Annotated in this window: 109 protein-coding genes, 1 tRNA gene, 1 other RNA gene and 1 pseudogene (1 of these 112 running past the window's edge); 69 read left to right on the forward strand and 43 right to left on the reverse strand. The window is 56.1% G+C overall.

The genetic code is table 11. From position 1 onward, the window contains the following. The 8 genes from DEO48_RS05465 to citG form a co-directional block, all read left to right on the forward strand. Positions 1-344, forward strand: a 344-nt coding sequence (locus DEO48_RS05465) for a 2-hydroxycarboxylate transporter family protein (RefSeq protein ID WP_181366972.1), incomplete at its 5' end; no start/stop codon positions are given. Between the two features lie 17 nt (positions 345-361). Next, positions 362-1,225 carry a fumarylacetoacetate hydrolase family protein gene (locus DEO48_RS05470; protein WP_109844582.1) on the forward strand — a complete coding sequence of 288 codons (864 nt, stop codon included), beginning with the start codon at positions 362-364 and terminating at the stop codon, positions 1,223-1,225. Positions 1,226-1,235: 10 nt separating this feature from the next. Beyond that, complete coding sequence (citC, locus tag DEO48_RS05475) at positions 1,236-2,258, forward strand: [citrate (pro-3S)-lyase] ligase (RefSeq protein ID WP_109844583.1); 1,023 nt, start codon at positions 1,236-1,238, stop codon at positions 2,256-2,258. A gap of 16 nt (positions 2,259-2,274) precedes the next feature. Further along, positions 2,275-2,568: a citrate lyase acyl carrier protein gene (gene citD, locus DEO48_RS05480; RefSeq protein WP_109844584.1), complete on the forward strand. Its 294-nt coding sequence runs from the start codon at positions 2,275-2,277 to the stop codon at positions 2,566-2,568. Continuing rightward, the gene (gene citE / locus DEO48_RS05485; RefSeq protein ID WP_023344877.1) at positions 2,565-3,440 is read left to right on the forward strand and encodes a citrate (pro-3S)-lyase subunit beta; all 876 of its coding nucleotides are present in this window, start codon (positions 2,565-2,567) and stop codon (positions 3,438-3,440) included. Before citD ends, citE begins: the two co-directional genes overlap by 4 nt. Positions 3,441-3,450: 10 nt before the next feature. After that, the gene (citF, locus tag DEO48_RS05490; RefSeq protein WP_109844585.1) at positions 3,451-4,974 is read left to right on the forward strand and encodes a citrate lyase subunit alpha; all 1,524 of its coding nucleotides are present in this window, start codon (positions 3,451-3,453) and stop codon (positions 4,972-4,974) included. Further along, positions 4,971-5,510: a citrate lyase holo-[acyl-carrier protein] synthase gene (citX, locus tag DEO48_RS05495; protein WP_109844586.1), complete on the forward strand. Its 540-nt coding sequence runs from the start codon at positions 4,971-4,973 to the stop codon at positions 5,508-5,510. Before citF ends, citX begins: the two co-directional genes overlap by 4 nt. Beyond that, the gene (gene citG / locus DEO48_RS05500) at positions 5,488-6,291 is read left to right on the forward strand and encodes a triphosphoribosyl-dephospho-CoA synthase CitG (RefSeq protein WP_109844587.1); all 804 of its coding nucleotides are present in this window, start codon (positions 5,488-5,490) and stop codon (positions 6,289-6,291) included. Before citX ends, citG begins: the two co-directional genes overlap by 23 nt. A 79-nt stretch (positions 6,292-6,370) precedes the next feature. Here citG and DEO48_RS05505 read toward each other — a convergent pair whose 3' ends face one another. The 4 genes from DEO48_RS05505 to mutY all read right to left on the reverse strand — a co-directional run bounded on the left by DEO48_RS05505 (position 6,371) and on the right by mutY (position 10,384). Then, positions 6,371-7,627, reverse strand: a complete 1,257-nt coding sequence (locus DEO48_RS05505; protein WP_008499767.1) for a nucleoside permease — start codon at positions 7,625-7,627, stop codon at positions 6,371-6,373. A gap of 272 nt (positions 7,628-7,899) precedes the next feature. After that, a complete protein-coding gene (mltC, locus tag DEO48_RS05510) occupies positions 7,900-8,976 on the reverse strand; it encodes a membrane-bound lytic murein transglycosylase MltC (RefSeq protein ID WP_109844588.1) in 1,077 nt (358 codons plus the stop codon). 56 nt (positions 8,977-9,032) lie between these two features. Continuing rightward, a complete protein-coding gene (locus DEO48_RS05515; RefSeq protein ID WP_023309138.1) occupies positions 9,033-9,305 on the reverse strand; it encodes an oxidative damage protection protein in 273 nt (90 codons plus the stop codon). 26 nt (positions 9,306-9,331) lie between these two features. Next, positions 9,332-10,384, reverse strand: a complete 1,053-nt coding sequence (mutY, locus tag DEO48_RS05520) for an A/G-specific adenine glycosylase (RefSeq protein WP_168964397.1) — start codon at positions 10,382-10,384, stop codon at positions 9,332-9,334. Between the two features lie 144 nt (positions 10,385-10,528). On the opposite strand from mutY, the gene trmB reads away from it, so the two are divergent. From trmB to DEO48_RS05535, 3 genes are read left to right on the forward strand one after another with little or no spacing between them, the layout of a single operon-like run. Then, on the forward strand, positions 10,529-11,248 hold the full coding sequence (gene trmB, locus DEO48_RS05525; RefSeq protein ID WP_109844589.1) for a tRNA (guanosine(46)-N7)-methyltransferase TrmB: 720 nt from the start codon (positions 10,529-10,531) through the stop codon (positions 11,246-11,248). Continuing rightward, positions 11,248-11,574 (forward strand): YggL family protein, encoded by a 327-nt coding sequence (locus tag DEO48_RS05530; RefSeq protein WP_003862421.1) that lies wholly within the window; start codon positions 11,248-11,250, stop codon positions 11,572-11,574. Before trmB ends, DEO48_RS05530 begins: the two co-directional genes overlap by 1 nt. A gap of 56 nt (positions 11,575-11,630) precedes the next feature. After that, positions 11,631-12,347 carry a DUF2884 domain-containing protein gene (locus DEO48_RS05535; RefSeq protein WP_023309135.1) on the forward strand — a complete coding sequence of 239 codons (717 nt, stop codon included), beginning with the start codon at positions 11,631-11,633 and terminating at the stop codon, positions 12,345-12,347. A gap of 82 nt (positions 12,348-12,429) precedes the next feature. On the opposite strand, the gene DEO48_RS05540 is transcribed toward DEO48_RS05535, so the two are convergent. The 6 genes from DEO48_RS05540 to DEO48_RS05565 form a co-directional block, all read right to left on the reverse strand. Beyond that, a complete protein-coding gene (locus tag DEO48_RS05540) occupies positions 12,430-12,768 on the reverse strand; it encodes an endonuclease domain-containing protein (RefSeq protein ID WP_109844590.1) in 339 nt (112 codons plus the stop codon). 63 nt (positions 12,769-12,831) lie between these two features. Continuing rightward, positions 12,832-13,974 (reverse strand): radical SAM family heme chaperone HemW, encoded by a 1,143-nt coding sequence (hemW, locus tag DEO48_RS05545; protein WP_109844591.1) that lies wholly within the window; start codon positions 13,972-13,974, stop codon positions 12,832-12,834. Further along, positions 13,967-14,560 (reverse strand): XTP/dITP diphosphatase, encoded by a 594-nt coding sequence (locus tag DEO48_RS05550; protein ID WP_109844592.1) that lies wholly within the window; start codon positions 14,558-14,560, stop codon positions 13,967-13,969. Before DEO48_RS05550 ends, hemW begins: the two co-directional genes overlap by 8 nt. Positions 14,561-14,563: 3 nt before the next feature. Beyond that, the gene (gene yggU / locus DEO48_RS05555) at positions 14,564-14,860 is read right to left on the reverse strand and encodes a DUF167 family protein YggU (protein WP_109844593.1); all 297 of its coding nucleotides are present in this window, start codon (positions 14,858-14,860) and stop codon (positions 14,564-14,566) included. Beyond that, entirely contained in the window at positions 14,857-15,423 is a 567-nt protein-coding gene (locus tag DEO48_RS05560; RefSeq protein WP_023309130.1) for a YggT family protein, read from the reverse strand. Before DEO48_RS05560 ends, yggU begins: the two co-directional genes overlap by 4 nt. A 21-nt stretch (positions 15,424-15,444) precedes the next feature. Next, positions 15,445-16,146 carry a YggS family pyridoxal phosphate-dependent enzyme gene (locus tag DEO48_RS05565; RefSeq protein ID WP_045403918.1) on the reverse strand — a complete coding sequence of 234 codons (702 nt, stop codon included), beginning with the start codon at positions 16,144-16,146 and terminating at the stop codon, positions 15,445-15,447. Positions 16,147-16,163: 17 nt separating this feature from the next. Here DEO48_RS05565 and DEO48_RS05570 point away from each other — a divergent pair, with 17 nt between their 5' ends. Then, entirely contained in the window at positions 16,164-17,144 is a 981-nt protein-coding gene (locus DEO48_RS05570; protein ID WP_109844594.1) for a type IV pilus twitching motility protein PilT, read from the forward strand. Positions 17,145-17,154: 10 nt separating this feature from the next. Here DEO48_RS05570 and ruvX read toward each other — a convergent pair whose 3' ends face one another. The 8 genes from ruvX to metK all read right to left on the reverse strand — a co-directional run bounded on the left by ruvX (position 17,155) and on the right by metK (position 24,239). Beyond that, positions 17,155-17,571, reverse strand: coding sequence for a Holliday junction resolvase RuvX (gene ruvX / locus DEO48_RS05575; RefSeq protein ID WP_021242076.1), 417 nt, complete (start codon positions 17,569-17,571; stop codon positions 17,155-17,157). After that, positions 17,571-18,131: a YqgE/AlgH family protein gene (locus DEO48_RS05580; protein WP_008499752.1), complete on the reverse strand. Its 561-nt coding sequence runs from the start codon at positions 18,129-18,131 to the stop codon at positions 17,571-17,573. The genes ruvX and DEO48_RS05580 overlap by 1 nt, the downstream gene beginning before the upstream one ends. Before the next feature lie 87 nt (positions 18,132-18,218). Beyond that, the gene (gshB, locus tag DEO48_RS05585) at positions 18,219-19,166 is read right to left on the reverse strand and encodes a glutathione synthase (RefSeq protein WP_029739222.1); all 948 of its coding nucleotides are present in this window, start codon (positions 19,164-19,166) and stop codon (positions 18,219-18,221) included. 19 nt (positions 19,167-19,185) lie between these two features. Beyond that, complete coding sequence (gene rsmE / locus DEO48_RS05590; RefSeq protein ID WP_109844595.1) at positions 19,186-19,917, reverse strand: 16S rRNA (uracil(1498)-N(3))-methyltransferase; 732 nt, start codon at positions 19,915-19,917, stop codon at positions 19,186-19,188. Positions 19,918-19,968: 51 nt separating this feature from the next. After that, positions 19,969-20,676 (reverse strand): deoxyribonuclease I, encoded by a 708-nt coding sequence (gene endA / locus DEO48_RS05595; protein WP_109844596.1) that lies wholly within the window; start codon positions 20,674-20,676, stop codon positions 19,969-19,971. Positions 20,677-20,770: 94 nt separating this feature from the next. Then, positions 20,771-21,268 (reverse strand): SprT family zinc-dependent metalloprotease, encoded by a 498-nt coding sequence (locus tag DEO48_RS05600; protein ID WP_109844597.1) that lies wholly within the window; start codon positions 21,266-21,268, stop codon positions 20,771-20,773. Between the two features lie 58 nt (positions 21,269-21,326). Beyond that, positions 21,327-22,724: a galactose/proton symporter gene (gene galP, locus DEO48_RS05605; RefSeq protein WP_023309123.1), complete on the reverse strand. Its 1,398-nt coding sequence runs from the start codon at positions 22,722-22,724 to the stop codon at positions 21,327-21,329. A 360-nt stretch (positions 22,725-23,084) separates the two neighbouring features. After that, complete coding sequence (metK, locus tag DEO48_RS05610) at positions 23,085-24,239, reverse strand: methionine adenosyltransferase (RefSeq protein WP_010435443.1); 1,155 nt, start codon at positions 24,237-24,239, stop codon at positions 23,085-23,087. 663 nt (positions 24,240-24,902) lie between these two features. On the opposite strand from metK, the gene yqgB reads away from it, so the two are divergent. The 3 genes from yqgB (at position 24,903) to speB (ending at position 28,226) form a co-directional block, all read left to right on the forward strand. After that, positions 24,903-25,034, forward strand: a complete 132-nt coding sequence (gene yqgB, locus DEO48_RS05620; protein ID WP_127312443.1) for an acid stress response protein YqgB — start codon at positions 24,903-24,905, stop codon at positions 25,032-25,034. An 8-nt stretch (positions 25,035-25,042) separates the two neighbouring features. Beyond that, on the forward strand, positions 25,043-27,019 hold the full coding sequence (gene speA / locus DEO48_RS05625) for a biosynthetic arginine decarboxylase (protein WP_023309121.1): 1,977 nt from the start codon (positions 25,043-25,045) through the stop codon (positions 27,017-27,019). A 286-nt stretch (positions 27,020-27,305) separates the two neighbouring features. Beyond that, entirely contained in the window at positions 27,306-28,226 is a 921-nt protein-coding gene (gene speB / locus DEO48_RS05630; protein ID WP_014071686.1) for an agmatinase, read from the forward strand. A gap of 52 nt (positions 28,227-28,278) precedes the next feature. Here speB and DEO48_RS05635 read toward each other — a convergent pair. Then, a pseudogene (locus tag DEO48_RS05635) lies at positions 28,279-29,534 on the reverse strand (OprD family outer membrane porin). Positions 29,535-29,744: 210 nt separating this feature from the next. After that, the gene (locus DEO48_RS05640; RefSeq protein WP_021242066.1) at positions 29,745-30,503 is read right to left on the reverse strand and encodes a M48 family metallopeptidase; all 759 of its coding nucleotides are present in this window, start codon (positions 30,501-30,503) and stop codon (positions 29,745-29,747) included. Between the two features lie 272 nt (positions 30,504-30,775). On the opposite strand from DEO48_RS05640, the gene tkt reads away from it, so the two are divergent. From tkt to DEO48_RS05675, 7 genes are all read left to right on the forward strand, one after another. Beyond that, entirely contained in the window at positions 30,776-32,767 is a 1,992-nt protein-coding gene (gene tkt / locus DEO48_RS05645) for a transketolase (protein ID WP_023309118.1), read from the forward strand. A 340-nt stretch (positions 32,768-33,107) separates the two neighbouring features. Beyond that, entirely contained in the window at positions 33,108-34,127 is a 1,020-nt protein-coding gene (gene epd, locus DEO48_RS05650; RefSeq protein WP_032660071.1) for an erythrose-4-phosphate dehydrogenase, read from the forward strand. A 49-nt stretch (positions 34,128-34,176) separates the two neighbouring features. Further along, positions 34,177-35,340 carry a phosphoglycerate kinase gene (gene pgk / locus DEO48_RS05655; RefSeq protein ID WP_023333323.1) on the forward strand — a complete coding sequence of 388 codons (1,164 nt, stop codon included), beginning with the start codon at positions 34,177-34,179 and terminating at the stop codon, positions 35,338-35,340. A 92-nt stretch (positions 35,341-35,432) separates the two neighbouring features. After that, positions 35,433-36,512, forward strand: a complete 1,080-nt coding sequence (gene fbaA, locus DEO48_RS05660) for a class II fructose-bisphosphate aldolase (protein ID WP_032660076.1) — start codon at positions 35,433-35,435, stop codon at positions 36,510-36,512. A gap of 186 nt (positions 36,513-36,698) precedes the next feature. Beyond that, a complete protein-coding gene (locus DEO48_RS05665; protein WP_109844598.1) occupies positions 36,699-37,553 on the forward strand; it encodes a small-conductance mechanosensitive channel MscS in 855 nt (284 codons plus the stop codon). A gap of 145 nt (positions 37,554-37,698) precedes the next feature. Next, a complete protein-coding gene (gene argO / locus DEO48_RS05670) occupies positions 37,699-38,334 on the forward strand; it encodes an arginine exporter ArgO (protein WP_021242063.1) in 636 nt (211 codons plus the stop codon). Positions 38,335-38,425: 91 nt separating this feature from the next. Continuing rightward, positions 38,426-39,166 (forward strand): oxidative stress defense protein, encoded by a 741-nt coding sequence (locus DEO48_RS05675; RefSeq protein ID WP_023309114.1) that lies wholly within the window; start codon positions 38,426-38,428, stop codon positions 39,164-39,166. Positions 39,167-39,214: 48 nt separating this feature from the next. Here DEO48_RS05675 and argP read toward each other — a convergent pair whose 3' ends face one another. Continuing rightward, entirely contained in the window at positions 39,215-40,108 is an 894-nt protein-coding gene (gene argP, locus DEO48_RS05680) for a DNA-binding transcriptional regulator ArgP (protein ID WP_008499727.1), read from the reverse strand. A 127-nt stretch (positions 40,109-40,235) separates the two neighbouring features. Here argP and rpiA point away from each other — a divergent pair, with 127 nt between their 5' ends. Continuing rightward, entirely contained in the window at positions 40,236-40,895 is a 660-nt protein-coding gene (rpiA, locus tag DEO48_RS05685) for a ribose-5-phosphate isomerase RpiA (protein WP_003860091.1), read from the forward strand. Between the two features lie 266 nt (positions 40,896-41,161). Beyond that, complete coding sequence (serA, locus tag DEO48_RS05690; RefSeq protein WP_109844599.1) at positions 41,162-42,394, forward strand: phosphoglycerate dehydrogenase; 1,233 nt, start codon at positions 41,162-41,164, stop codon at positions 42,392-42,394. Between the two features lie 108 nt (positions 42,395-42,502). Here the strand turns inward: serA and DEO48_RS05695 are convergent, their stop codons facing one another. The 3 genes from DEO48_RS05695 to zapA form a co-directional block, all read right to left on the reverse strand. Beyond that, the gene (locus tag DEO48_RS05695) at positions 42,503-43,099 is read right to left on the reverse strand and encodes a 5-formyltetrahydrofolate cyclo-ligase (protein WP_032660084.1); all 597 of its coding nucleotides are present in this window, start codon (positions 43,097-43,099) and stop codon (positions 42,503-42,505) included. A 24-nt stretch (positions 43,100-43,123) separates the two neighbouring features. Further along, positions 43,124-43,307: non-coding RNA, 6S RNA (gene ssrS, locus DEO48_RS05700), on the reverse strand. A 41-nt stretch (positions 43,308-43,348) separates the two neighbouring features. Next, positions 43,349-43,678 carry a cell division protein ZapA gene (zapA, locus tag DEO48_RS05705; protein WP_006811891.1) on the reverse strand — a complete coding sequence of 110 codons (330 nt, stop codon included), beginning with the start codon at positions 43,676-43,678 and terminating at the stop codon, positions 43,349-43,351. A 168-nt stretch (positions 43,679-43,846) separates the two neighbouring features. Between zapA and DEO48_RS05715 the strand changes: the two genes are divergently transcribed. The 8 genes from DEO48_RS05715 (at position 43,847) to DEO48_RS05755 (ending at position 53,876) form a co-directional block, all read left to right on the forward strand. Further along, positions 43,847-44,425, forward strand: a complete 579-nt coding sequence (locus tag DEO48_RS05715) for a YecA family protein (protein ID WP_023333316.1) — start codon at positions 43,847-43,849, stop codon at positions 44,423-44,425. Positions 44,426-44,456: 31 nt separating this feature from the next. Next, positions 44,457-45,770 carry a Xaa-Pro aminopeptidase gene (pepP, locus tag DEO48_RS05720; RefSeq protein WP_109844635.1) on the forward strand — a complete coding sequence of 438 codons (1,314 nt, stop codon included), beginning with the start codon at positions 44,457-44,459 and terminating at the stop codon, positions 45,768-45,770. Beyond that, positions 45,767-46,945, forward strand: coding sequence for a 2-octaprenyl-6-methoxyphenyl hydroxylase (gene ubiH, locus DEO48_RS05725; protein ID WP_109844600.1), 1,179 nt, complete (start codon positions 45,767-45,769; stop codon positions 46,943-46,945). The genes pepP and ubiH overlap by 4 nt, the downstream gene beginning before the upstream one ends. A 12-nt stretch (positions 46,946-46,957) precedes the next feature. Next, entirely contained in the window at positions 46,958-48,160 is a 1,203-nt protein-coding gene (gene ubiI, locus DEO48_RS05730) for an FAD-dependent 2-octaprenylphenol hydroxylase (RefSeq protein WP_109844601.1), read from the forward strand. Between the two features lie 396 nt (positions 48,161-48,556). Then, the gene (gene gcvT, locus DEO48_RS05740) at positions 48,557-49,651 is read left to right on the forward strand and encodes a glycine cleavage system aminomethyltransferase GcvT (protein WP_109844602.1); all 1,095 of its coding nucleotides are present in this window, start codon (positions 48,557-48,559) and stop codon (positions 49,649-49,651) included. A gap of 23 nt (positions 49,652-49,674) precedes the next feature. Further along, positions 49,675-50,064 carry a glycine cleavage system protein GcvH gene (gene gcvH, locus DEO48_RS05745; protein ID WP_008499718.1) on the forward strand — a complete coding sequence of 130 codons (390 nt, stop codon included), beginning with the start codon at positions 49,675-49,677 and terminating at the stop codon, positions 50,062-50,064. Between the two features lie 124 nt (positions 50,065-50,188). Further along, entirely contained in the window at positions 50,189-53,062 is a 2,874-nt protein-coding gene (gene gcvP / locus DEO48_RS05750) for an aminomethyl-transferring glycine dehydrogenase (RefSeq protein WP_109844603.1), read from the forward strand. 70 nt (positions 53,063-53,132) lie between these two features. Next, positions 53,133-53,876 carry an SDR family oxidoreductase gene (locus DEO48_RS05755; protein ID WP_109844604.1) on the forward strand — a complete coding sequence of 248 codons (744 nt, stop codon included), beginning with the start codon at positions 53,133-53,135 and terminating at the stop codon, positions 53,874-53,876. 59 nt (positions 53,877-53,935) lie between these two features. Here the strand turns inward: DEO48_RS05755 and bglA are convergent, their stop codons facing one another. Together bglA and DEO48_RS05765 are read right to left on the reverse strand one after the other, a co-directional pair. Then, the gene (gene bglA, locus DEO48_RS05760; protein WP_109844605.1) at positions 53,936-55,369 is read right to left on the reverse strand and encodes a 6-phospho-beta-glucosidase BglA; all 1,434 of its coding nucleotides are present in this window, start codon (positions 55,367-55,369) and stop codon (positions 53,936-53,938) included. A gap of 116 nt (positions 55,370-55,485) precedes the next feature. Next, positions 55,486-56,217 carry a MurR/RpiR family transcriptional regulator gene (locus DEO48_RS05765; RefSeq protein ID WP_032660101.1) on the reverse strand — a complete coding sequence of 244 codons (732 nt, stop codon included), beginning with the start codon at positions 56,215-56,217 and terminating at the stop codon, positions 55,486-55,488. A gap of 51 nt (positions 56,218-56,268) precedes the next feature. Here DEO48_RS05765 and yqfB point away from each other — a divergent pair, with 51 nt between their 5' ends. Both yqfB and DEO48_RS05775 read left to right on the forward strand, forming a co-directional pair. Further along, complete coding sequence (yqfB, locus tag DEO48_RS05770) at positions 56,269-56,580, forward strand: N(4)-acetylcytidine aminohydrolase (RefSeq protein ID WP_023309102.1); 312 nt, start codon at positions 56,269-56,271, stop codon at positions 56,578-56,580. A gap of 165 nt (positions 56,581-56,745) precedes the next feature. Then, on the forward strand, positions 56,746-57,405 hold the full coding sequence (locus DEO48_RS05775; RefSeq protein WP_023309101.1) for a hemolysin III family protein: 660 nt from the start codon (positions 56,746-56,748) through the stop codon (positions 57,403-57,405). Positions 57,406-57,479: 74 nt separating this feature from the next. Here DEO48_RS05775 and ygfZ read toward each other — a convergent pair whose 3' ends face one another. After that, a complete protein-coding gene (gene ygfZ / locus DEO48_RS05780; protein WP_029739202.1) occupies positions 57,480-58,460 on the reverse strand; it encodes a tRNA-modifying protein YgfZ in 981 nt (326 codons plus the stop codon). A 294-nt stretch (positions 58,461-58,754) separates the two neighbouring features. Between ygfZ and sdhE the strand changes: the two genes are divergently transcribed. Together sdhE and DEO48_RS05790 are read left to right on the forward strand one after the other, a co-directional pair. Next, positions 58,755-59,021, forward strand: a complete 267-nt coding sequence (sdhE, locus tag DEO48_RS05785; protein ID WP_010435322.1) for an FAD assembly factor SdhE — start codon at positions 58,755-58,757, stop codon at positions 59,019-59,021. Continuing rightward, a complete protein-coding gene (locus DEO48_RS05790; protein WP_021242050.1) occupies positions 59,002-59,412 on the forward strand; it encodes a protein YgfX in 411 nt (136 codons plus the stop codon). Before sdhE ends, DEO48_RS05790 begins: the two co-directional genes overlap by 20 nt. Before the next feature lie 6 nt (positions 59,413-59,418). On the opposite strand, the gene fldB is transcribed toward DEO48_RS05790, so the two are convergent. Further along, positions 59,419-59,940, reverse strand: a complete 522-nt coding sequence (fldB, locus tag DEO48_RS05795) for a flavodoxin FldB (RefSeq protein ID WP_023309099.1) — start codon at positions 59,938-59,940, stop codon at positions 59,419-59,421. 101 nt (positions 59,941-60,041) lie between these two features. Here fldB and xerD point away from each other — a divergent pair, with 101 nt between their 5' ends. The 5 genes from xerD (at position 60,042) to lysS (ending at position 66,135) form a co-directional block, all read left to right on the forward strand. Then, entirely contained in the window at positions 60,042-60,938 is an 897-nt protein-coding gene (gene xerD, locus DEO48_RS05800) for a site-specific tyrosine recombinase XerD (RefSeq protein WP_023309098.1), read from the forward strand. 28 nt (positions 60,939-60,966) lie between these two features. Next, a complete protein-coding gene (gene dsbC / locus DEO48_RS05805; protein WP_029740340.1) occupies positions 60,967-61,680 on the forward strand; it encodes a bifunctional protein-disulfide isomerase/oxidoreductase DsbC in 714 nt (237 codons plus the stop codon). A 5-nt stretch (positions 61,681-61,685) separates the two neighbouring features. After that, positions 61,686-63,419: a single-stranded-DNA-specific exonuclease RecJ gene (recJ, locus tag DEO48_RS05810; protein WP_109844606.1), complete on the forward strand. Its 1,734-nt coding sequence runs from the start codon at positions 61,686-61,688 to the stop codon at positions 63,417-63,419. Between the two features lie 90 nt (positions 63,420-63,509). Further along, positions 63,510-64,608 (forward strand): peptide chain release factor 2 gene (prfB, locus tag DEO48_RS05815; protein ID WP_096059326.1). Its coding sequence is split into 2 segments (ribosomal slippage): positions 63,510-63,584 and positions 63,586-64,608, totalling 1,098 coding nucleotides; the frame shifts between segments, so codons are not numbered across the junction. Between the two features lie 9 nt (positions 64,609-64,617). Beyond that, positions 64,618-66,135 (forward strand): lysine--tRNA ligase, encoded by a 1,518-nt coding sequence (gene lysS / locus DEO48_RS05820; protein WP_109844607.1) that lies wholly within the window; start codon positions 64,618-64,620, stop codon positions 66,133-66,135. 38 nt (positions 66,136-66,173) lie between these two features. On the opposite strand, the gene idi is transcribed toward lysS, so the two are convergent. Continuing rightward, positions 66,174-66,716, reverse strand: a complete 543-nt coding sequence (idi, locus tag DEO48_RS05825) for an isopentenyl-diphosphate Delta-isomerase (RefSeq protein ID WP_023309093.1) — start codon at positions 66,714-66,716, stop codon at positions 66,174-66,176. A 178-nt stretch (positions 66,717-66,894) separates the two neighbouring features. Between idi and actS the strand changes: the two genes are divergently transcribed. The 3 genes from actS (at position 66,895) to DEO48_RS05840 (ending at position 69,045) form a co-directional block, all read left to right on the forward strand. Continuing rightward, positions 66,895-67,629 carry an amidase activator ActS gene (gene actS, locus DEO48_RS05830; RefSeq protein WP_109844636.1) on the forward strand — a complete coding sequence of 245 codons (735 nt, stop codon included), beginning with the start codon at positions 66,895-66,897 and terminating at the stop codon, positions 67,627-67,629. A gap of 80 nt (positions 67,630-67,709) precedes the next feature. Further along, positions 67,710-67,783, forward strand: a tRNA-Gly gene (locus DEO48_RS05835). Positions 67,784-68,328: 545 nt separating this feature from the next. Further along, the gene (locus DEO48_RS05840) at positions 68,329-69,045 is read left to right on the forward strand and encodes a hypothetical protein (protein WP_109844608.1); all 717 of its coding nucleotides are present in this window, start codon (positions 68,329-68,331) and stop codon (positions 69,043-69,045) included. A 944-nt stretch (positions 69,046-69,989) separates the two neighbouring features. Here the strand turns inward: DEO48_RS05840 and DEO48_RS05850 are convergent. From DEO48_RS05850 to DEO48_RS05870, 5 genes are all read right to left on the reverse strand, one after another. Then, positions 69,990-71,060 carry an ABC transporter ATP-binding protein gene (locus tag DEO48_RS05850; protein ID WP_109844610.1) on the reverse strand — a complete coding sequence of 357 codons (1,071 nt, stop codon included), beginning with the start codon at positions 71,058-71,060 and terminating at the stop codon, positions 69,990-69,992. Continuing rightward, a complete protein-coding gene (locus DEO48_RS05855; RefSeq protein WP_023309073.1) occupies positions 71,053-72,822 on the reverse strand; it encodes an iron ABC transporter permease in 1,770 nt (589 codons plus the stop codon). The genes DEO48_RS05850 and DEO48_RS05855 overlap by 8 nt, the downstream gene beginning before the upstream one ends. An 80-nt stretch (positions 72,823-72,902) precedes the next feature. Further along, positions 72,903-73,991 carry an ABC transporter substrate-binding protein gene (locus DEO48_RS05860; RefSeq protein WP_047173547.1) on the reverse strand — a complete coding sequence of 363 codons (1,089 nt, stop codon included), beginning with the start codon at positions 73,989-73,991 and terminating at the stop codon, positions 72,903-72,905. A gap of 168 nt (positions 73,992-74,159) precedes the next feature. Further along, positions 74,160-74,861 carry a response regulator gene (locus DEO48_RS05865; protein WP_063439902.1) on the reverse strand — a complete coding sequence of 234 codons (702 nt, stop codon included), beginning with the start codon at positions 74,859-74,861 and terminating at the stop codon, positions 74,160-74,162. A 3-nt stretch (positions 74,862-74,864) separates the two neighbouring features. Continuing rightward, a complete protein-coding gene (locus DEO48_RS05870) occupies positions 74,865-76,502 on the reverse strand; it encodes a sensor histidine kinase (protein ID WP_109844611.1) in 1,638 nt (545 codons plus the stop codon). A 301-nt stretch (positions 76,503-76,803) separates the two neighbouring features. Between DEO48_RS05870 and yjdI the strand changes: the two genes are divergently transcribed. Further along, positions 76,804-77,034 (forward strand): 4Fe-4S mono-cluster protein YjdI, encoded by a 231-nt coding sequence (gene yjdI / locus DEO48_RS05875; RefSeq protein WP_008499689.1) that lies wholly within the window; start codon positions 76,804-76,806, stop codon positions 77,032-77,034. 10 nt (positions 77,035-77,044) lie between these two features. Further along, positions 77,045-77,317, forward strand: a complete 273-nt coding sequence (locus DEO48_RS05880) for a GNAT family N-acetyltransferase (protein WP_008499687.1) — start codon at positions 77,045-77,047, stop codon at positions 77,315-77,317. A gap of 27 nt (positions 77,318-77,344) precedes the next feature. Here the strand turns inward: DEO48_RS05880 and DEO48_RS05885 are convergent, their stop codons facing one another. Then, a complete protein-coding gene (locus DEO48_RS05885; RefSeq protein ID WP_109844612.1) occupies positions 77,345-77,956 on the reverse strand; it encodes a LysE family translocator in 612 nt (203 codons plus the stop codon). Between the two features lie 115 nt (positions 77,957-78,071). Here DEO48_RS05885 and DEO48_RS05890 point away from each other — a divergent pair, with 115 nt between their 5' ends. After that, the gene (locus tag DEO48_RS05890) at positions 78,072-78,542 is read left to right on the forward strand and encodes an Lrp/AsnC family transcriptional regulator (RefSeq protein WP_109844613.1); all 471 of its coding nucleotides are present in this window, start codon (positions 78,072-78,074) and stop codon (positions 78,540-78,542) included. Between the two features lie 38 nt (positions 78,543-78,580). On the opposite strand, the gene DEO48_RS05895 is transcribed toward DEO48_RS05890, so the two are convergent. Both DEO48_RS05895 and DEO48_RS05900 read right to left on the reverse strand, forming a co-directional pair. Further along, complete coding sequence (locus tag DEO48_RS05895; protein ID WP_109844614.1) at positions 78,581-79,810, reverse strand: amino acid permease; 1,230 nt, start codon at positions 79,808-79,810, stop codon at positions 78,581-78,583. A 119-nt stretch (positions 79,811-79,929) separates the two neighbouring features. After that, complete coding sequence (locus DEO48_RS05900) at positions 79,930-80,391, reverse strand: multidrug/biocide efflux PACE transporter (RefSeq protein WP_109844615.1); 462 nt, start codon at positions 80,389-80,391, stop codon at positions 79,930-79,932. Positions 80,392-80,496: 105 nt separating this feature from the next. On the opposite strand from DEO48_RS05900, the gene DEO48_RS05905 reads away from it, so the two are divergent. From DEO48_RS05905 to DEO48_RS05935, 7 genes are all read left to right on the forward strand, one after another. Next, positions 80,497-81,363, forward strand: a complete 867-nt coding sequence (locus DEO48_RS05905) for a LysR family transcriptional regulator (RefSeq protein ID WP_109844616.1) — start codon at positions 80,497-80,499, stop codon at positions 81,361-81,363. Between the two features lie 93 nt (positions 81,364-81,456). Next, positions 81,457-82,635, forward strand: coding sequence for an acetyl-CoA C-acetyltransferase (locus DEO48_RS05910; protein WP_109844617.1), 1,179 nt, complete (start codon positions 81,457-81,459; stop codon positions 82,633-82,635). Positions 82,636-82,871: 236 nt separating this feature from the next. Further along, positions 82,872-83,708 (forward strand): 5-dehydro-4-deoxy-D-glucuronate isomerase, encoded by an 837-nt coding sequence (gene kduI, locus DEO48_RS05915; RefSeq protein ID WP_109844618.1) that lies wholly within the window; start codon positions 82,872-82,874, stop codon positions 83,706-83,708. 63 nt (positions 83,709-83,771) lie between these two features. Then, positions 83,772-84,533, forward strand: a complete 762-nt coding sequence (gene kduD / locus DEO48_RS05920; RefSeq protein WP_109844619.1) for a 2-dehydro-3-deoxy-D-gluconate 5-dehydrogenase KduD — start codon at positions 83,772-83,774, stop codon at positions 84,531-84,533. Between the two features lie 314 nt (positions 84,534-84,847). Next, the gene (locus tag DEO48_RS05925) at positions 84,848-86,269 is read left to right on the forward strand and encodes a sugar porter family MFS transporter (RefSeq protein ID WP_109844620.1); all 1,422 of its coding nucleotides are present in this window, start codon (positions 84,848-84,850) and stop codon (positions 86,267-86,269) included. 203 nt (positions 86,270-86,472) lie between these two features. Beyond that, positions 86,473-87,597 carry an LPS O-antigen length regulator Wzz(fepE) gene (gene wzz(fepE) / locus DEO48_RS05930; protein ID WP_109844621.1) on the forward strand — a complete coding sequence of 375 codons (1,125 nt, stop codon included), beginning with the start codon at positions 86,473-86,475 and terminating at the stop codon, positions 87,595-87,597. Positions 87,598-87,685: 88 nt separating this feature from the next. Further along, the gene (locus DEO48_RS05935) at positions 87,686-88,378 is read left to right on the forward strand and encodes an aspartate/glutamate racemase (protein WP_109844622.1); all 693 of its coding nucleotides are present in this window, start codon (positions 87,686-87,688) and stop codon (positions 88,376-88,378) included. Here the strand turns inward: DEO48_RS05935 and DEO48_RS05940 are convergent. After that, positions 88,373-89,299, reverse strand: a complete 927-nt coding sequence (locus DEO48_RS05940) for a LysR family transcriptional regulator (RefSeq protein WP_047646287.1) — start codon at positions 89,297-89,299, stop codon at positions 88,373-88,375. The genes DEO48_RS05935 and DEO48_RS05940 overlap by 6 nt on opposite strands. A gap of 121 nt (positions 89,300-89,420) precedes the next feature. Between DEO48_RS05940 and lysA the strand changes: the two genes are divergently transcribed. Next, positions 89,421-90,683 (forward strand): diaminopimelate decarboxylase, encoded by a 1,263-nt coding sequence (gene lysA, locus DEO48_RS05945; RefSeq protein ID WP_109844623.1) that lies wholly within the window; start codon positions 89,421-89,423, stop codon positions 90,681-90,683. Here lysA and DEO48_RS05950 read toward each other — a convergent pair. Continuing rightward, positions 90,653-91,690 carry a LacI family DNA-binding transcriptional regulator gene (locus DEO48_RS05950; RefSeq protein ID WP_109844624.1) on the reverse strand — a complete coding sequence of 346 codons (1,038 nt, stop codon included), beginning with the start codon at positions 91,688-91,690 and terminating at the stop codon, positions 90,653-90,655. The genes lysA and DEO48_RS05950 overlap by 31 nt on opposite strands. A gap of 229 nt (positions 91,691-91,919) precedes the next feature. On the opposite strand from DEO48_RS05950, the gene DEO48_RS05955 reads away from it, so the two are divergent. Next, positions 91,920-92,396 (forward strand): GNAT family N-acetyltransferase, encoded by a 477-nt coding sequence (locus DEO48_RS05955; RefSeq protein ID WP_047060054.1) that lies wholly within the window; start codon positions 91,920-91,922, stop codon positions 92,394-92,396. On the opposite strand, the gene galR is transcribed toward DEO48_RS05955, so the two are convergent. Continuing rightward, positions 92,357-93,373, reverse strand: coding sequence for an HTH-type transcriptional regulator GalR (gene galR / locus DEO48_RS05960; RefSeq protein WP_023309052.1), 1,017 nt, complete (start codon positions 93,371-93,373; stop codon positions 92,357-92,359). The genes DEO48_RS05955 and galR overlap by 40 nt on opposite strands. 623 nt (positions 93,374-93,996) lie before the next feature. Here galR and aas point away from each other — a divergent pair. Further along, positions 93,997-96,156: a bifunctional acyl-ACP--phospholipid O-acyltransferase/long-chain-fatty-acid--ACP ligase gene (gene aas / locus DEO48_RS05970; RefSeq protein ID WP_109844625.1), complete on the forward strand. Its 2,160-nt coding sequence runs from the start codon at positions 93,997-93,999 to the stop codon at positions 96,154-96,156. Beyond that, positions 96,149-97,342, forward strand: coding sequence for a lysophospholipid transporter LplT (gene lplT / locus DEO48_RS05975; protein WP_109844626.1), 1,194 nt, complete (start codon positions 96,149-96,151; stop codon positions 97,340-97,342). Before aas ends, lplT begins: the two co-directional genes overlap by 8 nt. A gap of 93 nt (positions 97,343-97,435) precedes the next feature. Here the strand turns inward: lplT and DEO48_RS05980 are convergent, their stop codons facing one another. The 3 genes from DEO48_RS05980 to mutH all read right to left on the reverse strand — a co-directional run bounded on the left by DEO48_RS05980 (position 97,436) and on the right by mutH (position 99,647). Further along, the gene (locus DEO48_RS05980) at positions 97,436-98,476 is read right to left on the reverse strand and encodes an NADP(H)-dependent aldo-keto reductase (protein WP_023309049.1); all 1,041 of its coding nucleotides are present in this window, start codon (positions 98,474-98,476) and stop codon (positions 97,436-97,438) included. A gap of 131 nt (positions 98,477-98,607) precedes the next feature. Next, positions 98,608-98,826: a YgdI/YgdR family lipoprotein gene (locus DEO48_RS05985; RefSeq protein WP_008499668.1), complete on the reverse strand. Its 219-nt coding sequence runs from the start codon at positions 98,824-98,826 to the stop codon at positions 98,608-98,610. 128 nt (positions 98,827-98,954) lie between these two features. Then, entirely contained in the window at positions 98,955-99,647 is a 693-nt protein-coding gene (gene mutH, locus DEO48_RS05990) for a DNA mismatch repair endonuclease MutH (RefSeq protein WP_109844627.1), read from the reverse strand. 683 nt (positions 99,648-100,330) lie between these two features. Between mutH and rppH the strand changes: the two genes are divergently transcribed. From rppH to recB, 11 genes are all read left to right on the forward strand, one after another. Then, entirely contained in the window at positions 100,331-100,861 is a 531-nt protein-coding gene (rppH, locus tag DEO48_RS05995) for an RNA pyrophosphohydrolase (RefSeq protein ID WP_013098553.1), read from the forward strand. 12 nt (positions 100,862-100,873) lie between these two features. Beyond that, a complete protein-coding gene (gene ptsP / locus DEO48_RS06000; protein WP_023309047.1) occupies positions 100,874-103,120 on the forward strand; it encodes a phosphoenolpyruvate--protein phosphotransferase in 2,247 nt (748 codons plus the stop codon). Positions 103,121-103,313: 193 nt separating this feature from the next. After that, on the forward strand, positions 103,314-104,189 hold the full coding sequence (lgt, locus tag DEO48_RS06005) for a prolipoprotein diacylglyceryl transferase (protein WP_023309046.1): 876 nt from the start codon (positions 103,314-103,316) through the stop codon (positions 104,187-104,189). A 6-nt stretch (positions 104,190-104,195) separates the two neighbouring features. Next, positions 104,196-104,990 (forward strand): thymidylate synthase, encoded by a 795-nt coding sequence (thyA, locus tag DEO48_RS06010; protein ID WP_014885081.1) that lies wholly within the window; start codon positions 104,196-104,198, stop codon positions 104,988-104,990. A gap of 184 nt (positions 104,991-105,174) precedes the next feature. Continuing rightward, positions 105,175-105,639, forward strand: coding sequence for a prepilin peptidase-dependent protein (locus DEO48_RS06015; protein WP_109844637.1), 465 nt, complete (start codon positions 105,175-105,177; stop codon positions 105,637-105,639). After that, a complete protein-coding gene (locus tag DEO48_RS06020; protein ID WP_109844628.1) occupies positions 105,630-106,190 on the forward strand; it encodes a prepilin peptidase-dependent protein in 561 nt (186 codons plus the stop codon). The genes DEO48_RS06015 and DEO48_RS06020 overlap by 10 nt, the downstream gene beginning before the upstream one ends. Then, positions 106,187-106,588 carry a DUF2509 family protein gene (locus tag DEO48_RS06025; protein WP_109844629.1) on the forward strand — a complete coding sequence of 134 codons (402 nt, stop codon included), beginning with the start codon at positions 106,187-106,189 and terminating at the stop codon, positions 106,586-106,588. The genes DEO48_RS06020 and DEO48_RS06025 overlap by 4 nt, the downstream gene beginning before the upstream one ends. Then, entirely contained in the window at positions 106,573-106,896 is a 324-nt protein-coding gene (locus DEO48_RS06030) for a prepilin-type N-terminal cleavage/methylation domain-containing protein (RefSeq protein WP_109844630.1), read from the forward strand. The genes DEO48_RS06025 and DEO48_RS06030 overlap by 16 nt, the downstream gene beginning before the upstream one ends. A gap of 12 nt (positions 106,897-106,908) precedes the next feature. Then, the gene (recC, locus tag DEO48_RS06035) at positions 106,909-110,283 is read left to right on the forward strand and encodes an exodeoxyribonuclease V subunit gamma (protein WP_109844631.1); all 3,375 of its coding nucleotides are present in this window, start codon (positions 106,909-106,911) and stop codon (positions 110,281-110,283) included. A gap of 140 nt (positions 110,284-110,423) precedes the next feature. Further along, positions 110,424-113,291 carry a pitrilysin gene (gene ptrA / locus DEO48_RS06040; protein WP_109844632.1) on the forward strand — a complete coding sequence of 956 codons (2,868 nt, stop codon included), beginning with the start codon at positions 110,424-110,426 and terminating at the stop codon, positions 113,289-113,291. Beyond that, on the forward strand, positions 113,288-115,343 hold the 5' portion of the coding sequence (gene recB, locus DEO48_RS06045) for an exodeoxyribonuclease V subunit beta (RefSeq protein ID WP_109844633.1). Its footprint extends 1,487 nt past the window's final position; 2,056 of the gene's 3,543 nt are visible here — the first part of the coding sequence; its start codon is at positions 113,288-113,290; its stop codon lies beyond the right edge, outside the window. Before ptrA ends, recB begins: the two co-directional genes overlap by 4 nt.

Raw genomic sequence — 115,343 nt, forward strand, 5'->3', positions numbered from 1 at the left:
AGACCTCCGTGACCTACCCAATCCTCTTCGCCGTCGGCGTGGCTATCACCCCGTGGCATGAACTGGTGGCGGCGTTCACCGTCAGCAACCTGCTGGTGATTGTCAGCACCGTTTCCGCACTGGTGGCGACCGGCTTCTTCGTCGGCAAAAAGATTGGTATGCACCCGATTGATGTCGCCATCGTCTCCTGCTGCCAGAGCGGCCAGGGCGGTACCGGCGACGTGGCGATCCTGACCGCAGGCAACCGCATGAGCCTGATGCCGTTCGCCCAGATTGCTACCCGTATCGGCGGAGCGATTAACGTCTCTGTCTCACTGCTGATTCTGGGCAACTTCCTCGTTTAAGTCTTCAGGAAAGAACAATGAAACTCGCAAGCTTTTTATACCAGGGAAAACGCAGCTACGGCATCGTCCAGGCCGACGGCGTGATTGATTTAGGCCGCCGTCTCGGCGACCGCTACAGCGACCTTAAGGCGCTGCTGCAGGGCAACGGGCTGGTGCAGGCCACCCGCTACCTGAACGACGCCGTGGACGTGCCGATGAGCGCCATCACCTTCTTACCGGTGATTGAGCAGCCGGAAAAGATCCTCTGCGTGGGCATGAACTATGCCGACAAGCGCAAGGAGTTTGACCAGCATAACCCGGCCCCGACGCTGTTTGTCCGCTTCCCGGATTCACAGACCGGCCACAACGAGCCGGTGCTGAAGCCGCGCCACTCCAGCGAATTCGACTATGAAGGCGAGCTGGCGGTGATCATCGGCAAAGGCGGGGAGAACATCAGCCGCGACGACGCCCTGCGCCACGTGGCGGGCTACAGCTGCTACATGGACGGCTCCGCCCGCGACTGGCAGCACACCTGGTTCACCGCCGGTAAAAACTGGCGCAAAACCGGCGCGTTTGGGCCGTGGATGGCGACGGCGGATGAGATCCCGGATCCGCACCAGCTTGCGATCCGCACCTGGCTGAACGGCCGCATGGTGCAGGAAGACAACACCAGCAGCATGATCCACAAGGTTGCGGAGCTGATCGAGTACATCAGCACCTTCACCCGCTTAAGTCCTGGCGATGTGATCATCACCGGATCCCCGGGCGGGGTGGGTAAAAAGCGTAACCCGCCGCTGTTTATGAAAGAGGGCGATCGCATTGAGGTGGAGATCGAGCATATCGGTCATCTGAGCAACGTGATCGTGGAAGCGCCAGCCGTCGGGCTTGCGGCAGCACACTAAGTAAGGCGGCATGAACAGTCAACCCATCGATTTTCGCCACACGCTGGTGGCGAAACATCCGGAACGCTTAAGTCAGATCCGTTATCTGCTGGCAGACAGCGGCCTTGGCCTGGACAACGACATCACGCTGTTCGTCGAAGCCTGGTCCGGCTCGCAGCTGGTGGGTTGCGCAGGGCTTGCCGCCAACGTCATCAAGTGCGTGGCGGTTAACGAGCAGCTTCGCGGCGAGAACCTCAGCGCGCGGCTGCTGGCAGAGGTGGAACATGCGGCGCTGGAGCGCGGCCATTTTCACCTCTTCCTCTGCACCCGTCCGTGCAACCGGGAGCGTTTTGCCCGCAGCGGCTTCTGGCCGATTGCCCAGAGCGGGAACAACGCCGTGCTGATGGAGAACACCCCGCAGGGGATCGCGCGCTACTGCCGTTCTCTGCGCGCGAACCGCAAGTGCGGGGAGAAGATTGGCGCCATCGTGATGAACGCCAATCCGTTCACCCTCGGCCACCGCCATCTGGTGGAGCAGGCGGCGGCGCAGTGCGACGCCCTGCACCTGTTCGTGGTGCGTGAAGACGCCTCGTTCTTCCCGTTCAGCGCGCGGCTCGAGATGGTGCGCGCGGGCGTGGCGCATCTGCCGAACGTGGTGGTGCATGAAGGCTCGCAGTACATCATCTCTCGCGCCACGTTTCCGGCCTACTTCCTGAAGGAGACCGGCAAAGTGCAGCAGGCGTGGAGCGAGATTGACGTGCTGATCTTCCGGGACTTTATCGCCCCGGCGCTCGGCATTACGCACCGCTTCATCGGTTCGGAGCCGTTCTGCGATATCACCCGCCAGTACAACCAGACACTGCACGACCTGCTGGCCTCGCATATCGAGGTGGTGGAAATGCCGCGCATCAAGGCCACCGGCAACGCCATATCGGCGTCCGAAGTGCGCCGATTACTGAAGACACAGCAGTTTTCCCGGATCCGGGAGATTGTCCCGGACTCCACCTTCGCGCATCTCGAAACGCATTACCGTGCGAGTGCGGAAGTCGCTTAACTACCAGGAATTTATCATGAAAATTGTAAGGGAGGCGCTGGCCGGAACGCAGGAGTCCAGCGACCTGATGGTGAAAATCGCGCCCGCTCACGGCGAGCTGGAGATCGTCATCCACAGCGAAGTGATTAAGCAGTTTGGCGAGCATATTCGCCAGGTGGTCAACGACACATTGCGCGCCATGAACGTGCACCAGGGATTAATCATTATTGAAGACAAAGGGGCGCTGGACTGTGTGATCCGCGCCCGCCTGCAAAGCGCGCTGATGCGTGCCGCCGATGAAAAGGCCATCAACTGGGAGGCGCTGAAATGAGCAAACTCCGCCGCAGCATGCTGTTCCTGCCGGGCGCCAACGCCGCCATGCTCTCCACCGCCTTTATCTACCGTCCCGACTCCATCATGTTTGACCTGGAGGATGCCGTTGCCCTGCGCGAGAAGGATACCGCGCGCATGCTGGTGTTCCACGCGCTGCAGCATCCGATGTATCAGGATATCGAAACCGTGGTGCGCATTAACCCGCTGAGCACGCCGTTTGGCCTGCTGGATCTGGAAGCCGCCGTGCGGGCAGGCGTGGATGTGATTCGTCTGCCGAAAACCGATACCCCGGACGACATCTACGAGCTGGAGGGCCACCTCGAGCGCATCGAGCAGGCGTGCGGCCGCGAGATCGGTTCCACCCGCGTGATGGCGGCGATTGAGTCGGCCATTGGCGTCATCAACGCCGTGGCGATTGCCCGCAGCTCTCCGCGCCTCATCGGCATTGCGCTGGCCGCCTTTGACTACGTGATGGACATGCAGACCGAGCGCGGCGACGGCACCGAGCTGTTCTACGCCCGCTGCGCCGTGCTGCACGCCGCCCGCGCGGCGGGTATCGACGCCTTCGACGTGGTGTGGTCAGACGTTAACGATGAGGCCGGGTTCCTGCGCGAGGTCGATCTGATCCGCAAGATGGGCTTCAACGGCAAATCGCTGATTAACCCGCGCCAGATTGACCTGCTGCACAACGCCTACGCCCCGACGCAGGAAGAGGTGGATCACGCCAGAAGGGTGATTGAGGCAGCAGAAGAGGGCGAGCGTAACGGCCTGGGCGTGGTGTCGCTTAACGGCAAAATGGTGGATGCACCGATTATTAACCACGCGCAGGTGGTGCTGGAGCGCGCGGCGGCTTCCGGCGTGCGTCGGTAAGGATAAGACAATGAATCAGACTGAACTTCTCCATGTGAATTTTCCCCATCTGCGGGACTTAAAACCCTTTGATACCGCCCACAGCACCACGCCGTGGCTGGCGGACAGCGATGCGAAGCACAGCCGCAAGCTCTGCGCCTCTGTTGAAGAGGCGGTTAAGCGCTGCGGCCTGCAGGACGGCATGACCATCTCCTTCCACCACGCGTTTCGCGAAGGCGACCGGGTGATCAACACCGTCGTGGCGCTGCTGGCGCGGATGGGCTTCAAAAACCTGACGCTGGCCTCCAGCTCGCTGATGACCTGCAACGACGCGCTGATCGAGCATATCGAAAGCGGCGTCATCACCCGGATTTACACCTCGGGCATGCGCGGCAGGCTGGCGGACGCCATCTCCCACGGGCTGATGGACGAGCCGGTGCAAATTCACTCCCACGGCGGGCGCGTGAAGCTGCTCCAGGACGGCGAGCTGAATATCGACGTGGCATTTCTCGGCGTGCCGTGCAGCGATGAGTTTGGCAACGCCAACGGCACGCACGGCAAATCGTGCTGCGGTTCCCTGGGCTACGCCATGGTGGACGCGCACTTTGCCCACAAGGTGGTGCTGCTGACTGAAGAACTGGTGCCGTTTCCCAATATGCCCGCCAGCCTGGTGCAGGACCAGGTGGACTACATCGTGCAGGTAGAAAGCGTGGGCGACCCGGCGAAAATTAGCGTCGGCGCGGCGCGCGTCACCAGCAACCCGCGCGAGCTGATGATCGCCCGCTATGCGGCGGATGTGATCGAGCATTCCGGCTACTTCAAACCGGGCTTCTCGATGCAGACCGGCTCCGGCGCGGCGGCCACGGCCTGCACCCGCTTTATGGAAGAGAAGATGGAGCGCGGCGGCGTGAAGGCGCGCTTTGCGCTCGGCGGCATCACCGGCAGCCTGGTGGATCTGCACGAGAAGGGGCTCATCGAAAAGCTGCTCGATACCCAGTGCTTTGACGGTCAGGCGGCGGCCTCGCTGGCGCGTAACCCGAACCACGTGGAGATCTCCACCAACGTCTACGCCAACCCCGGCAGCAAGGCGGCAAGCTGCGACCAGCTCGACGTGGTGATCCTCAGCGCCCTGGAGATCGACGTCGAGTTCAACGTCAACGTCATCACCGGCTCAGACGGCGTGATGCGCGGCGCGTCCGGCGGGCACTGCGACGTGGCCGCCGCGGCGAACCTGACCATTGTGGTCGCGCCGCTGCTGCGCAGCCGCATTCCGACGGTGGTGAAGCGCGTTACCACGCGCCTTACGCCGGGGGAGAGCATCGACGTGCTGGTCACCGATCACGGTATTGCGGTCAACCCGGCGCGCCCGGAAATCCGCGAGCGGCTGCTGGAGGCCGGGCTGAAGGTTGTGGATATCAACGCGCTGTATGAACGGGCGATCTCCCTGACCAGCGTCCCGAAACCGATTGAGTTCACCGACAAAATCGTCGGGGTGATCCGCTACCGCGACGGCAGCGTGATCGACACCGTGCGACAGGTGAAGGAGGATGTATGACTTTAGCGACACCCGTGCGGGCGGGTGTCAGCCTTGACGAACTGCTGGCGGCGAAAGAGCGCCGCGCAGCGCGCCAGGCTGACATGCTTGAGCACTATCAACAACCGGTGATCTCCCTCACGCTGGTCACGCCGGGGGAAATCAAGGACAGCCTGCGCTACCGCAATACCATGGGCGTGGCGCTGCAGATGTGCGACCAGCTGCTGTGGGAAAACCGCTGGCAGGTGCTGGACCGCCAGGTGCTGTGGCTCCCGACCGGGCCGGAAGCCCTGTGGTGCGTGGCCCATCCTGCGGTGGAAATCAAAGCGCACTGCGCGGAGCTGGAGCAGACGCACCCGCTCGGCAGGCTGTGGGATCTGGATGTGATCTGCCCGCAGCACGGCCACGTCGGGCGACAGTCGCTGGGGAGCAATCTCAGGCGCTGCCTGATCTGCGACGAGCCCGCGCATGCCTGTTCCCGTTCGCGCAATCACCCCATTGAGCAGGTGGTTTCCCGCGTGGAGAAGACGATCGATGACTGGTTTGCTCGCGACTAAACCGCGCCCGGCTGACGTGCCCGCGCTTGCCGAAGCGGCGCTGTGGCAGGAGCTGGAGCTGACGCCCAAGCCGGGGCTGGTGGACAGGCTCAACAACGGTTCCCATCGCGATATGGACCACGCGCTGTTCGTCCGCAGCATTGCGGCGATTACGCCGTGGTTTTCGCGCTTTACCGAGCTGGGTCGCGCGCATGCGGATAAACCGGCTGGGGAACAGCTAAGGATTCTCCGCCCGATGGGGCTGGCCTGCGAGCAGGCGATGTATGTCGCAACGAACGGAGTGAACACCCACAAGGGCGGCATTTTTGCCCTGGGGTTACTGTGCTTCGCCGCCGGGCGTGTGAAAAATGTCTCCGCAGAGAGCCTCTGCTGTGAGGTGAGTAACATCTGCCGCGGGCTGGTGTCGCGGGAGCTGGCCGCACGCAGCGGACAGGCGACGGCGGGCGAGCGGCAGTTTAAGCAGTACGGCTTAACCGGCGCGCGCGGTGAGGCGGAGAGCGGCTTTGCGACGGTGCGTCAGGCGCTGGCGCAGTGGAATGGACATTCACTTCACGGCCTGCTGTTACGCCTGATGGCGGTCAATCAGGACAGTAATCTCGTGTCGCGCGGCGGCATGGAAGGGCTGCGCTACGTTCAGGGCTACGCGCGTGAATTGCTGGCAAGTGGCTGGGATCGCGAGGCGCTGTTTAAGATGGATAAGGCATTGATTGAACGAAATCTGAGCCCGGGCGGCAGCGCGGATTTGCTGTCGGTGGGGTGGGTGCTTTCTGCAATAAAATAGCCGGGTGGCGGCTTCGCCTTACCCGGCCTACGGTCTGGTTTTGTAGGCCCGGTAAGCGCAGCGCCACCGGGCACAACAATCAATGCGCGATCGGCTGCGCACCGTGCGGTTCACGCACGTGCTTGTACTTGAACAGTGCGATGAACGCGAAGAACAGCACCAGCGAGTACGCCGCGAAGATCAGCCACACCGGCTGCCAGTTGGTGATGCCGTTGGTGGTGTACATCTCAACCACTTTACCGCTTACCACGCCGCCCAGAATACAGCCGAAGCCGTTGGTCATCATCAGGAACATACCCTGTGCGCTGGCGCGGATTTCAGGCTTCACCTCTTTTTCCACAAACACCGAACCAGAGATGTTGAAGAAGTCGAAGGCGCAGCCGTAAACAATCATCGACAGCACCAGCAGCACCGTGCCGAACGGGCTTGGGTCGCCGTAGGCGAACAGACCGAAGCGCAGCATCCACGCCGCGATACTGATCAGCATGACGTTCTTGATGCCGTAGCGGCTCAGGAAGAACGGGATGGTCAGGATGAACAGCGTCTCAGAGATCTGAGAGATGGACATCATCACCGACGCATGCTCAACGATAAAGCTGCCGGAGAACAGCGGGTTGTTATCGAAGCTGTGCAGGAAGGTGTTGCCGAACATGTTGGTGATCTGCAGCTCCGCGCCCAGCAGCATGGAGAAGATAAAGAAGATCGCCATGCGTTTGTTTTTAAACAGCGCGAACGCGTCCAGGCCGAGCATGGTGCTCCAGCTCTGGTTTTTCTGCTGGTTAGAAACCGGAATGGTTGGCAGCGTCAGGGTGAAGATCGCCAGCAGCACGGAGAGCGCTGCGCCGATATAGAGCTGCATATGGCTCAGTTCGAAGCCCGCGAAGCTCACGCCCCACATCGCCATGATAAAGCCGATGGTGCCCCAGATACGGATTGGCGGGAAATCGGTCACGATATCCATATCCGCGGACTTCAGGCGGTAGTAGGAGATGGTGTTGATCAGGCCAAGCGTTGGCATATAGGCCAGCGAGTTGAGCAGAATCACCATGAACATCGCCCCCGGCGTGGTCACCTGGGCTGCCATAAACAGCGTCCCCGCGCCCACCAGGTGGCAAAGCATGTACAGCCATTTGGCGCTTAACCATTTATCCGCCACGATCCCCAGTAGCGTTGGCATGAAGACAGCCGCAATACCGAGCGAGCTGTAGACGGCACCGATTGACGCACCATCGAACTTGAGCGTCACAAACATATAGGAGCCGAGTGTAGTCAGCCAGCTACCCCACAGGCAGAACTGCAGAAACGACAATATTTTAAGCTGCAGCTTAAGGTTCATGTTACTTTCCTCACAAGTGAGCGGGAGATATGTTGTTTTGGGAACATTCAGGGTTGTTATTTGATGCAATTCTATCAGTTGGCAACGATATGTTTTGTTACCTCCCGCAAAAAAATGCAATCCACATTAATTTGCAGTTTGGATTGTGATGCAAATAACATTTTCGTATGGGTGGGGTTGGACAGGTGCGGCCTGATGCCCTCACCCTGACCCTCTCCCACAGGGAGAGGGGAAACAGAACACCTTCTCCCAGAGGGGAGAAGGTGTGCCGATCACCGGCGACGGTAGTTCTTCTGCGCCGTATTCACCTTATACAGATAGCGACGGGATTCCGCAGACGGGTGGCGGGTGGTGAGGGTAGAGTAGACATCCCCCGGCGCCATGCTGTTGATGATGTTCGCGGCCTGCACTTTGTCATTTGAGAAGACGCGCAGCACGCTGCCCGCGCCGCCGTTATAGGCGGTGATCACCGCATAGCGGCGCGACGTTGGGTTATCAATTCCGCCCAGGTAGACATTGTTCAGCATCGCCAGATAGGCCGTGCCGGTATCAATGTTGCTCTGCGGGTCGAACAGATAGCTGCGGCTCGGCGTGCCGGATTTACCCTGCGCGCGGAAGACGTCTTTACCGGCGCTGTGCTGCACAACCTGCATCAGCCCCAGGGCATCGGAACGGCTTACCGCATACGGGTTAAACGAGGATTCGGTCTGCATAATCGCCAGGATCAGCGACTCATCCACGCCGTATTTACGCGAGGCCTGACGCACCATGCCCAGATACTTATGCGCACGCTTGTCGAGGTGGTTCGGGACGAGGTTGATGGTGACGCTGTAGATAATCTTCAGACCGTTAGAGCGGCTTTTCAGGCGCGTTTGCAGCAGGTAGTCGGCAAATTTCGTGGCACGACCTTCCCAGCGGATCGGCTGACCGGTCTGATCGACAACCTGGCCGTACAGGAACGGCTCTTTCGAGATCGTGATATCGTCGGCATCGGAGTAGAGATCGATAGATCCCGGATCGTCACCCATCAGCAGGGTTTTGACGATCGCCTGACGCAGTCTTGCCGCAGGGTCGGTGCCTGCGATGGTTTCAACCGTGATCGTACCCTCATCAAAGTTGATGTGGCTTCGGGTCTGATAGGCGTCGGTGTACTTAACGTAGTCCTTAGGTCCGGCAATAAGAACTTCGTTAAATCCCCATATGTTCTCGATGTTGTGGGCAAACTGCCCCATCAAAATGTCAAAACCGTTGGTGTCCTTGATCCAGGCTTCGTTGTAATCTTCGCCTTTTTTTGACGAACACGAGACAAGCAACGGCGCAACAAGGGCTAGCGCTAAAAGTTTTTTCATCATTCCGGGAGTGCGTGTTGTGTTTGCTTTAACGGCGGGGTTTCCCCCGCACGCTGTTATTTTTCCGGTGGCGTATAGCCTTCGATGTGCACGTCTTTACCTTCGAACAGGAAGCTCACCATCTCCTGCTCCAGCAGCTTGCGGTGTTCCGGGTTCATCATGCTGAGTTTTTTCTCGTTGATCAGCATGGTCTGCTTTTTCTGCCACTGTCCCCAGGCTTCTTTGGAAATTTCATTGTAGATGCGTTTACCCAGGTCGCCCGGATAAAGCTGGAAATCCTGGCCTTCAGCGTCACGCTGCAGGAAAGTACAAAAAATCGTTCTGGCCATACTCATTCCTCTTTTTCTTGTCGATGCTAAACCATTGCACCGGCACGTAATTGCTGTAACAGGCGCTCCACGGGAGCCGCCAGTCCGACTGATGGCGGTTGCGCTAAGTTATACCAGAGAGCGGTGCCTTCATCCATGCACGAGGCAAATGACGACACGGGAAGCCACATGGGTACAATATCCAGGTGGAAATGGCTGAACGTATGGCGAAACGCGGTCAGCTGCGTCAGGTTATCGGCAGCAATCCCGCGCTGTTTAAGCCATTCACGCAGCAAATCTTCATCTTCAAACTGTGGGAAGCAGTATAGACCACCCCACAGACCGCTCGGTGGACGCTGGGCGAGGAAGACCTCGTCGCCGTGCTGCATCAGCAGCATATAGCCGGTGCGCTCCGGCAGCGTCTGTTTGGGTTTCTTACCCGGATATTGCGCCCATGAATGGTTGGCATACGCCACGCAGAGATTATTCACCGGGCAGAGTTCGCATTTTGGTTTTGAGCGCGTGCAGACCATCGCGCCGAGATCCATCATCGCCTGGTTGAAACGCTCGACGCCGTTGGCCGGGGTGACCGCTTCACTTATTTCCCAAAGACGTTTCTCAACGTCCTTCTTCCCCGGCCAGCCGTCGACGGCGTAGCAGCGTGCCAGCACGCGCTTCACGTTGCCGTCGAGGATCGGGAAATGCTTGCCTAAAGACAGGGAGAGAATGGCGCCTGCGGTTGAACGTCCGACGCCGGGGAGATCGGCCACCTCATCGAAGGTTTCCGGAAATTTCCCGTTGTGGCGCATGGCAACCTGCTGTGCGGCCTTGTGAAGGTTACGCGCGCGGGCGTAATAGCCAAGACCGGTCCACAGGTGCAGGACCTCGTCCAGCGGCGCGTTGGCCAGATCGGTCACCGTCGGGAAGCGCGCCATAAAACGCTCGAAGTAAGGTATAACCGTGGCGACCTGCGTTTGTTGCAACATCACCTCGGAGAGCCATACTTTGTAAGGCGTTTTTTCAATTTGCCAGGGCAGGGTTTTACGCCCGTATTTGTCGTACCAGTCCAGCACCTGGGCTGAAAATTGAGAGGCTTGCATGGTCATCGATTCGCATAATCAGGGACGCAGATTGCAGCACAGCGTCAATCTGCTGTAAACCGGATCTTTCCCATGCTTGCATAGAAGCCTTAACTTTGGATAATGCCCGTTTCCCGAACATTCTCACAAGCAGACAACTCTTTTATGAAAAACGACGTCATTTCACCGGAATTTGATGAAAACGGTCGCCCGCTGCGCCGTATTCGCAGCTTTGTCCGCCGTCAGGGTCGCCTGACAAAAGGGCAGCAACATGCGCTGGACAACTACTGGCCGGTGATGGGCGTTGAGTTCAGCGAGCAGCCTCTGGACTTTACTGAACTGTTCGGCCGCGAAGCACCCGTCACGCTGGAGATCGGCTTCGGTATGGGGGCCTCGCTGGTGACCATGGCGAAAGCTCGCCCGGAGCAGAACTTCCTCGGTATCGAAGTCCACTCCCCGGGCGTCGGTGCGTGTCTGGCAACGGCCCATGAAGAGGGCGTTGAGAACCTGCGCGTGATGTGTCACGACGCGGTGGAAGTGCTGTACAAAATGATTCCTGACAATTCTTTAACCATGGTTCAGCTCTTTTTCCCTGACCCGTGGCACAAAGCGCGTCATAATAAACGCCGTATCGTTCAGGCGCCGTTTGCCGAGCTGGTTAAAAGTAAGCTTAAGCTGGGCGGTGTCTTCCATATGGCGACCGACTGGGAACCGTATGCGGAACATATGCTGGAAGTGATGTCGTCGCTGGACGGTTACAAAAACCAGTCTGCGAGCAACGACTATGTACCGCGTCCGGAATCGCGTCCGGTAACGAAATTTGAACAGCGTGGCCATCGTCTTGGTCACGGTGTATGGGACTTAATGTTCGAGAGGGTGAAATAATGGCAAAGAATCGTAGCCGTCGTCTGCGTAAAAAGATGCACATCGAAGAATTCCAGGAAGTGGGCTTCTCCGTTGCGTGGCGTTTCCCGGAAGGCACCAGCGTTGAGCAGATCGATCAGGACGTGGATGCGTTCATCAACGAGGTGATCGAGCCAAACAAACTGGCCTTCGACGGTAGCGGCTACCTGGCCTGGGAAGGTCTGATCTGCACCCAGGAAGTGGGTAAATGCACCGAAGAACATCAGGCTCTGGTCCGTAAATGGCTTGAAGACCACAAGCTCGAAGATGTCCGCGTCAGCGAACTTTTCGACGTTTGGTGGGACTAATAAAGCAGTAAGGGGCCAGCATTAGCTGGCCCATTTTGTCTGAGGGAGTGTTTAAGATGCGCAAAACGTTGCTGGCTGTTGCTTTGATGGCAACCGGATTCACCGCCCATGCGGATTATCAATGTAGCGTCACCCCGCGTGATGACGTGGTATTAAGCCCGCAAACCGTGCAGGTCAAAGGCGAGAACGGCAATCTGGTGATTACGCCGGATGGTAACGTGACGTTTAACGGCAAGCCGCAAAACCTGACTGCCGCGCAGCGCGAGCAGGCGAAGGATTACCAGGCTGAGCTGCGTACCGCACTGCCGTGGATCAACGACGGCGCGCTGACCCGCGTTGAGAAAAGCCGCGTCGCGCTGGATAAGATCATCACCAAAGAGGTGGGTGAGAGCAGCAACATGCGCACCCGCCTGACGAAGCTGGACAAGCAGCTTAAAGAGCAGATGAACCGCATTATCGAGACGCGCACCGACGGCCTGACGTTCCACTACAAGGCGATTGATCAGGTCCGCGCTGACGGGCAGCAGCTGGTGAATCAGGCGATGGGCGGCATCCTGCAGGACAGCATCAACGAAATGGGGGCGAAAGCCGTGCTGAAAGGCGGCGGTAACCCGCTGCAGGGCGTGCTGGGCAGCCTGGGCGGCTTGCAGACCTCCATTCAGAACGAGTGGAAGAACCAGGAAGATGATTTCCAGCAGTTCGGCAAAGACGTGTGTAAACGCGTGGTGTCGCTGGAAGATAGCCGGAAGGCGCTGGTGGGGACGCTTAAGTAAGATCTCTGCGCGCTGGGCCCCTCACCCCGGCCCTCTCCCCATGGGAGAGGGTGTAATCGTTCCCTCTCCCTGTGGGAGAGGGTTAGGGTGAGGGCATCAGGCATTGCAGTCGTTGCAGAATAGCTATCAACACCTCCTCCTCATTAGCCCTGAATTCGTTATTCCAGAACCGTAAGACTTCCCATCCGTTCGCATTCAAAAACTCGGTACGTCGTGAATCATACTTCTCTTTATTCTGATGCTGACCCCCGTCCAGCTCAACGATCAGCTTCGCCTTAAAGCAGGCGAAATCCACGATGTACGGACCAATAGGCATCTGCCGACGAAACTTATACCCAAAGAAGCGACTACCCCTGAGCAAATACCAGAGGCGTAATTCTTCGGGCGTCATTTGTTTGCGGAGTTGTTTTGATTTTTCCATCCCCGCACTCTGCCAGCCTTTCCCTCAGCCGGCAGAGCGGGATGCAAAATCCTGAATAAGCCTTCAGGATTCTTCGGCGAGAAACAGCTCAAGAAGGGAGTTTAAGAACAGCTTGCCGTGCTCGGTGATCTGCCAGTATTCCTCACTCTCGGTGAGATACCCCTGGGCCAGCGCTTCGTCGATCTGCGGGCGAATCACCGACTCCGGCAGCCCGGTGTAACGCGCAAATTCCGCGCGCGGCGCGGCTTCCAGCAGACGGAAGCGGTTCATAAAGAACTCAAACGGCTTATCCGCCGCCTCAACGTCGTGCTGACGCTCCAGGTAGCGGCCTTCCATGTATCCGCGCGGGTGGCGGGTTTTGGCGGTGCGCAGAATGCGCCCGTCCGGGAAGGTCACCTTGCCGTGCGCGCCGCAGCCAATTCCCAGGTAGTCGCCAAAGCGCCAGTAGTTCAGGTTGTGCTGGCACTGATAGCCCGGCTTCGCATACGCGGACGTTTCATATTGCTGATAGCCCGCAGCGGTTAGAAGCCTGTGACCCTGCTCGAAGATATCCCAGAGCGCGTCGTCGTCCGGCAGCACCGGCGGGCGGGAACCGAACAGCGTGTTTGGCTCAATGGTGAGCTGATACCACGACAGGTGCGGCGGGTTCAGTTCGATCGCCTGGCGCAGGTCGTCCAGCGCCTCTTCCAGCGACTGATCCGGCAGGCCGTGCATCAAATCGAGGTTGAAGCTGCGAAGGCCCAGCCCGGTCGCCAGATTTGCCGCGCGCTTCGCCTCTTCCGGGCCGTGAATGCGCCCCAGCCGTTTTAGCTTCGGCTCGCTAAAGCTCTGCACGCCGATGGAGATGCGGTTCACGCCCGCGCGCTGATACTCGACGAAACGGTCGGCCTCAACGGTGCCGGGGTTGGCTTCCATCGTAATTTCCGCATCCCCCGCCAGGTTCAGGCGCGCACGCACCCCGTCCAGCAGCGTCTGCATTGCCGGGCCGGACAGCAGGCTCGGCGTACCGCCACCAATGAAAATGGTCTTAACTTCACGCCCCTGTGCGTAAGCGACATCGGCGTCCAGGTCGGCCAGCAGATGCGCAACGTAGTCATCGTGCGGCACTTCGCCCTTCAGCGCGTGCGAGTTGAAATCGCAGTACGGGCATTTCTGCACGCACCACGGGATGTGAATATACAGACTCAGAGGCGGCAAATTAGCCATTACGCAGTGCTTCCAGTAACAGTTTCAGCGCGCGTCCACGGTGGGAAATCGCGCTTTTCTCTTCGCGGGTCAGTTCCGCAGCGGTTTTGCCCTCGGTCGGGACAAAGAAAATCGGATCGTAGCCAAAGCCGCCGTTGCCAGCCGCTTCACGGGTAATCACGCCCGGCCAGCTGCCGTGGCAGACGATCGGCGTCGGGTCTTCCGCGTGGCGTATATAGACCAGCACGCAGTGGAACTGCGCGGTGCGCTGTTCGTCCGGTACGTCTTTCAGGGCGACAAGCAGCTTTTCCAGATTCTGCTGGTCGGTGGCGTCAACGCCGGAATAGCGCGCAGAGTAAATCCCCGGTGCACCGCCGAGAAAATCCACGGCCAGGCCGGAGTCGTCGGCAATCGCGGGCAGGCCGGTAATCTGCGCTGCGTGACGCGCTTTCAGGATCGCGTTTTCGATAAACGTCAGCCCCGTCTCTTCGGCGGACTCCACGCCAAGATCGGTCTGGGCGACCACGTTCAGCCCAAAATCATTTAATAGCGAGGCCAGCTCGCGCACTTTACCGGCGTTGCCGGTCGCGAGAACAACTTTCTGCATGGTTTAGTCCTGTTCTTTCAGAACCGCGACTTCCGTCGGGATAGATTGCGGATTAAGGATTTTTACCTGTTTATGTCGCCCAAGTTCACCTTTTTCAATGATTACCTGGCTTTTGGCGACGCGAAACTGTTTTGCCAGATATTTAGTCAGATGCGCGTTCGCCTGGCCGTCAACCGGCGGGGCGGTGATGGCGACTTTTAACTCGTCGCCATGCAGCCCGACAATACCGTCACGGCTGGCTTTTGGCTGAATGTACAGCCGCAAAACCAGCCCGTCAGCGCAGGTGCTTACGGCACTCATAGCGCCATCCACAGCCCCGGCAGCAGCATATCGCCCGTGGACTGTAACAGCTCAGCGATCCCCATATTAACCACGTACAGCAGCAGAACCAGGATCATCGGCGAGAAATCAATACCGCCCATCGAAGGCAGCAGGTTGCGAATCGGACGCAGCAGCGGCTCGGCCAGTTGGATCAGCGCATATTCTACCGGACTACGGCCCTGGCTTACCCAGCTCATGATGGCCATGACCAGCAGCACCCAGAAAATCAGCAGGCCGATGGTTTTGATTAAAATCAGGACCGCAGCAATCCAGATAATCGGCTGGAAGGTGATGACCATAAACAGCACAATCGCTTTGATAACGCTCAGAATAAACGCCACCAGCAGAGACGAACTGTCGATGGGACCCATCGCCGGGATAATACGGCGCAGCGGTCCGACAACAGGTTGCGTGATTTTCACGACAAACTGCGAGAACGGATTGTAAAAATCACAGCGGGCCCACTGCATCCAGACGCGCAGCAAAAGCGCCATCGTATACAGCTCAAGCACTGTTGAGAGCAGGAAAGTCAACGTCTTCATGGCGTTCCTCAGGTTTCCTTATTATTTTGAGTAGTCGCGCGCACCGAAAATTGCCGTGCCGATGCGCACCATAGTGCTGCCTGCCGCGATGGCGGCTTCCATATCATCCGACATGCCCAGTGAAAGCGTGTCTACCGTGTTATAGCGCGCTTTAAGCGCCTCAAATGCTACAGCCATTTGCTGTGCCACGGCAAACTGCCTTTCATAACTTGACTCAGGCGCAGGAATTGCCATCAGCCCGCGCAGGGTTAAGCGTGGCAGTTCGGCCACCTCGGCGGCCAGCGCATCCAGCTCGCTCAGCGCAATGCCGGACTTGCTGTTTTCGTCGCTGATGTTGACCTGAATAAGCACATTAAGCGCTGGCATTTCTGCCGGACGCTGGTCATTCAGGCGGGTAGCAATACGCAGGCGATCGATGGTGTGGCACCAGTCGAAGTGTTCTGCCACCAGACGGCTTTTGTTCGACTGCAGGGGGCCAATAAAGTGCCACTGCAGATCCGTATTCCCCTGTTCCTGGAAGTAGCGAATTTTATCCACGCCTTCCTGAACGTAGTTTTCACCAAACGCCCGCTGGCCTGCATCAATGGCTTCTGCGATGGCGCTCGCAGGCTTGGTTTTGCTGACTGCAAGCAGCGTAATTTCTTCTGAAGCACGGCCGCAGCGCGCTGCGGCGGCTGAGATTTTGTCCCGGACCTGTGCCAGGTTATGCGCAATGTCGTTCATTTTCCGAGGAGTAGTCTATGGATGTGGAAGAAATTGTGGCCCTTAGTGTAAAGCATAACGTCTCCGATCTACACCTGTGCAGTGATTCGCCACCGCGCTGGCGCAGATTAGGTCGGCTTGAACCCGCTCCCTTTCCGCCTCCCGATGTCGGAGCGTTATTAAAAGCGTGGCTCAACGATGAGCAGCAGGGGATATGGTGGGCAAAGGGGCAGGTGGATTTTGCCGCGACGGTAACGGGAGGCCAGAGGCTGCGCGGCAGTGCCTTTAAGCAGATGAGAGGTGTCTCTTTGACGCTGCGGCTGTTGCCGCGTAGCTGCCCACAGCTCTCTTCGCTGGGCGCGCCGCGGGCGATCCCGGAACTGTTGTCCAATGACGCCGGGCTGATTCTGGTCACGGGGGCGACCGGCAGCGGCAAATCCACTACGCTGGCGGCGATGGTCGATTTTCTCAACCACCATGCTGACGGCCATATACTCACGCTTGAAGATCCGGTGGAGTTTATCTACCAGAGCGAACGTAGCCTGATCCAGCAGCGGGAAATAGGTCAGCACAGCCCGTCATTTGCTGAAGCGCTGCGCAGCGCCTTACGCCAGGATCCGGACGTTATTCTGCTGGGGGAGCTGCGCGACAGCGAAACGATCCGCCTGGCGCTAACGGCGGCGGAAACCGGACACCTGGTGCTGGCGACGCTGCATACGCGCGGGGCATCGCAGGCGATTGAACGGCTGGTCGATACGTTCCCGGCGCAGGAGAAAGATCCGGTGCGTAACCAGCTGGCCGGCAGCCTGCGGGCGGTGCTGGCGCAGAGGCTGCTTCCCGATCTACAGGGCGGGCGCGTCGCGTTGTATGAACTGCTGGTGAACACAGCGGCGGCGGCGAATCTGATTCGCGAAGGGAAAACGTGGCAACTGCCCGGGATCATTCAAACCGGTCAGCAGGCAGGAATGCAGAACTTTGACCAGAGCCTGGCGGAGAGACGGGCGCAGGGGCGGCTGTAGGCCCCTGTGGTTAAAAGCCCTGTTCGAAATAGCTTTCGAGGATAATCACGGCAGAAGCGGAGTCCACGCTGCCTTTGTTGAGCGCACGGAAGCCGCCGTGCTCAAACAGGCCGGCACGCGCTTCGACGGTGCTGAGACGCTCGTCGTGAAGCTTCACGGAGACGCCAAAGCGGCCATGGATTTTATTGGCGAACTTACGCGCCCGGGCGGTAAGCGGCTGTTCTGTGCCGTCCATGTTCAGCGGGAGCCCAACAATCACGTCATCCGGCTGCCACTCTTTAAGCAGACGTTCGATAAGATTCCAGTCTGGCGTGCCGTCATTGGCCTTCAGGGCCGTAAGCGGACGCGCGGTACCGGTGATGCGCTGACCCACGGCGACGCCAATGCTTTTGGTACCAAAATCGAAGGCCAGAAGCGTTCCGCTCATCAGGCGTGCCCCGCTACGCCAGGCATGGTCAGGATATCAATGCCAATCAGCTTCGCCGCGTCGCGCCAGCGATCGGCGATAGGGGTTTTAAACAGGATATTCATGTCCGCAGGCGCGGTAAGCCAGGCGTTATCGAGGATCTCTTGCTCAAGCTGGCCTTTCTCCCACGACGAATAGCCCAGCGCCACCAGCACTTCAGAAGGCTGCTCAGCGGTGCCCAGCGTTTCAAGCACGTCGCGCGAGGTTGTGATGACGGTGTTATCCGAAATTCGAATGCTTGAAGAGAATACCGGCGGCGTATGCAGGATAAAGCCGCGATCTTCTGCAAGAGGTCCACCCAGCATCACCGGTTTATCAAGCCGGATTTCCGGCAGTCGCGCTTCAGCCGGTATTTTCAGCTTGTCCAGAATCCCTTCAACCTGAAGATTTTCCAGCGGTTTATTAATGATAATACCCATCGCGCCGTCTTCATTGTATTCACAAATATAAACCACGGCGCGGCGAAAAATCGGGTCCTGGAGAGCAGGCATGGCAATAAGAAAGTGATGCTGTAAATTCATTGTCAGAGGTACTGTTTCCTGGTTTAAAAAGCGACAGCGCCCAGTATGGGGACAAACTCAGGCGCTGTCACTAATAGTATTGTTAGGTTATTTTTGTAAACGTTTTTCGATAGCGTCCATCAGCATTCCGGTGATCGAAATCGGGAATTCCGCTTCAATTTCACGAATGCAGGTCGGGCTGGTGACGTTCACTTCGGTCAGACGATCGCCGATGATATCCAGGCCAACGAAGATCAGGCCTTTGGCTTTCAGCGTCGGGCCAACGCGGCGGGCAATTTCCCAGTCGCTTTCGGTCAGCGGGCGCGGCTCACCGCGGCCACCGGCTGCCAGGTTCCCACGAGTTTCGCCACCCTGCGGGATACGCGCCAGGCAGTAAGGAACCGGTTCGCCATCTACCACCAGAACGCGCTTATCGCCGTCTTTAATCGCCGGAATATAGTTCTGCGCCATGCAGTAACGCGTGCCCAGTTCGGTCAGCGTTTCGGCAATCACGCCAATGTTCGGGTCGCTCTCCTTAACGCGGAAAATCGACGCGCCGCCCATGCCGTCCAGCGGCTTCATGATGATATCGCCGTGCTTCTGCCAGAATTCCTTCAGCTGCGCTTTGCTGCGGGTCACCAGGGTTTCCGGCGTCAGGTCAGAGAACCAGGCGGTGTAGAGCTTCTCGTTGCAGTCGCGCAGGCTCTGCGGCTTGTTGACGATCAGCGTGCCTTTCTCTTCTGCACGCTCAAGGATGTAGGTGCTGTAAATGTATTCGGTGTCGAACGGCGGATCTTTACGCATCAGGATGACGTTGAGATCGGCCAGGGCAATATCCTGCTCGGTGCCGAACTCGTACCATTTGTCGTAGTTCTGCTCGACGTTAACGATGCGGGTGCGGGCGCGAGCTTCACCGTTGATCAGGTAAAGATCGTTCATCTCCATATAGTGGAGTTCATAGCCGCGACGCTGCGCTTCCAGCAGCATGGCGAAGCTGGAATCTTTCTTGATGTTAATGTTTGCGATGGGGTCCATCACGATGCCGAGCTTGATCATGTTCTTCTCCGTTAATGCTTCAACCCAGATCGCCAAACCGTACCTGTAGCGCGGTAATGGCCGTGAGTGCCGTTGTCTCAGTGCGCAGAACGCGAGGTCCCAACAGAATATCAGTAAACTGGTAACGTGCCGTCATCGCAATTTCATCCGCCGACAGGCCGCCTTCGGGGCCAATCAGCAGGCGTACGCGCTCAACGGGCAGGGGCAGCGTATTGATGCTGGCGCTGGCGCGCGGATGAAGATTGAGCTTCAGCCCGCTCTCCTCTTCTGCACACCAGTCCTCCAGATCCATCGCCGGGCGGATCTCCGGAATACGGTTGCGGCCACTCTGTTCGCAAGCCGCAATGGCAATTTTCTGCCACTGCTGGATCTTTTTGTTCAGACGTTCCGCATCCAGTTTAACGCCGCAGCGCTCAGAAAAAAGTGGCGTAATGAGGCTTACACCCAGTTCAATGGATTTCTGAATCGTGAATTCCATTTTCTCGCCGCGCGACATCACCTGGCCCAGATGGATGTGCAGCGGTGATTCCCGGTCATCCACTTCGCCACGCAGGACGCTAACGTGTACGCTTTTTTTATCAGACCGCGTGATTTCCGCGTCGAAAACCTGGTTCGAGCCGTCGAACAGCTGTATTGCCTGGCCTGCGCCCATGCGCAGCACGCGGCCAACGTGGTTGGCGGCGTCATCAGACAGGGCGATTTCGCAGCCTGCGGTAATCAGTTCAGGATGGTAAATGCGGGGAATGCGCATAGTCAGAAATTCCATGTGTCATGCGATATAAGCGAATTGCCGTAGTGTAGGTTAGCTCTTTTGCGCCTGGCAAGCCCGCTGGACGTAAGGGTTGTGATTCCCCTGGACTCTGGCGATACGTTCGTCGCGCTGGCATTCCCACTCCGTCACCGGGTACTGCTTGTCCCAGGCGTTGAACAGTTGCGTCTGCTGGCGGGAGAGGTTGAGGTTGTAACGGTCACGCATATAGAAGTAGGTGCGGGCAATGCTGCCGCGCGCGCGGGCAGGGGGCTCGGCGACTTTCTCTTTAAAATCAACCTTCATACCGCACTGGCCGTACTGGCCTTCGCCACCGTTCCACTGGCTGTACATGAAATTACCCCGGTCTCCGTTCACTTCACCTACGGCAGGCTGCAGGTTATGCATATCGCTTTCCATCTGGCGATAAACCGGATCTTTGGCGCAGTTTTTACGTCCGCCATCCTGCCAGCACTGGCGCTGGTGGCCAAACTGCCAGGCCGGAACGACATGTTCCCATTCAATGCGGCTGGCGCGGTTTTCGTTTTTACGCACCTTATAGCCGCAGGACTCAAGGTCAACGACCCCTTTTTTACCCTGCCAGTTAATTTTACAGCCGCAGTAGAAATCCCCCGGCACATCGGCGTTTACCTTCACGCCTGCTGCCTTGGCCTGGGAAAAACTGTTGATACCGTCGGCCAGAGCATGGCCTGAGAGCGCCGTCGTCAGAAAGGCGACCGCGAGAGAAAAATTACGGGACATCTTACACTCCGTGTCAAAACGAGCCCGCAACGTAACGAATGTTGTTCCAGTATGCAATCAGTCAGATCAGGAAAGTTCCTGAAAGTTCAGATGATTATTCCGCAATCAGCGGCTCGCCGCATTTGACGCAGCGGTAGGTCGCCTCGCCGCGCACCACGCGATTGTGGCGGCGGACGGTAAGCTGGTGCAGCTGACACTGGCAGCGGTAGGGGAAGGTATTGCGGCGCACCGATTCCAGCTCGAACTGATGGGTGCGGCGTGCCGGAACGCCGAGCACCGCTTCCATCATCCACTTCCACTCTTTCCCGTGGGGCGCGACGCGTCCGAAGTGTTTCCACACCAGCAGATGCGCCAGCTCGTGCGGTACCACTTCCTCGATAAACGCCTGCTGGTTTTCCATCATCAGCACCGGGTTAAGGCGGATCTCATACGGCTCGAGCCAGGCGGTACCCGCCGCGGTTCCGCGCTGCTGATAAACGATCTTAGGTTCAGGGTAATTGCGACCGAGCTTCAGGTTCGCCTGGGCGAGTTTTTCCCGCAGGCAGCGCATAACGGCTTGCTGAAGGGCGATGGGGAGACGGGGTGCTTTCATAGGGGCAGAGCATAAAGCGCGAAGCGGGGAGGCGCAAGAGGCGCCTCCCGCGTGAGGATCAGTCGTGGGCGCCGATTTCGCGCAGCGGACGACCTTTCATCAGGTTACGTTCAATATGTTCCAGAGAAACGTGTTTGGTTTCAGGAACCAGCCAGATTGTCAGCACAATAAAGAAGATGTTCAGACCAGCGTAGACCCAGAAGGTGTTCGCGTTGCCCAGGGTATTGAGCATGGTCAGGAACGTTGCGCCGACGATCATGTTGGCAATCCAGTTGGTTGCGGTAGAGCAGGTGATACCAAAATCACGCCCTTTCAGCGGCTGGATCTCAGAGCACAGCACCCAAATCAGCGGGCCGGCGCTCATCGCAAACCCGACGATAAACATCAGCAGCATGCCGACCGCAAAGTACTGGGCGGTTGGTGAGTGAATGCCTACATGCATCATGGTACCGAGGACACCCATACCGGCAGCCATCACCAGGAAGCCCAGCGTCAGGGTTGGCTTACGTCCCCAGCGGTCCACCAGACCGATGGCGATAAAGGTCGCCAGCACGTTGGTCAGACCCACGATGACGGTCCCCCACATTTGTTCGGTGGTGTTGGTATAGCCCGCCAGCTCAAAGATTTTTGGCGCGTAATACATGATGACGTTCATCCCGGTGAACTGCTGCATCACCTGAAGCAGCACGCCGAGGAACACCGCGCGGCGGAAGTTGCTGTTCTCTTTAAACAGCGCCCAACCGGACTGTTTGACCTTCAGGCTTTCGCGGATCTCTTCCAGCTCGTTTTTGGCCTCTGCGCTGGTATCGCGCAGGCGCATCAGCACGCGTTCGGCATCGTGGAATCGACGTTTGGCGGCGAACCAGCGCGGACTGTCCGGCAGGAAGAAGACGCCAATCAGCAGCAGAATGGCCGGGATGATGATCACGCCGAGCATCCAGCGCCATGCGCCGCTGTAGCTAAACGCGGTATCGGAAAGGTACGCGCCCAAAATACCGATGGTGATCATGAGCTGGTACATCGAAATCATACTGCCGCGGATTTTCTCAGGCGCGATTTCAGACAGGTAAAGCGGGGCGGTATAGGACGCCACGCCCACGGCCAGGCCGAGCAGCACGCGGGAAACCAGCAGGACCTCAACGTTAGGCGCAGCGGCAGAGAAGAGTGAACCGGCAACGAACAGGATCGCGCCGATCATCAGGCTCTTTTTACGCCCGAGCTTGAAGGAGAGCCAGCCGCTGCCGACGGCCCCGACGGCAGCGCCAAACATCATGGAGCTGACCACCCACTCCTGGGTGTGAGCGCTGATCTGGAACTCGTCAGTAATGAAAGGTAATGCACCGGCAATCACACCGATATCCAGGCCAAAAAGTAATCCTGCCAGGGCGGCGAGGAAACAGACGAAGAATGTCATCGCCTTGTTGGACGTACGCCCCTGTTTTTTATTGTCAGGCATTATGCCCTCCAGTTGGGTTATCAGTTTTATTGATGTAAAGGGTAGGTGAGTGACCCGTAAAAATATGTGAGATTAATCACATAGGTGTAATCGGTTACACTAAGGTGCAACCGTAAAAATAATTAAAGCTTTGAAAATATAGAGGTAAACGAGGTGATATGCATCGCGAAAGAACACATTTCAGACTTAACTGAAAGGAGATGTAACAGCAGAAGAAAGGCGATCATGCAAAGAGAATATTCTGAAAGCGAGACGCATCCGGTGCGGTGTAATCGGTTCCATATGTACGCCTTTGCGGCGTCACCCGACAAAAAAAGGCCAGCCCGAAGGCTGGCCTTTTATCACGCAGATGTCAGTCGATTACTTCAGACCGGCAGCTTCACGCAGCAGAGCGGCTTTGTCGGTTTTTTCCCATGGGAAATGTTCACGACCAAAGTGACCGTATGCAGCGGTTTCTTTGTAGATTGGGTGCAGCAGATCCAGCATCTGAATCAGGCCGTATGGACGCAGGTCGAAGAACTCGCGTACCAGCAGCGTCAGCTGTTCTGAAGGCACTTTCTCGGTACCAAAGGTTTCAACCATGATGGAGGTTGGCTCAGCTACGCCGATCGCGTAGGAAACCTGGATCTCACAGCGGTCAGCCAGGCCGGCTGCAACGATGTTTTTCGCCACATAACGCGCCGCGTACGCCGCAGAGCGGTCAACTTTAGACGGATCTTTACCGGAGAACGCACCGCCACCGTGGCGCGCCATGCCGCCGTAGGTATCAACGATGATTTTACGACCGGTCAGGCCGCAGTCACCCATTGGGCCACCGATAACGAAGCGTCCGGTTGGGTTGATGAAGAATTTGGTCGCAGAGCTCAGCCATTCGGTCGGCAGAACCGGCTTGATGATCTCTTCCATCACTGCTTCCTGCAGGGATTTCTGATCGATATCTTCTGAGTGCTGTGTAGACAGAACCACCGCGTCAATCCCAACGATTTTGCCGTCGTCATACTGGAAGGTGACCTGGCTTTTCGCATCCGGGCGCAGCCACGGAAGGGTGCCATTTTTACGCACTTCAGCCTGACGCTGCACCAGACGGTGTGCGTAGGTGACAGGTGCTGGCATCAGCACGTCGGTTTCGTTGGTTGCATAGCCGAACATCAGGCCCTGGTCGCCCGCGCCCTGTTCCAGCGGATCGGCACGGTCAACGCCCTGGTTGATGTCTGGAGACTGTTTGCCAATCGCGCTCAGAACCGCGCAGGAGTTGGCATCAAAGCCCATATCAGAATGCACATAGCCGATCTCACGCACCGTGTTACGGGTGATCTCTTCGATATCAACCCATGCGCTGGTGGTGATCTCACCGCCAACCAGAACCATGCCGGTTTTGACATAGGTTTCGCACGCTACGCGCGCTTTAGGATCCTGCGCCAGGATCGCATCCAGCACCGCATCGGAGATTTGGTCAGCAATTTTATCAGGATGTCCTTCTGATACGGACTCGGACGTAAACAGGTGTTTTGCCATGTTTTATTTCACCTAAGAGGAATTTGGTTAGCTCAAGCTGCTGTGTGGAATAGCCAAAGGAGATAATTCTACCAAGGCCTGCAGGTTTTTGACACTGGCAGTATGAGTGTTAATCAGTATAGATGGATTAACATCTGGATGGCTATTTTAGGTCACTTCTTCGCCCGATTTCCAGTTTTTTTTGACTAACCTCTCACTCAGTTGAAATTACGGCTGGCAATAATTCCTGACGGCCCCGGCAACACGCACATTTATCTTTTGCTTTTTACCCCTGTTCTCGGTATAAAACGCGGCGCGCGGCTCATATAAAATAAGCGCTCGATGAACTCATCGTGTCGCCACTTCCAGCCGGGTTAAGCAGTGAACTTTTAGCTTTGGCTTGGGGTCCGTTTCAGCAGAGGCGGCCGTGGAGGTGATACGAGATAATGAACCATCGTTTTCCGCTAATTCAGCGCAGCCGTTCTGGCGCGCATTTGATTCCCGCAACCCGCATTTCTAGTCTGCAAACCTGCCGATGTTATACCCATCTCGGCGCTTCTCAGGATTCCAGGGCCGGTCACGCTTTGTGAAAACTGAACAAGGGCGCTCTTGTTAATACAAGAGTTTTCTCGTGGTTTCGCCGAACCTTGTCATACAGAGTTCGGATACGTGTTTTACAATGATATGAATAAGAAACCGGTCGCACGGTCTGGTTTTCAGCATACTCTGCTGGGAAACGGAGCCGTTTATGGGTTGTTATCGCCGTATAACGCTGCGATAGTAGTCAACTGTTTTACACTTAATACAAAGAGTTGAGGTTCGCTATGTCTGACGACATGTCTTCTTTTTCGCCTTCGTCAGCGGGCGAACAGGGTGTACTACGTTCTATGCAGGAGGTTGCGATGAGCTCCGAGGAAGCCAGCAAGATGCTGCGCACTTACAATATTGCCTGGTGGGGCAATAACTACTACGACGTCAACGAACTGGGCCACATCAGCGTCTGCCCGGATCCGGACGTCCCTGAAGCGCGCGTGGATCTCGCGAAACTGGTGAAAGCCCGTGAGGCTCAGGGCCAGCGTTTGCCTGCACTGTTCTGCTTCCCGCAGATCCTGCAACATCGCCTGCGTTCTATTAACGCCGCGTTCAAGCGCGCGCGTGAGTCCTACGGCTATAAAGGCGACTATTTCCTGGTTTACCCGATCAAGGTGAACCAGCACCGCCGCGTGATTGAATCCCTGATCCACTCCGGCGAGCCGCTGGGCCTGGAAGCAGGATCCAAAGCGGAGCTGATGGCGGTTCTGGCGCATGCGGGCATGACCCGTTCAGTGATCGTCTGTAACGGCTATAAAGATCGTGAATACATTCGTCTGGCGCTGATTGGCGAAAAGATGGGCCACAAGGTCTATCTGGTCATCGAAAAGATGACCGAAATCGCCATCGTGCTGGAAGAGGCCGAACGTCTGAACGTGGTGCCGCGCCTTGGCGTGCGTGCGCGTCTGGCGTCACAAGGTTCCGGTAAATGGCAGTCCTCCGGCGGCGAGAAATCCAAGTTCGGCCTGGCGGCAAACCAGGTGCTGCAGCTGGTGGAAATCCTGCGCGAGCGCGGTCGTCTGGACAGCATTCAGCTGCTGCACTTCCACCTCGGCTCGCAGATGGCCAATATTCGCGACATCGCCACCGGCGTGCGTGAGTCAGCGCGTTTTTACGTTGAGCTGCACAAGCTTGGCGTGAATATTCAGTGCTTCGACGTGGGCGGCGGCCTCGGCGTGGACTATGAAGGGACCCGCTCGCAGTCTGACTGCTCGGTGAACTACGGCCTGAACGAATACGCGAACAACATCATCTGGGCGATCGGCGATGCCTGTGAAGAGAATGGCCTGCCGCACCCGACTGTGATCACCGAATCCGGTCGCGCGGTTACCGCGCACCATACGGTGCTGGTCTCTAACATCATCGGCGTTGAGCGTAGCGAAATCTCCGAGGCAACGCCTCCGGCAGACGATGCCCCGCGTTCCCTGCAAAGCATGTGGGAAACCTGGCAGGAAATGCACGAGCCTGGCACGCGTCGTTCCCTGCGCGAATGGCTGCACGACAGCCAGATGGACCTGCACGATATTCACGTGGGTTATTCTTCAGGCACCTTCAGCCTGCAGGAGCGCGCGTGGGCGGAGCAGCTCTACCTGAACATGTGCCATGAAGTGCAGAAACAGCTCGACCCGAGCAACCGTGCGCACCGTCCGATTATCGACGAGCTGCAGGAGCGTATGGCGGATAAGATTTACGTCAACTTCTCGCTGTTCCAGTCGATGCCGGATGCCTGGGGTATCGACCAGCTGTTCCCGGTTCTGCCGCTGGAAGGGCTGAATCACGCGCCGGAACGCCGTGCGGTGCTGCTGGACATCACCTGTGACTCCGACGGTGCCATCGACCACTACGTCGACGGTGACGGTATCGCAACGACGATGCCAATGCCTGAGTACGACCCGGAGAACCCGCCGATGCTGGGCTTCTTCATGGTCGGCGCGTATCAGGAGATCCTTGGCAACATGCACAACCTGTTCGGTGATACCGAAGCGGTGGACGTATTCGTGTTCCCTGACGGCAATGTGGAAATCGAGCTGTCCGATGAAGGGGACACCGTGGCAGACATGCTGGAATACGTTCAGCTGGATCCGAAAAAACTGCTCACTCAGTTCCGCGACCAGGTCAAAAATACCGGGCTGGACGATGCGCTCCAGCAGCAGTTCCTGGAAGAGTTTGAAGCGGGTCTGTACGGGTATACCTACCTGGAAGACGAGTAGGAAAACCTCCCTCTCCCAGTGGGAGAGGGGCGGGGTGAGGGCATCAGACCGCTAAGTCGCTTATGCCCGGTGGCGCTGCGCTTACCGTGCCTACGAATGTAGGCCGGCTAAGGCGAAGCCGTCATCCGTCAGAATGCTATACTCACTTGAACCCGTATGCATTACCGGCGATAATTCGCCCCAATAAGCGATTTACGAATCAATCCCTTCCTCGTCGGGTTTAACGACGCGGAGGGGATTTTTTTTCATCTGTTTTTAATGTATCGACTTTAAAAGAGGTCAGGACATGAGCACTTTAGGTCATCAGTACGATAACTCTCTGGTATCTAACGCGTTTGGTTTTTTACGCCTTCCGATGAACTTCCAGCCGTACGACAGCGACGCTGACTGGGTGATCACCGGCGTGCCGTTCGATATGGCAACATCTGGCCGCGCGGGTGGTCGTCACGGCCCGGCAGCGATCCGTCAGGTTTCCACTAACCTGGCCTGGGAGCATAACCGCTTCCCGTGGAACTTCGACATGCGCGAGCGCCTGAACGTGGTGGACTGCGGTGACCTGGTGTACGCCTTCGGCGACGCGCGTGAGATGAGCGAGAAGCTGCAGGCGCACGCCGAGAAGCTGCTGGCTGCCGGTAAGCGCATGCTCTCCTTCGGCGGCGACCACTTCGTGACCCTGCCGCTGCTGCGCGCCCACGCGAAGCACTTCGGTAAAATGGCGCTGGTGCACTTCGATGCGCATACCGACACCTACGCGAACGGCTGCGAGTTCGACCACGGCACAATGTTCTTCACCGCGCCGAACGAAGGTCTGATCGACCCGAACCACTCCGTGCAGATCGGTATTCGCACCGAGTTCGACAAAGACAACGGTTTCACCGTGCTGGATGCGGGCCAGGTTAACGATCGCGGCGTCGACGACATCATCGCTCAGGTGAAGCAGATCGTGGGTGATATGCCCGTGTATCTGACCTTCGACATCGACTGTCTGGATCCGGCATTTGCACCGGGCACCGGTACGCCGGTCATCGGCGGTTTGACCTCAGATCGTGCCATTAAGCTGGTGCGCGGCCTGAAGGATCTGAACATTGTCGGGATGGACGTGGTGGAAGTGGCGCCTGCGTACGACCAGTCCGAGATCACCGCGCTGGCCGCAGCGACTCTGGCGCTGGAAATGCTCTACATTCAGGCAGCCAAAAAAGGCGAATAAGCCTCGCCTTGCGTGAAAAAAAACCTCTCTACTGAGAGGTTTTTTATTGCCTTTAGAAAACGTTAAACGGGTATTCCACGTAAGCGCGGATCTCGTCCCCGCCCACGTTGTACTCGCTGGCGTTGCTGGAGACGCGCAGGACGGAGTAGCGCAGTTTCAGCTTCAGATCCTTCGCCGGACCATCCTGCACCTGGTACTGGATCTGGTTAAACCACTCGTGCTCTTTGCCGTTGCTGGTTTCAGAGGTTTTAATATTATTCCCACGCACGTAGGCAGTGGTCCAGCTCAGGCCCGGTAAGCCAAGGCCGGCAAAGTCCAGACCGTAGGATGCCTGCCAGGAACGCTCATCTTCGCCGTTAAAATCAGACCAGTAGGAGTTCGCCAGCCAGATGGTGTTACCGCCGTCACCCACGCCGCCCTTGTCGCGATAGCCGCCGTAGTTGTAGCCGGTGCTGCCGCTGCTCTGCTGGTAAGCCACTTTGAACGTGTGAATATCCCAGATGTAGCTTGCCGCCAGGCTCCAGATGGTGTTGCTGCGGCCGGTGTTGAGGCTGTCCGCGTAGCCCTGGTCCAGACGGGAGTTATAACCGTTGAAGTCGAGTACCAGCTGCTGCCCGGTGCTGAACGGCTGTTTGAAGTTCATACCCAGGTACTGCTTGTTCATTACCTCTTCATTATGAGAGGCGTACAGCGCGCCGCTGAACTGGTCGTTAAACTGATAGCTCGCGCCGCCGAAGGAGAGGCTCTTCAGCCCGCTGTCGTGGCGGTCATCGCTTTTACGCTGCTCGTCGGTGAAGTAACCAGCGTTGACTTCCAGACCGTCGATCTCTTTTGAGGTCAACATGGTGCCGGTATAGCTTTCAAACAGCAGGCGAGAATGATAGGCAGCTCTGGACGCTGATTTCCGTAGCTCAGCACGGTGTTTGATATACGCATTTTGGCGGTGGCGCCAAACTTTGCCAGATCGGATTTTGCCCGGCCATCCTCTTCCTGTTTAAAGAAGTCGATGCCGCCTGCGCCGCTTTTGCCACGGCCGCCGTCCAGGCGCACACCGTATTGAGCAATACCGTCCACACCAAAGCCCACCAGCCCTTCGGTATAGCCGGATGCAAACGTGGCGATGATCCCCTGACCCCATTCGGCTTTGTCCTGCTGGCCCTGATGGTAGTCGCGGCTGATATACGCATTGCGTAAAAACAGGTCCAGATGGCTGTCGTCAATAAAACCCTGGCTGTCGGATTGCTGGCTAGCAGCGGCAGGTAATGCGGCAAATAAGCTTAACGCAATTAATGATAATTCTTTTTTCACGGAGGGAACGTCTCTGTCTGGATATATTAATTTAAATAACTGCGGGGGTGATAATTACCGGAAAAAGTGACCTTTGCAATAATTATGTGACCAGACATTTCAATGCGATAGGGCAGATTTGGCGGGGCTTTTAGAGGTGTTATCGATACGTGCTGTTAAGTTAACAATTCATGCGAAATAAAAAGGAGGCAAAATTGCCTCCTTCTGAAATTATTTAATTCCGTCTGCGGCCATACGGTCGCGAATATGCTGTGCGCGCTCTTCTGAGGCCGGGTGATCGTCAAACATGGAGCTTTGGCGTCCCGCTTCAAGCTTGGCCAGCTTTTCGAAGCTGGTGGCTAAACCTGATGGGTTAATGCCGCGTTTGCGCAACAGATCGTAGGAGTAGTCATCCGCCTCGGACTCCTGACGCTGTGAGAACTGAGAGTTAACCAGCTTTTCACCCACGTCCCCAAGCTGTGACTGCGACAGGCTGCCAACGATACCGCCCGCAGAGGCCGCCGCTGCGCGGATGGCATTGGTGCCCAGGGCAACCTGCATCCCTTTCTTCACATGGCCCAGGGCAACGTGGCCCATTTCGTGGCCGATCACCGCTTCCACTTCGTTGTCGGTCATCATGTCCATCAGCCCGCTATAGACGCGGATACAGCCGTTCGCCATCGCGAAGGCGTTCACGTCTTTCGCCATGTACACCTTGTAGTTCACCGGCTGGCCGTTGATGTTGTCGCCCAGCGCGGAAGCAATCTTATTCAGACGCTGCGTGTAGGTACTGTTAGCCGGCGCAAGCGTGGCTTTTCCGTCCATATCTTTACAGGCCTGGTCGCTCAGCGCTTTCACCTGCGCATCGCTCAGGGAATAGGCCTGAAAGGCCTCTGCGCCTGACGTCATCAGACCGTTAGAATCCATATTCTGACAGCCGCTCAGCAGGAGCGTTGTACCCAGGGCCAGCACTATTGCACGCATTTTCATGAGGTTGCTTCCGTACTCGTTAAACTGAATAAAATCCGAAAAGGGCACCGTCAGCGAAGCCGGTGTCGGGCTAAGTATAAGGAATATCTGCAGGGCCGGGCGAGCAGATTGCGCAACATGCGAGCATGATCCAGAGATTTCTTAACAAGCAAAAGAATGCTCCATGTACATGACTTGCGGCTTGGGTTACATTGTTGGCACTTTTTTCCGGCGTAGCCCAAAACGCGCTGTCGTCAAGGGCATGGCCTTTAACAGTCCGATCTGGAGTTAAAATGTCCTCACGTAAAGAGCTTGCTAATGCTATTCGTGCGCTGAGCATGGACGCAGTACAGAAAGCCAAATCCGGCCACCCAGGGGCTCCTATGGGTATGGCTGATATCGCCGAAGTCCTGTGGCGTGATTTCCTGAACCACAACCCGCAGAACCCGTCATGGGCTGACCGCGACCGCTTCGTGCTGTCCAACGGCCACGGCTCAATGCTGATCTATAGCCTGCTGCACCTCACCGGCTACGATCTGCCTATCGAAGAGCTGAAAAACTTCCGTCAGCTGCACTCTAAAACTCCAGGTCACCCGGAAGTGGGTTACACCGCTGGCGTAGAAACCACCACCGGCCCGCTGGGTCAGGGTATTGCTAACGCTGTGGGTATGGCGATTGCCGAGAAGACGCTGGCGGCGCAGTTCAACCGTCCTGGTCACGACATCGTAGACCACTTCACCTACGCGTTCATGGGCGACGGCTGCATGATGGAAGGCATTTCTCACGAAGTGTGCTCCCTGGCAGGTACCCTGAAGCTGGGCAAACTGGTTGCGTTCTATGACGACAACGGTATCTCCATCGACGGTCACGTTGAAGGCTGGTTCACCGACGACACCGCAGCACGTTTCGAAGCCTACGGCTGGCACGTAGTGCGTGGCGTTGATGGTCACGATGCTGACTCGATTAAACGTGCAGTGGAAGAAGCGCGCGCGGTGACGGACAAACCGTCCCTGCTGATGTGCAAAACCATCATCGGCTTCGGCTCCCCGAACAAAGCGGGTACTCACGACTCCCACGGCGCGCCATTGGGTGATGCGGAAATCGCACTGACCCGCGAAGCGCTGGGCTGGAAACACCCTGCATTCGAAATCCCGTCTGAGATCTACGCTCAGTGGGATGCAAAAGAAGTAGGCCAGGCGAAAGAAGCGGCCTGGAACGAGAAATTCGCTGCCTATGCGAAAGCGTTCCCGCAGGAAGCGGCTGAATTCACCCGTCGTATGAAAGGTGAAATGCCGTCTGACTTCGACGCGAAAGCGAACGAATTCATCGCTAAGCTGCAGGCGAACCCGTCTAAAATCGCGAGCCGTAAAGCGTCTCAGAATGCGATTGAAGCGTTCGGCCCATGGCTTCCAGAATTCCTGGGCGGCTCCGCTGACCTGGCGCCATCTAACCTGACCCTGTGGTCTGGTTCTAAGCCAATCAACGAAGATACTGCCGGTAACTACATCCATTACGGTGTACGTGAATTCGGTATGACCGCGATTGCCAACGGTATCTCCCTGCACGGCGGTTTCCTGCCGTACACCTCTACCTTCCTGATGTTCGTTGAATACGCACGTAACGCCGTGCGTATGGCCGCGCTGATGAAACAGCGTCAGGTGATGGTCTACACCCACGACTCCATCGGTCTGGGCGAAGATGGTCCAACTCACCAGCCGGTAGAGCAGGTGGCTTCCCTGCGCGTGACCCCGAACATGAGCACATGGCGTCCATGTGACCAGGTGGAATCCGCGGTGGCGTGGAAATACGGCGTTGAGCGTCAGGACGGTCCAACCGCGCTGATCCTCTCCCGTCAGAACCTGGCACAGCAGGAGCGTACTCCAGAGCAGCTGGCGAACATCGCTCGCGGTGGTTACGTGCTGAAAGATTGCGCGGGCCAGCCGGAGCTGATCTTCATCGCCACCGGTTCGGAAGTTGAACTGGCGGTTGCAGCGTGGGAAAAACTGACTGCCGAAGGCGTGAAAGCGCGCGTGGTCTCCATGCCGTCTACCGACGCGTTCGACAAGCAGGATGCCGCTTACCGTGAATCCGTACTGCCTAAAGCGGTTTCCGCGCGTGTGGCAGTGGAAGCGGGTATCGCTGACTACTGGTTCAAATACGTGGGCCTGAACGGCGCTATCGTCGGTATGACCACCTTCGGTGAGTCTGCCCCTGCAGAACAGCTGTTCGAAGAGTTCGGCTTCACCGTTGAGAACGTTGTCGCGAAAGCGAAAGAACTGCTGTAATTGTTTGTACGGTGCGGGCTGATGCCCTCACCCGAGCCCTCTCCCACGGGAGAGGGTGCAAACACTAAAAAACGGTAACCTCTCGGTTACCGTTTTGCTTTTACCTTGCCGGCATTATTCCACCTAAAATGTGACGCAAGTCATATAGCTCGCTTATTCATCTGGACAGACATTCCTTTTATTCCCCGATTCGCTTATTCTTGCTGAAGCGTTTCAGTCGATTAAATGTTCGACAATTGACCAATCAATCGCAGTTTGTGACAGCAAGGATTCCCCTTCGGGCGTAGCTGGATTACTCTTTCAGCCACCTCAAACTCAGGGATTGCTTTGCAGGAGATCTATGACCGTACGCGTAGCGATTAATGGCTTCGGTCGCATCGGACGTAATGTGGTTCGTGCTTTATATGAATCCGGACGTCGGGCGGAAATAACCGTGGTGGCAATCAATGAACTGGCGGATGCTACGGGCATGGCGCATTTGTTGAAATATGACACCAGCCACGGGCGCTTTGCCTGGGACGTACGCCAGGAAAGAGATCGACTTTTTGTTGGTGACGACGCTATTCGCGTGCTGCATGAGAACAGCATCTCAGGGCTACCCTGGCGTGAACTGGGTGTGGATGTGGTGCTTGACTGTACCGGCGTGTACGGTAACCGCGAACATGGCGAAGCGCATCTTGCTGCAGGCGCGAAAAAAGTCCTCTTTTCTCATCCCGGCAGTAACGACCTCGACGCGACCGTCGTGTTTGGCGTCAACCAGCATGAGCTGCAGGCCGAACACCGCATTGTTTCCAACGCCTCCTGTACCACTAACTGCATTATTCCGGTCATCAAACTGTTAGACGATGCGTATGGCATTGAATCCGGCACCGTGACCACGATTCACTCCGCCATGCACGATCAGCAGGTTATCGACGCCTACCATCCGGATTTACGACGCACTCGCGCAGCGAGCCAGTCAATCATTCCGGTGGACACGAAACTGGCGGCAGGGATCACCCGAATTTTTCCGCAGTTTAATGACCGATTTGAAGCGATTGCCGTGCGTGTTCCGACGATTAACGTCACCGCAATCGATCTTAGCGTGACGGTGAAAAAACCGGTAAAAGCCTGTGAAGTCAACCTGTTGCTGCAAAAAGCGGCACAGGGGGCATTTCATGGTATAGTTGACTATACGGAATTACCGTTGGTCTCAGTAGATTTTAACCACGACCCGCACAGCGCCATCGTCGATGGCACGCAAACGAGAGTCAGTGGCGCACACCTTATCAAGACGCTGGTCTGGTGTGATAACGAATGGGGCTTTGCTAACCGAATGCTCGACACCACGTTAGCAATGGCCGCTCAAGGTTTCAGGTAAGACGCATTGTGCGTCTGCAAAACTTTAAGAATCAACGAGAGGATTCACCATGTCTGTAATTAAGATGACCGATCTGGATCTGGCTGGTAAACGCGTTTTCATCCGTGCCGATCTGAACGTGCCGGTTAAAGATGGCAAAGTGACCAGCGACGCGCGTATCCGTGCATCACTGCCAACCATCGAACTGGCTCTGAAGCAGGGCGCGAAAGTGATGGTCACCTCCCACCTGGGTCGTCCAACTGAAGGCGAGTACAACGAAGAGTTCTCTCTGCTGCCAGTGGTTAATTACCTGAAAGACAAACTGTCCAACCCGGTTCGCCTGGTTAAAGATTACCTGGACGGCGTTGAAGTGGCAGCCGGTGAACTGGTTGTTCTGGAAAACGTTCGCTTCAACAAAGGCGAGAAGAAAGACGACGAAACCCTGTCCAAAAAATACGCTGCACTGTGCGACGTGTTCGTGATGGATGCCTTCGGTACGGCTCACCGTGCTCAGGCGTCAACCCACGGTATCGGTAAATTCGCAGACGTTGCGTGTGCCGGTCCTCTGCTGGCTGACGAACTGGAAGCGCTGGGTAAAGCACTGAAAGAACCTGCTCGTCCAATGGTGGCTATCGTTGGTGGTTCTAAAGTTTCTACCAAACTGACCGTTCTGGATTCCCTGTCTAAAATCGCTGACCAGCTGATCGTTGGCGGTGGTATCGCGAACACCTTCGTTGCCGCTCAGGGCCACAACGTGGGTAAATCCCTGTACGAAGCAGACCTGGTTGACGAAGCCAAACGCCTGCTGAGCACCTGTGATATCCCGGTTCCAACTGACGTTCGCGTAGCGACCGAGTTCTCCGAGACCGCAACCGCGACTCTGAAATCTGTCAACGACATCAAAGACGAAGAGCAGATTCTGGATCTGGGCGACGTTTCTGCACAGAAACTGGCTGAAATCCTCAAAAACGCGAAAACTATCCTGTGGAACGGTCCTGTTGGCGTGTTCGAATTCCCGAACTTCCGCAAAGGTACTGAAATCGTTGCTAACGCTATCGCAGACAGCGAAGCGTTCTCTATCGCAGGCGGTGGTGACACCCTGGCAGCAATCGACCTGTTCGGTATCGCTGACAAGATCTCCTACATCTCCACTGGTGGCGGCGCATTCCTCGAATTCGTGGAAGGCAAAGTACTGCCAGCAGTAGCAATGCTCGAAGAGCGCGCTAAGAAGTAAGCCATTCAAGGGCAGGGAAACCTGCCCAATTTTCAGCGCGCTTTTAAGAGCTCGCACCTTTTCTAACGGCCGAAGATACAGGACTAAGCAACATGTCTAAAATTTTTGATTTCGTAAAACCTGGCGTTATCACTGGTGATGACGTACAGAAAGTGTTCCAGGTAGCTAAAGAAAACAACTTCGCTCTGCCAGCAGTTAACTGCGTGGGTACCGACTCCATCAACGCCGTACTGGAAACTGCCGCTAAAGTTAAAGCGCCAGTTATCGTTCAGTTCTCTAACGGCGGCGCTGCGTTCATCGCAGGTAAAGGCGTGAAAACTGACATTCCTCAGGGTGCTGCAATCCTGGGCGCTATCTCTGGTGCGCACCACGTACACCAGATGGCTGAGCACTACGGTGTTCCAGTTATCCTGCACACTGACCACTGCGCGAAGAAACTGCTGCCGTGGATCGACGGTCTGCTGGACGCGGGTGAAAAACACTTCGCGGCTACCGGTAAGCCACTGTTCTCTTCTCACATGATCGACCTGTCTGAAGAGTCACTGCACGAAAACATCGAAATCTGCTCCAAATACCTGGCGCGCATGGCCAAAATGGACATGACTCTGGAAATCGAACTGGGTTGCACCGGTGGTGAAGAAGACGGCGTGGACAACAGCCACATGGACGCTTCTGCACTGTACACCCAGCCAGAAGACGTTGATTACGCTTACACCGAGCTGAGCAAAATCAGCCCACGCTTCACCATCGCAGCGTCCTTCGGTAACGTCCACGGCGTTTACAAACCAGGTAACGTGGTTCTGACCCCGACTATCCTGCGTGATTCTCAGGAATACGTTTCTAAGAAACACAACCTGCCGCACAATAGCCTGAACTTCGTCTTCCACGGCGGTTCCGGTTCTTCTGCTCAGGAAATCAAAGACTCCGTAAGCTACGGCGTAGTGAAAATGAACATCGATACCGACACCCAGTGGGCAACATGGGACGGTATTCTGCAGTACTACAAAACCAACGAAGCTTACCTGCAGGGTCAGCTGGGCAACCCGAAAGGCGAAGACCAGCCGAACAAGAAATACTACGATCCACGCGTATGGCTGCGCGCTGCCCAGACTTCTATGATTACTCGTCTGGAGCAGGCATTCAAAGAACTGAACGCGGTAGACGTTCTGTAATTTGAGCTGCTAACAGCATCAGAAGGTCCGCAAATGCGGGCCTTTTTTTATGCTTTTTCAATACCCTGTCAGGCCGGTTTTTGTGATCTATTTGGCAATACTTGCGCTTTTTGTTTACCCTTTACGGACCTGCCTGTCTCCATGGGGGATGGATTTTGTGTTTTGGTTTAACAAAAGGAAGAATAAATGGAACAACTCGATGTTGTAGACAGCATCAACAACGCCGGTAACTGGCTGGTGCGCAACCAGGCGCTGCTGCTGAGCTATGCCGTGAACATCGTCGCGGCGATTGCCATCATCATCGTCGGGATGATCGTGGCGCGTATCGTATCGAACGCGGTTAACCGCGTAATGCTGGCCCGTCACATTGACGCCACGGTGGCTGACTTCCTCTCCGCACTGGTGCGCTACGGCATTATCGCCTTTACGCTGATTGCGGCGCTGGGCCGTGTGGGCGTGCAGACTGCCTCCGTCATTGCCGTTCTCGGTGCCGCCGGTCTGGCTATTGGTCTGGCGCTGCAGGGCTCGCTGTCAAACCTGGCGGCAGGCGTTCTGCTGGTCACCTTCCGTCCGTTCCGCTCCGGCGAATACGTTGACCTTGGCGGCATTGCCGGGACCGTGCTGCAGGTGCAGATTTTCTCAACGACCATGCGTACCGTCGATGGCCGCATCGTGGTCGTGCCGAACGGGAAAATCATCGCGGGCAACATCATTAACTTCTCCCGTGAACCGGTGCGTCGTAACGAACTGATTATCAGCGTGGCGTACGACTCCGACATCGATCAGGTGAAGTCGCTGATTAGCAACATCATCTCCTCAGACGATCGCATTCTGAAAGATAAAGAGCAGACTGTTCGCCTGAACGAGCTGGGCGCGTCCTCCATTAACTTCGTGGTGCGTATCTGGAGCAAAAGCAGCGATCTGCAAAACGTGTACTGGGACGTGCTGGAACGCATTAAGCGCGACTTCGATGCCAACGGCATCAGCTTCCCGTACCCTCAGATGGACGTAAACGTCAAAAAAGTCAAAGAAGCCGAATAACTTCTCCCGCAGGCCCGGTAAGCGCTAGCGCCACCGGGCTTTATTTTTATAAGCGCTGCTAATCCCCAATTAATATTATCAATTTCCTCTAATGTAATTCGCGCAGTATAGTCTCCTTCCAGAACAACACTGTGAGAATTTCGTTATGTTATCTTATTATTTTCAAGGGCTTGCCTTGGGCGCGGCCATGATCCTTCCCCTTGGCCCGCAAAATGCATTCGTTATGAACCAGGGCATCCGCCGCCAGTATCATCTGATGATTGCCCTGCTGTGCGCGGTAAGCGATTTACTGCTGATCTGTGCCGGAATTTTTGGCGGCAGCGCATTGCTCATGCAGTCACCGTGGCTGCTGGCGCTGGTCACCTGGGGCGGCGTGGCGTTTCTGCTCTGGTACGGTTTTGGTGCCCTGAAAACCGCGATGAGCAGCAACCTCGAACTGGCGAGCGCGGAAGTCATGAAGCAGGGCCGCTGGAAGATTATCGTCACCATGCTGGCGGTCACCTGGCTTAATCCGCATGTTTATCTGGACACCTTCGTGGTGCTGGGCAGCCTGGGCGGGCAGTTGGACGTTGAGCCGAAACGCTGGTTTGCGCTGGGTACGGTTAGCGCCTCTTTCCTCTGGTTCTTCGGTCTCGCCATTCTGGCTGCATGGCTGGCTCCTCGTCTGCGTACGGCCAAAGCCCAGCGCATCATTAATACGCTGGTGGGGCTGGTGATGTGGTTTATTGCCTTTCAGCTGGCAAAAGAGGGAATTCACCACGTTCAGGAATTGTTCAACTAATCCTTGTCTTATGGACAACTGAACAAGACCCGCTAAGCTTGCTGGCATGCGCCCAGTTAATGGGCACTCTTCGCAACATGGAGGAATAACAGTGAAGTTTAAGGTGATGGCCCTGGCGGCATTAGTAAGTTTTGGTGCGGTGTCGGTGCAGGCAAGTGAACTGCCGGATGGCCCGCACATCGTCACTTCAGGCACCGCAAGCGTGGACGCGGTACCCGATGTCGCAACGCTGGCAATTGAAGTCAATGTGTCTGCGAAAGATGCGGCATCTGCCAAGAAGCAGGCTGACGATCGTGTTGCGCAATACCTCTCTTTCCTTGAGCAGAACGGTGTCGGTAAAAAAGATATCAACTCCGCGAACCTGCGTACTCAGCCCGATTATGACTACCAGAATGGTAAAAGTATCCTGAAAGGCTACCGAGCCGTGCGTACCGTCGAAGTGACCGTGCGTCAGCTGGATAAGCTTAACTCGCTGCTGGATGGCGCGCTGAAGGCGGGACTGAATGAAATTCGGTCCGTGTCTCTGGGCGTTGCGCAACCGGAAAAATACAAAGACGAAGCGCGTAAAGCGGCGATTGATGATGCCATTCACCAGGCGGAACAGCTGGCTTCTGGCTTTAAGAGCAAGCTCGGCCCGGTTTACAGCGTGCGTTACCACGTCTCTAACTACCAGCCAAGCCCGATGGTACGGATGATGAAGGCTGATGCAGCCCCGGTGTCTGCTCAGGAAACATATGAGCAGCCAACCATTCAGTTTGACGATCAGGTGGATGTGGTATTCCAGCTGGAGCCAACCCAAACTCAGCAAACTGAGGCGGCTAAGGCGCAGTAATTTGCCCTCACCCTAACCCTCTCCCGCAGGGAGAGGGAATTCAAGCGATTAATCCTGTCTCAACACCTTGTGCCCGTACGCCAGCAGCGCGTCGGTGACGTTGCGCATCATGCGGCTTTCCGGCGCAAAACGGTGCCAGTAGAGCATCCGGCGCTGATACAGCCCCGGCGTCAGGTCAATCAGCTCACCGCTTTTCAACTCTTTCTCAATCTGCAGATGCGGGATCATGCAGCAGGTGGTGCCCTGACGCGCAAGCTGCACAAAGGCTTCAGACGAGTTGACGATATGGCACGGTACGCTGCCCGGCGGCAGATCGAAGTTTTGCTGCAGGAACGCCTGATGCATATCGTCCAGATGGTCGAACGCCACGGCAGGGGCTTTCAGCAGCGCGGCACGGGTGACGCCGTTCGGGAAGTAGCGCTCGGCAAAGGCTTTTGACCCCACAAACAGGTAGTCCAGCGCGCCCAGCTGATCGACAAGACAGCTTGGCAAGGCCTGAGGCTGGATACTGACCGCCCCAACCACTTCACCGCGACGCAGGCGTTCCTGGGTACGGGTTTCATCCTCAACCTGTAAATTCAGGCGAATAGGGGAGTCCGCTAATACCGGCGCAAGGGCCGGCAGCAGCCAGGTTGCCAGGCTGTCGGCGTTGACCGCCAGAGAGAGCAGCAGCGGCGTAGAGCCCGTTTGTTCGTCACCCAGCCACTCATCTTCCAGCAGTTCAACCTGGCGCAGCAGGGCGAGAAGCTTTTGCCCTTGCTCGGTTGGACGTGGCGGCACGGTACGCACCAGCAGCGGCTGGCCGAACATGTTTTCAAGCTGTTTGATACGCTGTGATACGGCGGACTGGGTGATGCAAAGCTTTTGCGCCGCGCGCTCAAAACCGCGTTCACGAATAACTGCATCAAGTGCCTGTAGTGTTCTGTAGTCCGGACGTTTCATTGCTCTGGCTGGCTCCTTAATTTTGCTTATTCTGCACTATGACACAATTTTCCCTTCGTGGCAGACGAATTCCATTCGACGTGTTCTATAATGCGCCCTGAGTTTTCACACCACAGGCAAAACGATCATGACGCAGGATGAACTGAAAAAAGCAGTAGGATGGGCCGCTCTCCAGTACGTGCAGCCGGGTACCATTGTCGGTGTCGGTACGGGATCAACCGCGGCACACTTTATCGATGCGCTGGGCACGATGAAGGGGCAAATCGAGGGCGCGGTTTCCAGCTCTGATGCTTCCACGGAAAAGCTGAAAAGCCTCGGCATTACCGTTTTCGATCTCAACGAAGTGGATCGTCTGGGGATTTACGTTGACGGCGCGGATGAAATCAACGGCCACATGCAGATGATCAAAGGCGGCGGCGCGGCGCTGACGCGCGAAAAAATCATCGCCTCCGTTGCGGACAAGTTTATCTGCATCGCGGACGCCTCCAAGCAGGTCGACATTCTGGGTAATTTCCCGCTGCCGGTCGAAGTGATCCCAATGGCCCGTAGCGCGGTTGCCCGTCAGCTGGTGAAGCTTGGCGGTCGTCCGGAATACCGTCAGGGTGTAGTCACCGATAACGGTAACGTGATCCTCGACGTTCACGGTCTGGAAATTCTTGACGCGATTGCGCTGGAAAATGCCATCAACGGCATTCCGGGCGTAGTGACCGTAGGGCTATTCGCCAACCGTGGCGCGGATGTGGCGCTGATCGGCACCGCTGACGGCGTGAAAACCATCGTAAAATGATCTGATGGGGGGAGTCCTCCCCCCGCTAAAAAATTTTTGAAAAGCTAAATTCGGTGACTTGTGTCACGTTTTTACGCCTCTTTTGCCGATCCTGCCGCGTTTGTAAATTTCCATAGCATTTTCCTCTGACATTTTGCTCTGTATGACTTTTCTTCAGAGTGCCGACGCAAACGTTCATATTGCTGCAATAGTTTTTTTTGATATGTTGGCTACGGCGGATTCATATCCAGCACAACATCAGTTCAGACAAAAACAGGGTCGGGTAAATGGCAAAGGTATCACTGGAGAAAGACAAGATTAAATTCCTGCTGGTCGAGGGCGTACATCAAAAAGCAATCGATAGCCTTCGTGCGGCAGGTTACACCAACATCGAATTTCACAAAGGCGCGCTCGATACCGAAGAGCTGAAAGCGTCCATCCGTGATGCCCACTTCATTGGCCTGCGATCCCGTACTCACCTGACTGAAGAGGTTATTGCCGCGGCGGAAAAGCTGGTGGCTATCGGCTGCTTCTGCATTGGTACCAACCAGGTTGACCTGAATGCTGCCGCGAAACGCGGTATTCCCGTCTTCAACGCCCCGTTCTCCAACACCCGTTCCGTGGCGGAGCTGGTGATTGGCGAACTGCTTCTTCTGCTGCGCGGCATTCCTGAAGCTAACGCCAAGGCGCACCGCGGCGTGTGGAACAAACTGGCGTCTGGCTCATATGAAGCGCGTGGTAAAAAGCTGGGGATTATCGGCTACGGCCACATCGGTACCCAACTGGGGATTCTGGCGGAATCTCTCGGTATGCATGTCTATTTTTACGATATCGAAAGCAAGCTGCCGCTGGGCAATGCCACCCAGGTTCAACACCTGTCTGACCTGCTGAACATGAGTGACGTGGTGAGCCTGCACGTGCCGGAAAATGCGTCCACCAAAAACATGATGGGCGCGGAAGAGCTGGCGCTGATGAAGCCGGGCTCACTGCTGATTAACGCCGCGCGCGGCACGGTTGTCGATATCCCTGCGCTGTGCGATGCGCTGAAGCGTAAGCATCTGGCGGGCGCGGCCATCGACGTCTTCCCGACGGAGCCAGCGACCAACAGCGATCCGTTTACCTCTCCGCTGTGCGAGTTCGACAACGTGATCCTGACGCCACACATCGGCGGCTCTACCCAGGAAGCGCAGGAGAATATCGGCCTGGAAGTGGCGGGTAAGCTGAGCAAATATTCCGACAACGGTTCTACGCTCTCTGCCGTGAACTTCCCGGAAGTGTCTCTGCCGCTGCACGGTGGTCGTCGTCTGCTGCACATCCACGAGAACCGTCCTGGCGTGCTGACCGCGATCAACCAGATCTTTGCCGAGCAGGGCGTCAACATTGCCGCGCAGTATCTGCAGACGAACTCGCAGATGGGCTACGTGGTTATTGATATCGAAGCGGATGACGATGTGGCCGAAAAAGCGCTGCAGAGCATGAAGGCGATTCAGGGAACAATTCGCGCGCGTCTGCTGTACTAATTGTGGCGAGGTAAATGCAAAACGGTAACGATAGTTACCGTTTTTTTATGTTTTCACCCTCTCCCTGTGGGAGAGGGTTGGGTGAGGGCATCAGGCCGCACGTTTGATTCACCATTCCCACAACTTCGACGGCGTCACCACCGCCGGCAACGGCACATCCCACTTCTCCACCGGCAACGCCTCCACGCCCTGACAATCATGCGCATAGCCCACCGGCTGCAACCCGTACTGCTGCCAGTTTTGCAGCGTTCGGTCATAAAAACCGCCGCCCATCCCTAAACGCTGGCCCTGTTCATCAAACGCCACCAGCGGCGTAATCAGCACATCCAGCTGTGACAGCGGGAGCACGTCGCGCACGTCGAGTTTCGGTTCGGTGATTTTCAGGCGATTTACCACCAGTTCGCTGTGCGGATGGTAGTGCAGAAAAAGCAAATTACCTTCGCTGAACGGGTGCAGCACCGGCAGATAGACCTTCTTCCCGGCGCGCCAGAGCTGTTCTATCAGCGGTTGGGTATCCAGCTCTCCATCAAATGACAGAAACAGCGCAACGGTGTGCGCCATCACGACAGGGGGATACGCCATCATACGGGCGGCGGCCTGCTGGGCAAAATGCGCTTGCTGATCGGCGGTTAACGCACGGCGGCGCTGACGAATTAACTGACGGATGTCCTGGCGTGAAGCAGAAACTTCAGGGAATTGGGTCATGGTAGTCGGTAGAAGAAAAGAGAGGGAATCTCCGAGATGCCGCCGCAGGCTGTAACCCTTGAACCCTTGGTTCAAGGTGAATGTGTCGTCATAGTTTTAAGGCTTCTCGGACGGACCGAGCATGCTCACCAACCATGGAGCGCCACATTCTTGTGGTATGAAATATCGGCTCAGGGGACTGGCCCGCTTGCGAACATCTCAGAGAAATTTTGTCTTCACAGTTACTCTACCATAGTCAACTGAGAAGTGTTATTCAAACTTTGGTCCCGGTCTTTCGGGATTGCGACCTTGATCAAGCAATGCCTGTTCTATGGTCTGCTGGAGCATTTTAATGCGCTGCTCCATGCTTGCCGCGTAGTCGCGGGTCTTCGCTTTTTCCTGAGTCAGTTCATAGCTGATGTTCAACGCGGCGATGAAAACCAGCTGCTCAGTATTTGTGACTCTAGTGCGTTCTTTTAGATCTTGCAACCGCTGATTCAAATCGTCCGCTGCCTGATTCAAAGCATCCCTTTGTTCAGGCGGACAATTCACTCGCAGTGAACGGCCAAAAATCTGGAGATCGACGGGTTGTGCAGACATGCCACCTTCCTGCTGATTGACTGCGCTGCCTTCGCTTACTGCCCCGGGGGCTGCGAAGGGGCGACACTATAGCTACCCTGATGTGAAGATACAAGCCCTTTTCTGGTATCACCAGGGTCCAAAGTGGTAGCATATCATGAAACTTCCCCCCTTTGATGACGAATGCTCATGTCTATACAGAACGAAATGCCTGGTTACAAGGATTTAAACCAGTTACTGAACCAGCAGGGAATCGGTTTAACCCCTGCCGAAATGCACGGTCTGATCAGTGGCATGCTGTGCGGCGGAAACAGCGACAGCTCATGGCAGCCGCTGATCCACGACCTCACGAATGAAGGGCTGGCGTTTGGTCACGAGCTGGCGGAAGCGCTGCGTAAAATGCACGCTGCAACCAGCGATTCGCTGGAAGACGATGGCTTCCTTTTTCAGCTTTATCTGCCTGAAGGCGACGACGTCAGCGTGTTCGATCGCGCCGATGCGCTGGCCGGCTGGGTAAACCACTATCTGCTGGGGCTGGGCGTGACGCAGCCTAAACTCGATAAAGTGACCGGCGAAGCGGGTGAGGCGATCGACGACCTGCGTAACATCGCCCAGCTCGGCTACGATGAAGACGAAGACCAGGAAGAGCTGGAAATGTCTCTTGAAGAGATTATCGAGTACGTGCGCGTGGCGGCATTGCTATGCCACGACAACTTCACGCGCTCTCAGCCGACCGCGCCGGAAGTCCGCAAGCCAACCTTACATTAAGAAAAATAACGCACAGGAGGGTGTCATGGTTATGTCGAGTCAAGAGTATTCGCGCCGCCGTCAGGCGCTGCTGGCAACAATGCAGCCGGGCAGCGCCGCGCTGATTTTTGCTGCGCCCGAAGTCACGCGCAGCGCCGACAGCGAATATCCCTATCGCCAGAGCAGCGATTTCTGGTACTTCACCGGCTTTAACGAGCCGGAAGCGGTGCTGGTGCTGATTAAGAGCAATGACACCCACAACCACAGCGTGATTTTCAACCGCGTGCGCGATCTGACAGCCGAAATCTGGTTTGGCCGCCGCTTAGGCCAGGAGGCCGCACCGGCGAAGCTGGGCGTTGACCGCGCGCTGGCGTTTAGCGAAATCAACCAGCAGCTCTATCAGCTGCTTAACGGCCTCGACGTGCTCTATCACGCGCAGGGCGAATATGCCTACGCCGATGAGATTGTTTTCACCGCGCTGGATAAGCTGCGCAAAGGCTCGCGGCAGAACCTGTCCGCGCCGGCCACGCTGACGGACTGGCGTCCGGTGGTGCATGAAATGCGCCTGTTCAAGTCAGAAGAAGAACTAAATTTGATGCGTCGTGCGGGCGAAATCAGCGCCCTGGCGCACACCCGCGCCATGGAAAAGTGCCGTCCCGGGATGTTCGAATACCAGCTGGAAGGCGAAATTCATCACGAATTTAACCGCCACGGCGCGCGTTATCCCTCTTACAACACCATTGTTGGCGGCGGAGAAAACGGCTGCATTCTGCACTACACCGAAAACGAAAGCGCGCTGCGCGACGGCGATCTGGTGCTGATTGACGCCGGCTGCGAATACCAGGGCTACGCGGGGGACATCACTCGTACTTTCCCGGTGAACGGGAAATTCTCACCGGCACAGCGCGCCATTTACGACATTGTCCTGGAATCGCTTGAGGCGGCGATCAGGCTGTATCGTCCCGGTACCTCCATGCAGGAAGTGACCGGCGAAGTGGTGCGCATCATAATTACCGGCCTGGTCAGGCTCGGGATCCTGAAAGGAGAGGTCGACACCCTGATCGCTGAAAATGCGCATCGACCGTATTTCATGCACGGCCTGAGCCACTGGCTGGGGCTGGATGTACATGACGTTGGCGCGTACGGCACGGACCGCTCGCGCGTGCTGGAGCCGGGCATGGTGTTAACCGTGGAGCCAGGCCTGTATATCGCGCCGGATGCCGACGTGCCTGAGGAGTACCGCGGGATTGGCATTCGTATTGAAGATGACATCGTCATTACCGAAACCGGTAACGAAAACCTGACCGCGAGCGTCGTGAAAAACGCTGACGATATCGAGGCGCTGATGGCAGCGGCACGCGCATGAGCGTGATTATCGTTGGCGGCGGCATGACCGGGGCCACGCTGGCGCTGGCCATTTCGCATTTGACGCAGGGGCAGCTTGCGGTGCACCTGGTGGAAGCCGTTGCGCCGCAGGCAAAGAATCATCCCGGTTTTGATTCCCGCGCCATTGCCCTGGCGCAGGGTACCTGTCAGCAACTGTCCCGCATTGGCATCTGGCAGGCCATCGCCGATTGCGCGACGGCAATTAAAACCGTTCACGTAAGCGATCGCGGTCATGCTGGCTTTGTCACGCTGGACGCGCAGGATTATCGCATTGACGCGCTGGGTCAGGTTGTTGAGCTACACGACGTCGGATTGCGTCTGTTCCGCCTGCTCCAGGATGCGCCGGGCGTCACGCTGCATTGTCCAGCGCGCGTGGCCGGCGTGAGCCGCAGTGAGGCGTCGGTCAGCGTAACGCTGGAAAACGGCACCGAGCTTGAAGGCCAGCTTCTGGTCGCCGCGGACGGCTCGCGCTCATCGCTCGGCGCCCAGTGTGGTGTGGAGTGGCGTCAGCAGCCTTACGGGCAGGTTGCGGTCATTGCCAACGTCTCTACCGCAGCTGAACACCGCGGCAGGGCGTTTGAACGCTTTACGCAGCATGGCCCGCTGGCGATGCTGCCGATGTCGGACGGGCGGTGTTCTCTGGTCTGGTGCCATCCGCAGGATAAGGCCGAAGAGGTTAAAGCCTGGTCCGACGAACGTTTTTGTTCCGAGCTGCAGAAAGCCTTTGGCTGGCGGCTGGGGCGTATTACCCATGCGGGGAAACGTGCGGTCTATCCGCTGTCGTTAACCACCGCATCGCAGTCTGTTTCTCACCGCGTGGCGCTGGTCGGCAACGCCGCGCAGACATTACATCCGATTGCCGGACAAGGATTCAACCTTGGCCTGCGGGATGTTATGAGCCTGGCGGAAACCCTTTCACAGGCGTGGGGCGAGCAAAAAGACTGTGGCGCTTATTCGGTGCTAAGCCATTACCAGAAACGACGTCAGGCCGATAAAGAGGCGACGATTGGCGTTACCGACGGCTTAGTCCATCTCTTTGCCAATCGCTGGGCGCCGCTGGTTGCAGGTCGCAACCTCGGGCTGATGGCGATGGAATTATTCATTCCGGCACGTGACGTGCTGGCGCAGCGGACTCTTGGTTGGGTCGCGCGTTAAGGAGTTATCACCGTGCAAAATGTTGATGTCGCCATCGTTGGCGGCGGTATGGTTGGACTGGCGCTGGCCTGTGGTTTACAGGGCAGCGGCCTGCGCGTGGCGGTGCTGGAGCAAAAGCAGCCTCAGCCCGTTGCGCCAGATGCCCCGCCGGAACTCCGCGTCTCGGCGATCAATGCCGCCAGCGAGAAACTGCTGGCGCACCTTGGCGTCTGGGCAGATATTGTGGCGCAGCGCGCAAGCTGCTATCACGGCATGGAAGTGTGGGATAAAGACAGCTTTGGTCATATTGCTTTTGATGATGAAAGCATGGGCTACAGCCATCTGGGTCATATCGTCGAAAACGCGGTGATCCACCACGCGCTGTGGCAGAAAGCACAGCAGAGCAGTGACGTGACCCTGATTGCGCCTGCGCAGGTCCAGCAGGTGGCGTGGGGTGAAAACGAGGCGTTTATCACCTTACAGAGCGGCGACATGCTGACCGCGCGTCTGGTGGTCGGTGCTGACGGTGCTAACTCCTGGCTGCGCAACAAAGCCGATATTCCGCTGACCTTCTGGGATTACCGCCATCATGCTCTGGTGGCAACGATCCGAACAGAGGAGCCGCACGGCGGCGTGGCGCGGCAGATTTTCCACAACGACGGCATTCTGGCGTTCCTGCCGCTTGCCGATCCGCACCTGTGCTCGATTGTCTGGTCCCTGGTGCCTGAAAAAGCCCTGCTGATGCAGGAGGCGGAGCCGGACGCCTTTAACCAGGCGCTGTGCATGGCGTTTGATAACCGCCTTGGCTTATGCGCCCTTGAAAGCGAGCGGCAGGTGTTCCCGTTAACCGGCCGCTACGCGCGTCAGTTTGCGGCGCACCGTCTGGCGCTGGTCGGTGATGCGGCGCATACCATTCATCCGCTGGCCGGGCAGGGCGTTAACCTTGGCTTTATGGACGCGGCGGAGCTGGTTGAGGAACTGCGTCGCCTGCATCGCGAAGGCAAAGATATCGGCCAGCATCTCTACCTGCGTCGCTACGAGCGCAGCCGCAAGCACAGTGCGGCGATGATGCTGGCGGGCATGCAGGGCTTCCGCGAGCTGTTTGCCGGGGCGAATCCGGCAAAAAAACTGCTGCGCGACATTGGCCTCAAGCTTGCTGACACCCTTCCGGGTGTTAAACCTCAACTCCTCCGTCAGGCGATGGGTCTTAACGACCTGCCGGACTGGCTGCGTTAATTTAGACCCCCGTCACACTTTATTTTCCCGGCCTCTGCGCCGGGGAAATACCCTCGTTTGAAATATTCTAATTTCACGTCATTTTTCGCATTAGAAAATCTAATCTACGAGATTTTATGTTACGGAAATTCGGCCCGTTTTTCCGGACGAAATATCACCATGTGCTAAATCCTGTTAGATCATTGTTAATTTTGTGCGGTGTTAATCGCATTTTTCCAGTGAATAACTCTGTAGGCTTTTTAGCGTTTTTTGGTCATAAGCTAATGTGATGACCCGTTTTACCTTATGGTTAACCGCCGGTTTCGGTGGTAAGTTCGGGTAAAAGAGAACGTTTGCGTCGGCGCCAGGTAACGGGGCCGATACCGGGTTTCACGGTGAATTTTCAACGAGGACAAGATGGCTCAACAGACTCCTTTGTACGAACAACACGTGTTATGCGGCGCCCGCATGGTGGACTTCCATGGCTGGATGATGCCGCTGCACTACGGCTCGCAGATTGATGAGCACCACGCGGTGCGCACCGATGCCGGTATGTTCGACGTGTCCCACATGACGATTGTCGATCTGCGCGGTAGCCGCACCCGGGAGTTTTTGCGTTATCTGCTGGCAAATGACGTCGCCAAACTGAAGACACCGGGTAAAGCACTCTATACCGGCATGCTGAATGCCTCGGGCGGCGTGATTGATGACCTTATCGTCTATTACTTCACTGAAGATTTCTTCCGCCTCGTTGTCAACTCCGCCACCCGCGAAAAAGACCTCTCCTGGATCACCCAACACGCCGAACCTTATGCCATCGACATCGCCGTCCGTGACGATCTGTCGCTGATCGCCGTACAGGGGCCGAACGCGCAGGCGAAAGCCGCGTCTCTGTTTAACGACGAGCAACGCAAAGCAACCGAAGGCATGAAGCCGTTCTTCGGCGTGCAGGCGGGCGATCTGTTTATCGCCACCACCGGCTACACCGGTGAAGCGGGCTACGAAATTGCCATGCCGAACGAGAAGGCCGCTGATTTCTGGCGTGCGCTGGTGGAAGCGGGCGTGAAGCCTGCGGGTCTGGGCGCGCGCGATACGCTGCGTCTGGAAGCGGGAATGAACCTCTACGGTCAGGAGATGGATGAAGGCGTCTCTCCGCTGGCCGCCAACATGGGCTGGACCATCGCATGGGAACCGGCTGACCGTGACTTTATTGGCCGTGAAGCGCTGGAGCTGCAGCGCGAGAAGGGCACTGAACAGCTGGTGGGGCTGGTGATGACCGAGAAGGGCGTGCTGCGCGGTGAACTGCCGGTGCGCTTCACCGATGCCGACGGCAATCCTCGCGAAGGCGTGATCACCAGCGGTACCTTCTCCCCGACGCTGGGCTACAGTATTGCACTGGCACGCGTGCCGGCGGGCATTGGCGAAACAGCGGTGGTGCAAATCCGCAACCGCGAAATGCCGGTCAACGTGACCAAACCGATTTTTGTTCGCGCCGGTAAGCCGGTCGCCTAATCATTCTTATCAGGAGAACTTCAATGAGCAATGTGCCAGCAGAACTGAAATACAGCAAAGAACACGAGTGGCTGCGCAAAGAGGCGGACGGCACTTACACCGTAGGGATCACCGAGCACGCGCAAGAGCTGCTGGGCGACATGGTGTTTGTTGACCTGCCTGACGTGGGCACGACCGTTAGCGCGGGCGACGACTGCGCCGTGGCGGAGTCCGTAAAAGCGGCTTCTGATATCTACGCTCCAGTAAGCGGCGAAATCGTTGCCGTCAACGACGCGCTGAGCGATTCGCCAGAGCTGGTGAACAGCGAGCCTTATGAAGGCGGCTGGATCTTCAAGATCAAAGCCAGCGACGAATCTCAGGTTGCCGCGCTGCTGGATGCGACCGCGTACGAAGCACTGTTAGAAGACGAGTAATCGTTTATCCCCCTCTCCTTTCAGGAGAGGGCAGGGGCGAGGGTGCCCATCTTCCCCTCGCCCTAACCCTCTCCCAGAGGGAGAGGGAACTTAAATTCACTGCACGTTTCAGGAACCATCGCTCATGACACAGACTTTAAGCCAGCTTGAAAACCGTGGCGCCTTCATTGAACGTCACATTGGGCCGGATGCTCAGCAACAGCAGGAGATGCTGAAGACAGTTGGCGCGGATTCATTAAACGCACTGATCGGCCAGATTGTGCCAAAAGACATCCAGCTTGCCACGCCGCCTCAGGTGGGGGAAGCCACCACGGAATTCGCCGCGCTGGCGGAGCTGAAGGCTATCGCAGGCCTGAACAAGCGCTATAAGTCTTACATTGGCATGGGCTACACCAACGTGCAGTTACCGCCGGTTATCCTGCGCAACATGCTGGAAAACCCGGGCTGGTACACCGCTTACACCCCGTATCAGCCGGAAGTCTCCCAGGGCCGTCTGGAAGCGCTGCTGAACTTCCAGCAGGTGACGCTGGATCTGACCGGTATGGATATTGCCTCCGCCTCGCTGCTGGATGAAGCGACCGCCGCCGCCGAAGCAATGGCGATGGCCAAGCGCGTGAGCAAGCTGAAAAATGCCAACCGCTTCTTCGTGGCGGCGGACGTGCATCCCCAGACGCTGGACGTGGTGCGCACTCGCGCTGAAACCTTCGGCTTTGACGTGATCGTCGACGACGCCGACAAAGTGCTGGATCACCAGGACGTCTTCGGCGTGCTGCTGCAGCAGGTGGGGACAACGGGCGAAGTTCACGACTACGGCGCACTGATTGCCGAGCTGAAAACCCGCAAAGTGGTTGTCAGCGTTGCCGCCGATTTTATGGCGCTGGTGCTGCTGACGGCGCCGGGTAAACAGGGCGCAGATATCGTCTTCGGTTCAGCGCAACGCTTCGGCGTGCCGATGGGCTACGGCGGCCCGCACGCGGCGTTCTTCGGCGCGAAAGATGAATTCAAACGCTCTATGCCTGGCCGCATCATCGGCGTCTCAAAAGACGCTGCCGGTAACACCGCGCTGCGCATGGCGATGCAAACCCGCGAGCAACACATCCGCCGCGAGAAAGCGAACTCCAACATCTGTACCTCCCAGGTGCTGCTGGCAAACATCGCCAGCCTGTACGCCGTGTTCCACGGCCCGGCTGGTCTGAAACGCATTGCCAGCCGCATTCACCGCCTGGCCGATATTCTGGCCTGCGGTCTGCAGCAGAAAGGCCTTAAGCTGCGCCACGCTCACTACTTCGACACCCTGTGTGTGGAAGTGGCGGACAAAGCGGCCGTGCTGGCGCGCGCGAATGCAGCAGAGATCAACCTGCGCAGCGACATCCACAACGCCGTCGGCATTACGCTGGATGAAAGCACCACCCGCGACGATATCCTGAACCTGTTCAGCGTGTTGCTGGGTGACGCGCACGGTCTGGACATTGACGCACTCGACAAAGAGGTCGCGCTCGACAGCCGCTCCATTCAGGAAAGCATGCTGCGTAACGATGCGATCCTGACGCATCCGGTCTTTAATCGCTATCACAGCGAAACCGAGATGATGCGCTATATGCATTCTCTGGAGCGCAAGGATCTGGCGCTGAACCAGGCGATGATCCCGCTGGGCTCCTGCACCATGAAGCTGAACGCCGCGGCAGAGATGATCCCGATCACCTGGCCTGAATTCTCCGAGCTGCACCCGTTCTGCCCGCCAGAGCAGGCGGAAGGTTATCATATGATGATCAACCAGCTTTCCGACTGGCTGGTGAAGCTGACCGGTTATGACGCGCTCTGCATGCAGCCAAACTCCGGCGCGCAGGGCGAATACGCGGGCCTGCTGGCGATCCGTCACTATCACGAAAGCCGCAACGAAGGTCACCGCGATATCTGCCTGATCCCAAGCTCTGCCCACGGTACCAACCCGGCTTCTGCCCAGATGGCGGGCATGGAAGTGGTGGTGGTTGCGTGCGATAAAAATGGCAACATCGATCTGGCCGACCTGCGCGCGAAAGCCGAGCAGGCGGGCGACAAGCTCTCCTGCATCATGGTGACCTACCCGTCTACCCACGGCGTGTACGAAGAAACTATCCGTGAAGTGTGCGAAGTGGTGCACCAGTTCGGCGGTCAGGTTTACCTCGACGGCGCGAACATGAACGCCCAGGTGGGCATTACCTCTCCGGGCTTTATCGGCGCGGACGTATCGCACCTGAACCTGCACAAAACCTTCTGCATCCCGCACGGCGGTGGCGGCCCGGGCATGGGCCCAATCGGCGTGAAAGCGCATCTGGCCCCGTTTGTCCCAGGCCACAGCGTTGTGCAGATTGAAGGCATGCTGACCCGTCAGGGCGCGGTCTCTGCGGCACCGTTCGGCAGCGCCTCTATCCTGCCAATCAGCTGGATGTACATCCGCATGATGGGCGCGGAAGGACTGAAGCAGGCGAGCCAGGTAGCCATTCTGAACGCCAACTATATTGCGACGCGCCTGAAGTCCGCCTTCCCGGTGCTCTATACCGGCCGCGACGGTCGCGTGGCGCACGAGTGTATCCTCGATATTCGTCCTCTGAAAGAAGCTACGGGCATCAGCGAACTGGATATCGCCAAGCGTCTGATCGACTACGGCTTCCACGCGCCAACCATGTCGTTCCCGGTTGCGGGTACGCTGATGGTTGAGCCGACCGAGTCTGAAAGCAAGGCCGAGCTGGACCGCTTTATCGACGCAATGCTGGCGATCCGCATGGAGATCGACCGCGTGCAGGACGGCGAGTGGACGCTGGAAGATAACCCGCTGGTCAACGCTCCGCATACCCAGCATGAGATGGTATCCGAGTGGAACCACGGCTATTCCCGCGAGCTGGCTGTCTTCCCGGCAGGCGTGGCAAACAAATACTGGCCGACCGTGAAGCGTCTTGATGACGTCTACGGCGACCGTAACCTGTTCTGCTCCTGCGTGCCGATGAGCGAATACCAGTAATATTGCTGATGTAGTAACGTAGGCCGGGTAAGGCGAAGCCGCCACCCGGCTTTTTTATTGGGAGAAGAAAATGGCAATAGCACTGGTCACCGGCGCCAGCCGGGGCATTGGGAAAGCCACCGCGCTGCAGCTGGCGCGCGAAGGCTACACCGTAGCGGTGAACTATCATCACAACATTAAAGCCGCGACGGACGTGATCAACCAGATCGTTGAAGCGGGCGGTAAAGCCTTTGCCGTCCGCGCAGATATCAGTGATGAAGCCCAGGTGCTAGCGATGTTTGACGGCCTCGATCGTGAAGGCGAGCCGCTTCGTGCGCTGGTCAATAATGCGGGGATTCTGTTTGAGCAATCCACTATCGAGAACCTCTCCGCTGAGCGCATTAACCGCGTCCTGGCGACCAACGTCACGGGCTACTTTCTCTGCTGCCGGGAAGCGGTAAAACGCATGTCCTTCAGGCATGGCGGCAAGGGCGGGGCGATAGTGAACGTCTCTTCCGCCGCGTCGCGCCTGGGCGCGCCGGGTGAATATGTGGATTATGCCGCGTCGAAGGGCGCAGTGGATTCTCTGACAACCGGTTTAGCTCTGGAGGTTGCGGCGCAGGGTATTCGCGTCAACTGCGTACGTCCGGGGCTGATTTATACCGATATTCATGCGTCCGGCGGAGAGCCGGGGCGAGTGGATCGCGTGAAATCCTTGCTGCCGATGCAGCGCGGCGGCCAGCCGGAAGAGGTGGCGCAGGCGATTGTCTGGCTGCTGAGCGAGAAGGCGTCGTACGTGACGGGCAGTTTTATTGAGCTAGCGGGCGGGAAGTAGACCCCTCAACCTAACCCTCTCCCAAAGGGAGAGGGGATCAAGCGTAGCGCCGCCCGGCGCTACAGTTTCTCGCCGTTGCTGGCAATCACGCCCTTATACCACTCGAAGCTTTTCTTGCGCGAACGCGACATGTCGCCCGTGCCGTCGTCGTGCTTGTTCACGTAGATAAAGCCGTAGCGCTTGCTGTACTGGCCGGTGGTGAACGACACGCAGTCGATGCAGCCCCATGGCGTATAGCCCATCAGATCCACGCCGTCGTGCGTCACGGCTTTGATCATCTCTTCCACGTGGGCACGCAGGTAGTCGATACGATAGTCGTCGTTGATGCTGCCGTCTTCTTCTACCTTATCGTAGGCGCCGAACCCGTTTTCCACGATAAACAGCGGCTTCTGATAACGCTCGTACAGTTCGCACAGGGAATAACGCAGGCCTACCGGATCGATCTGCCAGCCCCAGTCAGAAGCCTTAACGTGCGGGTTCGGCACGCTGCCTTCGAAACCCGAAATCGCATCGCCGGTCCCGCCTTCCGCTTTCACCGCGTTGGTCATGTAGTAGCTGAAACCTAAGTAGTCGCAGGTACCTTCACGCAGGATCTGCTCGTCGCCTGCCTCCATTTTTATGGAGAAGCCGCGGCGCTCCCACTCGTTCAGCACGTAGGACGGGTAGTATCCGCGCAGCTGGACGTCGGTAAAGACATAACGCTCGCGCATGGATTCCTGGGCGAACATCACGTCTTCCGGTTTGCAGGAGAACGGATAGAGCGCCACCATGGCCAGCATGCAGCCAACTTTCATCTCAGGGTTGATGCGGCGCGCGGCTTTCACCGCCAGGGCGCTGGCCACAAACTGGTGGTGCAGGACCTGGTACATGGTCTCTTCCGGATTGTCATGTTCGGTATAGACCACGCCCGAGCAGCAGTACCCGAACAGCGGCGCGCGCCAGTTACGCTGGTTATTGATTTCGTTGAAGGTCATCCAGTATTTGACCTTGTTTTTGTAGCGCTCAAAAACCACTTCCGCGAAGCGCACAAAGAAATCGACCACTTTACGGTTGGTCCAGCTACCGTACTCCTGCACCAGGTGCAGCGGCATTTCGAAGTGGGAGAGGGTGATCACCGGTTCGATGTTGTATTTCAGCAGCTCGTCGAACATGTCGTCGTAGAACTTCAGCCCCTCTTCGTTTGGCTGCGTTTCGTCACCTTTCGGGAAGATGCGCGTCCAGGCGATAGAGGTGCGGAAGCACTTGAAACCCATCTCGGCAAACAGCTTGATGTCTTCTTTATAGCGGCCGTGGAAGTCGATGGCCTCGTGGTTTGGATAGTATTTACCCGGCACTACTTCCTGGGTGATTTCGCGCGGGACGCCGTGCGCGCCGCCGGTCAATACGTCACAAATGCTTGGCCCTTTGCCGCCTTTGTTCCAGCCGCCTTCAACCTGGTGAGCGGCAACCGCGCCGCCCCATAAAAAATCTTTTGGTAAGGTTAATTTTTTCATCGCTGCTCTTCTCAATAAATGGCTTATTGGCATCGAGTCTAGCAAAGCGAAATTGAATGTCACGATATAACAATTCACAGTAAATGTGATTTGTCACATCAAAAAAACAGGGTGTTTTATTCTGTGAGTTTCTTCGCCAGTTTACGTCCGAGAGATTCCAGAATATAAATGACGGGAATTTGCGTGGTGATGTCGTAGACGCCTGCAATACGCGTCTGAGGAACATGCCAGGAGAGATTAAAGTCCGCCAGTTTTGCGAGACGCGAGTGCTCGTGGCTGGTTATCGAGAGCACCTTGCAGTGATGCAGGCTGAACTGGCTGGCGAAGCGCAGGATCTCCTCGGTCTCGCCCGAGACGGAAAGCACAATCGCCAGCGCATTTTTCGCCATATCATTGGTGACCGGGAAATAAGGATCATCAATATGATTACTGAATTTCCCGATATTAGAAAAGAAGCGTGCGCCATATTTTGCCAGCGAACCCGATGTTCCGGCACCGACAAATATAATTCGCTCTGACGATAAAATAATATCAACCGCCTTATCTAATAACGCATCGAACTCTTCATTATTCACGCTTTTAAAAAAGCTGATAATTTCGCTGGCACCGAAATTTGCCTGCTGGGGCTCGTTCTGTTCAAGATAAAGCTTAAAGCGCACCCGAAATTCAGAATACCCTTCGCAGTTAAGCTTGCGGCAAAAGCGCAGGATGGTGGTGGTTGAGACGTCTGCCGCATCCGCCAGCTCGCGGATGGTCATGTACATCACTTTGTCACGATTTTTTATGACATAGTTGTAGACCATCATCTCCAGGTTATTGAGACTGGCAATGGCGGAATGGGAGAACATGCTCACAATGGCTACACTCACTCATCAGACTTTTCTTCAGGGAATAATAACATGCAGCCAAACGACATCACTTTTTTTCAGCGTTTTCAGGACGACATTCTGGCCGGACGTAAAACCATCACTATCCGGGATAAAAGTGAATCCCATTTCAAAACCGGCGATATCCTGCGGGTGGGGCGTTATGAGGATGATGGTTATTTTTGCACCATCGAAGTAACGGGAACGTCAACCGTTACGTTCGATACATTGACGCAAAAACATGCTGAACAGGAGAACATGACCCTGGATGCATTGAAAAACGTGATCTCAGAGATCTACCCCAGGCAGAACCAGTTTTATGTGATTGATTTTAAATGTTTATAATTAAAATCGAAACGCACGTTCGCTGAAATTAAAGTGTAACTGTCTGATTGTAATTTAGAAACGTTATGTTTAACTTTATTTTGGCTAACAGGTGTTCACTGGAATCATTCTCAGTTAGCATAGTTATGCGATGAATAATCATCTTTTGTTTTCCCGGAGTTTTGTATGGTGAGTAGACCATTAATCGCACAGGGATATTCGCTGGCTGAGGAAGTAGCCAACAGCATCAGCCACGGCATTGGCCTGGTGTTTGGGATTGTCGGCTTAGTGTTATTGCTGGTGCAGGCGGTGGACGCCAATGCCAGCGCGATGGCCATTACCAGCTACAGCCTGTATGGCGGGAGTATGATCCTGCTGTTCCTGGCCTCGACGCTGTATCACGCGATCCCGCATCAGCGGGCCAAAATGTGGCTCAAGAAGTTTGACCACTGCGCTATCTATCTTCTGATTGCAGGCACCTACACGCCGTTTTTGCTGGTGGGGCTCAACTCACCGCTGTCGCGTGGCCTGATGATTGTTATCTGGAGCCTGGCACTGCTGGGGATCCTGTTTAAGCTGACCATCGCGCACCGGTTTAAGGTGCTGTCACTGGTCACCTATCTGACAATGGGCTGGCTGTCGCTGATTGTGGTGTATCAACTGGCGGTCAAACTGTCGGTAGGGGGCGTGACGCTTCTGGCCTTAGGCGGCGTGGTGTACTCGCTCGGCGTGATTTTCTACGTCTGCAAGCGCATCCCATACAACCATGCCATCTGGCACGGCTTTGTGCTGGGCGGCAGCGTATGCCATTTTTTGGCGATCTATTTGTACGTGGGGCAGGTGTAGTTTTTTCCACCGTGCTGGCGGTTGCCCTCACTCCGGCCCTCTCCCACAGGGAGAGGGAGGGCACCTGGATACGATTACTCTTCTAACGAATATGGCAACGGCTCGATGCTCAGCGTGTTCGCATCGTCACGCACGCGGAACACGCTGTCGGCTTCCATGTCGTTGTTCATGACGGCCTGAACCAAAAGACGTCCATCATCCAGCTGTACGGCGGCTAACACGGTGCCGGTGCGGCGCCAGTTATCACCCATCTTCAGCTCTAAGTCTTCACCCGCTTCAGGTACACGGCTGGCATGGCCTGCCAGCGTCCACAGCGCTCGTTTGTTTGCGCCGCGGAATTTTGCACGCGCCACCATCTCCTGGCCGGTGTAACAGCCCTTTTTAAAGCTGATACCTCCCAGTGCCTGCAGGTTCGTTGCCTGAGGAATAAACTGCGCGCTGTTTGCTGCGTCAATCACCGGCAGACCCGCTTCGATGTTCAGCGCGAGCCACTGCTGACTATTGTTGAGCTGCGCTTCGCCGCGCAGCGCTTCGGTCACGCGTTCGGCCGTTGCCGCATCCGTGACTAACAGGAAACGCTCCGCCGGGTGTTCAAACCACAGGATGGAGGTTGCGCCTTCGCTGACCACCTGCTTTTCTGCATCCGGCAGTTCGCTGAAGAGATTTTTCAGGGCCGCACGCGCCTGGAAACCGGCCACTCCCAACAGGACATGTTCGTCGTCCGGGGCGATAGTGACTTTGGAGAAGACCGCGTACTTCTTCAGCTCTTTGAGCTGGGCCTCTTGCAGGCTGCGGCGCTCAATAAAGGCAAAGCCGTCCTGACGGCGGAAGAGGCGCAGGTTGCTCCACATTTTGCCTTTTGGGTCGCAATGCGCGGCCAGCAGGTGCTGATGCTCGGTCATCTGGCTGACGTCGGCGGTCACCTGGCCCTGCAGATATTTTTCGGCGTCGGCACCGGTGAGCGTTGCCAGCGCCCAGTCATCAAGAGAAATAAGCGTCAGCGGCAGACGCGCAGAGGCGGCGGGCTGGCGAGGAGAAAATGGTGTAAATGCCATAACGATATCCTGAATTGCTTAACGCTTTGATAATGCCTAATGGTAAAAGAGCCTGCAGGCAATGCAAGCGCTTTCAACAGACCATTTGTGCCCTAAACCGGTTATGCGTAGCGCTACGCAAAATAATGTAATCCGCTGTCTTTGTAGGGATTATTCTGGAAGCCTGCTCGGCGATCGCAATATTCCAGTAATGAAACGGTCAAAAACACGTTACACTAGCTGGTGTCCCCGTAGAGAAATAAAAAAGACTGAACGGGGTACCGACTGTGCCAAACGTAATGCAGGAAACTGAACATGGATATTAACAACAAGGCCCGTATTCACTGGGCGTGCCGTCGCGGCATGCGTGAACTTGATATTTCCATCATGCCTTTCTTCGAATATGAGTATGACAGCTTAAGCGATGATGATAAGCGTCTGTTTGTTCGCCTGCTTGAGTCTGACGATCCGGATTTATTCAACTGGCTGATGAACCACGGCAAACCCGCCGACACCGAGTTGCAACGGATGGTGCAATTAATTCAAACACGGAATCGGGAACGTGGTCCTGTGGCAATCTGATCTTCGCGTCTCGTGGCGCTCGCAGTGGATGTCTTTATTGCTCCACGGCCTGGTTGCGGCCTTTGTTTTACTGATGCCGTGGCCGCTGAGCTATACGCCGCTGTGGCTGCTGTTACTGTCGTTTGTCGTTTTTGACAGCGTACGCAGCCAGCGCCGCATTAATGCCCGTCAGGGAGAGATTAAATTACTGATGGATTCCCGCCTGCGCTGGCAGGGTAAAGAGTGGGATATTCTCGGTATGCCCTGGATGCTCAACTGCGGCATGATGTTACGGTTACGCAAGGTGGACGGCGGGCGTTGCCAGCATCTGTGGCTGGCGGCTGACAGTATGGATGCTGCCGAGTGGCGGGACCTGCGCCGGATGCTGTTGCAACAAACGACGCAGGGGTAATGCGCGTTAGCTAAACTTTTCAGCCATTTCGCCCAGAATCTGCTCGCACCAGCTTTGCAGGCGCTCATCGCTGAGATCGTACTGGTTGGTTTCATCCAGCGCGAGTCCTACAAACAATTCGCCGTCGGCGATAATCGGTTTTTTACTGGTAAACTCGTAACCTTCGGTTGGCCAGTAGCCGATAAACGATACTCCTTTCGGCGCCAGCTTGTCATGTAGCATGCCGAGCGCGTCCAGGAACCATTCCCCGTAACCCAGCTGATCCCCCATGCCGTACATGGCAATGATTTTGCCGTCGAGATTGACCGAATCGAGTTGATCCCAGATGGCTTCCCAGTCTTCCTGTATCTCACCAAAATCCCAGGTTGGGATGCCAAGAATCAGGACATCGTACTGTTCCATCAGCGCGACCGCGTCATCTTTCAGGTTATGCAACGTCACCAGTTCCGGGCCAATGATGTCGCGAATTTTCTCTGCCGCCATTTCGGTGTAGCAGGTGCTGGAACCATAGAACAGACCAATATTCATCGCGTAACTATCTCAATACTTGCTTTGACTTTGCGCGTAGTGTACCAGAAACCGGTCGCAATCAGGCATAATGGCCTGACTGCAGAATCAAAGGGGCTGATGTGGAAAAGGATCTCGCACTGATCGAACAGTTTCTCGACGCGCTGTGGCTGGAGAAAAATCTGGCCGAGAATACCCTCAGCGCCTACCGTCGCGATCTCACCATGCTGGTGGAATGGCTTGCGCACCGGGGGTTATCCCTTGCGAGCGCGCAGCGTGACGACCTGCAGGCGCTGCTGGGAGAACGTATCGCAGGGGGCTACAAAGCTACCAGTTCCGCGCGTTTGCTCAGCGCCATGCGTCGGCTGTTCCAGCATCTCTACCGTGAGAAGATTCGTGAAGACGATCCCAGCGCGCTGCTGGCATCCCCTAAGCTTCCGCAGCGGCTGCCGAAAGATCTCAGCGAAGCACAAGTTGAGAGATTATTACAGTCACCGGCTGTTGACCTGCCGCTGGAGTTACGCGATAAAGCCATGCTTGAGCTATTGTATGCTACCGGCTTGCGCGTTTCGGAACTGGTTGGCCTGACGATGAGCGACATCAGCCTGCGTCAGGGCGTGGTGCGCGTCATTGGTAAAGGAAACAAGGAAAGGCTGGTTCCGCTGGGTGAAGAGGCGGTTTACTGGCTGGAAACGTACCTTGAGCATGGTCGTCCGTGGCTGCTCAATGGTACGTCTATCGACGTCCTGTTTCCAAGCCAGCGCGCCCAGCAGATGACGCGGCAAACGTTCTGGCATCGCATCAAGCATTACGCCACACTGGCGGGTATCGACAGTGAAAAGCTTTCGCCGCACGTATTGCGTCACGCCTTCGCGACGCATCTGTTAAACCACGGCGCTGATTTACGCGTGGTGCAGATGCTGCTGGGGCACAGCGATCTTTCCACAACGCAAATTTACACCCATGTCGCGACGGAACGCCTGCGGCAGCTACACCAACAGCACCACCCTCGTGCGTGAGTGCCGACGAATTGTAACAGGATCACATATGAAAAAGTCTTTCGCGCTGTTCACCCTGCTGGCAGCCTCATTTACCGGTTTCGCCCATGCGGACGACGCCGCCATCAAACAGTCGCTCGCTAAGCTTGGCGTCACCGGTAGCGATATTCAGCCTGCACCGGTTGCCGGCATGAAAACGGTGCTGACCAACAGCGGCGTGCTGTACGTCACCGAAGACGGCAAACACATTATTCAGGGGCCAATGTATGACGTGAGCGGCGCGCAGCCGGTGAACGTCACCAACCAGCTGCTGATGAAAAACCTGAACGCGCTCGAAAAAGAGATGATCGTCTATAAAGCGGCGCAGGAAAAACACGTCATTACCGTCTTCACCGACATCACCTGTGGATACTGCCACAAGCTGCATGAAGAGATGAAAGACTACAACGCGCTGGGCATTACCGTGCGTTACCTGGCCTTCCCGCGCGCGGGCGTGCAAAGCCAGCCAGAGCAGGACATGAAGGCGATCTGGTGTGCGAAAGACCGTAACAAAGCGTTTGACGACGCGATGAACGGCAAAGGCGTTAAGCCGGCCTCCTGCGACATTGATATCGCTAATCACTACGCGCTCGGCGTGCAGTTTGGCGTGAGCGGTACGCCTGCGATTGTCCTGAGCAACGGCTATGTCGTTCCGGGCTATCAGGGACCAAAAGAGATGAAAGAGTTCCTCGACGCGCACCAGAAACAGTTTGGTGGTAAATAATCCGCGTGAAAGCCCCAATAAAATTGCGCCGCCGTGAGGCGGTTGAACCCGTTGATTTACCGGACGATCTCCCGGCGCTGCTTAAGCGCCTCTACGCCAGCCGCGGCGTGCGTCGCGCTGAGGATCTTGAACGCAGCGTGAAAGGGATGCTGCCCTGGCAGCAGCTGAGCGGTATCGAAAAAGCCGCTGAGATGCTCTACAACGCTCTTCGTGAAGGAACGCGGATTGTGGTGGTAGGGGATTTCGACGCCGACGGCGCAACCAGCACCGCGCTGAGCGTGCTCAGCCTGCGCGCGCTGGGCTGCGATAACGTCACGTATCTGGTACCGAACCGTTTTGAAGACGGCTATGGCCTCAGCCCGGAAGTGGTCGATCAGGCCCACGCCCGTGGTGCACAGATGATCATGACCGTCGATAACGGGATCTCTTCCCATGCGGGGGTCGATCATGCTCACGCGTTGGGGATCCCGGTGCTGGTCACCGATCACCACCTGCCGGGCGAAACGCTGCCGGATGCGGAAGCGATTATTAACCCCAACCTGCGCGACTGCGATTTCCCATCGAAATCACTTGCAGGCGTGGGCGTAGCGTTTTATCTGATGCTGGCGTTGCGTACCCTGCTGCGCGATAAGGGCTGGTTCGACTCCCGCGGTATTGCCGTACCTAACCTGGCCGAATATCTCGATCTGGTGGCGCTGGGTACCGTCGCGGACGTGGTGCCGCTTGATACTAATAACCGCATTTTGACCTGGCAGGGTCTAAGCCGCATTCGGGCGGGCAAGTGCCGTCCGGGGATCAAGGCGCTGCTGGAGATTGCCAACCGCGATCCGCTCAAGCTGGCGGCAAGCGACCTGGGCTTTGCTCTCGGGCCGCGTCTTAACGCAGCCGGAAGGTTGGACGATATGTCCGTCGGCGTCGCGCTGCTGCTGTGCGACAACATCGGTGAAGCGCGCGTGCTGGCCAACGAGCTGGACGCGCTGAACCAGACCCGTAAAGAGATTGAGCAGGGGATGCAGGCCGAAGCGCTGACCCTGTGCGAAAAGCTTGAACGCAGCGGCGATACGCTGCCGGGCGGCCTGGCGATGTACCATCCCGAGTGGCATCAGGGCGTAGTGGGCATTCTGGCGTCGCGTATTAAAGAACGTTTCCACCGGCCGGTGATCGCGTTCGCTCCCGCGGGTGACGGCACGCTGAAAGGCTCTGGCCGCTCAATCCAGGGGCTGCACATGCGCGATGCGCTGGAGCGTCTCGATACGCTGTATCCGGGTCTGATGATCAAGTTCGGCGGCCATGCGATGGCGGCTGGCCTGTCTCTGGAAGAGGCGAAATTCGACGAGTTTCAGCGTCTGTTTGGTGAGCTTGTCACCGACTGGATTGACCCGGCCCTGCTGCAGGGGGAAGTGGTGTCAGATGGCGAGCTTTCACCGCTTGAGATGACGATGGACGTGGCGCAAATGCTCCGCGATGCCGGTCCGTGGGGGCAGATGTTCCCGGAACCGCTGTTCGACGGGCGTTTCCGTCTGCTGCAGCAGCGTATCGTCGGCGAACGTCATCTGAAAGTGATGGTCGAGCCCGTGGGCGGCGGACCGCTGCTGGACGGCATTGCCTTCAACGTCGATACCTCCATCTGGCCGGACAACGGCGTGCGCGAGGTCGAGCTGGCGTACAAACTGGACATCAACGAGTTTCGCGGTAACCGCACCCTGCAGATCATCATCGACAATATCTGGCCAATTTAGCGGCAGTAATCTCTATAAAAAAGGGCGTGGATTCGGTACAATCCCGCTCTTATCACCGCATTTTGACAAGTCCATAAAAGAAAACAGACCATGTTTGAAATTAATCCGGTAAAAAACCGTATTCAGGACCTCACGGAGCGCTCTGACGTTCTTAGGGGGTATCTTTGACTACGATGCCAAGAAAGAGCGTCTTGAAGAAGTAAACGCCGAGCTGGAACAGCCGGACGTCTGGAACGAACCTGAACGCGCACAGGCGCTGGGTAAAGAGCGTTCCTCTCTCGAAGCTATCGTAGATACGCTGGATCAAATGGCCCAGGGGCTGGAAGATGTTTCCGGTTTACTGGAGCTGGCCGTCGAAGCCGACGACGAAGAAACCTTTAACGAAGCCGTAGCAGAACTCGACGTGCTGGAAGAGAAGCTGGCGCAGCTGGAATTCCGCCGTATGTTCTCCGGCGAATACGACAGCGCTGATTGCTATCTCGATATTCAGGCAGGTTCTGGCGGCACCGAAGCGCAGGACTGGGCCAGCATGCTGACGCGCATGTACCTGCGTTGGGCAGAAGCGCGCGGCTTCAAAACCGAAATTATCGAAGAGTCTGAAGGTGAAGTGGCCGGTATTAAATCCGTGACCATCAAGATCATTGGCGATTACGCCTACGGCTGGCTGCGTACCGAAACCGGCGTTCACCGCCTGGTGCGTAAGAGCCCGTTCGACTCCGGTGGCCGTCGTCATACCTCCTTCAGCTCCGCGTTTGTTTATCCGGAAGTTGATGAAGATATTGATATCGAAATTAACCCGGCGGACCTGCGTATCGACGTTTACCGCGCATCCGGCGCGGGTGGTCAGCACGTTAACCGTACGGAATCAGCGGTGCGTATTACCCACATTCCAACCGGGCTGGTAACACAGTGCCAGAACGACCGTTCCCAGCATAAGAACAAAGACCAGGCCATGAAGCAGATGAAAGCAAAGCTTTATGAGCTGGAGATGCAGAAGAAAAATGCTGAGAAACAGGCGATGGAAGACAACAAGTCCGACATCGGTTGGGGCAGCCAGATCCGTTCTTACGTCCTTGATGACTCCCGCATCAAAGACCTGCGTACCGGGGTTGAAACCCGCAACACGCAGGCGGTGCTGGACGGCAGCCTGGACCAATTTATCGAAGCAAGTTTGAAAGCAGGGTTATGAGGAACCAACATGTCTGAACAACAAGCACAGGGCGCTGACGCGGTAGTCGATCTTAACAACGAACTGAAAACCCGCCGCGAGAAGCTGGCAGCGCTGCGCGAGCAGGGCGTGCCGTTCCCGAACGATTTTCGTCGTGACCATACCTCAGACCAACTGCACGCTGACTTCGACGCTAAAGAGAACGAAGAGCTGGAAGCGCTGAACGTTGAAGTGGCCGTTGCAGGCCGCATGATGACCCGTCGTATCATGGGTAAAGCCTCCTTCGTGACCTTGCAGGACGTTGGCGGCCGTATTCAGCTGTACGTTTCCCGTGACGACCTGCCGGAAGGCATCTACAACGAGCAGTTCAAAAAGTGGGACCTGGGCGATATCCTGGGCGCAAAAGGTAAACTGTTCAAAACCAAAACCGGTGAACTGTCTATCCACTGCACCGAACTGCGTCTGCTGACCAAAGCCCTGCGCCCGCTGCCGGACAAATTCCACGGCCTGCAGGATCAGGAAGCGCGCTATCGTCAGCGCTACCTGGATCTCATCTCTAACGATGAATCCCGTAAGACCTTCAAAATTCGCTCCCAGATCATGGCCGGTATCCGCCAGTTCATGGTGAACCGCGACTTTATGGAAGTGGAAACCCCAATGATGCAGGTGATCCCTGGTGGCGCGTCTGCGCGTCCGTTCATCACCCATCACAACGCCCTGGACCTGGACATGTACCTGCGTATCGCGCCGGAACTGTACCTGAAGCGTCTGGTGGTCGGTGGTTTCGACCGCGTGTTCGAAATCAACCGTAACTTCCGTAACGAAGGTATCTCCGTTCGTCATAACCCAGAGTTCACCATGATGGAACTCTATATGGCGTATGCGGATTACAAAGATCTGATCGAGCTGACCGAATCCCTGTTCCGCACCCTGGCGCAGGACATTCTTGGCACCACGCAGGTTCCTTACGGTGAAGAAGTCTTCGACTTCGGCAAGCCGTTCGAAAAACTGACCATGCGCGAAGCGATCAAGAAATACCGTCCGGAAACCAACATGGCGGACCTGGATAACTTCGATTCTGCGAAAGCGATCGCGGAAAACATCGGTATCAAGGTTGAAAAGAGCTGGGGTCTGGGCCGTATCGTGACCGAGATCTTCGAAGAAGTGGCCGAAGCGCATCTGATTCAGCCGACCTTCATCACCGAGTACCCGGCTGAAGTCTCTCCGCTGGCGCGTCGTAATGACGAGAACCCGGAAATCACCGATCGCTTCGAATTCTTCATCGGTGGCCGCGAAATCGGCAACGGCTTTAGCGAGCTGAACGATGCGGAAGACCAGGCTCAGCGTTTCCAGGATCAGGTTGACGCGAAAGCGGCAGGCGACGACGAAGCGATGTTCTTCGACGAAGACTATGTGACCGCGCTGGAGCACGGTCTGCCGCCAACGGCGGGCCTGGGGATTGGTATCGACCGTATGGTCATGCTGTTCACTAACAGCCACACCATCCGCGACGTGATCCTGTTCCCGGCGATGCGCCCGGTGAAATAAGGCGTTAAGATGTAAAAAAAGCCCCGAAAGGGGCTTTTTTATTGCGCCGCGAAGGCTTTGAGTTTTTCGCGGGCGGTTGTCGCTTCCATGACCATCCACGGGCTAAAGGCCCAGGGCGTCGCGTCCAGCGCGCGGAATAACGCGTCCAGCTCAACCCACTGATAGTCCATCACTTCATCTTCGTTTATCGTCACGTCATTGGTGATGCGGGCCGCGAATACCGGGCAAATTTCGTTTTCCACGATCCCGGACGGGTCGGTTTCCCGATAGCGAAATTCAGGGGCGACGGCGGTGATATCGGTTAGCTCAGCGCCCACTTCAAAGCGGCAGCGGCGGATTATCGCCTGTATCGTCTCTTCGCCGGACTGCGGGTGGCCGCAGACGGAGTTGGTCCAGACGCCGGGCCAGGCTTTTTTGCTTAAGGCGCGCCGGGTGATCAGACATTCGCCGTTTGCGTTAAAAAGCCAGGAGGAGAAAGCCAGATGCAGAGGGGTATGTAAGGTGTGCGCGGCATATTTTTCCTGAGTGCCAATCACCATTCCCTGGTCGTTTACCAAAATAACGTGTTCTTGAATACTCATTCATGCTCCAGTGCCAAAATGCCGAGTGGTTCAGCACCATCAGCCGGATCATTATACTGCATTCTTATACGAACGGTTTGGCGCGTAGAGCGGAAAAGGGCATGACCCCTGTTCGTTTTGGCTGTTATCATAGTGCGCCATTCACGCTGACCGAGGATCTGTTTTGTTTGCAGGAAGCCTGACGAGAAACCCCATCACCGCCATTTTTTGCCTGACGCTGACGCTGACGCTATTGCTGGCGGGCTGTTCAGGGAGCAAATCTTCGGATACGGGAAGCTATTCCGGTTCGGTCTATACCGTTAAGCGCGGGGACACCCTGTATCGAATTTCGCGCGCAACGGGGACCAGCGTGAAGGATCTGGCGCGTCTGAATAATCTCTCTCCACCCTACACCATCGAGGTGGGGCAGAAGTTGAAGGTGAGCGGCGGATCGTCCTCTGGCAAAAAATCCTCTTCGAAAGGTAAAACCGCTAAAGTGACGCCGTCTTATCAGGTGCCGCAATCGTCCTGGCCGCCGGTTGGACAGCGCTGCTGGATCTGGCCGGCTAGCGGTAGAGTGGTCGCCCCTTACTCGCTCTCTGAAGGTGGCAATAAGGGTATTGATATCGCCGCTGCGCGCGGTACGCCGGTTTATGCCTCCGGGGCAGGGAAGGTGGTTTACGTCGGCAACCAGCTGCGCGGCTACGGTAACCTGATCATGATTAAGCATGGTGAAGACTACATCACGGCCTATGCGCACAACGACACGATGCTGGTCAACAACGGGCAAAACGTCAAAGCCGGGCAGAAGATTGCCACCATGGGCAGCACTGGTACGGATACAGTGAAGCTACACTTCCAGATTCGCTATAAGGCGACGGCCATCGACCCGCAGCGTTATCTGCCTGCGCCCGGCAGCAAACCGAAGTGCTAAGTGATTATTTTATCGCCTGTTAGTTGTGAAGAGGCTTGTATGAAGGTGCGTAAGGTCTATAATGCCTTACGCACCTCAAAGCGGGCGTAGTTCAATGGTAGAACGAGAGCTTCCCAAGCTCTATACGAGGGTTCGATTCCCTTCGCCCGCTCCAGCGATTTTTTACACTCAAAATCAGCTAAAAAAGCGTTATGTTTCCGGTGCTTAGAGGGAGGTGCTCTGTAAGCGCTGTTGAGAACCCTCTCGACGTTCTACCTTGGTAACTACCGCGATTTGGTGAGTAGTGATCAGGAAGCTTATCAAAACGCTGGCGGTCGTTCCAGTGTCTTACCGTGATAGTCCAACAAGAAAACAAAGCCTTTCACTAAGGCAGTAATCCATTCCTGAAACTTTTAACCGTTCCACACTTAGCGCGGTGCCCCGTAACAGCCTGTCGTGATGACACGCCACGGATAAACGAGCAAATGTTGGGAAGCCTAACCAGTCCGGAAAAGGGGCTGGCTCTGCCGTGGTGTTCACCGAGCCATAAATGATCGGTACTCGATAAGAGAGCGGTTAACTGACAATTCTGATGATATGCCTTCGGCGCTTAATGTTGGTATGCGCAACACGGCGCTAAGTGGCTTCTATTGATTAATTATTTTGGTAATATAATCATCCCAAAACCTACAACTAATAAATATATAGGAATTAAGCTCAATGGCTGGGGACTCATCACTAGTATGGCAGGTATTTGCAACTATTATAGGAGTGTCGCTACAGGCGGCTATCGCTATTCTTGGCTGGCGCTATGCTGCGAAAAATACTCGAGATACTCTCGATATTCAAGAGCTTGTATCGAATCGAACCACAGCATCATTTATCGCAGAAAAACGCCAAAAATGGATTGATGAGTTACGTTCTGATATGGCTATACATATTGCGCAATCTCAAGAAATAGTGTGGAAATGGCAGGCTATAAAAGATACTACCTCTGAACGTGTTGAGGTTTTGCTAAATGCTGCTTTTGAGGGGAACATTGAAAAAATCAAAGATGAAAAGAAGATAGAAGCTAAAAGAAATGAAATAGTGCAGAAGATGCTTGATGATTTCTCAAAAGAAAATGGCGCTAGAGATCGAGAACACCAAGAAAGACATATACGTATAAAATTTAGATTAAATCCTAAAGAGCATAACGATCTTCGGGATTTACTTGATAAGATTAGAAAAAAAGTACTAAGTGCTCAGGGTGCTACACCTGGGGTTATAATTTCAAATATAAACAATGAGTTAGGTTTTCTTCTGGATTCCGCAACTATCTTGACTCAAGGTATCCTTAAAAAAGAGTGGCAGCGTCTGAAGCAAGAAGTTGCTTATCCTGAATCTTTGATCGCGAACATCCCGAAACCCAGGATAACTAATCAGGATCATCACTAGAGAACGTTTTCACACTGGCATAATGTTTACCGTCCCGGGTAATTGTGAAGCTATATATAGAATTTTCGTAGCGGCAAAGTGTTTTTCCGTTGGCGGTTTCGGTCTGTTCTGTCAGTTGAAGCGTGATTCTCCCCGCATGAGTCGCCAGCGGCAGCAGGTGCCACAACACATAGTAAAACTTTCTTCATTTCCTCAACCTGCCCCGTGGGTGTCCCGTCTCTTTATCCTCACATTTTACATTCTCCTGCTGAAAATATCCCCGGTTCTATTACAGATTCGCTGAGTGGAACTATTAGCTACCTAATAATTTCATTAGATCTGCATGAAATATCCTAGTGTTGCCACTGCGTTACACTACTTTGCTTGCGTTGCAATTTGCCTCGCTTTATTACAACAGGAGAAACGCTGTCTTTCTGTAGTAAAAAGCCTTGGTATATTGCTTAATAAGTTCCTCTGCTTGTTATGGAAATAATCACAAAGGTTATTTAACAATCAATAACAACATGCGCAACAAGTATTAGACCTAAGTGAAACTACGTTTCATAACAGAAGGTTATGCGGTAAAGTGGTGAGCGTTAATCTTCAATAAATCTTAGGCAGGGAATGTTATGGCTGGTGTATTGGCAAACACAGCAGCAGTGGTAGGGATTTTTGATAAGGCGGTTAGTATCACTCAGAAGCTGGCGAATAACAGTGATAACCTGGGGCACGCTTAACTTGAGTTAGATAACCTGTTTTTTGAACTTGCTAATGCCAAGATCGAAGCCGTAACAATGCAAACTCTTGGGACTGACTCCGCCTCAGATCTTCGTTTTTACTCGCCAAACGAATTCTCCTGATTAAAAAATGACTTATATCGCCGACCTCGGCTTCTCTGCATTCCTGTATCCCGTCGACCCGGTAAGCGAAGCGTCACCGGGCCATGACAGATTAATATTGACTCATCACCCTTTCGGGAACACCCAAACATGCTTCTCAGGCAGCGAAAGATGGCAGTGCTGCGGATCCCGAACCTCATGCCCATACGCACGAATAACAAAATCATCTCCGACCGTGCGGAACAGGTACTCCCAGCGGTCGCCGAGATACATGCTGGTGAGTAGCGGCAGCTCAAGCTGATTTTCCCCCGGTCCCTCGACCACCGCCACGCGCTCGACGCGGATCACCGCCGTGGCGTCATCACCGCTCTGCACCCCTTCACCGGCCTGGCCCCACAGCACCCAGCCTTTGCCTTCGATACGCGCTTTGCCTTCGCGCACTTCGGTAACCTTGCCGTGCAGGCGGTTGTTGCTGCCCATAAACTCAGCGGTAAACAGCGTTTTCGGCGAGCCGTACATCTCCTGCGGCGTGCCCTGTTGCTCAATTTTGCCGTTGTTGAGCAGCAGGATGCGGTCGGAAATGGACATCGCCTCGTTCTGGTCGTGCGTCACCATCAGCGCCGATAGCCCGAGCTTGATAATCAACTCGCGCAGGAACACGCGGGCCTCTTCGCGCAGCTTGGCGTCGAGGTTGGAAAGCGGCTCGTCCAGCAAAATCACCGGCGGGTTGTAGACCAGCGCCCGGCCAATCGCCACGCGCTGCTGCTGCCCGCCGGAGAGCTGGTGCGGGTGACGTTTGCCAAGATGCCCCAGACCAAGCTGGTCCAGCACGTCCTGCACGCGCTGCTGGATCTCTTTGGCCGGGACTTTGCGCAGCTTGAGCGGATAGGCCACGTTTTCAAACACGGTTTTGTGCGGCCACAGGGCATAGGACTGGAATACCAGCCCCAGGTTACGCTCTTCCGCCGGGACCTCGCTGCGCGGCGTACCGTCGTAAACTTTATTTTTGCCAATGACAATCGACCCCTGCGTCGGTTTTTCCAGACCCGCAACGGCGCGCAGCAGGGTGGTTTTACCGCTACCGGAGGGGCCTAAAAGGGAGACCACTTCGCCGCGCTTCAGGTTCATGGAGACACCTTTTAAAACAGGATTGTCGCCGTAGGTTAAGTGCAGATCGTCAACCGCTAATTCAATCATGTATTTTCACTCCGAAACGAAGGGCAATGCCCAGACCTACCACGACCAGCAGGATGTTAATGAAAGAGAGCGCCGCCACGATATCGATGGCACCCGCGGCCCAGAGGGAAACCAGCATCGAGCCGATGGTCTCCGTGCCGGGTGAAAGTAGGTACACACCCGTTGAGTATTCGCGCTCAAAGATCAGGAACATCAGCAGCCACGAACCGATAAGACCGTAGCGGGAGAGCGGGATGGTGACGTGGCGGGTGATCTGCCCGCGCGTCGCCCCGGTGCTGCGCGCCGCTTCCTCAAGCTCCGGCCCAACCTGCAGCAGCGTGGAAGAGATCAGCCTCAGTCCGTAAGCCATCCACACCACGGTATAGGCCAGCCAGACGCTGAAAATGGTGCTGCGCAGCGAACGCAGCCAGACGATGACGTTTTCGCGCATCCAGTCGGTCCAGGCGAACCCGGAAAGCCAGCCGGATTTCAGCGAATTATCCAGCCACATCGGCAGGAACAGGAACACCCACAGGAACGCCAGACCCGCCAGCAGGCCAGGCACGGCGCGCGGCACCAGCACGCTGTAGTCCAGAAAACGCGTGGTGTTGTCCGGCTTGCGGTGCATGGCAATGCCGACAAACAGGTAGCACACCACGGCCAGCGCGCCGCCAATGACGCCAATCGCCATGGAGTTAACGATGGCGCGCAGCAGGTTAGGCTGCGCCCAGATGGTGCGGAAGGTGTTCAGAGAAAGCTCGTCCCACAGCGAAACGCCCACGCCCCAGTTGGAGATAAACGCGCGCAATACCACGCCGAGCAGCGGAACGCCGATGGTGACGGTGAGCCAGAAAGCAATCACTCCGCCAGCCACCCAGCGCCATTTACCCAGCGGCAGCGCGCGGGCCTGCGAAGCCTTACCCTTCATGGTGACGAAGCGGTTGGCGGTGCGCATCAGGCGACGCTGGAGCATCACCAGCGGGATGGTGATGCAGATCAGCACCACGGCAACCGCCGCCATCAGGTTATAGGATGGGGTGCCCATCTTGTTTGTCAGTTTATAGAGATAGGTCGCCAGCACCATGTTGCCTTCCGGGTCGCCGAGGACCAGCATCAGGCCGAACACTTCCAGCCCGAGGAAGAACAGCAGCACGGTGGCGTACAGAATGGACGGGCGCACCATCGGCAGGCTGACGGAGGTCATCACCTGCCAGGGCGACGCGCCCGCGGTGCGCGCGGCTTCTTCCACATCCGAGCCCACGCTGCGCAGCGCTGACGAGATATACAGATAGGCGTGCGGGACGTGCGTCAGGCCGGCAATGACCACAATGCTCGACATGTCGTAAATATTCCACGGCACAAAGCCAATCAGCGCCTGAGCCCACTGGGAGAGAAAACCCACCGGACCGGCGGCCACCACGTAGCCGAAGCCCAGCACCATCGGTGAAACGAAAATCGGGACCAGGATAAGCGGCTCAATCAACCGGCGGCCGGGCAGGTCGGTACGCACCATCAGAAACGCCAGCACGCCGCCCAGCGGAATGGAGATAAAGACCAGCCCGAAAGCAAGAATAAAGCCGCTTTTCAGGGCCTTATAAAAATCAGGGTCGGTGAAAATAAACTCAAATGATTCAAAGCTCCACTCTTTTGACGGCGAAAAGAACGGGGCGGACAGGAAGCTCTGTATCACGATAAACGACAGCGGCGTGTAGATAACCAGGGCGGTTATCAGCACGACGATGCCTCGCGGCAGGCTTTGCCACTTTCTGCGTAATGTATTCATGGGGTATCCCTGGTGTTGCAGCCCAGAAAAACGAACTCAGTCGATAAGGGAGCGCGGCGGCCTGCGCCGCGCTCAGACGCTTATTTACCGGCGGCGGTACGCCACTCTTTGATGTACTCCAGGCGTTTTTTCGGCTGCAGATATTCCAGCAGCGTTTCATCAACCGGAATTGGCTTCAGCGCGTTGCCGAGAATTTTGGTCAGGCCGTCGATATCATTTTTCCCTTCGATATCGTTACGAATGGAGGGAATATCCGCCTGACTGGCCAGAATGTTTTGCCCCTGTTCAGACAGCACATAGTCCAGCCACAGCTTCGCGGCGTTGCTGTTTTGCGATTGCTGGCTGATGAACGACACGCGAGACAGCACCAGGGTGTAATCTTTTGGATAGGAAATGCCGAGCGAAGGATCGTTCTTCGCGCGCGCTTCCGCGTAGGAACCGAGGATGTTGAAGCCGATCAGGTTTTCACCGGAGGAGACGCGCTCCATCATGGTGCCGGTAGAGGACTGCACCGACAGGCCCCCTTTGGCGACGTCGGCCAGGGTTTTGAAGTAATTAGGATCGGCGTTGTGATCCTGAACCGAGAGCATAAAGCCCAGACCCGATTTTTCGATGTCGTAGGTGGTGACTTTGCCCTTGAATTTGTCCGTCTGGCTGGCAATCAGCTTCGCCAGCGCGGCGTGAGAATCCGGCACGTCGCCGGCCGGGATCAGGCGCTTGTTGTAGATAAAGACCACCGGCTCATAGGTGGTGCCGTAAGCCTTATCTTTCCAGACCGCCCATTTCGGCAGCTGGCTTTGCTCCGGCGATTTATACTCCATGGCGTAGTCGGTGGCGAGCTTCAGGCCTGTGTCCATAGAGGAGCTCCAGACCACGTCGCCGCTCACGCCGCCGGAGGCCTGTTCGCTGATGAAACGGTTGTACAGCTCGGTGCTGTTCATGTCGTTGTATTCGACTTTAATGCCCGGGTAGGTTTTTTCGAAGCCCTGGATCAGCGGCCCGGCGGCCTTGATGTCGGTGGTGGAGTAAATAACAACTTTGCCCTCTTTCGTTGCGGCATCAACAACTTTTTGATACTCAGCAGGATACCCCTGCGGCAGGGCAGACAGTGCAGAAGCAGAGAACAGTACAGTAGCGGTAAGCAGAGAAATTCGGAACGTGTTCGACATTATAGTTAACCTTTTAGTTACATTTGAGGAACTAATTGTCAACATAGCGTATCGGGCTCCACCCACAAGAGGGTGAAGCGGGCAATGATTCCGAAGTGTGATTGTCGCCGTCGTTTCAGCAATTAACACCATAAAATCCGCGAACGTTAGCCCGTGAACGGTTCTGGATTACGGTTTATCGGGCGCTTTGCGGTATAACCTTCGCGGATGACCAATATTGCCATACAGCATTTCGATGCTGATTAACCCGCTCTCCACGCAGTATTCAAGGTAGCGACGCCCCGTGGTTTTGCTGATCCCCACGTTTTCCACCACCTCTTCAACCGACATCGCATCGTCGGGATGCTCGGCGAACAGGCGTTTAATCCGTTCCAGCGTTTGGGGTTCAATGCCCTTCGTCGACGGCGTAATGGAGGCTTCCGCGGCGGGCAGATTAAACAGGCGATCCAGCGCATGCTGATCGACCACCTTCACCTGCTGCACGGTGTGGATAAAACGCATAAACCGCTCCAGCGAGGCGTGCAGGCGCTGGAAAAAGACGGGCTTAATGAGGTAGTCAAACGCGCCGCTGCGCATGGCGTGGCTGCAGGTCTGCATATCGCTGGCGGCGGTGATGAAAATCACCGAGCATTCGTAGCTTTTCAGCAGCGGATTATCGATGAGCTCCACGCCTTTACCGTCCGGGAGATAGTTGTCCAGCAGGATAAGCCGAGGCTGATGTTGACGAATCAGGCTGCATGCCTGCTCAATCGACGCGGCGATGCCCACCACGCGCAAATGGAAATTCTGCTCGATATACTCGCGATGCAGCTCCGCCAGGTGCGGCTCATCTTCAACTATCACAACGTCAAGTGGTCGGGTGGTGCTCATGCTTTAGCCCTGTTGATCGGGGAGTAGAATAGGTATAAACACAGAAAAAATCGTGCCCTGCGGCGTGTTGTCGGCAATCTCAATGCTGCCGCCGGCCTTGTCGATATATCCTGCCACCAGGAACAGGCCAATACCGTGCTCGGTGCCCACAATGTCGTTTTCGCTGTCCGGCTTGCTGCTGAACCCCTGGCGGAAAATGTGCGGCTTCAACGCATCGTCCACCCCGCAGCCCCGGTCGGCCACCTCAATCAGCAGCTCCTGGTTACGGTCAGAAATGTAGAGTTCTACCGGCGCGTGAACCGGGGCGTTGAGTGTCGCCTCCACGGCGTTATCCAGCAGGTTACCAATAATGGACATCAGCTCCGTTTCACTCAGCGCGGCAGGCATGCGGGTGAGCTGGCAGGCGGGGTCAAACAGCAGCTCGATGCCTTTTTCGCGCGCGCTGACATATTTTCCGAGCAGCAGCCCGCACAGCGCCGGGGAGACAAAATGGGCTGAGACAAAGTCCAGCACGCGCTGCGCGCCCTCTGACTGCACCTGAATGTAACGGATGGCCTCGTCATAGTGTTTCATCTGCAGTAACCCGACGAGAGTGGCGGTCCAGTTCAGCTGTTCGTGGCGCATAATGCGCAGGTTATCCGCATAGCGTTTGATCTGACTGAGCTGGCTGCTGAGCGTGTTAATGTCGTTTTTGTCGCGAAAGCTGTAGACCCAACCGCTTTCAACGCCCGGTTCGACCTCAATGGCTACCCGGTTGACGATCACCTCGCGCTGGTTCAGCACCGCAATCTGGTCGTGGCTCCCGCTGCTCACCGAGGCGTAGCGCTGGGATAAAAATCCCGGCGCCGTCTGCAGAATGTCCTCCAGCGGTTTACCGATAAGTTCTTTCTCATTTTGCCGAATATCCAGCATTTCGCGTGCCGCGCGGTTAATTAAAATCAGCTGCTTCTCGCTATTAACGGCAAATACGCCTTCGTACATGGCTTCTAATAGGGCGCGCTGCTGCAAGACCAGCTGAGCGATATCTTTCGGCTCCAGCCGGAACATCTGTTTTTTTAAATTGCGGGTAAACAGCCAGGAGAAAATAAACAGCAGCAGCAGAAGCGCAGCGCCGTACAGCCCGGACTGCCAGAGAATGCGGGCATTAATATTAGCAATATAGGAGGTCAGATAGCCGACCGAGACAATACCAATCACCTGATGCCGCGCGTTGAAGATGGGCGCTTTACTGCGTAGTGACACGCCAATCCCGCCCTGACGCACGGAAATAATGGTTTTGCCCTTTAATACCTCCGCATTATCCCCGCCGATCATCGGTAAATTAATCCGCTCCGGGGATTCCGAATGATAGAGGTGCTGCTCCTCGGTATCGCCAATCACAATGTAGCTGGCATCGCTTTCGGCGCGCAGCGGCTGAATTAACCGGGCGATGCCGGGGATATCTCTGGCCGCGACCATGGCCGCCAGACCCGGCATCAGCGCAATCTGGCTGGCCTGAACCCGGGCACGCTGGCCGAGATCGTGATGGAGCTGTCGGTCAATAAAATGGAACAGGATTGTTCCCAGCAGAACTAACAGCAGGCAGGAGAAGCACACCAGCGCTAAAAACAGCTTTACCTGAAAAGAGAGTCTGCGTTTCATTCAACCTGCGGAAGTTATGTAAAAGTGACATTTGCCGAGCCTGACATGGGCCAATAGCGGACGCAATCTGGCGAGAAAAGAGTTGTGACCTGGCTTTTCGTTTTCGGCGTTATACCCTAAATAATTCGAGTTGCGGGAAGGCGGCAAGGGAACGAATCCCCGGGAGCGTACATAAGTACGTGACTGGGGTGAGTGAGTGCAGCCAACGCACCTGCAGCTTGAAGTATGACGGGTATATAGCCATCAGGATCCCGTAAGGCTATGCTTCATTCAGCACGATAATAATTACAGAGGCAATGTCATGGATAAAGAACTACTGGATGCGGGTTACCGGGCCTATACCGGCGAGAAAATTGATGTTTACTTCAATACCGGGATCTGCAAACACTCAGGTAACTGCGTGCGTGGGAGCGCAAAGCTGTTTAATCTGAAACGTAAGCCGTGGATCATTCCCGATGAAGTGGACGTTGAAACGGTTGTACGCGTGATTGATACCTGCCCGAGCGGTGCGCTGAAGTATCGCCAAAAATAAGCGAGGAACCATGGATATTCTGGAAGGCCATAACAAGTTTTACGTGAATGATGCGAACGGCAATCAGGTCGCGGAGATTGTCTTTGTACCGACCGGCGAGCACCTGAGCATTATCGAGCACACCGACGTGGATGAGAGCCTGAAAGGGCAGGGCGTCGGTAAACAGCTGGTGGCGAAAGTGGTGGAGAAGATGCGCGGCGAGAATCGCAAAATTATTCCGCTGTGCCCGTTCGCGAAGCATGAGTTTGATAAAACGCGCGAATATGACGATATTCGGGCGTAAATAACACCGGCGATGGCCGGTGTTTTTTTATCTTACCTGCTCAAACAGCAATACCATCGCGATCAGCACCATTATCCCTCCAGATGCCATGCTCACCAGACGCGCCGCCTGTGGCCGGGTCGCCAGTACCGCTTTCGAACCATACCCCACCAGCAGATAGACCAGCGTACAGGTGATAAGGTGCATCACGCCAAGCGCGGACATCTGCTTCGCTATCGACCAGCTTCCGGTCGGGTCGGTGAACTGCGGAAGCAGCGCCAGGAAAAGTAAAAATACTTTCGGGTTAAGACCGCTAATGCAGAGCCCTTTCACCGCCCACTGCCTCCAGTTTCCCTCATGATGGGGGGCCTTTTCCGGTGCGGCAGGGTGACGCAACAGTCCGATGCCAAGCCACAGGAGATACGCGGCCCCCGCGACGGTCAGCCCGGTTAACGCCATCGGGTGTTGAGCAATCACTACGCCCACGCCAGCCACCACAATCAGCGTGGCTAACAGATGCCCGGACATTAACCCCATCACCGCCGGTACCACGCGTCGCCCGTTAATCCCAGCGCTAATGGCGTAGGCCCAGTCGGCGCCTGGCGTCATGATAAGCAGAAACGAAACCACCCAAAAGCCGGCCACAATACTCATTTCCATCGTCCTGAAGACTCCCGCAGTGCGTCAAACGTTGCGAAAAAGAATATCGCTAACCCTGCGAAATAGGCTTTCAATGTTATGCTCATAACACGGTGAAATTGAGAAAATCTTCCAAATGGACAGCATCGATCGAAAAATTCTTGCGGCGCTCCAGTCTGATGGACGCCTGTCGCTTACCGAGCTGGCTGAGCGGGTCAATCTGAGCCTCTCGCCCTGCCATCGTCGCGTGCGGGCGCTGGAGCAAAGCGGGGCCATAATGGGATACCGTGCCAGCCTGGATCCCGCCAAAATGGGGTTTAACTTCCTGGCAATCGTCTTTGCGACGCTGAAAGAAGGGGACCGAAAGGCGGTTAGCGCGTTTGAAGAGGCGGTGGAGGAGATCCCGCAGATCGTGCTGGCGCAGCGTCTCTTTGGCGATCCCGATTATCTGATGCACGTTGTGACCCGCGACCTCTCCGCTTTCCAGAAGCTCTATGACGAGAAGCTTTCCGCCATGCCTGGCGTGCAGCATCTTCGCTCAACGCTTGTCATGAAAACGGTGGTGCAGGACAGACCTTTTCCGCTGGACGTTACGGGACGAGACTGAATGACATGCCCGGCAGAGCGCCGGGCATCAAAGAGGGGTTAGCCGACGAACATTACCGACACGCACAGCACCCCGACGATCAGCGTCAGCAGGTTGCCAATGGAGCGGTACGGTTTCAGGGAGGGGATCAGATACGTCGACAGCGTCGGCATGATAAACAGGATCATGGCGATAAGCGGGCCGCTGATGGCGTAAATCATCGAAATGGCGTTCGGGTTAATGCAGCAGACGGCAAAGGTGATTAACGACACCCCCATAATGGAAATCGCGCGGTTGAAGGCGCGGCTCTTTTTCACGCCCACCTGATTAAGCGACGACTTCACGATCTCCGTCGCCCCTTCAATCACCCCAAAATAGGTGCCGAGGAACGATTTCGACATCGCAATAATCGCCACGATAATCCCGGAAATGCCCAGCCACGCCGGTGAAGAAGGCATCATCGACAGCGCGGACAGGATCGTCACCCCTTGCTCTTTGGCGGCCACAATGTACGACGGCGGGATAGAGAGCAGGCAGCTGAAGACAAAGAACAGCACGCTCAGGCAGATAATGAGGTACGCCACCTTCATGATTTTCTTGCATTTATCCATGGCGCCGTCGGCAAACTTCTCGCGACGGTCAACGGCAAACGTTGAGATAATCGGGGTATGGCTGAAAGCAAATACCATCACCGGAATCGAAATCCACACCTGGTGCAGCGTATGGCGATCGACGGCCATCTGGCTGGTCAGCAGCGAGGGTTGCCAGCTGCCGATCAGGTAGAGCGAGACAAACAGGAAATAGGCAATCAGCGGAAACACCAGGAAGCCCATCACTTTTATCGTGATATGGCGACCCATCAGGAAGATCAGATTCAGGACCAGCACCACGCCCAGGCTGACCAGCACGCGAACGGCGGTATCCACCGTCAGGTGTTTCGCCAGCTGCTCCGTGAGCGAGTTGGTGATGGCCACCGCATAAATCTGCACCACCACAAAGAAGGCGATGAAATAGAGCGTGGTGATCAGGTTGCCAATCTTCCTGCCGTAGTAGTGCGAGACGGCGCCGGTGATCCCTTCGTTGCCTTTTGTTTTTGACGACAGGATAAATTGCGCCAGCGCTTTGTGCGGCCAGTAGGTTAAGGGATAGGCCACGAGGGCGGTAATAAACAGGACGATTGCGCCTGCGGAGCCCAGCTGAATGGGCAAGAACAGCGTTCCTGCGCCCACGGCCGTGCCATAGAGAGCGAAACTCCAGAGAGTCTCATCTTTTGACCAAATTTTCGACATTAGAGCAACGTATCAACTATCAAACCATCGGAATGGCGTGCAATTTACCATAGTTATGCCTGAAGAGCGCAGTTGCTTCGACGGAGTTTGGCCGGAACGGGCGTCCGGCCAGAGGCTGTTTAGCCTGCCAGGGCGCGTCGTTGCTGGCGACGCTTAAGAAATTTCTCGCGCAGGCTATCGTACGCCCAGTTATAGAACATGGTGTACGGCAGGAAGAACAGGAAGAAACCTATTTCCAGCGTGAATGCCTGAGGCAGGGTAACGCCCAGCACGGCGGCGACAATCGACACGCCAATCACAATAAACCCGCATTCGAACCCCAGCGCATGCAGCGCACGGACTTTTGCGGTACGTTTGACGCGCTGAACGGGCCAGAAACGGTCGAAGCCAAAGTTATAAATAATGTTCCACAGCATGGCGGTGGTGGCCAGAATAATGGTCAATCCCCCCATCTCCACCACGGAACGCTGCATTAGCCACGCCGCCGTAGGGGCGAGGATCGCCGTAGCAATCCCTTCGAAACAGACAGCATGAAAGATCCGCTCCGGCAGCTTACGTTGGAGTGCATCCTGATGTTGCATAGTCATAGACCTCATTAATTCGCCGGTATGGGCGTTGATGCAGCCTATTTTTATCGCTAAAGCTGATATATTAAAGATAGTATCCATCGCTAAAGTAGATAGGTTATGCGCTATTCACCCGAAGCCCTTACCGCGTTTGTCGAGACCGTTGCGGCGGGCTCTTTTTCCGCTGCCGCACGCCGGCTGCGTAAAAGCCAGTCGACGATCAGCACGTCCATTGCCAATCTTGAAGCCGATCTCGGTTTCGAGCTGTTTGACCGCTCGGCGCGTCAGCCGGTGTTAACGGTCCAGGGAGAACAGGTGCTGGGCTACGTGCAGGCTATCCTGGCCGCCAGCACGCGGCTGGACGAGCTGGCGGTGTCGCTAACGGCGAAAACGGAGGCGCGTCTGACGTTTGTCCTTTCCGATACCCTCAACCCGGACGTGCTGGAAGATATGATGAAACAGTTTGACGCGCGTTTTCCCCATACGGAATTCGAATGTCTGATTGGCGAGGAAGAGGACGTGATCGATCTGCTGCAAAAGGAGCGCGCGCAGGTTGGCCTGACGGAAGCGCGCGACGGTTACCCTACGGATATTGGCGTCACCCGGTTGCCGATGCAGACCCGCATGGCGATCTACGTCGCGACCACGCATCCGCTGGCCGGACAACATGACGTTCAGCATGACGAGCTGCACGGCTGGCGCGAGCTGCGGCTCAGCACCTATCTTGAGCGCGAGGCTGAGATCGCGCGCGGGCCCGTCTGGTCAGCACCGAATTACCTGTTACTCTTGAGTATGGCGGTACAGGGATTTGGCTGGTGCGTGCTGCCGTGTGCGCTGGTGGATGAATTTGCCGCCGCGAAATCCCTGGTACAGCTCAATGTTCCCGGCTGGCCGCGGGCGATCGGCATCGATCTGCTGTGGAATAAACGATCCCCTCCCGGCGTTGCCGGCAGCTGGCTGCGGCAGTATCTGCAGGATGCGCGCTGATCCTTGTGATTAAACTCACTATTTTTAAACAATTAAGATAATTGCCAGTAACAATCCTCTACTATCGTCATGTCATTTAACACAGAGGTCGTGATGAAAGATGTCGTAATAGTGGGTGCGTTGCGTACAGCTATCGGCTGTTTTCAGGGAGCGCTCGCGCGTCACTCGGCGGTTGACCTGGGCAGCGTGGTCGTAAGAGCGCTGGTGGAACGCAGCGGGATTGCAGCACATGAAGTTGATGAGGTGATCCTGGGACAGGTTCTCACGGCCGGTGCCGGGCAAAACCCTGCGCGTCAGGCGGCGCTGAAGGGCGGGCTGCCCAATACCGTTTCGGCCATCACCATCAACGACGTCTGTGGCTCAGGATTAAAAGCGCTGCATCTCGCGACGCAAGCCATTCAGTGTGGTGAAGCGGACGTGATCATCGCGGGCGGGCAGGAGAATATGAGCCGCGCGCCGCACGTGTTGACCGACAGCCGGACCGGCGCACAGCTTGGCAACAGTCAGCTGCTCGACAGCCTGGTGCATGACGGGCTGTGGGATGCGTTCAATGACTATCATATGGGCGTGACGGCGGAAAACCTGGCGCGCGAGTACGGCATCAGCCGTGAGGTGCAGGATGCCTATGCGCTAAGCTCGCAGCAAAAAGCGCGTGCGGCGATTGATTCCGGTCGCTTTCGCGACGAAATTGTCCCGGTCAGCGCGCAGCGTCAGAGCGGCGAGCGTATCCTCGTGGATACCGATGAACAACCGCGCACCGACGCCAGCGCTGAAGGCCTGGCGAGGCTGAACCCCGCGTTTGAAATGCAGGGCTCGGTGACGGCGGGAAATGCCTCTTCCATTAACGACGGCGCTGCCGCCGTCATGATGATGAGCGAAAGCAAAGCCCTTGAACTCGATCTTCCGGTCCTGGCCCGCATTAAAGCATTCGCCAGCGTGGGGGTTGATCCTGCGCTAATGGGGATCGCACCGGTCTACGCTACCCGCCGCTGCCTGGAGCGCGCGGGCTGGCAGCTTTCGGATGTGGATCTGATCGAAGTGAACGAAGCCTATGCCGCGCAGGCGATCTCCGTCGGAAAAATGCTGGAGTGGGATCCTCTGCGGGTCAACGTTAACGGCGGCGCGATCGCGCTGGGGCATCCTATCGGTGCGTCCGGCTGCCGGATCCTGGTTTCGCTGGTCCACGAAATGAAAAAACGTAATGCCCGCAAAGGGATTGCCACACTCTGTATAGGCGGCGGGCAAGGGGTGGCGCTGGCCATCGAGCGCTAACCTCTTCTCAATCAAAATGACCTCCTCCGGGAGGTTTTTTTTCGCGTCCTTTTTCTCCCGGCGGTTGAATTGTGATCCGAACATCATTTCCGCTATAAACAAAAAATAAAAATGAAACGTTGTTTTAAATATAATTGAAAAGCCCACTTTATGCCGATAGTATGTGCTCATCATGAAAAACGGAACGCTGTTTCGTTTATTTCCGCCTTCGGGCATGACCACATCTGGAGGTTACCGTGGACGTCAGAGAAAGCATCCACAGTGCGCACGCCAAAACGCTGGATACTCAGGGGCTGCGCAATGCATTTTTAGTCGAGCAGGTATTCGAGGCCGACAGGTACACCATGGTTTACAGCCATATCGACCGCATTATTGTAGGCGGGATTATGCCCGTCACGAAAAGCGTCTCCGTGGGCGGTGAGGTCGGTAAACAGCTGGGCGTGAGCTATTTCCTCGAGCGTCGCGAACTGGGGGTGATTAACATCGGCGGGCCGGGCACCATCACCGTAGACGGACAGTGCTATGAGATTGGCCACCGCGAGGCGCTGTACGTGGGCAAAGGGGCGAAAGACGTGGTCTTTGCCAGCATCGACGGCAGCAGGCCAGCGAAGTTTTACTACAACTGCGCGCCGGCTCACGCCACCTGCCCAACCAGGAAAGTGACCACGGCAGACGTCGCGCCCGTGACGCTGGGCGACAACCTCACCAGCAACCGCCGCACCATCAATAAATACTTCGTGCCGGACGTGCTGGAGACCTGCCAGCTCAGTATGGGATTGACCGAGCTGGCACCGGGCAACCTGTGGAACACCATGCCGTGCCATACCCATGAGCGCCGCATGGAAGTCTACTTCTACTTCAATATGGATGAGGACGCTTGCGTGTTCCACATGATGGGACAGCCGCAGGAAACGCGCCATATCGTGATGCACAACGAGCAGGCGGTGATTTCACCGAGCTGGTCCATTCACTCCGGCGTAGGGACGAAAGCCTACACCTTTATCTGGGGAATGGTGGGTGAAAATCAGGTCTTTGATGATATGGACCACGTTGCGGTCAGCGATCTGCGCTAGTCGCGGGCGGTGAAGCATAAACCTGCCTGTGAGTGACAGGCTCTGAAAGAGTAAGGAATAAACATGATTCTGGATGCATTCTCTCTGCAGGGAAAAGTGGCCGTGGTTTCCGGGTGCGACACCGGGCTGGGTCAGGGGATGGCGTTAGGCCTGGCGGAAGCGGGCTGCGATATCGTCGGGATTAATATCGTTGATCCGACTGAAACCATCGAACGCGTGACGGCCCTGGGCCGCCGTTTCCTGAGCCTGACCGCTGATCTGCGTAAAATCGATGCCATTCCTGAACTGCTGGACCGCGCGGTGGCTGAATTCGGTCATATCGACATTCTGGTGAACAACGCCGGGCTGATCCGCCGCGAAGACGCCATCAGCTTCAGCGAGCGCGACTGGGACGACGTGATGGATTTGAACATCAAGAGCGTATTTTTCATGTCCCAGGCGGCGGCGAAGCATTTTATTGCGCAGGGGAAAGGCGGCAAAATCATCAATATTGCCTCTATGCTCTCGTTCCAGGGCGGCATCCGCGTGCCGTCGTACACCGCGTCCAAAAGCGCCGTAATGGGCGTGACCCGCCTGCTGGCAAACGAATGGGCGAAACATAACATCAACGTGAATGCGATTGCGCCGGGCTACATGGCGACGAACAACACGCAGCAGCTGCGTGCGGACGAGCAGCGTAGCGCGGAAATCCTCGACCGCATTCCGGCCGGACGCTGGGGGCTGCCGAGCGATCTGATGGGGCCGATTGTCTTCCTGGCCTCCTCCGCATCGGATTACATCAACGGCTACACCGTGGCTGTAGACGGTGGCTGGCTGGCGCGTTAATTCCACCCGTATTAAGAACCTCTGCCCGTGGGCGGAGGTTTTTTTTGCGCAATAATTGGCTTAGTCCATATCGATAAAGATGAAAAATCCATACTAAAAAAATCACAAATGACGGCAATCACACTTTTATTGCTTAAATATTAACTGATTAGTAAAAAAGCGTGATTATTCGCCATGAGTTGAAATTGTAATGTCCATCACAGAACCGTATTCCGTAGCGGAATAATCCATAACTTCGCGATTTCCGGCCTGACACTTTTCCTCGCTTTCTCGTAATTTCAGTTAACGAATTTTGCTGTTGAGGCAGGAAAAATATGACATCGATAAATGACTCTACCTTAATGCCCGCTGCGCTGCGCGATACTCGCCGCATGAACCAGTTTGTCTCCATTGCCGCCGCCGTGGCGGGCCTGTTATTTGGACTGGATATCGGCGTCATTGCCGGCGCATTACCGTTTATTACCGATCACTTTACCCTCAGCAGTCGCCTGCAGGAGTGGGTGGTGAGCAGCATGATGCTCGGAGCGGCCATTGGCGCGCTGTTCAACGGCTGGCTGTCGTTCCGCCTGGGGCGCAAATATAGCCTGATGGTCGGGGCAATTCTGTTCGTTGCCGGCTCCATTGGCTCGGCGTTTGCCGCTAACGTTGAAATCCTCCTGCTCTCCCGCGTGCTGCTGGGCGTGGCGGTGGGGATTGCGTCCTACACGGCGCCGCTTTATCTCTCCGAAATGGCGAGTGAAAACGTGCGCGGCAAGATGATCAGCATGTATCAGCTGATGGTCACGCTGGGTATTGTGCTGGCGTTCCTGTCTGATACCTACTTCAGCTACAGCGGCAACTGGCGCGCGATGCTGGGCGTGCTGGCCTTACCGGCGCTGGTGCTGATCGTCCTGGTGATTTTCCTGCCAAACAGCCCGCGCTGGCTGGCGCAAAAAGGGCGTCACGTGGAGGCGGAAGAGGTCCTGCGCATGCTGCGCGATACCTCGGAAAAAGCGCGCGAAGAGCTGAACGACATCCGCGAAAGCCTGAAGTTAAAGCAGGGCGGCTGGGCGCTATTTAAGATCAACCACAACGTGCGCCGCGCGGTCTTCCTCGGCATGTTGCTGCAGGCGATGCAGCAGTTCACCGGGATGAATATCATCATGTACTACGCGCCGCGCATTTTCAAAATGGCCGGGTTTACCACTACGGAACAGCAGATGATCGCAACCCTGGTGGTCGGGCTGACCTTCATGTTCGCCACCTTTATTGCGGTATTCACCGTGGACAAAGCCGGGCGTAAACCGGCGCTGAAAATTGGCTTCAGCGTGATGGCGCTCGGCACGCTGATTCTCGGCTATTGTCTGATGCAGTTTGATAACGGCACGGCCTCAAGCGGGCTTTCCTGGCTTTCTGTCGGTATGACCATGATGTGTATCGCAGGTTACGCGATGAGCGCCGCGCCGGTGGTGTGGATCCTGTGCTCCGAGATTCAGCCGCTTAAATGCCGTGACTTTGGCATCACCTGTTCCACGACCACCAACTGGGTGTCGAACATGATCATCGGCGCGACCTTCCTGACGCTGCTGGACGCGATTGGCGCAGCGGGAACCTTCTGGCTCTATACGGTGCTGAACGTCGCATTTATTGGCGTCACGTTCTGGCTGATCCCGGAAACCAAAGGCGTGACGCTGGAACATATCGAGCGCAAGCTGATGGCAGGGGAGAAACTGCGGAATATCGGCGTGCGATCGTAATGACTGTTTAAGCGTTCAACACAAGTCAGAGTTGGTAAAATGGTTAGTCATTACAATAATAACGTAATGAAATTCACTACCAACTCTGGCAGGGAAGGATGAATAGAGGGATTTGAACTTAGGATAATTCTTAGGATAATGTATCATCGGAACACCGCTGTTATTTGCGCAACAAAAAACGCATCCTAAAAAGAAGAATGTCTATGTCTGAGATGGATATCAAAAAAAGCACCGATCTTGATTTTCCCCGTTATGCCTCCCCGGTAATACACGCTAAAGAAATTGATCTTTTCGGTTTACTAGCGGTCCTTTTGGCGGCCAAAAAACGCATTGTCACCATTACCCTTGCTTTTGCACTGGCGGGGCTGGCCATTTCATTTTTACTGCCGCAGAAGTGGACCAGTAAAGCAGTGATCACTCAGGCAGAATCGTCGCAGTGGAACCCGCTGCGCCAGATGATGGTAGCGTTGCAGGTACTTGACGTGGACGCGAAAATTTCCCGTCCGGAAGTCTTTGACATGTTTATTAAAAAGTTTCAGTCGCAGTCATTGCTCGAAGAGTACCTGAAATCCTCTCCTTACGTGATGTCACAACTTAAAGATGCCGAGGTGGATCCGCTTGAGCTGCATCGGGCGATAGTTAACATTTCAGACAGAATGAAAGCGGTGAATGACGCTCAGGGAAAAGACGCGGATAAAGCGCCTTTTGTTTCCTGGACATTGAGCTTCACTGCCCCGACAGCTGACGATGCGCAAGCCGTTCTGAATGGATACATCGATTATATCGCGGCTATTGTTGAAAAAGAGACGGTGCAGAATATCCGCAACCAGATCGCCCTGAAAAAGAACGTCGTTGAGCAGCAGCTGGAACTGGATCGTGTCCGTCTGACCAATATTCATAATACCAACCTGCAGCGACTGAATTATTCGCTGGAAGTGGCAAATGCCGCAGGCATTAAGAAACCGGTTTACAGCAACGGGCAGGCCGTAAAAGATGACCCGGATTACTCCGTTGCGCTCGGCGCTGACGGTATCGCGCAAAAGCTGCAGATCGAAAAAAATCTGAAGGACGTGACCGAGCTGAATGCGGATTTCCAGAACCGGGAATACCACCTCGCACAGCTGAAAAAGCTCTCCTTTGCCGATGTTAAACTTGAGCCATTCAGATACCAGCTTTCTCCCTCCATGCCGGTGAAAAAGGATGGCCCGGGCAAGGCTCTGATTGTCGTTCTGGCGGCGCTTCTGGGGGGCCTGTTTGCCTGCGGTAGCGTTTTATTGCGCGAGGCGATGCTCGCCCGTACTTCGCCGCCGGAGCCGGTAGTGGAATAAGCTCTGCAGTTTAAAAAGGCGCTGAATACAGCGCCTTTTTTTATGTGCATCGGTTGTGTTAAAAATGAAACACAGATAAGGAGGGATGATGAAAACGATCGGCCTGTTAGGTGGAATGAGCTGGGAATCGACAATCCCTTATTACCGCCTGATTAATGAAGGGGTAAAGCAGCGTCTGGGCGGTCTGCACTCCGCAAGCCTGCTGCTGCATAGCGTTGATTTCCATGAAATCGAAGCCTGCCAGTCGAGCGGGGAATGGGATAAAGCCGGGGAGATCCTGGCCCAGGCGGCGCTGGGGCTGGAGCGCGCCGGCGCCGAGGGTATCGTGCTTTGTACCAATACCATGCACAAAGTGGCGTCGCATATTGAGAACCGCTGCGCGCTGCCGTTTCTGCATATCGCGGACGCAACCGGGCGTGCGATTGCGGCATCCGGGATGCGCCGCGTAGCGCTTTTGGGGACACGCTACACCATGGAACAGGATTTTTATCGTGGACGTTTGCACAGTGAATTTGGGATCGAGAGCCTGATCCCGGATGAAGAAGATCGCGCGCGCATCAATCAGATTATCTTTGACGAGCTCTGCCTCGGTACCTTCACCGAATCTTCCCGCGCGTATTACGTCAGCGTCATCGATAAACTCGCGCAGCAGGGGGCTGAAGGCGCGATCTTCGGCTGCACCGAGATTGGCCTGCTGGTGCCAGCCGAGCGAAGCCCCGTCCCGGTATTCGATACCACCGCCATCCATGCCGCGGATGCCGTGGCGTTTATGCTGTCATAACGGGTTTTGCAGGTCAGGTAAGCGAAGCGCCACCTGACGCGCGTGCTCCTTTAAGTGTTCGGTGAACGCGTCCACCAGCGCGGAAGCCGGACGGTGCAGCGGGCGGATCAGGCTCACGGTGAACGGGACGGAGACGCTAAAGCGGCGGATGACGATCCCGCTTCCGGCATAGTCCAGCGCCGTGAGCGGATTCACCACCGCGACGCCAACGCCTGCACGCACCATCGCGCAAATCGAAGCCGCGCTGTGCGTTTCCACCACCATTCGCCGTTTGACCTGATGCTCGGCAAACAGCGTATCCAGCAGCTGTCTGTAGCTGTCGGTCTGCGAAAGGCTAATGTAGTTTTCCCCGTGGAAATCCTCCGGTGTGAGCACCGCCTTACCGGCAAGCCGATGCCCTGCGGGCAGAACGCATACTTCATCTAACGAGATCAACTCCGTGCGCGCCGTTCCCGCCGGCGTGGAGAGGGTTTCGGTCAGGCCTAAATCATGGCGCTGAGCCGAAAGCCACTCTTCAAGCAGGGGGGATTCCTGAGGCACGATAGTGAGGCTGACCTCCGGGTATCGGGCCAGAAAGGGCTGCAGCAGCATCGGCAAAAAGGATTGCGAAAAGACGGGCAGGCAGACGATCGACAGCTCGCCCTGGCGAAACTCGCGCAGGCTTTCCGCAGCACTCACTATTCTGTCCAGTCCGTACCAGGAGCGCTGGACTTCCTCGAACAGGCGCAACCCCTGCACCGTCGGGTGAAGCCTGCCCCGGGTGCGCTCGAACAGCTTCAGCCCCAGCACTTTCTCGAAGCGGGCCAGCTCGCGGCTCACCGTCGGCTGCGAGGTATGCAGCATCTGTGCGGCTTCGGTGAGATTGCCGGTGGTCATCACGGCGTGAAAAATCTCGATGTGGCGTAAATTGACGGCGGGCATAGGGCACCTGAAAGCAGATAACTGTCCATATCATTTTTGCATAGACTCGCGATAAAACGATATTTTTTATTCTCTTTGCGCTGTGGCGTAATCATGAAAACGCATTTACCCGGAGAAGACCATGCCACGCCCGCTGAACCAGACTGATACCGATTTGAACGCCGACAACCTGCTGCGCCTGCCCGCCGAGTTTGGCTGCCCGGTGTGGGTCTACGACGCGCAGATCGTTCGCGAGAAGATCGCCGCCCTGCATCAGTTTGACGTGGTGCGTTTTGCCCAGAAGGCGTGCTCAAATATTCATATTCTGCGCCTGATGCGTGAGCAGGGCGTGAAGGTCGACTCCGTCTCGCTTGGCGAAATCGAGCGCGCGCTGGCGGCCGGATTCGATCCGAAAGCCGACGGCGACGCGATCGTTTTCACCGCCGATGTGATCGACGATGCGACGCTTGCGCGCGTCCACGAACTGCAGATCCCGGTGAATGCCGGCTCTGTGGATATGCTGGAGCAGCTGGGTCAGGTTTCTCCCGGCCATCGCGTCTGGCTGCGCGTGAATCCGGGCTTTGGTCATGGTCACAGCCAAAAAACTAATACCGGCGGCGAAAACAGCAAGCACGGGATCTGGTATGCCGATATGCCTGCGGCGCTGGAGGTATTACAGCGCTACGGCCTGAAGCTGGTGGGAATTCATATGCACATTGGCTCTGGCGTCGATTACGGCCACCTGGAGCAGGTGTGCGGCGCGATGGTGCGCCAGGTTGTCGACTTCGGTCAGGATCTGGAGGCGATCTCTGCCGGTGGCGGTCTCTCCATTCCTTATCGCGAAGGCGAAGAGGCGATCGATACCGATCACTATTACGGTCTGTGGAGCGCTGCGCGTGACCAAATCGCCGCGCATCTGGGTCACGCGGTGAAGCTGGAAATTGAGCCGGGTCGTTTCCTGGTGGCGGAAGCCGGCGTGCTGGTTTCGCAGGTGCGCAGCGTAAAAGATATGGGGTCTCGCCACTTCGTATTGATTGATGCAGGCTTTAACGATCTGATGCGTCCGTCCATGTACGGCAGCTATCACCACATTACCGCCCTGGCTGCCGACGGCCGCGATTTAACGCAGGCGCCGCGGATTGAGACGGTCGTTGCGGGACCGCTGTGCGAATCGGGTGACGTGTTCACTCAGCAGGAAGGCGGCAAAGTGGAGACCCGCGCGCTGCCAGAGGTCAAACCGGGTGATTATCTTGTGCTGCATGATACCGGTGCCTACGGGGCGTCGATGTCATCTAACTACAACAGTCGCCCGCTGCTGCCGGAAGTGCTGTTTGATAACGGCAAGGCACGGCTGATCCGTCGTCGTCAGACCATTCAGGAACTGCTGGCTTTAGAACTCATCTGATGAAAGTAGGGCCCCGTTGTAACCGAATCGCGTAACACCAGCGTGCCGGTAAACGGCGGGATGGCAGCGACCGGCTGGTTTTTTGCCAGCCGGATCGCCTGATCGATGGCCGTGACAATCATGTTGTCGATGGGCAGATAAACCGATGAGAGCGCAGGCTCCAGCCATTTCGCGCTTGGGGCATCGTCAAAGCCGAACAGTGAAATATCCTGCGGAATTTTAAGCCCTGCCTGGTGTAACGCTTTGGACGCCCCCAGGGCCATATCGTCGTTACAGGCAAACAGGGCGCTAAACGGCACACCGTCGGCAATCAACTCCTTGCACAGCTCGTATCCCTGCGTCATTCCCGCATCGCCGTACTTTATCCGACGCTCGTCCAGGCGAATGCCGTGCTTTTCCAGCGCCTTACGGTAGCCCATCAGCCGCGCTTTACCCGTGGGGGTGTGGATCGGAACGGTGATACAGGCGATCTCCCGATGGCCCTGGGCGATCAGGTAATCCACGGCCTTAAACGCGGCATCCTGCTGTTCGAAAAATACGCAGCGATCCGGCGCCTGGCTCACTTCTCGGTTAATGACCACCAGCGGCGTTTTCACGTTGTTCATCAGTTTGACGATCGCTTTTTCGCTCATGTAGCGCGTGTAAAGCACGATGGCATCGCACTGGCGATCGGCCAGCATCTGCACGGCCTGTTCTTCCTGTTCCGGCGCGTCGTGACCGTCGGTGACGATCAGCTGTTTCCCGTGAGTTTCCGTCTGCCGCGACGCCTGCTGGAGAAGACGACCAAAGTAAAAGCCGTCGAAGGTCGAGACGACCAGGCCAATGCTGTTGCTGGTCTGGTTAGCCAGCGAACGCGCGAGAAAGTTCGGGCGATAGCCCAGCTCTTCCATCGCAGCAAAGACCTGCTGACGCGTACTCTCTTTAACCTGACCCGTGCCGTTCAGCACGCGCGAGACGGTAGCCTTCGACACGCCCGCACGCAGTGAGACATCCAGCATTGTTGCCATTCTACATTCCTGCTTCCACGTAATGGTTTGCAGTTTAACACAGACCTCACGGCGTATAAGCGATGCGGGAGGCGCAAAACTTCTGCCACGATCACGCTTTTTGGTCACGATTCGTCTGGCCTGCGTGAAGTAAAACGAAATAGTCTGACTCTGGTAAAGTAATCGCCGAACCGAGCTGGGGCGACAGGCCAGCAAATAGACGAGAAAACGCAGGTGAAACGTGAAAAAGATAGCTATCCTCCCGCTTTACCAGGCACCGCACTATGCGGAGCAGGTCACCGACTGGCTCTGGCAGGCCTTTGGCGAAGGGCTTTCTCGGGAATTTTTCCACAGCATTATTGAGCACAGCCAGACGCCGGGAGCATTACCGCTGACCTTTATCGCCGTAGAAGACGAACAGCTTGTTGGTACGGTAGGGCTTTGGCGCTGCGATTTGATCACCCGTCAGGATCTTTTTCCGTGGCTGGCGGCGCTCTACGTTGACGACGCGGCGCGAGGCAAGGGGCTGGCAGGAAAGCTACAGCAGCACGTTATTACCTGGGCCGCGCAGGCGGGATATGAAGAACTGCACCTCTGGTCTGCCTGCCGCGACTTCTACGAACGTTACGGCTGGCAGTATATCGGTGATGGGCTGGAATACCCCAACACCCGGGTTCACCTCTACCGTTATTCGCTCTGCGCTTCCGCAGGCGATGCAACGGAGTGACGGCGAACCAGCGTCGGGCTAAACAGATGCGTAATATCCGGCGGCTGGCGCTGTTCAGCCAGCGCTAGCGCCAGCTCGGCGGCCTGCGTTGCCATGGTGATAATCGGGTAGCGCACGGTGGTCAGACGCGGGCGCACGTAGCGAGAGACCAGCACGTCATCGAAGCCAATCAGCGAAATTTCTGCCGGTACCTCAATCCCGTTGTCATTCAGCACCCCCATTGCCCCTGCGGCCATCGAGTCGTTATAGCTGGCAACCGCCGTGAAATTTCGTCCGCGACCGAGCAGCTCGGTCATGGCCTGTTCACCGCCGCTCTCATCCGGTTCACCGTAGGCCACCAGACGATCGTTACACGGCAGGCCGTTTTCGCGCAGGGCGTCGTAGTAGCCCTGCAGGCGGTCTTCCGCATCAGAAATCGGATGATTGGAACAGAGATAGCCAATCCGGGTATGGCCCTGTTGAATCAGATGACGGGTCGCAAGCCAGGCGCCGTAGCGGTCGTCGAGGGCCACACAGCGTTTTTCAAACCCGGGAATAATGCGGTTGATGATCACCATTCCGGGCATCTGCTTCATCAGATGAATCAGCTCGGCATCCGGGATCATTTTGGCGTGAACTACCAGCGCGGCGCAGCGGTGGCGGATCAGCTGCTCGATGGCCTGGCGTTCTTTTTGCTCATTATGATAGCCATTGCCGATCAGCAAAAAATTGCCTGTCTGGTAAGAGACCTGTTCAACCGCTTTCACCATGGCGCCGAAAAAGGGGTCGGAAACATCACCCACTACCAGCCCAATGGTTTCGGTGGACTGCTGGGCGAGCGCGCGGGCATTGGCATTGGGATGATAATTCAGGGATTCCATGGCGGTTTGTACCGCCTGGCGCGATGCGTCACTGGCTTTTGGGGAGTCGTTAATCACTCGAGAGACGGTTGCCACAGACACACCTGCCAGACGGGCCACATCCTTTATTGTCGCCATTCATTACCTTCTTATTGGGGGTAAGCGTTTACACACCAAATAGTGTTGCGGAAAAGCGCCGCGCATTCAAGGGGAGCGGATTTTCGCTCTCCACAAACGTGACGCAGGACAACACTGGTAGTGTAATCGTTACACGCGCAGTCATGTCTGAAAAATGTCAATCTGAACCTTTGGTTACACTTTGCCTCAGGCTGTTGCGATTGTCCGATGGCAAGGATGTTAGAGAGGTTGATACAGTCGAAATCCCAGAGGTATTGATAGGTGGAGTCAACTCCGGTTGATTAACACGCTTACACCAGCCTGCGTTTTTACGCAGGTTTTTTTTTGCCTGAAAGTTCAACCTGTAACAGCAATAGAAAATATTCACACCTGGTTGCACTTCGGCTCATTCCCTTGCGTTTTCCTGCTGGCGAAGCGCAGGTCGAACGACCACAATCAAGATCCCAGAGGTATTGATTGGTGAGAATTCTTAGTACGGTTTCGTACTCATCTCTTGCACCAACCTGCGCGGATGCGCAGGTTTTTTTTCGCCTCCACTTTTGCTGTCGCTCCCGTATCACTTCTCGTGTAATCTGCCACCATTTACTATCAACCCTCCACACTGGCTGGCAAAGGGAGTTGAGATGCTATTTGGGTTCTTCCGTACACTCTTCCGTATTCTTTTTCGCATCCGCGTTACTGGCGATGCCCAGGCGCTTCGCGGCGAACGCGTTCTTATCACGCCAAATCATGTTTCCTTTATAGACGGCATTCTGCTGGCGCTATTTTTACCCGTGCGCCCGGTGTTTGCGGTCTATACCTCTATCAGCCAGCAGTGGTACATGCGCTGGCTCACGCCGCTGATTGATTTTGTGCCGCTCGACCCGACAAAGCCGATGATGATTAAGCATCTGGTGCGTCTGGTTGAGCAGGGGCGCCCGGTGGTTATTTTCCCGGAAGGGCGTATCTCCGTGACCGGTTCGCTGATGAAAATCTACGATGGCGCGGGGTTTGTTGCAGCGAAATCAAAAGCGACCGTGGTGCCGCTGCGTATTGAAGGCGCAGAGTTGACCCATTTCAGCCGACTGAAGGGGCTGGTGAAGCAGCGTCTGTTCCCAAAAATCACGCTGCATATTCTGCCGCCCACGTTGTTACCGATGCCGGACGCCCCGCGTGCCCGCGATCGCCGTAAAATCGCCGGGGAAATGCTGCATCAGATTATGATGGAAGCGCGCATGGCCGTGCGTCCGCGCGAAACGCTGTACGAATCTCTGCTTTCCGCTCAGCACCGCTATGGCGCGAAGAAAAACTGCATCGAAGACATCAACTTTACCCCGGATACCTATCGCAAGCTGCTGACTAAAAGCCTCTTTGTGGGCCGCATTCTTGAGAAATACAGCATGAAGGGCGAAAAGATTGGCCTGATGCTGCCTAACGCAGGCATCAGCGCGGCGGTGATTTTTGGTGCGGTTTCCCGGGGGCGCATCCCGGCAATGATGAACTACACGGCGGGCGTGAAAGGGTTGACCAGCGCCATCACCGCGGCCCAGATTAATACCGTCTTTACCTCTCGTCAGTTCCTGGACAAAGGCAAGCTCTGGCATCTTCCCGAGCAGCTCACCCAGGTGCGCTGGGTCTTCCTGGAGGATCTGAAGGCGGACGTCACCACCGGCGACAAGCTGTGGATTTTTGCTCACCTGCTGATGCCGCGTCTGGCGCAGGTCAAACAGCAGCCGGAAGATGACGCGATCATTCTCTTCACGTCGGGATCGGAGGGCAACCCGAAAGGCGTCGTCCACAGCCACAAGAGCATTCTGGCGAACGTTGAACAGATCAAAAGCATTGCCGACTTTACCGCGAATGACCGTTTTATGTCGGCGCTGCCGCTGTTCCACTCCTTTGGCCTGACGGTGGGGCTGTTTACGCCGCTGCTGACCGGCGCAGAAGTGTTCCTTTATCCAAGCCCGCTGCATTATCGCATTGTGCCGGAGCTGGTGTATGACCGTAACTGCACCGTTCTGTTCGGCACCTCAACCTTCCTGGGCAACTATGCGCGTTTCGCCAATCCGTATGACTTCTATCGCGTGCGGTATGTGGTGGCCGGTGCGGAAAAACTGCAGGAGAGCACGCGTCAGATCTGGCAGGACAAGTTTGGCCTGCGCATTCTCGAAGGCTATGGCGTTACCGAGTGTGCTCCCGTGGTCTCGATAAACGTACCGATGGCGGCGAAGCCGGGTACGGTGGGTCGAATTCTGCCGGGGATGGATGCGCGTCTGCTGGCCGTGCCGGGCATTGAGGACGGTGGCCGTCTGCAGCTGAAAGGGCCAAACGTGATGAACGGTTATCTGCGCGTGGAAAATCCAGGCGTGCTAGAGGTGCCGACGGCTGAAAACGTCAACGGCGAGGTTGAAACCGGCTGGTACGACACCGGTGATATTGTCCGTTTTGATGAACAAGGCTTTGTACAGATTCAGGGACGCGCGAAGCGCTTCGCCAAAATCGCCGGTGAAATGGTCTCTCTGGAAATGGTTGAGCAGCTGGCGACGGCCGTCTCCGCGGATAAGATGCATGCGACGGTGGTGAAGAGTGATGCCAGCAAAGGCGAGGCGCTGGTGCTGTTTACGACTGACGCTGAGCTTAAGCGCGACAGGTTACTGAGCTATGCGCGTGAACACGGTATTCCTGAACTTGCGGTGCCGCGCGATATTCGCTTCCTGAAGCAGCTCCCGGTGCTGGGTAGCGGGAAGCCCGATTTCGTGACCCTGAAAGGCATGGTTGAAGAGGCGGAACAGCAAAATGCGTGAGTCAGTACACACTAACACCTCACTGCGTTCAAAAGGCATGATGGCGGTCATTGCCGCGCAGTTCCTCTCTGCGTTCGGTGATAATGCGCTGTTGTTCGCCACGCTGGCGCTGCTGAAAGCCGAGTTTTACCCCGACTGGAGTCAGCCGATCCTGCAGATGGTGTTTGTGGGCGCTTACATTATCTTTGCTCCGTTCGTCGGGCAGGTGGCGGACAGTTTCCCGAAAGGCCGGGTGATGATGTTTGCCAACGGTCTCAAGCTGCTGGGTGCCGCCAGCATTTGCTTTGGCTTCAATCCATTTATTGGCTATACGCTGGTGGGCATTGGCGCCGCCGCCTACTCCCCGGCGAAGTATGGCATTCTCGGAGAACTGACCACGGGCGATAAGCTGGTGAAAGCCAACGGCCTGATGGAGTCGTCAACCATTGCCGCAATCCTGCTCGGATCCGTCGCGGGCGGCGTACTGGCCGACTGGCATGTCCTGGCGGCACTGGGCATCTGCGCGGTGGTGTATGGCGGGGCGGTTGTGGCGAACCTGTTTATTCCTAAGCTACCTGTGGCTCGCCCGGGGCAATCCTGGCGCTTTAAACCGATGACCGGCAGTTTCTTTACCGCCTGTCGCGTGCTGTGGCGTAACGGAGAAACGCGTTTCTCCCTGATGGGAACCAGTATGTTTTGGGGGGCAGGCGTCACGCTGCGCTTCCTGCTGGTGCTGTGGGTGCCGGTGGCGCTGGGAATTACGGACAATGCGACGCCGACCTATCTTAATGCGATGGTGGCCATCGGCATTGTGGTTGGGGCGGGTGTGGCGGCGAAGCTGGTGACGCTCGAGACGGTCGCACGCTGCATGCCCGCAGGGATCCTGATTGGCGTCGTGGTGCTTATCTTCTCGCTGCAACATGCATTATTGCCCGCGTATGTCCTCCTCATCCTGATTGGTATTCTGGGGGGGTTCTTCGTGGTGCCGCTGAACGCGTTGCTGCAGGAACGTGGCAAGCAGACCGTCGGGGCGGGGAATGCCATCGCGGTACAAAACCTGGGTGAAAACCTGGCGATGCTGCTAATGCTGGGGCTCTACTCGCTGGCGGTAAAAGTCGGTGTGCCGGTGGTGGGGATTGGCGTCGGGTTTGGCGGGCTGTTTGCGATTGCGATCGCGGGCTTGTGGATTTGGCAACGTCGGTGCTGATAAGTGCAGCCTGATGCCCTCACTCCGGCCCTCTCCTACAGGGAGAGGGAGCAAACCCTAAAAACGGCAACGTGCGTTGCCGTTTTGCTTTTATTACGGCGCAGGATACGTATAAACCTGATGCACCGCTTCAATCTCCGCTAACACCTCTTCACTCAGGTTCAGATGGAAACTCTCAATATTGGTTTTCAGCTGTTCCATCGTGGTCGCGCCCAGCAGGGTGCTGGCAACAAACGGCTGACGGCGCACGAAGGCCAGCGCCATCTGGGCAGGGTCAAGACCGTGACGCTTTGCGATATCCACATAGGCGGCAACGGCTTTCTGCGTCTGCTCGCCGCTGTAGCGGGTAAAGCGGCTAAAGAGGGTATTTCGCGCCCCCGCCGGCTTCGCGCCATTCAGGTATTTCCCCGTCAGCGTGCCAAAGCCGAGACAGGAATAGGCGAGCAGTTCCACTTCTTCATATTGTGTCACTTCGGCCAGACCAACCTCATAGCTACGGTTAAGCAGGCTGTACGGGTTCTGGATGGTGACGATACGCGGCAGATCGTGTTTATCCGCCAGGTGCAGATAGCGCATTACGCCAAAGGCCGTTTCGTTAGAGACGCCAATGTAGCGGATTTTTCCCGCGCGCTGGCACTCGGTCAGCGCTTCCAGCGTTTCCAGCAGCGTTACGGCGGGGGCGCTTTCATTCCAGCTGTAGCCGAGCTTACCAAAGCAGTTGGTTGGGCGCTGCGGCCAGTGCACCTGATACAGGTCGAGGTAGTCGGTTTGCAGGCGCTTCAGGCTGGCGTCCAGTGCGGCGCGGATATTCTTGCGATCGAGGATCTGATTCGGGCGGATCCCGGTATCGTTGTTGCGCGCGGGACCACTGACTTTTGATGCAATCACCAGCTTTTCACGGTTGCCGCGTTTTGCCAGCCAGTTACCGACGTAGGTTTCGGTAAGTCCCTGCGTTTCCGGACGTGGCGGAACAGGGTACATCTCTGCGACATCAATCAGGTTAATCCCCTGGCTGACGGCGTAATCGAGTTGTGCATGGGCATCGGCTTCGCTGTTTTGTTCACCAAATGTCATCGTGCCCAACCCCAGTTGGCTTATTTCCAGAGCGCTGTGGGGGATACGGTGATAATGCATAGCCGGCTTCCTCAGTAGACTTATAGACCGCGTCAGGGCGTGCCCGACAAAGGAATATAAACATGGCAGAGGGGAAGCAAAAGGGGAAGAAAAAAATCAAAAAGGCCAGCAAGCGACTGACCTCTCTCTGTTTATCGCTCGATAATTTGCGATACTTCGTCGCGATTGATCTGCATTTTATTGCCTTCCTGGTCACGGTAGCTGACCAGACCGGTATCATCGTCGACTTCGGGTTTGCCGTCGGTCAGGATCATTCGACCATCTTTTGTCGCCATGACGTAATCGCTGCTACAGCCCGATACGGCAAACGCTAAACCGACTGCTGAAACTAACACTGCCCATTTTTTCATCGTTATCGTCCTCATCTGGCGCGTATCAAATCATAATCTAGTATTAACCCGATATGGCGACTTGAGGAAGCGGTAAAATCTTAAAAAGCAGTCGATTATGTTTGAGAGCTCGCAAAATAAGTAAAAAACTATGTTTTTAACAGGAAATGACGGGCAAGGAGTGTGCCGGTGAAATTCTTTTTGAGATAAAAACCGCGCGGCAGCGTCAGTATCGGCTCGCCCTGCGCGCCGATTGCCTCGGTAAGCGCTTTGCTGTTGGCCGCTTTCGGGCGCAGCTGTAATACTTCTCCGTGTCGGGCTGTGATGCGCTCTACCTGCCCAAGCACAATCATGTCCATCAGCTCCTCCCAGTCCAGACGCAGCTGTTGCTCCTCATCGTCGTTCGGGCTCCAGAGCAGCGGCGCGCCAACGCGACGCTCAGCCAGCGGAATCTGACGCTCACCTTCAACCGGCACCCACAACACGCGCTTCAGCTTGTGGCGAACGTGGCTGGTTTCCCACGTCACGCCGGTGTTGCCGGTTAATGGCGCAACGCAGACGAAGGTGGTCTCAAGGGGCTTGCCCTGGCTGTCTATGGGGATGGTTTTTAACTCCACGCCAAGCGCTGCAAAATCCTGCTCGGGTTTGCTCCCTGCGCTGGCGCCCAGCCACAGCTCAAGCAGCATGCCGATCCAGCCTTTATCCCGTTTCAGATCCTTCGGGATCTGAAGCCCTGCCATTGCCGCCAGCTCGCCAAGCGAAAAGCCTGCCAGACGCTGTGCCTGCTGTAGCAACTGGCCCTCGCTGGACGGCGGTGAGAGCAAGGGTGTAAGCGGATGCATGAAGGTAACCTTTTGATTAAAAAATAAACGAAGAAATTGTCTCCTGTGGATAGAGTTTAACTATTTCTGTACCAATATTCCATGTCTATGATTTATAGGTTTTTTTATTGCTTATAAATCGTTTCACCAGACTCAGAAAACCGGTTGTTCAAATCTGGTCACTGACAATGAACAGGATCTTACACCATGTTATCCACAGAAAAATGGGATAACTGGGCATAACCCTGACTACTGTTTCAATTTACAGCCTTGACGTGCGATGAAAATCGAATTTTCAAACAAATTGTGACTAACTTATTGGCACAATCTGTGGATAAAACCGACGCTGTTCGATCTTTCATCAGCACGACGATCCCTGATGTGACGAACGTCACGCTATTCTGTTTTTTGTTCATTAAAATACATTTAACTTTATGAAAAATATTGAATTATTTAAATGACGCGAAAGCGTTGGCAAGGTAGGGTTTGAGGTTGTTCATCGGTAATCAGACACTTCTTCACAACTATATCCACAGAAAAGGTGAATAAAATTCCCTTCACTGCCTCTCATCTGTTTATAACTCAGTACTTATTTGTGAGTTATTCAAATGTTATTAGGTTGCAGCCCTGTAAGAGAGTGGTTTACCGCCTCCCTGTAGTGTGAAACAATCATTCATATATAAGGTTTAATTTGGGGTAGTCCGGTGATTGATGACGATGGCTACCGCCCGAACGTAGGAATAGTAATTTGTAATCGTCAGGGCCAGGTAATGTGGGCCCGGCGATATGGTCAACACTCCTGGCAGTTCCCACAAGGCGGGATCAATCCGGGAGAGTCCCCAGAACAAGCGATGTACCGGGAGCTTTTTGAAGAGGTCGGTTTAAGCCGAAAAGATGTTCGCATCCTGGCTTCGACCCGCAACTGGTTGCGTTACAAGTTACCGAAACGTTTGGTGCGTTGGGACACAAAGCCGGTTTGTATCGGCCAGAAACAGAAGTGGTTTCTGTTGCAGTTGGTGGGCAACGATTCAGACATCAATATGCAAACCAGCAGTACGCCGGAGTTCGATGGCTGGCGCTGGGTGAGCTATTGGTATCCTGTTCGTCAGGTCGTGTCATTTAAACGCGATGTTTACCGTAGGGTGATGAAAGAGTTTGCAAGTGTGGTAATGCAGCTTCAGGAGATCCCGCCTAAGCCGCAGAGCGCACCTGCCTGGCGACGTAAAAGAGGTTAAGCTACGCAAATCATGCTCACCCGCTTGCGAGAAATAGTCGAGAAGGTGGCCAGTGCTCCGCGTCTGAACGAGGCGCTGAATATTCTGGTCACTGACATCTGTCTTGCGATGGAGACCGAGGTCTGTTCGGTGTATCTGGCCGACCACGATCGGCGCTGCTATTACCTGATGGCGACCCGTGGTTTGAAAAAACCACGTGGACGCACCGTCACGCTCGCATTTGATGAAGGTATCGTGGGCCTGGTTGGGCGACTGGCTGAACCCATCAACCTAGCTGACGCGCAAAAACACCCCAGCTTTAAATACATCCCTTCCGTAAAAGAAGAGCGCTTCCGCGCTTTCCTTGGCGTGCCGATTATCCAGCGTCGCCAGCTGCTCGGCGTGCTGGTTGTCCAGCAGCGCGAGCTACGTCAGTACGATGAAAGCGAAGAGTCTTTCCTCGTCACGCTGGCCACGCAGATGGCGGCGATCCTCTCCCAGTCCCAGCTTGCTGCGCTCTTTGGTCAATATCGCCATACGCGCATTCGTGCCCTTCCGGCCTCGCCAGGCGTAGCGATCGCGGAAGGCTGGATGGACGCCACGCTGCCGCTGATGGAGCAGGTTTACGAAGCCTCTACGCTTGATGAAGCGCTTGAACGCGAGCGTCTTACCGCTGCGCTGGAAGAGGCGGCGAATGAATTTCGTCGTTACAGCAAGCGTTTTGCCGCAGGCGCACAGAAAGAGACGGCGGCCATCTTCGACCTCTATTCGCACCTGCTCTCCGACGCGCGTCTGCGTCGTGAGCTGTTTGCGGAAGTGGATAAAGGCTCGGTCGCAGAGTGGGCGGTTAAGAAGGTCATCGAAAAATTTGCCGATCAGTTTGCGGCACTGACCGACGGTTACCTGAAAGAACGGGCTGGCGATCTCCGCGCCCTGGGACAGCGTCTGCTGTTCCATCTCGATGACACCATTCAGGGGCCGAATGCCTGGCCAAAACGGTTTGTTCTGGTCGCCGATGAACTCTCGGCAACGACGCTGGCTGAACTGCCTCAGGACAGGCTGGCCGGTGTGGTGGTGCGCGATGGTGCCGCCAACTCGCATGCCGCCATTATGGTGCGCGCGCTGGGTATCCCAACCGTTATGGGGGCCGATATCCAGCCGTCGGTACTGCACCGCCGTACGCTGGTGGTTGACGGCTATCGCGGTGAGCTGCTGGTCGATCCTGAGCCAGTTCTGCTCCAGGAATACCAGCGACTTATCAGCGAAGAGAATGAATTAAGCAAGCTGGCGGAGGATGACGTTAACCTGCCCGCACAGCTTAAGAGCGGAGAGCGGATCAAAGTCATGCTCAACGCCGGTTTAAGCCCTGAGCATGAAGAAAAGCTTGGCAGCCGCATCGACGGTATTGGTCTATACCGTACTGAAATCCCGTTCATGCTGCAGAGCGGTTTCCCCTCAGAAGAGGAACAGGTGGCGCAGTATCAGGGGATGCTGCAGATGTTTAACGACAAACCTGTCACCCTGCGAACCCTCGATGTCGGCGCGGATAAACAGCTGCCCTATATGCCGATCAGCGAAGAAAACCCGTGCCTGGGCTGGCGTGGGATCCGCATTACGCTCGATCAGCCGGAGATCTTCCTGATCCAGGTGCGTGCAATGCTGCGCGCCAACGCGGCGACGGGCAATCTCAGCATCTTACTCCCGATGGTCACCAGCATTGATGAGATCGACGAGTCCCGGCGACTGATCGAACGTGCAGGCCGTGAAGTGGAAGAGATGATCGGCTATGCGATCCCGAAACCGCGGATCGGGGTGATGCTTGAAGTGCCGTCTATGGTCTTTATGCTGCCGCAGCTGGCAAACCGTGTTGATTTTATCTCTGTCGGCACGAACGACCTGACGCAATATATTCTGGCCGTCGACCGTAACAATACCCGTGTCGCCAGTATCTACGACAGCCTGCATCCGGCGATCATTCGCGCGTTAGCGATGATTGCCCGTGAAGCGGAACAGTACGGCATTGATTTACGCCTGTGCGGTGAAATGGCCGGGGATTCAATGTGCGTTGCGATCCTGATTGGTCTGGGATATCGCCATCTGTCGATGAACGGTCGCGCTGTCGCCCGCGTGAAGTACCTGCTGCGGCATATCGACATCAACGATGCCCGCGAACTGGCTGAACGCAGCCTTGACGCGCAGCTGGCAGCAGAGGTTCGTCATCAGGTCGCGGCGTTTATGGAACGACGCGGTATGGGCGGCCTGATCCGCGGCGGCCGCTAATCATCTTTCTGCCTCTCCCTCCGGGAGAGGGCTCCAGCGCGCATAAAACCCTATACACATCTTTTACATCTCTGGCGCATCCTCCGCGCCCGCCTTGTGCTATGATTCGCAACTTTGGAGCCTCTGCTTACGGCAGAATCGCATTTCTACCGCTGTCCACTTTCAGCGGAATAACAACATCTTGTGGTGACAGATGAACAGTGGTTATCTGCATTTTCCGGAATTTGATCCGGTCATTTTCTCAGTAGGACCTGTTTCGCTTCACTGGTACGGTCTGATGTACCTGGTGGGCTTCATTTTTGCCATGTGGCTCGCTGGCCGTCGCGCCAGTCGTCCGGGCAGCGGCTGGACGAAAAACGAAGTTGAAAACCTGCTCTATGCGGGTTTCCTCGGCGTGTTCCTCGGTGGCCGCATTGGGTACGTGCTGTTCTATAACTTCCCGGTATTCCTGAACGATCCGCTCTATCTGTTCCGCGTGTGGGACGGCGGCATGTCCTTCCACGGCGGCCTGATTGGGGTGATCCTGGTGATGGTGATTTTTGCCAAACGCACCAAACGCAACTTCTTCCAGGTTTCAGATTTTATCGCACCGCTGATCCCGTTTGGTCTCGGCGCTGGCCGTCTGGGGAACTTTATCAACGGTGAGCTGTGGGGCCGCGTCGACCCGAGCGTGCCGTACACGATGCTCTTCCCGGGCTCCCGCGCAGAAGATATCGCATTGCTGCCATCACACCCGGAGTGGCAGTCCATTTTCGATACCTACGGCGTTCTGCCGCGCCATATGTCTCAGCTGTACGAGCTGGCGCTGGAAGGCGTGGTGCTGTTTATCATCCTCAACCTGTTTATCCGCAAACCGCGTCCGATGGGCGCTGTCTCCGGCCTGTTCCTGATTGGCTACGGCGCATTCCGTATTATCGTCGAGTTCTTCCGTCAGCCAGATGCACAGTTTACCGGCGAATGGGTACAGTACATCAGCATGGGGCAGATCCTCTCCATTCCGATGATTGTCGCGGGTGCCATTATGATGATTTGGGCGTATCGTCGTCGTCCACAGCAACAAATTTCCTGAGGAACCATGAAACAGTATCTTGAATTGATGAAAAAAGTGCTCGACGAGGGCACGCCGAAAAACGACCGCACCGGCACCGGTACGCTCTCCATTTTTGGCCACCAGATGCGCTTCAATCTGCAAGAAGGCTTCCCACTGGTGACGACAAAGCGCTGCCACCTGCGCTCGATCATTCATGAACTGCTCTGGTTCCTGCAAGGCGATACCAACGTTGCGTATCTGCACGAAAATAACGTCTCAATCTGGGACGAATGGGCAGATGAAAATGGCAACCTGGGCCCGGTTTACGGCAAGCAGTGGCGCGCCTGGCCAACGCCTGATGGTCGCCATATTGACCAGATCACCACCGTGATGAACCAGCTGAAAAACGATCCGGATTCGCGCCGAATCATCGTTTCCGCCTGGAACGTCGGCGAGCTGGATAAAATGGCGCTGGCACCGTGCCATGCGTTCTTCCAGTTCTATGTGGCGGATGGAAAGCTTTCTTGTCAGCTCTACCAGCGCTCCTGTGACGTGTTCCTCGGCCTGCCGTTTAACATCGCCAGCTATGCGCTGTTGGTCCACATGATGGCGCAGCAGTGCGATCTGGAAGTGGGTGATTTTGTCTGGACCGGTGGGGACACCCATCTTTACAGCAACCATATGGAACAGACGCATCTCCAGCTGACTCGCGAACCGCGTGCTCTGCCGAAGCTGATTATCAAGCGCAAACCGGCATCAATCTTCGACTACCGCTTTGATGATTTCGAGATTGAGGGCTATGACCCGCATCCGGGCATCAAAGCGCCTGTCGCTATCTGATGCGATAAAGCGTGACACAACCGGTGCTCTTTAGCGCCGGTTTTTTTTCGTCTTTATCCCGTTTCCCGAAGCGCTATCCAGAAAGCGTGCAACGCGCTGCAACACTCTCAATTCCTCGGATAACGCCTCGTAAAACGAAGAACCGTCGCTCGTCATGTTCACGGCGCTTCGCCACACTCCCGGTATGAAAAAAGAGAACGGTTTTACGCTTATCGAAACGCTGGTCGCGATTTCGCTTGTCGTTATCCTCAGCGCCTCAGGGCTGTACGGCTGGGACAACTGGCAGCGGCAGCAGCGGCTGTGGCAAACCGCCAGTCAGGTGCGAGATTACCTGCTGTTTCTGCGCAATCATGCCAACCGCTACAACCGCGACCATCAAATTACCCGTCTGCGGGTGGGAGGCATGGATTGTCTGGTGAGCTCTGCAGCGCAAGGCTGTGAGAAGGGCAGTCCCTTTGTGGTGATACCACTCTGGCCAGAGGTCGCGATCGGCGAGGTAACGCCGTCGCTCGCGTTCTATGGATTAAAGGATACGGCATGGGCTGGGCGGATACGCGTTCAAAGCCGCGCGGGAGAATGGCTGATTATTGTCTCAAATGGAGGACGCATCAGGATGTGTAAGGTCTCTGCGGGAGGTTCATGTCGATGAAGCAGCGAGGTTTCTCACTGACTGAAGTTCTGATTGCCACGGCGATTAGCAGCCTTTTGCTGATAAGCGCATCGCGTTTTTTACCCGGCTTGCAGCGTGCGATCTTAGCGCAATCTGGTCAGAGACAACTGGAGGAAGAGGTCTGGCACCACCTGTTTGCTCTGGGCAAACAGCTTCAGCGTGCGGGGTACTGCGCGGGAAACTGTCAGGGACAGGCGCTGGTGACAGCCAGGCAAGGAAGTTGCGTCATTGTGCGGTGGGATGCCAACAGTAACGGCAGCTGGGATAACAGCGCATCAGAAAATGACAGCACCGGTTTTCGACTGGAGTCTGGTGCGCTTGAAACCCAGCGTGGAGCGACCTCATGTGAAGGAAAAGGATGGGAAAAGCTCACGGACCCGGACAGGCTAGCGATCGCGCATTTTGTGGTGAGGACAGTGGAACATGCCGGTTTTGCGCCAGAGGTGAATATCGAACTGGCGGCGATTCGTAAAGGCGAGCAGGGGGAACCCTGGCAGGCGTTGTATACGGTCACGGGGTACAACCTGTGAATCGTCAACGCGGAATGTCTTCGCTGGCGCTGGTTCTGCTTTTACTGGTGCTGGGTACCCTTAGCCTCACGGGTCTCAATCAGCAGCTCACAACGTTTAGCGCGCTCGTTGGCGGGGAGAAAAGCTCGCTTCAGCAGCAGGCGACGGTACAGTCCGCGCTTGAATGGGGACGGGTTCAGAGCTGGTCGTCAGAGCCACAGGTTCAGTGCAAGAAGACTCCTGTGTGGCGAGCGTGTTTGCGCCCGCTGAGTGGGGCGCGTGTGCTGCTGATTGCTGGAGACAGCGACCTGCTGCTTTGGCGCTCAGGAGAGATTGTCGACGGGAACGTTCGCTTTTCGCCTCACGGCTGGAGTGATTTTTGTCCCCTTAAGGAGAGCGCGTTATGCCAGCTGCCGTGAAAAGAGAAAAAGGGTTTAGCATGGTTGAGGTACTGCTGGCGATGATGCTGCTGGTGATCGTCGTGACCGCTCTGTCCGGTTATCACCGGGCGCTGGCGGCGCGGTTTACCCTATTTAATCAGTATCGCCAGCTCTGGCACCATGCCTGGAATCAGTCTCAGCTCTCAACAAATGTTCTCCCGGCAGGCTGGCAGGCCAGTCGGGGGCAGACAACGCACGCAGGATGTGTCAGCATCACGGTCACACTTATTTCTCCTCTGGGGCGGCGCGGTGAGATAACGCGTCTGCATTGCCCGGTTAGCCAGTAGTCGGGAGCGTCTATGTTAAGGGTCTACCACTCAAATCGTCTGGATGTGCTGGAAGCGCTGATGGAATTTATCGTTGAGCGCGAGCGGCTTGACGATCCTTTTGAGCCTGAAATGGTGCTGGTGCAGAGCACCGGTATGGCACAGTGGCTGCAAATGTCGCTTTCCCGTAAATTTGGCATAGCCGCAAATATTGATTTCCCGCTGCCCGCGAGTTTTATCTGGGAGATGTTTGTGCGCGTGTTGCCGGACATCCCGGAGCAGAGCGCCTTCAACAAACAAGGCATGAGCTGGAAGCTCATGGCGCTGCTGCCGGAAATGCTGCAGCACGATGAATTCGCCATGCTGCGCCACTACCTCAATGACGATACCGATAAGCGCAAGCTGTTCCAGCTGGCGTCGCGTACCGCCGATCTCTACGACCAATACCTTGTTTACCGTTCTGACTGGTTAATTCGTTGGGAAGCGGGCGAGTTGGTTGAAGGGCTACCGGAGGCGCAAATATGGCAGGCACCTCTGTGGAAAGCACTGGTAGAACATACGGAGAAACTTGGGCAGCCTAAGTGGCATCGTGCCAACCTGTACGAGCGGTTTATCTCCATACTCGAGAATGCGTTGGAGCGCCCGGCCCGACTGCCGTCACGCGTTTTTATCTGCGGGATATCCGCCTTACCGCCTGTTTATCTGAAGGCTTTGAACGCGCTGGGTAAACATATTGATATCCATATTTTGTTCACCAACCCTTGCCGACAGTATTGGGGGGATATCCTCGACGAACGTTGGCTTGCGCGGCTGGTAACTCGCCAACGAAAGCGCCTTTTTGAAGAACGTTCCGTCCCGCTGTTTAAAGACGGCTCGACTGCCGGTCAGCTTTTTGATGAAGACGGTATCCAGAACCTGCCCAATCCACTGCTTGCCTCGTGGGGGAAGCTGGGGCGTGACTACATTCACATGCTTTCAGACATCACTTCATCAGGCGAAGGCGACGTGGATGCCTTTGTCGATATTGCCCCTGATAGCCTGTTGCATCATATTCAGCTGGATATCCTCGATCTGGAAAACCGTGCCGTGATGGGCGTGACGGCGAACGAATTCGAACGTAGCGACAGCAAGCGCAAGCTGGATGCTGACGATCGCAGCATCACGATCCATGTTTGCCATAGCCCTCAGCGTGAGGTCGAAGTGCTTCACGACCAGCTGCTGGCGATGCTGCAGGACGATCCCGAACTGACGCCACGCGATATTGTGGTGATGGTGGCGGATATCGACAGCTACAGTCCCTTCATTCAGGCAGTTTTTGGCAGTGCGACGGGCGAGCGATATCTGCCTTACGCTATCTCTGACCGTCGTGCCCGCCAGTCGCATCCGGCACTGCAGGCCTTTATCACTCTGCTTTCACTGCCGGATAGCCGCTTTATCTCCGAAGATGTCCTGGCGTTACTGGATGTTCCCGTGCTGGCTGCACGCTTTAACATCACTGAAGAGGGGCTGCGCTACCTTCGTCAGTGGGTGAACGAATCTGGCGTACGCTGGGGGATCGATGACGATAACGTTCAGGAGTTCGAACTTCCTCCTACCGGGCAGCACACGTGGCGTTTTGGCCTGACGCGTATGCTGCTGGGCTACGCCATGGAGAGCAGCCAGGGCGAGTGGAATGAGGTGCTGCCTTACGATGAGTCCAGCGGGTTAATTGCTGAACTGGTGGGGCATTTAGCGTCACTCCTGATGCAGCTTAACCGCTGGCGACACGAGCTGCTACAGCCGCGTCCGCTTGAAGAATGGCTCCCGGTTTGCAGAGCGTTGCTTAATGATTTCTTCCTGCCGGACAATGACACCGAAGCGGCGATGGCGCTCATTGAAACGCAGTGGCAGGCGATCATCGACGAAGGCGTCAATTCCCACTATCAGGAGGCCATCCCGCTGTCGCTGTTGAGGGATGAGTTGACGCAGCGGCTTGACCAGGAGCGAATCAGCCAGCGTTTTCTGGCCGGCCCCATCAATATTTGCACCCTGATGCCAATGCGTTCTATCCCGTTTAAAGTGGTCTGTTTACTTGGCATGAACGACGGCGTTTATCCGCGCGCGCTGGCGCCGCTGGGGTTCGATTTGATGAGCGCAGATCCAAAGCGGGGCGACCGTAGCCGCCGCGATGATGACCGCTACCTCTTCCTTGAGGCGCTCATTTCCGCCCAGAGTAAGCTATATATCAGCTATATCGGCCGTTCCATTCAGGACAACAGCGAGCGTTTTCCCTCCGTTCTGGTGCAGGAGCTGGTGGACTATATCGGCCAGAGTCACTATCTGCCGGGGGATGAAGAGCGCAACTGCGATGAAAGCGAGAAGAGGGTGAAATCTCATATCACCTGTTTCCACAGCCGCATGCCATTTGACCCGGTGAACTACACGCCCAGCGAGCGCCAGAGCTATGCGCAGGAGTGGTTACCGGCAGCGAAAAAGGAGGGGAGTGCGCATACCGATTTCATACAGGAACTTGACCCGCGCCATGTCGATACCCTGACCTTTGAACAGCTTCAGCGGTTTTGGGCGCATCCGGTGCGCGCCTTCTTCCAGCAGCGATTGCAGGTCAACTTCCGTTCTGAAGAGAGTGAAATTCCTGATGCAGAGCCCTTTACGCTGGAAGGGCTGGAGCGCTACCAGTTAAACCTGCAGCTGTTGAATGCGCTGGTTGAAGAGGAAGATGCTGACAAACTTTATCGCCGCTACCGTGCTGCAGGGCAGCTGCCCTATGGGGCGTTCGGGGAAATTGTGTGGGAGGCGCAGTGTCAGGAGATGACCGCCCTGGCAGAGCGCGTAAGAGCGTGCCGACAGCCAGGGAAAAGCATTGAAATCGATCTCAACTGCAATGGTGTACAACTCACGGGCTGGTTAACCCAGGTTCAGCCGGACGGGCTGCTGCGCTGGCGGCCCTCTATGCTTAGCGTTTCACAGGGTTTGCAACTCTGGCTGGAACATCTTGTCTACAGTGCGGATGGTCATAAAGGTGAAAGTCGGATTTTCGTGCGCAAAGAGGGCGAATGGCGCTTCCCGCCGATGGAGTCTGAGCAGGCGTTACGGTATCTGTCTTTGTACATTGAGGGCTACCGTCAGGGAATGAACAAACCGCTCCTGGTACTGCCGGAAAGTGGCGGGGCCTGGATAAAAGCCTGTTATGACGCACAGAATGATGCGATGTTAACGGATGAGGCGTCACTGCAGAAAGCGCGCAGTAAATTTATGCAGGCCTACGAAGGTAACATGATGGTGCGGGGCGAAGGTGAAGATGTCTGGTATCAGCGCTTATGGCGAACGCTTGAGCCAGAGTACTTTGAAGCCATCACGGAAGAGGCGCAGCGCTACCTGCTGCCGTTGTTTAAATTTAATCAGTCCTGAGCGATGTATAAAAATTGCGCAGCATGGGGTGTTCATTTATGATGCACTTCTTATCACGGACTGATGTACCCAATAAAGAGATGTTGGCGTGTCCAGCACGCAATGTGTTAATGATGTAGCCGTGATAAAGAGGTAGCACCTTGTTTAAAGCGTTTGTTTTGTTTTTCGCCCTCTGGGTACCTGTCACTCAGGCAGACTCCGGTTGGCAACCCGTTCAGGAAACTATTCGTAAAAGCGAAAAAGATACTCGTCAATATCAGGCTATTCGTCTTGATAACGGCATGACTGTGCTGTTGGTTTCCGATCCGCAGGCGGTGAAGTCCCTCTCGGCATTAGTGGTGCCGGTTGGATCGCTGGAAGATCCTGACGCGCATCCTGGGCTTGCACACTATCTGGAACATATGACGCTGATGGGGTCAAAAAAATACCCGCAGCCAGATAGCCTGTCCGAATTTTTGAAAATGCATGGCGGCAGCCACAATGCCAGTACGGCACCGTACCGCACGGCCTTTTATCTTGAAGTCGAAAATGATGCGCTGGAAGGCGCGGTCGATCGCCTTGCTGATTCCATCGCCGCACCCCTGCTGGATAAAAAATATGCCGACCGTGAACGCAATGCCGTCAATGCTGAGTTGACCCTTGCCCGCACGCGAGACGGTATGCGTATGGCCCAGGTCAGCGCCGAAACCATCAACCCTGCGCACCCGGGTTCGCGCTTCTCCGGCGGTAACCTGGAGACGTTGAGCGACAAACCGAACAGCCCGGTGCTTGATGCCCTGCACGCGTTTCGCGATAAATACTACTCCGCCAACCTGATGAAAGCGGTCATCTACAGCAATAAACCGTTGCCGGAACTGGCAGGCATGGCGGCTAAAACGTTTGGTCGGGTGCCGAATAAAAATATCGACCTGCCGCAGATAGACGTACCGGTGGTCACGGACGCGCAAAAGGGCATTGTGATCCACTACGTGCCTGCGCTGCCGCGCAAAGTGCTGCGCGTGGAATTCCGCATCGATAACAACACCGCACAGTTTCGCAGTAAAACCGATGAGCTGGTGACCTACCTGATAGGTAACCGTAGTCCGGGTACGCTTTCTGACTGGCTGCAAAAACAGGGGCTGGTGGAAGGTATTCGCGCCGACTCCGATCCGGTTGTGAACGGTAATAGCGGCGTGCTGGCGATCTCCGCCACCCTGACCGACAAGGGCCTGGCAAACCGTGACGAAGTGGTGGCTGCGATCTTCAGCTACCTCTCTTTACTGCGTGAGAAAGGCGTCGATAAGCGCTACTTTGATGAGCTCGCGCACGTGCTGGATCTCGATTTCCGTTACCCGTCCATTACCCGCGACATGGATTACGTTGAGTGGCTGGCGGATACCATGATCCGCGTGCCGGTGGAGCACACCCTCGACGCGGTGAATATTGCCGACCGGTATGACGCCGAGGCGGTAAAAGCTCGCCTTGCGATGATGACGCCGGAGAATGCCCGCATCTGGTACATCAGCCCGAACGAACCGCATAACAAGACGGCGTATTTTGTCGATGCCCCCTATCAGGTGGATAAAATCAGCGCGCAGACCTTCGCCGACTGGCAGAAGAAGGCCGGAGAGATTGCGTTGAAGCTGCCGGAGCTGAACCCCTATATTCCGGATGACTTCTCGCTGACCAAAACGACAAAAGATTATCCACACCCGGCGCTCATTGTTGATGAGCCGACGCTGCGCGTGGTGTATACGCCCAGCCGCTACTTCGCAAGCGAGCCAAAGGCCGATGTCAGCGTGGTGCTGCGTAACCCGAAAGCGATGAACAGCGCCAAAAATCAGGTGATGTTCGCGCTCAATGACTATCTCGCCGGGATTGCGCTCGATCAGCTCAGCAACCAGGCGGCCGTGGGCGGGATCAGCTTCTCCACCAACGCCAACAACGGTTTGATGCTCAACGCAAACGGCTATACCCAGCGTTTGCCTCAGCTGTTTCAGGCACTGCTGGAGGGCTATTTCAGCTATACGCCGACGGAAGAGCAGCTTGAGCAGGCCAAATCGTGGTATGCGCAGATGATGGATTCTGCGGAGAAGGGCAAAGCTTACGATATGGCGCTTATGCCGGCGCAAATGCTGTCGCAAGTTCCTTATTTCCAGCGAGAGGACCGCCGCGCGCTGTTGCCTTCGATCACCTTAAAAGACGTGCTGGCTTACCGTGACGCGCTGAAAACCAACACGCGTCCGGAGTTCCTGATCGTCGGCAACATGAGTGAGGATCAGGCCAAAACCCTGGCAGAGAATGTACGCACTCAGCTCGGTTCGAAAGGCGACGAGTGGTGCCGCAACCAGGACGTGCTGGTTGAGAAAAAACAGAATGTGATTTTTGAAAAGGCGGGTAACAGCACGGATTCCGCGCTGGCCGCGGTATTTGTGCCAACGGGCTATGATGAATTCGCCAGCTCGGCGCAGAGTGCCGTGCTGGGGCAAATTATTCAGCCGTGGTTCTACAACCAGTTACGCACTGAGGAGCAGCTTGGCTACGCGGTGTTTGCCTTCTCCATGAACGTAGGCCGACAGTGGGGGCTGGGTTTCCTGCTGCAAAGCAGCGATAAACAACCGGCGTATCTCTGGAAGCGTTACCAGGCCTTCTTCCCGCAGGTGGAAGCGAAACTCCGCGCCATGAAGCCGGAAGAGTTTGCGCAGATCCAGCAGGCCGTCATCGCACAGGTGATGCAGCCGCCGCAGACGCTGGGTGAAGAAGCCTCGCAGCTGAGCAAAGATTTCGATCGCGGTAATCTGAAATTTGATTCGCGTGATAAAGTAGTGGCCGAGATAAAACAGCTGACGCCGCAGAAGGTTGCCGACTTCTTCCATCAGGCGGTCATTAAGCCGCAGGGAATCACCATTCTGTCCCAGGTTTCCGGTAGCCAGAACGGGAAAACGGAGTACGTGAACCCGAAAGGCTGGAAAGTCTGGAAGAGCGTCAGCGCGCTGCAGCAATCTATGCCCTGGAGTAAGAAAGAATGACCGATACCGCTGAGTCCCTTGATCCCTTACGTTTACCTCTGCAGGGTGAACGATTGATTGAAGCCTCAGCGGGAACGGGAAAAACCTTCACCATTGCCGCCCTGTACCTGCGTCTGCTGCTGGGGCTTGGCGGCAACGCCGCTTTTCCACGCCCTTTGAGCGTGGAAGAGCTGCTGGTAGTCACCTTCACCGAGGCTGCCACCGCTGAGCTGCGGGGCCGTATTCGCAGCAATATCCACGAGCTGCGCATCGCCTGTCTGCGTCAGAGCACGGATAACCCTCTCTACGCCAGCCTTCTGGAAGAGATTGCCGATAAGCAACAGGCAGCCCAGTGGCTGCTCCTTGCTGAACGGCAGATGGATGAAGCGTCCGTCTTCACCATTCACGGTTTTTGCCAGCGTATGCTGAGCCTGAATGCATTTGAATCCGGAATGCTGTTTGAACAGCAGCTCATTGAAGATGAATCCGTGCTTCGCTATCAGGCCTGCGCGGATTTCTGGCGTCGCCACTGCTACCCGTTACAGCGCGATATCGCCGAAGCGGTACATGCGCTGTGGAAGGGCCCGGAGGCGCTGCTGCGCGCTATCGATCGTTATCTGCAGGGTGAAGCGCCGGTCATCAAATCCCCGCCGCCAGCCGATGAAACCCTGGCCTCACGGCATGAAAAAATCATCGCGCAAATTACCGACATCAAGCAAAAATGGATTGAGTCCGTTGGCGAGATTGACGCAATCATCGAAAATTCCGGGATTGACCGACGCAAGTTTAACCGTGGCAACCAGGGGAAATGGATCGACAAGATCAGCGCCTGGGCGCAGGAGGAGACGCGAGGCTACCAGCTCCCGGACGTGCTGGAGAAATTCTCCCGGCGTTTCCTGGTTGAGCGGACCAAAGCCGACGGCATTGTGCCTGAGCATCCTCTGTTTGTGGCGATTGAAACCCTGCTGGCTGAGCCCTTAACGCTCAACGATCTGATGATTACCCGCGCCATGACGGAAATTCGCGACGCCGTCGCGCGTGAGAAACGCCGCCGGGGTGAGCTGGGGTTTGACGACATGCTGAGCCGCCTCGATGCGGCGCTGTGCAGTGAAAATGGCGAAGCGCTTGCCGCCGCGATCCGGACCCGCTTCCCGGTGGCGATGATTGACGAATTTCAGGATACCGACCCTCAACAATACCGCATTTTCCGCCGTATCTGGCGCCAGCAGCCCGGTACCGCGCTGTTGTTAATCGGCGATCCGAAACAGGCCATCTACGCCTTCCGCGGTGCGGATATTTTCACCTACATGAAAGCCCGTAGCGAAGTTGACGCGCACTACACGCTTGATACTAACTGGCGCTCCTCTCCCGGCATGGTGGAAAGCGTCAACGCGCTCTTCAGCCGCATGGATACGGCGTTTATGTTCCGGGAGATCCCGTTTCAGCCGGTAAAGTTTGCCGAGAAAAATGCCTCTTTGCGCTTCGAGTTCAACGGCGAGGCGCAGCCTGCCATGAACTTCTGGCTGCTGGATGGGGAAGGCTGCGGCGTTGCCGACTATCAAAATGCCATGGCCCAGCACTGTGCCGCGCAAATCCGCGACTGGCTCAGTGCCGGCGCGCACGGTGAAGCGCTGCTGTGGAAGGGGGATAAACCCACCCCCGTAAAGGCATCCGATATTACGGTTCTGGTTCGCAGCCGTCAGGAAGCCGCGCTCATCCGCGACGCCCTGACGTTACTGAATATTCCCTCCGTCTACCTCTCCAACCGCGACAGCGTCTTTGAAACGCTGGAAGCGCAGGAGATGCTATGGCTGCTGCAGGCCGTGCTGGCTCCGGAGCGGGAAAGCTCGCTGCGTAGCGCACTGGCGAGCGCGATGCTCGGGCTGAACGCGCGGGATATCGATGCGCTCAACAATGACGAAGCCGCGTGGGATGCCGTGGTAGAAGAGTTTGTTCGCTACCGCGAAAAATGGCAGAAGCGTGGAGTCATGGCGATGGTGCGCGAGCTCATGGCTCAGCGCCACATTGCGGAGAATATGCTGGCTACAGCGGGCGGCGAGCGTCGGCTGACCG

Origin of the sequence: Enterobacter sp. CGMCC 5087, assembly GCF_003144775.1 — a bacterium.
In the GTDB taxonomy this organism is placed as follows: Bacteria; Pseudomonadota; Gammaproteobacteria; order Enterobacterales; family Enterobacteriaceae; genus Enterobacter; species Enterobacter cloacae_M.

Coding starts and splice junctions, on each gene's coding strand:
- DEO48_RS05470 (WP_109844582.1), top strand. CDS start 362: ATGAAACTCGCAAGCTTTTTATACCAGGGAAAACGCAGCTACGGCATC.
- citC (WP_109844583.1), top strand. CDS start 1,236: ATGAACAGTCAACCCATCGATTTTCGCCACACGCTGGTGGCGAAACAT.
- citD (WP_109844584.1), top strand. CDS start 2,275: ATGAAAATTGTAAGGGAGGCGCTGGCCGGAACGCAGGAGTCCAGCGAC.
- citE (WP_023344877.1), top strand. CDS start 2,565: ATGAGCAAACTCCGCCGCAGCATGCTGTTCCTGCCGGGCGCCAACGCC.
- citF (WP_109844585.1), top strand. CDS start 3,451: ATGAATCAGACTGAACTTCTCCATGTGAATTTTCCCCATCTGCGGGAC.
- citX (WP_109844586.1), top strand. CDS start 4,971: ATGACTTTAGCGACACCCGTGCGGGCGGGTGTCAGCCTTGACGAACTG.
- citG (WP_109844587.1), top strand. CDS start 5,488: ATGACTGGTTTGCTCGCGACTAAACCGCGCCCGGCTGACGTGCCCGCG.
- DEO48_RS05505 (WP_008499767.1), bottom strand. CDS start 7,627: ATGAACCTTAAGCTGCAGCTTAAAATATTGTCGTTTCTGCAGTTCTGC.
- mltC (WP_109844588.1), bottom strand. CDS start 8,976: ATGAAAAAACTTTTAGCGCTAGCCCTTGTTGCGCCGTTGCTTGTCTCG.
- DEO48_RS05515 (WP_023309138.1), bottom strand. CDS start 9,305: ATGGCCAGAACGATTTTTTGTACTTTCCTGCAGCGTGACGCTGAAGGC.
- mutY (WP_168964397.1), bottom strand. CDS start 10,384: ATGCAAGCCTCTCAATTTTCAGCCCAGGTGCTGGACTGGTACGACAAA.
- trmB (WP_109844589.1), top strand. CDS start 10,529: ATGAAAAACGACGTCATTTCACCGGAATTTGATGAAAACGGTCGCCCG.
- DEO48_RS05530 (WP_003862421.1), top strand. CDS start 11,248: ATGGCAAAGAATCGTAGCCGTCGTCTGCGTAAAAAGATGCACATCGAA.
- DEO48_RS05535 (WP_023309135.1), top strand. CDS start 11,631: ATGCGCAAAACGTTGCTGGCTGTTGCTTTGATGGCAACCGGATTCACC.
- DEO48_RS05540 (WP_109844590.1), bottom strand. CDS start 12,768: ATGGAAAAATCAAAACAACTCCGCAAACAAATGACGCCCGAAGAATTA.
- hemW (WP_109844591.1), bottom strand. CDS start 13,974: ATGGCTAATTTGCCGCCTCTGAGTCTGTATATTCACATCCCGTGGTGC.
- DEO48_RS05550 (WP_109844592.1), bottom strand. CDS start 14,560: ATGCAGAAAGTTGTTCTCGCGACCGGCAACGCCGGTAAAGTGCGCGAG.
- yggU (WP_109844593.1), bottom strand. CDS start 14,860: ATGAGTGCCGTAAGCACCTGCGCTGACGGGCTGGTTTTGCGGCTGTAC.
- DEO48_RS05560 (WP_023309130.1), bottom strand. CDS start 15,423: ATGAAGACGTTGACTTTCCTGCTCTCAACAGTGCTTGAGCTGTATACG.
- DEO48_RS05565 (WP_045403918.1), bottom strand. CDS start 16,146: ATGAACGACATTGCGCATAACCTGGCACAGGTCCGGGACAAAATCTCA.
- DEO48_RS05570 (WP_109844594.1), top strand. CDS start 16,164: ATGGATGTGGAAGAAATTGTGGCCCTTAGTGTAAAGCATAACGTCTCC.
- ruvX (WP_021242076.1), bottom strand. CDS start 17,571: ATGAGCGGAACGCTTCTGGCCTTCGATTTTGGTACCAAAAGCATTGGC.
- DEO48_RS05580 (WP_008499752.1), bottom strand. CDS start 18,131: ATGAATTTACAGCATCACTTTCTTATTGCCATGCCTGCTCTCCAGGAC.
- gshB (WP_029739222.1), bottom strand. CDS start 19,166: ATGATCAAGCTCGGCATCGTGATGGACCCCATCGCAAACATTAACATC.
- rsmE (WP_109844595.1), bottom strand. CDS start 19,917: ATGCGCATTCCCCGCATTTACCATCCTGAACTGATTACCGCAGGCTGC.
- endA (WP_109844596.1), bottom strand. CDS start 20,676: ATGTCCCGTAATTTTTCTCTCGCGGTCGCCTTTCTGACGACGGCGCTC.
- DEO48_RS05600 (WP_109844597.1), bottom strand. CDS start 21,268: ATGAAAGCACCCCGTCTCCCCATCGCCCTTCAGCAAGCCGTTATGCGC.
- galP (WP_023309123.1), bottom strand. CDS start 22,724: ATGCCTGACAATAAAAAACAGGGGCGTACGTCCAACAAGGCGATGACA.
- metK (WP_010435443.1), bottom strand. CDS start 24,239: ATGGCAAAACACCTGTTTACGTCCGAGTCCGTATCAGAAGGACATCCT.
- yqgB (WP_127312443.1), top strand. CDS start 24,903: ATGAATAAGAAACCGGTCGCACGGTCTGGTTTTCAGCATACTCTGCTG.
- speA (WP_023309121.1), top strand. CDS start 25,043: ATGTCTGACGACATGTCTTCTTTTTCGCCTTCGTCAGCGGGCGAACAG.
- speB (WP_014071686.1), top strand. CDS start 27,306: ATGAGCACTTTAGGTCATCAGTACGATAACTCTCTGGTATCTAACGCG.
- DEO48_RS05640 (WP_021242066.1), bottom strand. CDS start 30,503: ATGAAAATGCGTGCAATAGTGCTGGCCCTGGGTACAACGCTCCTGCTG.
- tkt (WP_023309118.1), top strand. CDS start 30,776: ATGTCCTCACGTAAAGAGCTTGCTAATGCTATTCGTGCGCTGAGCATG.
- epd (WP_032660071.1), top strand. CDS start 33,108: ATGACCGTACGCGTAGCGATTAATGGCTTCGGTCGCATCGGACGTAAT.
- pgk (WP_023333323.1), top strand. CDS start 34,177: ATGTCTGTAATTAAGATGACCGATCTGGATCTGGCTGGTAAACGCGTT.
- fbaA (WP_032660076.1), top strand. CDS start 35,433: ATGTCTAAAATTTTTGATTTCGTAAAACCTGGCGTTATCACTGGTGAT.
- DEO48_RS05665 (WP_109844598.1), top strand. CDS start 36,699: ATGGAACAACTCGATGTTGTAGACAGCATCAACAACGCCGGTAACTGG.
- argO (WP_021242063.1), top strand. CDS start 37,699: ATGTTATCTTATTATTTTCAAGGGCTTGCCTTGGGCGCGGCCATGATC.
- argP (WP_008499727.1), bottom strand. CDS start 40,108: ATGAAACGTCCGGACTACAGAACACTACAGGCACTTGATGCAGTTATT.
- rpiA (WP_003860091.1), top strand. CDS start 40,236: ATGACGCAGGATGAACTGAAAAAAGCAGTAGGATGGGCCGCTCTCCAG.
- serA (WP_109844599.1), top strand. CDS start 41,162: ATGGCAAAGGTATCACTGGAGAAAGACAAGATTAAATTCCTGCTGGTC.
- DEO48_RS05695 (WP_032660084.1), bottom strand. CDS start 43,099: ATGACCCAATTCCCTGAAGTTTCTGCTTCACGCCAGGACATCCGTCAG.
- zapA (WP_006811891.1), bottom strand. CDS start 43,678: ATGTCTGCACAACCCGTCGATCTCCAGATTTTTGGCCGTTCACTGCGA.
- DEO48_RS05715 (WP_023333316.1), top strand. CDS start 43,847: ATGTCTATACAGAACGAAATGCCTGGTTACAAGGATTTAAACCAGTTA.
- pepP (WP_109844635.1), top strand. CDS start 44,457: ATGTCGAGTCAAGAGTATTCGCGCCGCCGTCAGGCGCTGCTGGCAACA.
- ubiH (WP_109844600.1), top strand. CDS start 45,767: ATGAGCGTGATTATCGTTGGCGGCGGCATGACCGGGGCCACGCTGGCG.
- gcvT (WP_109844602.1), top strand. CDS start 48,557: ATGGCTCAACAGACTCCTTTGTACGAACAACACGTGTTATGCGGCGCC.
- gcvH (WP_008499718.1), top strand. CDS start 49,675: ATGAGCAATGTGCCAGCAGAACTGAAATACAGCAAAGAACACGAGTGG.
- gcvP (WP_109844603.1), top strand. CDS start 50,189: ATGACACAGACTTTAAGCCAGCTTGAAAACCGTGGCGCCTTCATTGAA.
- DEO48_RS05755 (WP_109844604.1), top strand. CDS start 53,133: ATGGCAATAGCACTGGTCACCGGCGCCAGCCGGGGCATTGGGAAAGCC.
- bglA (WP_109844605.1), bottom strand. CDS start 55,369: ATGAAAAAATTAACCTTACCAAAAGATTTTTTATGGGGCGGCGCGGTT.
- DEO48_RS05765 (WP_032660101.1), bottom strand. CDS start 56,217: ATGTTCTCCCATTCCGCCATTGCCAGTCTCAATAACCTGGAGATGATG.
- yqfB (WP_023309102.1), top strand. CDS start 56,269: ATGCAGCCAAACGACATCACTTTTTTTCAGCGTTTTCAGGACGACATT.
- DEO48_RS05775 (WP_023309101.1), top strand. CDS start 56,746: ATGGTGAGTAGACCATTAATCGCACAGGGATATTCGCTGGCTGAGGAA.
- ygfZ (WP_029739202.1), bottom strand. CDS start 58,460: ATGGCATTTACACCATTTTCTCCTCGCCAGCCCGCCGCCTCTGCGCGT.
- sdhE (WP_010435322.1), top strand. CDS start 58,755: ATGGATATTAACAACAAGGCCCGTATTCACTGGGCGTGCCGTCGCGGC.
- fldB (WP_023309099.1), bottom strand. CDS start 59,940: ATGAATATTGGTCTGTTCTATGGTTCCAGCACCTGCTACACCGAAATG.
- dsbC (WP_029740340.1), top strand. CDS start 60,967: ATGAAAAAGTCTTTCGCGCTGTTCACCCTGCTGGCAGCCTCATTTACC.
- lysS (WP_109844607.1), top strand. CDS start 64,618: ATGTCTGAACAACAAGCACAGGGCGCTGACGCGGTAGTCGATCTTAAC.
- idi (WP_023309093.1), bottom strand. CDS start 66,716: ATGAGTATTCAAGAACACGTTATTTTGGTAAACGACCAGGGAATGGTG.
- DEO48_RS05840 (WP_109844608.1), top strand. CDS start 68,329: ATGGCTGGGGACTCATCACTAGTATGGCAGGTATTTGCAACTATTATA.
- DEO48_RS05850 (WP_109844610.1), bottom strand. CDS start 71,060: ATGATTGAATTAGCGGTTGACGATCTGCACTTAACCTACGGCGACAAT.
- DEO48_RS05855 (WP_023309073.1), bottom strand. CDS start 72,822: ATGAATACATTACGCAGAAAGTGGCAAAGCCTGCCGCGAGGCATCGTC.
- DEO48_RS05860 (WP_047173547.1), bottom strand. CDS start 73,991: ATGTCGAACACGTTCCGAATTTCTCTGCTTACCGCTACTGTACTGTTC.
- DEO48_RS05865 (WP_063439902.1), bottom strand. CDS start 74,861: ATGAGCACCACCCGACCACTTGACGTTGTGATAGTTGAAGATGAGCCG.
- DEO48_RS05870 (WP_109844611.1), bottom strand. CDS start 76,502: ATGAAACGCAGACTCTCTTTTCAGGTAAAGCTGTTTTTAGCGCTGGTG.
- yjdI (WP_008499689.1), top strand. CDS start 76,804: ATGGATAAAGAACTACTGGATGCGGGTTACCGGGCCTATACCGGCGAG.
- DEO48_RS05880 (WP_008499687.1), top strand. CDS start 77,045: ATGGATATTCTGGAAGGCCATAACAAGTTTTACGTGAATGATGCGAAC.
- DEO48_RS05885 (WP_109844612.1), bottom strand. CDS start 77,956: ATGGAAATGAGTATTGTGGCCGGCTTTTGGGTGGTTTCGTTTCTGCTT.
- DEO48_RS05890 (WP_109844613.1), top strand. CDS start 78,072: ATGGACAGCATCGATCGAAAAATTCTTGCGGCGCTCCAGTCTGATGGA.
- DEO48_RS05895 (WP_109844614.1), bottom strand. CDS start 79,810: ATGTCGAAAATTTGGTCAAAAGATGAGACTCTCTGGAGTTTCGCTCTC.
- DEO48_RS05900 (WP_109844615.1), bottom strand. CDS start 80,391: ATGCAACATCAGGATGCACTCCAACGTAAGCTGCCGGAGCGGATCTTT.
- DEO48_RS05905 (WP_109844616.1), top strand. CDS start 80,497: ATGCGCTATTCACCCGAAGCCCTTACCGCGTTTGTCGAGACCGTTGCG.
- DEO48_RS05910 (WP_109844617.1), top strand. CDS start 81,457: ATGAAAGATGTCGTAATAGTGGGTGCGTTGCGTACAGCTATCGGCTGT.
- kduD (WP_109844619.1), top strand. CDS start 83,772: ATGATTCTGGATGCATTCTCTCTGCAGGGAAAAGTGGCCGTGGTTTCC.
- DEO48_RS05925 (WP_109844620.1), top strand. CDS start 84,848: ATGACATCGATAAATGACTCTACCTTAATGCCCGCTGCGCTGCGCGAT.
- DEO48_RS05935 (WP_109844622.1), top strand. CDS start 87,686: ATGAAAACGATCGGCCTGTTAGGTGGAATGAGCTGGGAATCGACAATC.
- DEO48_RS05940 (WP_047646287.1), bottom strand. CDS start 89,299: ATGCCCGCCGTCAATTTACGCCACATCGAGATTTTTCACGCCGTGATG.
- lysA (WP_109844623.1), top strand. CDS start 89,421: ATGCCACGCCCGCTGAACCAGACTGATACCGATTTGAACGCCGACAAC.
- DEO48_RS05950 (WP_109844624.1), bottom strand. CDS start 91,690: ATGGCAACAATGCTGGATGTCTCACTGCGTGCGGGCGTGTCGAAGGCT.
- galR (WP_023309052.1), bottom strand. CDS start 93,373: ATGGCGACAATAAAGGATGTGGCCCGTCTGGCAGGTGTGTCTGTGGCA.
- aas (WP_109844625.1), top strand. CDS start 93,997: ATGCTATTTGGGTTCTTCCGTACACTCTTCCGTATTCTTTTTCGCATC.
- lplT (WP_109844626.1), top strand. CDS start 96,149: ATGCGTGAGTCAGTACACACTAACACCTCACTGCGTTCAAAAGGCATG.
- DEO48_RS05980 (WP_023309049.1), bottom strand. CDS start 98,476: ATGCATTATCACCGTATCCCCCACAGCGCTCTGGAAATAAGCCAACTG.
- DEO48_RS05985 (WP_008499668.1), bottom strand. CDS start 98,826: ATGAAAAAATGGGCAGTGTTAGTTTCAGCAGTCGGTTTAGCGTTTGCC.
- mutH (WP_109844627.1), bottom strand. CDS start 99,647: ATGCATCCGCTTACACCCTTGCTCTCACCGCCGTCCAGCGAGGGCCAG.
- ptsP (WP_023309047.1), top strand. CDS start 100,874: ATGCTCACCCGCTTGCGAGAAATAGTCGAGAAGGTGGCCAGTGCTCCG.
- lgt (WP_023309046.1), top strand. CDS start 103,314: ATGAACAGTGGTTATCTGCATTTTCCGGAATTTGATCCGGTCATTTTC.
- thyA (WP_014885081.1), top strand. CDS start 104,196: ATGAAACAGTATCTTGAATTGATGAAAAAAGTGCTCGACGAGGGCACG.
- DEO48_RS06015 (WP_109844637.1), top strand. CDS start 105,175: ATGAAAAAAGAGAACGGTTTTACGCTTATCGAAACGCTGGTCGCGATT.
- DEO48_RS06020 (WP_109844628.1), top strand. CDS start 105,630: ATGTCGATGAAGCAGCGAGGTTTCTCACTGACTGAAGTTCTGATTGCC.
- DEO48_RS06030 (WP_109844630.1), top strand. CDS start 106,573: ATGCCAGCTGCCGTGAAAAGAGAAAAAGGGTTTAGCATGGTTGAGGTA.
- recC (WP_109844631.1), top strand. CDS start 106,909: ATGTTAAGGGTCTACCACTCAAATCGTCTGGATGTGCTGGAAGCGCTG.